This is a genomic window from Mesorhizobium sp. URHB0026 (assembly GCF_054059755.1).
The window spans coordinates 111487-221932 of sequence record NZ_JBSSCN010000001.1; the positions used below are offsets into that span (position 1 = coordinate 111487).

The window sequence follows — 110446 nt, forward strand, 5'->3', positions numbered from 1 at the left end:
GCCAGCGGGGATGCGGCGAGGTTGCCTGCCGGCGCGTCAAGACGACAGGGTCACCTCGCCCTCGTCCTCACCATCCCAGTAGTGAGCGCGAACGGCTTCGATCTTGATCATGGCCAGCCCGGGCGTATCGGTGCCCTGTTCGAACCACTCGTCGATATCGTCGGTCCAGTGTTCCTCGAAGGCAACCTTGTCGCGGATGATCTCGGCCTTGCCCTCAACCGCGACCCAGAAACCATCGTCGCCCTTGAAGGCAAGCGACACATTGGCATCGCGTTCGATATCCTCCACCACCTGCGACTTGTCCCAGGTAAAGTAGAAGGAGGAGCCGTCATAGTCGACGTCCTGGTTGTTGCTATCGGTCGGCCGGCAATGGCACCGCCTTGCGTGTGGGTGGACAGCATGGCGACATCGATATCGCGCATCTTCTCGGCAATTTCGGCAAGGTTTCTGTCGGTCACGGCGGGCTCCTGTTGGTTGTATTGGCTAGGCCAACGTCCCACCCCGGCTTTGGTTCTCAGGAACCGCGGGCGGCGCGGGACATTCCTGACCCGGAGGACCTTCGGATGCGGAAGCTGCGCAAGGGAACACGCGTCACCTGGGCCTGGGGCGCTCATACCGGCGAGGGCAAGGTGGCGGAAAGTTTTACCCGCGACGTGTCCCGCCAGATCAAGGGCACCGAGGTCAAACGCAAGGCATCGCCCGACGAGCCCGCCTATCTCGTCGAACAGGCCGACGGCGACCATGTGCTGAAGAGCCACTCGGAACTGAAAAGGGCGGACTGAGCGACTTCAGTGGCAGCACGCCTCGCCATATTGCAGTTGCTCGCCGAAATCCGGCCGGCCCTCCGGCGTGAAATCCATCAGGTTCCACAGGATCTCGCAGGTGCCGATGGCGCGCGGGTCCTGGCCGGGCTCGGTCGGCGCGAAACCGAGTTCCGACGACCAGAAATGCCTGATGCCGTCAGCATCGCGGTGGAACACCGACAGCAGCGGGATCTGCGCGCCGTCGGCGTCCTCGGCATTGTAGTCGCGCTTGAAGCTGTTGTTGGCCGACGACACCAGCCGCATGTCGCGCCAGCCGCGATCGCGGCCGAGCGTGACGAGGTTTTCCAGCGCCGTCTTGGCCACCACGGCGAAGTTGAAGCCGGCCGCTTCGAGATGGCCGACCGCGCCGTCGAACTGGTCGAGCAGGGCGGTGCAGGACGGGCATGGCTGGTCGGGCCGGGCGAGCTTCGCCGTACCGCCGCTGGTCGCGACGTCGCGCGTCTCCCGCGGATGGCGCGGGAACATCATGTTGTAGAGGATCAGCGTGTTCTTGCCGGGCGCGAACAGCTCCGAAAGTTTTATCCTGGCGGGCTTGCCGGCGGCATCGAGCCCGTCGAATACATAATCCTGCGGCACCAGCCCGCCCGGCGGCAGCGCGCGGCGCGCCTCGGCCACGGCTTCCATGGCGCGGCGCAGCTCGATTTCCTTCTTCAGCAGCTTTTCGCGTGCGGTGCGGTATCTGGCGGATTCGTTGGGAAAGGTGATCATGATCGGCTCCTTGGTTCCGCGCGCCGGCGTCCCGGCGCGGTTGCTCTGCGACCCAAGGACGTTTGGCCGCGACCGGTCCCGACATTTCGCATCGGGACAGGCCCGGCCTTGCCACATCCCCGTTATCGGCTACAGCTGCGGAGTGGAGAGAAGAATGCACGAAGCCGACGAGATCGACCTGCGCTGCCCGCAAGTGGTGGCCGACAATGCCGCCAAGGGCCTGCGTCTGCGCAAGCAGTTCGGCCGTGGCGGCACCGAGATCGGCGTGGCGCGGGCGACGGAGCTGAAGAACCGCGAGAAGCTGGCGCCTTCCACCATCCGCCGCATGGTCAGCTACTTCGCCCGCCACGAGGTCGACAAGCGCGGCAAGAATTACGGCAATGAGGAAAACCCTTCGGCCGGCACCATAGCCTGGCTCTTGTGGGGTGGCGACGAGGGCCGCGCCTGGGCGCTGGAGATCAAGCAGAAGATCGGCAACGCGCCCGATATCTGAACGCCGACCGCCTCCTCACCCCTTGACCCCGCCGGCGGTGAGGCCGGAGACGATCTTGCGCTGGAAGATCAGCACCAGCACCACCAGCGGCACCGTGACGATCACCGAGGCGGCCATGATGTTGCCCCAGGGGATTTCGAACTGCGAATTGCCCGAGAGCAGCGCGATCGCCACCGGCACGGTCCGCCGCCCGTCGTTGGAGGTGAAGGTCAGGGCAAACAGGAACTCGTTCCAGGCGCCGATGAAGGCCAGCAGCCCGGTGGTCGCCAGCGCCGGCCACATCAGCGGCAGGAAGATGCGCGTGATGATGATCCACGGCGTCGCGCCGTCGAGGATCGCCGCTTCCTCGACCTCCACCGGCAGGTCGCGCACGAAAGCGGTGAGCACCCAGACGGTAAACGGCAGCGTGAAGATCATGTAGGAGAAGATCAGCGCGAAAAGCGAATTGTAGAGGCCGAACAGCCGCACCAGCTCGAACAGCCCGGCCAGCACCGCCACCTGCGGGAACATCGAGACCGACAGGATGGCGAACAGCAATGCCGAGCGGCCGCGAAAGCGGATACGCGCCAGCGCGTAGGCCGCGGTGACGCCGAGGAACAGCGACAGAGCCACCACCGCGCCCGAAACCGCCAGCGAGTTCAGGAGGTTGCGCAGGAAGGCGCCTTCGGCCAGCACGTTGCGGTAATTGCCGAGGCTGGGCGCCTTCGGCCATAGGTCGGCCTGGAACAGCTCGGTCCCCGATTTGAGGCTGGTGACGATGGCGTAATAGAACGGGAACACCGCGATGAGCACGATTGCTCCGACCAGCAGATAAAAGGCCATGCGCTTCAGGAGCCACATCTCAGCGGCCTCCGTCCAGGCTTATCCGGCCAATGCGGATGGTGAGGATGGTGAGCAGAGCGAGGATGAGGAAGAGCAGGGTCGAGGCGGCCGAGCCATAGGCGAACTTGTCGAACTCGAACAGGTTCTCGCGGGCGAACACCGACATCGACTTGGTGTGCGCATTGTTGGGCGTCAGCACATAGATCAGGTCGAAGATTCGCAGCGCATCGAGCACCCGGAAGATCACCGCCACCATCACCGCCGGGCGGATCAGCGGCAAGGTCACGCGCCAGAAGATCTGCCAGGGATTGGCGCCGTCCAGCCTGGCGACCTCGATGATTTCGCGCGGCAGCATCTGCAGCGCCGCAAGGATCAGCAGCGCCATGAAGGGCGTCGTCTTCCAGATGTCGACGATCAGCACCGCCGCCATTGCCGTATCGGCGCTGGCGGTCCAGGCGATCTTGTGGTCGATCAGCCCTAGGTTGATGAGCACGACATTGATGATGCCGAACTGGTCGTTCAGCATCCACTGCCACATCTTCGCCGAGACGATGGTCGGGATCGCCCAGGGAATAAGGATCGCCGCCCTGACGATGCCGCGGCCGGGGAATTCGGCGTTGAGCACCAGGGCGACGACCATGCCGAGGATCGTCTCGCAGGTCACCGAAACCACCGCGAACCGCACGGTGTTCCACACAGCGCCCCACCAGACCGGGTCGAGAAGCAGCCCGTCGTAGATGACCCGCCCGCTCGGCATGCGCAGGACCGAGACATAATTGGCCAAGCCGGCCCATTGGCGGGCGTCCAGGTCTGACAGCGAGGCATCGGTGAAGCTGAAATAGACCGTGCGCGCCAGCGGCCAGCCGGCAGCGGCGGCGAGCACCGCAAGCATCGGCGCCAGGAACAGCCATGCCGAGCGCACACGCTGGCTCATCAGCCTCGAACCAGAGCGCGCATCGGCCAGGTGCGCGCTCACCAGCCCTTGCCCTTCAGCCGGGTCAGCGTCGCTTCGAGGTCGGCCAGATTGTCGGCGGCGCTGCCTTCGCCGGACAAGGTCTTGTGGACGGCGTTCCAGAACTGGCTGGACGCCTCATTGTACTTGTTCCTCGTCACCGCCGAGGGCCGTGGCCCGGCACTGAGGAAGACCTCCTTCCAGTGTGGAATGATCGGCTGTTGCCGGGCGATGTCGGGGTCGTCATAGAGCGCCTGGATGGTCGGCAGGTTGGCGGTCTTGAGCGTGCGGTATTTCTGCATTGCCGGCGAGGCGATGTACTTGACCAGGTCGATCGCGGCATCCGGGTGCTTGGAATATTTCGAGACCGCGAGGTTCCAGCCGCCGAGCGTCGCTGCCGGCCGCGCGCCCTCGCCCGTGCCAGCCGGCAGCGGCGCGACATCGAACTTGCCCTTGATCGGCGACCCCAGGCTGTTGCCCAGCGCATAGGCATAGGGCCAGTTGCGCATGAAGACCGCATTGCCGGTCTGCCACACGCCGCGCGCCTCCTCTTCCTGGTAGGCGAGCACGCCCGGCGGTGCGATGGTGCCGATCCAGGCCTTGGCCATGTCGAGCGCGGCCGCCGCCTGGGGGTTGTTGATGGAAATCGCGCCATCCGGCTCGACGATATGACCGCCGCCATTCGACACCACCCATTCGAACGCGTCGCAGGTCAGCCCTTCATAGGCATTGCCCTGGAAGACGAAACCCCAGATATCCCTGTTGCCCGAGGCCCGCTCCTTATCCATTACCAGCCTGGAGGTGTCGCCCAGTTCCTTCCAGGTGGCCGGCACCTTAACGCCGTATTTGTCGAGCAGATCCTTGCGGTAGTAGAGCGCCGGCGCATCGGTGAAGATCGGCAGCGCCACCAGCCTGCCGTCGACGGTCTGCGACTGGATAATCGACGGGAAATGCTTGGCCACGACATCCCTGGTCGCCTGGGTCAGGTCGACGAACTGGCTGGCGAGCTGCGGTGCCCAGATGACATCGGTCTGGTAGACGTCGACGTCGCTGTTGCCGGCAGCGAGCCACAGCCTGTACTGGCCGAACTGGTCGGTCCCCGACGACGGCATGGCGACGATGGTGACCGTGTCGCCGCTCTCCTTCTCATAGCGGTCGAGGATCTCGCGCAGCACCTTGAGGCCGTTGCCGGTGTCGCCCGACACGATCGACAGCTCTACCGATCGCGCCGGACCCGCCGCGAGCACGACAGCGACGCTCAACGCCAGCCATGCGTGGAAAAGCTTCATCGCGGTGGATCTCCCTAGGCAGCCGGCGGCGCACGGCACCGGCAGCCGGTCAGGCCCCACCGTTCATTGAATGCGGAGCAGCGCCTTGGGGTTCCCGAACAGCCATCGCCGGTGAAGGGGACGGATCAACGTCGCCAGTCAGCCTTCCCAGGCGACGGGCCTCATGCCCAGCCGCTCATAGAGCCGCACGGCGGCGGGGTTTTCGAGCGTATTGGTCTTGAGATCGACATGGGCGGCGCCCCGGTCGCGAAAAATGGCGAAGGCGTGCCACATCAGCGCTTCGCCGACACCCTTGCCGCGCGCCTCGGGATGAACGGCCAGATCCTTGACGAACGCCGAGCTCCAGCACAGTGCAGCCGCCGCCAGCCTGCCCTTGGCGTCGATGACGAGGAAACACAGCGCCGGGTCGAATTCGGGATCTTCCGATATGCGCGGCCACCATTCGTCGAAGGGGCCGTCGGTGCCGTCGTCGAACACTTCGCCCAGCAACGCATGCAGGGGCAGCGCGTCGCCGCGCTCGAACGAGCGCATGAGGAAGCCGTCCGGCCAATGCGGTGGAACGAGCGTCTCGTCGAGGATCTTGCGCAGCCGGATGTCGTTTGGAGCCGGCGGGCGCGGTTCGGGCATCGCGCTCAGGCGTCGGGCTGAAGACGCCCGCGCTTGCGGTCGGCGCCGAGGCCGGTCGCCTCGAGCAGGCCCTTGCGCTTGGCGTCGAAATAATAGCCGGTCTGGTAGAGCCAGTCGGCCTTCTTGGCGTTGCCGTTGGACACCAGCCAGGCGCCGCGCAGATATTTGACCGCGTATTTGAGGTTGGTCTCGGCGTCGAACAGGCCTTTGGCCGGACCGTCATAGCCCATGCCGCGCGCCGTCGCGTGCTTGATCTGCATCAGCCCCCAATGGCCGTTATTGTACGCCTTGGGATTGTAGGTACTCTCGCGATTGACGACATGGCGCACCAGATCCACCGGCACCTGGTAGAAGGCGGCGTATTTGACGATCAGCCGGTCCACATCGCCGCGCATGCCGGTCACCTGCTCTTCCGGCTCGCCCGGCGCCAACGGGAACTGCACCAGCGCGGCCGGGTTCTGCGGCACGACATAGGCCACCTGCTGCACGCCAGGCAGTTTCTGGCCGCCCTTGGCAACCGCTGGCATGATGAGCCCGGCGGTCCTGTAGGTCTCCGCCGACTGGATCGGCCGGCCGGCTTTCGCCGGGGCCGGCGCCTGCCAGGCATTGGCGGTCATCACGGCGGGTATCGCCGGCGCCGTTGGGGTCGCCCCGGCAAAGGCGGCGGGCGCCGCGGTCGGCTGGGCGACGGCATCAAGGGCGGGCGTGGCCGGGCTGGGAGTCAATTCAGCCGCCTGAACAGGCTTGATTCCAGAGGATTGCGGCAACACCGAAACCGTTTCCGGCAAGGGGATGGTGAAGCCGGCATCGCTGCCGGCGACAGTCGCGGTTTCGGTCAGGGACGGCGCGGCCTTCATTCGTGAGGTCGAGGTGCAGCCGCTGATGCCGGCAGCCGCCACGATCACGCCGATGGCGATAAGGGTTTGTTTTGCTGGCAAGCCGCGTTCGGTGTCCGGTTTGTCGGGTGTTAAGTTTTCCTTACACCAGCGATTCCTGGGTAGCAATCGGGGCCATCTGGTGGTTTTCGGGTGGCGGGATGCAGGCCGTGATGCCATATCGTTCCTGATATGTACCTGCGGGAATCCCGGATTTTGCCGCTTTGCGGAAAGGAGCTCAGCATGCAAACGACATCTTCGATCACGGCCGGCCACGCAGTGTTAGAAACAGTGATCGGTTTCATGGGCATCGCTTGGAGCGAAAAGGGCCTGATCCGTCTCTGCCTGCCGGAACGCAGCCGCGAAGCGGTGGAGCGGCGGTTGATGCGCCATGCCGGCATTTCCGCCTCCACGGCCCAGCCGTCATGGGTGGTCGAACTGATCGCCTCGATCAAGGCTTACGCTGCTGGCGAGGACGTCGATTTCACCGGCTTTCCCGTCGATCTCGATGGCATCGACGATTTCCGCCTCGCCATCTACAACGCGGCACGAAAGCTCAGCTATGGCGAAACCACCACCTATGGCGAACTCGCCAAGCGTGCCGGCCATGCCGGCCTGCCGCGCGAAACAGGGGCGGCCCTTGGCGCCAATCCGGTGCCCCTGGTCATCCCGTGCCACCGCATTCTTGCCGCCGGTGGCAAGATCGGCGGCTTCTCGGCGCCCGGCGGCTCCGTCACCAAGGAAAAGATGCTGGCCATGGAAGGCGTGCATGTCGGCCCGCCGCCGCCGGCGCAGGTGTCTTTCGGGTTTTGAGAGCAGTAAGCCGCTCCCCGGGGGGCTAATGGCGCCGGATGAATCGATGCCTGAAATGCTCATTGTCCGGCCGCTTGCAGTTGTACACCGGGCAGGACTTGGTGTCGGCGCTCGGCACATAGGCGCGCGTCCGCACCTCGCCCATGGTGCAGAACTGCTGGCTCTGCACATAGCGGTCATAGAGCGGCAGCCCCGGCACCCGCTTCGACTGATAGCGAAGGATAACCGCACCTTGGCGCGCGATCGTCGACTGGACCTTGCCGCAGCTCAAACGTGTCGGGTCGTAGCGCGAGATCGCCTGCGCCTGGGCGGCCACCAGCGTGAGGCAGGTGCCAAGCACGATGGTTTTCATGGTCCTCTCCCCTCGATCCGCCGCCCGGGACGGCACGATCTTGCGCCACGGTTTCACCAGATTGGGGCGGCCGTTGGGCGACCCCAGATCACGACGTTTTCACGCAGTCTTGTTTTTTGTGCGAAAGCAGCCTATATCAGCCCCATTGATATTTCGGCCGATCGATCCGGGCCTCGCGATCTTCGCGTTTGCTGACGTCTATCTCCAAAATCTCGATGCACACCGGCTGGACTTCGGTCCGGTCATACCAAAGCAAATGTGAAGGACTATTTTTATGGCAACTGGAACGGTCAAGTGGTTCAACGCCACCAAGGGTTTCGGCTTCATCCAGCCTGACAGCGGCGGCGCGGACGTTTTCGTCCACATCTCGGCTGTCGAGCGCGCTGGACTGTCGACCCTGGTCGAAGGCCAGAAGATCAACTTCGAGATCGAGCAGGACCGCCGCACTGGCAAGTCGTCCGCTGGTTCTCTGAGCAAGGCAGCCTGATTTTGAAAATGGCGCGCGCCGGACGAGAGTTCGGGGCGCGCGGCAAGTCACGGATGTACTGACGGTCGCGCGAGAAGCGCGCCGGAGCGGAAAGACCCGACAAGCTGGAACAGCAGATAGCTGCCAGCCCGGACCGGATGCTCCCAATCAGGCTACCGAAATGGGAAGGCGGGATTTATCCCGCCTTTTTATTTGTCTGGGGCTCAGAGCTGTGTTGCCGCTTTCGCCAATGGCCTGCCTTGCCTACCCCACCCACTCGATCGGCACATGCCGCAGGTCCGCCTCCACGCGGCCGAGCCAGGCGACCACCGACGGATAGGCGTCGAGCTGGAAGCCGCCCTGCTCCGCCGTGTGGGTATAGGCATAGAGCGCGATGTCGGCGATGCTGAATGTGCGGCCGGCGAAGAAGTCGTTGTTTTCGAGATATGTGTTCATGACGCCGAGCGCCTTGTTGCCGCGCTCCAGCGTCGCCGCCAGCCGCTCCGGCGTGGCATCCGCGGCCCGCTCCGGAAAGGTCAGCAGCGCCTTGCGCACGGCGATATAGGGCTCGTGGCTGTATTGTTCGAAGAACAGCCACTGATAAGCGAGCCCGCGCTCATATTTGTCCGCGGGCAGCAAGCGTGTGCCTTCGGCGAGATAGAGCAGGATGGCGTTGGATTCTGCCAGCCGCCGGCCGTCGTCCAGTTCCAGCAATGGCACCATGGCGTTCGGGTTCTTGGCGACGAAAGCGGCCTTGCGCGTATCGCCGGTATGCGAACTCACCTCGACAGTGGTGAAGGCAAGGCCAAGCTTGGCCATCAGCAAACGCGGCTTGTAGCAATTGCCGCTATCGATCATGCTGTAAAGTATCATCATGGTTCCCCGGAGCGCTGCTTCTGCGAGCCGATTATCGCAGCGGCACCATCCTCAACCAATGATTTGTTTTGGCGCGACCATCAACGCCGCTTATGCAATGGTACGACCTTGTTGTCGAAGCCCAGCAGCGCATCGACGGCAAGCGGCTCTTCGTTGAAGATGGTGCCGGCCAGCGCCGGACGCCCGAGCAGAAAGCCCTGCAGCAAATCGACCCCGCCTTCGAGCGCGACCCGCAAATGGGTGGGCTGCTCGATGCCCTCGACCAGCACCTTGGCACCGCGATCGTGGAGGCTGGACACCAGCGGGCGGAAGAAGCGTTCGGCGGCGGCGTGGCGGCAGAATTCCGCGAACCAGCCGCCATCGATCTTGACGATGTCGGGCTGAAGCAGGCTCACCCGCTCCACGGTCGAATGGCCGGTGCCGAAATCGTCAATGGCGATGCGGATGCCGTCGCGCCGCATTTCACGCACCAGCCGGGCCAGCAGCGCATCGTCCGCCGCCTGCTCGGTGATTTCACACACCAGCATGGCTGGCGCCAGGCCGAGTTCGTCGAGGTGCCGGCTCATCAGCCGGATCTCGGCCAGCGCCCGTCCAGCATGGTCGTTGACCAGAGGATTGTAGTTGAAGAACAGGTCGAGCCCGTCGACCCCGATATTATGGAAATTTCTCAGATGCAGCACCCGGCACATTGTTTCGACGTACAGCCGCTCCGGAGCCGCGATGCTGTCGAAGAACATCCGAGGCGACACTGGCCGGCCGGCACGGTGCGGTTCGATCAGGCCCTCTACGGCCACCGGATGCAAGCTGCCGCCGCGCGGGGCGTAGATCGGCTGGTAGGCGCTGCGCAGGCGGAAGTCGCCATGGATCCCACATTCGATGCCGATCTCGTCGATGAAGATCGCATCGCCAACGGTGCGCCGCCGCTCGCGGCTCATGGCGCCACCTTGCGCCCGAAGGCTTTTGCGCGCCGCCCGGTTCGCGGCGCGACGGCGGCGGCAGCGGACGCATGGCTCGAGGGAGGAGCCGGCTCGGGACTGCCCTGGCCGAAAACGCGGAAACTCGTCGGCGCCAGTTCTGGGCGGGCCAGCACATAGCCTTGGACCATCGAGGCGCCGGATCGTTCGGCCAGCTCCAGTTGCCAGCCTTCCTCGATGCCTTCGAACACGGTGCGGATGCCCTGGTCCTCGAAGCTCCTCACCATGGATGTCAGCAGCGCGAAACCGGCGCCCGATTCCATCAGTTGCGTGATCCAGTGAGCATCGAACTTGACGATGTCGGGGCGCAATTCCTTGACGCGGGTGATGTCGGAATCGTCGGCGCCATAGTCGTCGACGGCGATCCGGAAGCCGTTGGCCCTGAGCGCGGCGACGAAGCCGTGCAGGGTCTCCTGCGATGCCGATCTCTGCTCCGTCACCTCGCAAACGACGCGGCCCGGATCGATGCCGGCTTCGTGCAGCACCAGCCGCATGTCACGCAAGGCACTGTCGGCGACAGCGCGCTCGGTGAAAACCGACGGGTCGAAATTGATGAAGATCGACGCCTCTTGCGGCAGGCAGACGCCGGCATTGAGCAGATGCAGCGTCCTGGTCAGCGCCTCGACATGCAGACGGTCGACCGCCGGACAGGTCGAAAAAAAGCTCATCGGCGATTGCGGCTCTCCGTCGCGAAACGGGCGGATCAGCCCTTCGAAGGCGGCAACCGAAAGCTTGCCCTCATTAAAGGCAAATATCGGCTGAAAAGCGCTTTGCAGCGTATAAATACCCCAGACACCGCTTGAGGTGCCGTCATCATGACGGACGATATGGGCAAGTCCGATGCTGCGTGACAAAGGTTCCTCGCTCCGCGACCTGGCGGAATTGAACCGCGATCCTGCCATGCAAGCCTCTACCGCCCGTTAATGAACTTTCCTCTGCCGATCACGCCTGATTGACCGCGCCGTCCCCACTTGGCCCAGCCGACAAGGCTTGCGCTGACGGGAATGTTGCGACATGAGAAGCGCCGCGGCCGCTCCTGGCCGCGCCGATCCTTTGGAGAGACAAAAGGTCATGGCCTTTCTTGCCGACACCCTTTCCCGCGTTAAGCCTTCCGCCACCATCGCGGTGACGCAGAAAGCGCGCGAGCTGAAAAATGCCGGGCGGGACATCATTGGCCTTGGCGCCGGCGAGCCCGATTTCGACACGCCCGACAACATCAAGAATGCGGCGATCGAGGCCATTCGCCGTGGCGAGACCAAGTACCCGCCGGTTTCGGGCATCGTGCCGCTGCGCGAGGCGATCGCGAAAAAGTTCAAGCGCGAGAACAATCTCGACTACAAGCCCGAGCAGACCATCGTCGGCACCGGCGGCAAGCAGATCCTGTTCAACGCCTTCATGGCGACGCTGAACCCCGGCGACGAGGTCATCATCCCCCGCCCCTACTGGGTCAGCTATCCCGAAATGGTGGCGATCTGCGGCGGCACGTCGGTCTTTGCCGACACCTCGATCGACAATGGCTTCAAGCTGACGCCGGCAGTGCTGGAGAAGGCAATCACGCCAAAGACCAAATGGCTGCTGATGAACTCGCCGTCGAACCCGTCGGGCGCGGCCTATACCAAGGCCGAACTGCGGGCGCTCGCCGACGTGCTGTTGAAGCACCCGCAGGTCTGGACGCTGACCGACGACATGTACGAACACCTGACCTATGGCGACTTCGTTTTCAAGACCATCGCCGAGGTCGAGCCGAAGCTCTACGAGCGCACGCTGACCATGAATGGCGTCTCGAAAGCCTATGCCATGACCGGCTGGCGCATCGGCTACGCCGCCGGTCCCGTCCAGCTGATCAAGGCGATGGACATGATTCAGGGCCAGCAGACCTCCGGCGCCTGCACCATTGCGCAATGGGCTTCGGTCGAGGCGTTGAATGGCCCGCAGGATTTCATCGCCAAGAACAAGGCGATCTTTCAAGGCAGGCGGGACCTCGTCGTCTCGATGCTCAACCAGGCGCGTGGCATCACCTGCCCGTCGCCGGAAGGCGCCTTCTATGTCTATCCGTCGTGCGCCCAGCTGATCGGGAAGAAAACCAGGGCCGGCAAGGTGATCGACACCGACGAGGCCTTCTGTTCGGAACTGCTCGAGGCCGAGGGCGTCGCGGTGGTGTTCGGCTCGGCCTTCGGCCTTGGCCCCAACTTCCGCATCTCCTACGCCACCTCGGATGCACTGCTGGAGGAAGCCTGCACGCGCATCCAGCGCTTCACGGCATCGCTGACCTGATCGAGTAGATCCGAAACAACCCGGCGTCACCGCTGTCGGGCGTTTCCGCCGGGTTTTGTGGATACGGCACTCAGCCGCTATATTGGGCCGCAGTCACTTCTTCCAGCCAGTCGGCATGGACGCCGTCGAGCGCCTCCTGCATAGCGATGTGCGTCATTGCCGATTTCGGCGCCGCGCCATGCCAATGCTTCTCGCCGGGCGCGAAGGAGATGACGTCACCGGCCCTTATTTCCTGGATTGGCCCGTCCCATGTCTGTACCAGGCCGGCGCCCGCGGTGACATAAAGCGTCTGGCCAAGCGGATGCGTGTGCCAGTGGGTGCGCGCGCCGGGCTCGAAACTGACCAGCGTGGCCCGGAGCCGCGCCGGCGGCTCCTTCTCGATGATTGGCGTCTGCAGAACCCGGCCGGTGAAGTATTTTTCCGGCGCTATAACGGTCGGCACACTGCCGCAAGCAATGATCTTCATCGTCTGTCCCTAAGGCTGTTGGGAGTTGGCGAGACGCCGACCCTTGAAGTCAACACATTCTCGACCCGGATTGGCCCGGACGCAACCAGCCGTGTGTCAGCCCGCTCCGACAAAGCCTGATTTTTGATCATGAACCTTGCCCGCATGGGACGCTCGCGCATCTTGGCGGGCGCTGGGGCGAACCGCTCGCGCTCGGCGCCCGAGACGACCGCCGGTGCCTGCTTCTATTTTTCTTGCCCTGCCGGCAAACAAGTGGGACGATAATCGCGGGCAGGTCGACACAGACCGCCCGCGACGGTCGAACAGGCCGGCCGCCGCTCAGGACCGATTGACCCTGGCCTGAACCATGAACGCCAGTCGGTCCCCAGGAAACGCCTGAGTGGAGGTCAGTCATGGGTACTCGCGCCGGAGGACGACGCACGGGACCGAAATGCATTGCCATAGTCGGTCCCTTCGCAAGCGGTAAGACGACACTTCTGGAAGCCATATTGGCGCGTACCGGGGCCATCCCCCGCCAGAACCCAGTTTCCTCTGGCAACACCGTTTCAGATCATTCGCCCGAGGCCCGCGCCCACGCCATGAGCGTCGAGGCGTCGATCGCCACCACCGAGTTCATGGGCGAGCAGTTCACCTTCATCGACTGCCCCGGATCGATCGAATTCTCCTTCGAGGCCGAACCGGTGCTCGCCGCCTGCGACGTCGCGGTGGTCGTGGCCGAGGCCGACGAAAAGAAGATCCCCGCCTTGCAGCTTATCATGCGCAAGCTCGACGATCTCGGCGTGCCGCGCATCCTGTTCCTCAACAAGGTCGACAAGGCGATCGCGGGCGTGCGCGATACGCTGAAGATGCTTCAGCCGACAAGCGCGGCGCCGCTGCTTCTGCGCCAGATTCCGCTGCGCAAGGACGGCGTCGTCATCGGCTCGATCGATCTGGCGCTGGAGCGCGCCTACATCTACCGCGAATATGCCGAGAGCGAGGTGGCCGAGATACCGGGTGACGACAAGGCGCGCGAACTGCAGGCGCGCTTCTCCATGCTGGAGACGCTGGCCGATCATGACGATGAGTTGATGGAGCAACTCCTGGAAGAGATAGAGCCGCCGAAGGACGCGATCTTCGACGACCTCGCCGCCGATCTGCGCGAAGGCGCGGTGACGCCGGTGCTGATCGGCACCGCCGAGAAAGGCAATGGCGTGCTGCGCCTCTTGAAGACGATCCGCCACGATGCGCCCGACATCGAGGCGACCCGCAAGCGGCTCGGCGCCCCGGACGGCAATGCGACGGTGGTCCAGGTGATGAAGACCATCCACACGCCACATGGCGGCAAGCTGTCGGTGTCGCGCATCCTGTCCGGCCAGGTCACCGACGGCTCGGAACTGTGGCTGCCCGGCGGCGACACCGCCAAGGTTTCCGGAATCTACAGGATGCTGGGCAAGGATCAGGTCAAGCTGACCGCCGCCAGGACCGGCGACACCGTGGCGCTCGGCAAACTGGACGCGGTCAAGACTGGCCAGACGCTCACCTCGGCCAAAGGCGGAGCCAAACAGCTCTTCGATGTCGAGCCGCCGCAGCCGGTCTTCGCCTTCGCGCTGCGCCCCAGGGAGCGCAAGGACGAGGTCAAGATGTCGGCCGCCATCCAGCGCCTGGCCGAGGAGGATCCCTCGCTCAGCCTGCGCCACAACCAGGATTCGGCCGAGACCGTGCTGTCAGGGCATGGCGAGATGCATCTGCGCGTCGTGCGCGAGCGGCTGGAGGGCAAGAACCAGATACCGGTGGAAGGCCATGCGCCGGCGGTGCCCTATCGCGAGACGATCCGAAAGCCGGTGCAGCAGCGCGGCCGCCACAAGAAGCAGTCGGGCGGCCACGGCCAGTTCGGCGATGTAGTGATCGAGATCAAGCCGCTGCCGCGCGGCTCCGGCTTCCAGTTCACCGACACCATCACGGGCGGCGTCGTGCCCAAGACCTACATCCAGTCGGTCGAGACAGGCATACGCGATTACCTCAAGTCCGGCCCGCTCGGCTTCCCCGTGGTCGACGTCGCGGTCAACCTGTCGGACGGCTCGTACCATGCGGTCGATTCCTCCGACATGGCCTTCCAGATGGCGGCCAAGCTCGCCATGAAGGAAGGCATGGCCGCCTGCTCGCCGGTGCTTCTGGAACCGGTGATGAAGGTCGAGATCGTCACGCCGTCGGACGCGACGTCGAAGATCATCGCGCTGATCCCGCAGCGGCGCGGCCAGATCCTCGGCTATGACGCGCGGCCCGACTGGCCGGGATGGGATGTCGTCGAGGCGACCATGCCGCAGGCCGAGATCGGCGATCTGATCATCGAGCTGCGCTCGGCCACCTCAGGCGTTGCCAGCTACCGCGCCGTTTTCGATCACATGGCCGAGCTGACTGGCCGTCCCGCCGACGAAGCAATGAACGCCAACGGCAAGGCTGCCTGATTTCGTCCGGCGCCCGATCGAACGATCGGGGGGCAAAAACCAAAAACGACGCCCGGGGGGCCGGACGTCGTTTTGTTTTGCGGACCGTTTTCTCGGGAGGAAAAACGGCAGGTCCGCCGCATGTCAAGGTCGCCGCGCTTCGGCGGAAAAGGTTCGGACGCGGTAGCCGCCTGAGCCCGGGCCGTACGAGTGATGCCCCCATCTCCCGTCCGAACCACACCGCGTCCTATCATCCACTTAGCAGATGGAGGGTGTCCTTGTCATGTTACCAGAGGTTACATGACACTGTTACGCGGCAATTCTGGTGAATTTTTCAGCCATCCCAGTGGCATGCAGGCAACAAAAAAGCCGGATCAATGAAGATCCGGCTGAGTTTGATTGGAAGTGCCTGTTAAGGCTAACCTCCAGAGGGGAACACTCGAGGACGCTAATGGGAGGAGAACGCGTCCAGGAGATGATCTAAATATGTGCTCTTCATGCCCAAGAAACAAGCATCTATTTTGCAACACACACATGCAAAAAGGCACAGGCTGTGGTCCAACCCGTTCCGGAAGCCAATAGGACCAGCAGAATCGTGAAAATGAGCCGCGCTTTCGGGTCATTGTCGTCTCGAAAACGCCAATCCCGACCGATTTTGCTCCCGAACGTCCAAAAACACTGATGATGTTGAATGAGGCAGCGGCGGTTCAATTCCAAGGCATTCAAGCGAGGATCGACCATTGCGCAGGTTTTCGGCGATCGCCGGCAGCGGCATTTTCCTGATTGCGGCTCCCGGCGTTGTCGCCGGGCTGATTCCCTGGCTGCTCAGCGATCGCTGGGGCCTGCCATGGTCGCCCCTGCCCTTGTTTGCTCTCACGGGCGGCGTGCTCGTCATTGCCGCGGCCGCAGTGTTGCTGCATGCCTTCGCCCGCTTCGCGCTGGAGGGGCTGGGCACACCCGCCCCCGTCGCGCCGACCGAAAGGCTGGTGATCGGCGGCATCTACCGCCATGTCCGCAACCCCATGTATGTTGCCGTGCTGTCGATCATTCTGGGCCAGGCGCTGCTGTTCTCAAGCTGGTCGATCGCTGCCTACGCGGCAATCGCGGCGGCTGCCATGGTGACCTTCGTCAAGCTCTACGAGGAGCCGACGCTCGCCGACCGCTATGGCGCCGAATACGAGGCCTACCGCCGCAACGTACCGGGCTGGCTGCCGCGGATGACAGCTTGGAAGGGATAGGCTCGCGGACCCGACTTGGATCAGAACGACCAGCTTCTGGCCTTGGCGATGATGAAGTCGCGAAACACGTGCAGCTTGGCCTGGTTCTTCATCGCGTCAGGATAGGCGAAATAGGTGTCGAAGGACGGCACTTCGGTCTCCGGCAGCAGCTGCACCAGGCCGGAATCCTTGCTGATCACATAGTCCGGCAGCATGGCGATGCCGGCGCCGCCCTGCACGGCGCGCTTGATAGATAGGATGTCGTTGATCTGCAGCGACGGCACGCGCTGGCCGCTCTCGAAATCGCCGACCGTCTCCAGCCAGTTCAACTCCGACAGATGCGACGGCACGGGCAGGCCGAAGGTGACGATGCGATGGGTTCTCAGCTCCGCGACCGAACTCGGCTTGCCGTGCTTGGCGACATAAGAGGGGGCTGCGTAGAGGTGGAAATGCACGGTGAACAGGCGGCGCTGGATCAGGTCCGGCTGTTGCGGCTGGCGCAGCCGGATGGCGCAATCGGCCTGGCGCATGGTGAGGTCGAGTTCCTCGTTGGCGAGGATCAGCTGCAAGCTGATTTCGGGATAGAGTTCGATGAACTCCTGCACCCGCTCGGTCAACCAGCCGGCGCCGAGGCCAACGGTCGTCGTTACCCTGAGCACGCCGGACGGCCGGTCCTTGGTCTCGGTCAGCCGCGACTTGATGGTCTCGAGCTTCATCAGCACGTCATGCGCCGTGCGGAACAGCATCTCGCCCTGTTCGGTCAGCACCAGGCCGCGTGCATGACGGTTGAACAGCGGCACGCCGACATCGTGTTCCAGCGCGCTGACCTGCCTCGAGATCGCCGATTGCGACAGATGCAGCGTCTCGGCCGCATGCGTGAACGACCCCGCTTCCGCCGCAGCGTGAAACACGCGTAGCTTGTCCCAGTCCAACGCCATGATTTCCCCTCGTTCCGGTTGGCGTCTGAATGAAAAATCAGGCTTTTACACGGCGTTTCCAAGCCGTTTTTTACAGTCTGCGGCGGCCCTATTCCGCCGCTTCGCGATGGACTTCGATGCTGGCCAGATACTTTTCCGCTTCGAGCGCGGCCATGCAGCCCAGCCCCGCCGCAGTCACGGCCTGCCGATAGATATCGTCGGTCACGTCGCCGGCGGCGAACACGCCGGGCACGTCGGTGCGCGTCGAATCCGGCGCTGTCCACAGATAGCCGTTCGGCTTCTGCTTCAGCTTGCCGGCGAACAGCTCGACCGCGGGCGCATGGCCAATGGCCACGAAGACGCCGTCGATCTTGAGGTGGCTCTCGGCGCCGGTCACGGCATGCCTGAGCTTCAGCCCTTCGACCGAAGGCGGCAGCGGTGCCTTGCCGGGGCGGCCGGTGATCTCATCGACGATCGTGTCCCAGACGACGCGGACATTGTCCTTCTTCAACAACCGTTCGCGCAGGATGCGTTCGGCACGGAAGTCCGAGCGTCTGTGGATGACGGTGACGCTCTTGGCGAGGTTGGACAGATAGAGCGCCTCCTCCACCGCCGAATTGCCACCGCCGACCACAGCGACATCCTTGCCGCGATAGAAGAAGCCGTCGCAGGTGGCGCAGGCGGAAACGCCGAAGCCCATAAAGTCCTGCTCGGTCGGGATGCCCAGCCATTTGGCTTGCGCGCCGGTAGCGATGATCAGCGCATCGGCCGTGTAGGTCGTGCCGGAATCGCCCATGGCGCGGAACGGTCGCACGTTGAGGTCAACCTCGGTGATGATGTCGTTGATGATGTCGGTGCCGACATGCTCGGCCTGCTTGAGCATCTGCTCCATCAGCCACGGCCCCTGGATCGGATCGGCGAAACCGGGGTAGTTCTCGACATCGGTGGTGATCATCAATTGGCCGCCCTGTTGCAGACCGGCGACCAGCATCGGCTTCAGCATGGCGCGCGCGGCATAGACCGCCGCCGTGTAGCCGGCCGGACCGGAACCGATGATGAGGACGGGCGCGTGCTTGGTGGTCATTTGGAGCCTCTGCGGGGCGGACAGCGAGTGTGCCTTGGAAAAAAGACGTGGAATATCGCGCTTAATGTAAGGGCTGCCAACCACGCCAGCAAGACGAACGGACCGTCGTCCCCGGAAAGCTTCGGCCCATAAGGATATTCGCGCGATGGCCGCTTTCGTTACCTGTCCACAATCGCGTCGACGAGGGCTGGCTTCGACGCAAAAGTCGTTTAATTACAAAATAGCGAAAGATTCTTGCGCCCACTGATCATCGAGAACCCTGATGCCCCTCAAGGCCGATCTTGACGCCATCGACTGGAAGATCCTGCGCGAGCTTCAGTCGGACGGGCGCATGACCAATGTCGAGCTCTCTAACCGCGTCGGCATTTCGGCACCGCCCTGCCTGCGCCGGGTCAAGCGGCTGGAGGAAGCCGGCATCATTCGCGGCTACCGCGCGCTGCTCAACGCCCCGGCGCTGGGCCTCGATGTCGTTGCCTTCTGCCTGGTCGGACTGCATCACCAGGCTGATGCCGAACTGCGCATCTTCGCCGAGCGTACGCGCGGCTGGCCGATCGTGCGCGATGCCTGGATGGTGTCGGGCGAATCCGACTTTCTGCTGCATTGCGTGGCGAGCGACCTCGGCGCCTTCCAGACCTTCGTCATCGAGGAGCTGACCTCGACGCCGAACGTCGACACGGTGCGCACCGCGCTCACCATCCGCCGCGTCAAGGATGAGGGCCTGGTATCGTTCGAGCGATCCTGAGCCAGGCGAAAACCTGCGCGATGGGCAGATTCCCGACATTCGCCCCACCGGTGCCGCGTTGGTATTCGAAAGACGCTGATGTACAAGGCTGGACGGCTCTGCCGGATTCGCCGCTCAACTGACGCTTCATTGGTTTTTCAAGCAATTCCAGCAAAAATGTGTAACGGTTTTTCCGTCCGGAATTGCTTGAGAACAGATGCCGCCAGCAGCGTATATTCCGGGAAGAATCCGCCATGGGAAGGGGACCATGACCCGTTTTGCAAGCCCGGTCTCGGCGCTGATCATCTGCGTGAACGAGGCCGATATGATCGGCCCGTGCCTGGAAAGCATCGATTTCTGTGCCGAGATCATCATCGTCGATTCCGGCTCGACGGATGGCACCGTCGAATGCGTTGAAAGCTACATCGCCAAGGGCTATCCGATAACGCTGCTGCACAATGACTGGCCGGGCTTCCCCCGCCAGCGGCAATTCGCGCTCGACCACGCCAACCAGCCCTGGTGCCTTTCGATCGACCCGGACGAGCGCGTCGACGACCGGTTGCGGCAGTCGATCGTGGCTATCGCCGGGGCGGCCGGCGGCAAGGCCAGCGGATGGTACATGCGCCGCCGCGACTGGCTGAAGGGCTACGGTTACGCCCATCGCTGGGTGCTGCACAACAGGCTGCTCAGGCTTTTCCGTAGGGAAGGCGCCAGCATGGATCTAACGGCGCGGGTGCATGAATCCATTCACGTGCCGGGCGAGACCGACACGATCGAAGAGGGTCTCTTGCTGCATCGCCGTGAAATATCGGTCGAGGAGGATCTTGCCCGGGCCAACACCTATTCCAGCCTCAAGGCGGTGACGCTGGTCGAGAGAGGCAAGAAGCCCGGCCTGGTGCGGCTGGTGCTGTCGCCGTTCGGCAACTTCCTCAAATTCTACCTGGCCAAGCGCTACTTCCTGTGCGGCCGGCACGGCTTCGTCTACTCGATGTCGGTGATGATCTATTCCTTCGCCACCGAAGCCAAGCTCTACGAAGCCTTGCAGCAAAACGACAAGGCGTAGGCCCTACGATCCGAGCGCGTCGATGGCGGCAAGCAGCCCGCCGAGATCGTGGTCGTCATGCAAGCGCCTGATGGCGAAACCAGGCTGAAGCGCCGCCTCACCGTCGACCAGCCAGCCCTGTGCCAGCCCTGCGCGTTGGGCCGCCTGCATGTCGGCCAGCTTGTCGCCCACCATCAGCGAGCGCTGGAGGTCAAGATCAAGGCGCCTGCCCGCCTCGATCAGCATGCCCGGATTGGGCTTGCGCATCGGATGGTCCGTTATGGCGAGCGGCCCGACGCCGGCCTCGTGATAGGCGCAGGCCAGCACCATGTCGACGAACGCGCCCTGCCTGTCCAGCAAATGGAGCACGCGGCCGTTTACCGCGGCAAAGACGCCCCAGTCGAAATAGCCGCGCGCGATGCCGGACTGATTGGTGACAACGACCACCGGAATGCCGATCCGGTTGGCGGCGGCGATCGCCGGCAGCATCCGCGGCCTGAGTTCTATCTCGGCCGGATCGCTGGGATAGTCGGTGTCGACATTGATGGTGCCGTCACGGTCCAGGAACAGCGCCGGCGAGCGCGCGGGGAAAACCCGCCCGCCGACCTGCTCCACCCACAGGCCCGGTTCGGTCAGCGGGTGCGGCTTCCCGATCCTGTCAGCCATTCGACAGGCGCGCTTCGACCACCTCGCACAGATAGTGATAGAGGCACAGATGGCCCTGCTGGATGATCGGCGTCGAGGTCGAGGGGACGTTGAGCAGGATGTGGGTGAGCGGCTTGAGCTTGCCGCCGGTATCGCCGGTCAGGCTGATTACCGTCATGTCCATCATGCGCGCCTGTTCGGCAGCGGCGAGAATGCTCGGCGAATTGCCGCTGGTCGAGATCGCCAAAAGCACGCCGCCCGCGGCACCATGCGCTTCGACCTGGCGCGAAAACACCGTGTCGAAGCCGTAATCATTGCCCCAGGCGGTCAGCATCCCGGCGTTGGCCGGCAGCGCAATCACATTGTAGGCTTTGCGCTCCTTCAGGAAGCGGCCGACCAGTTCGGTTGCGATATGTATGGCGTCGCTGGCCGAGCCGCCATTGCCGCAGACCAGCAAGGCCTTTCCCTGGGAAAGCGCCGCCACGACAGCACTCACCGCGCGATCCATTTCGCCGGTCAGATCTCGCTCGACCGTGGCAGTGATGGCGTCCGCCGAGCGGACCAGATAGTCGTTCAATTCGGACATGAATTCTCTCAGTTGGTGGCGCCGCCGGCGCGCAGTTTGCCGATGGTGCTAGTGGTGCTCTTGCCGGCGACGAGATCGACCAGAACGACACGCCCGCCCGCCTTCCGCACCACATCGGCGCCGACCACGGTGTCGATCGTGTAGTCGGCGCCCTTCACCAGAATGTCGGGAAGCAGCGCCTCGATCAGAGCCAGCGGCGTATCCTCATCGAAGACAATGACGGCATCGACCGAAGCGAGGGCCGCGAGCACGCAGGCGCGATCATGCTGGTCGTTGACCGGGCGGCCCGGTCCCTTCAGCCGTCGCACCGAGGCATCGCTGTTCAGGCCGAGCACCAGCCGGTCGCACTGGCTGCGCGCCGCGTGCAGCAGGCTGACATGGCCGGCATGCAGGATGTCGAAGCAGCCATTGGTGAAGCCGACGCTCAGGCCCTCCGCCTTCCATCCCGCCACCATGCGCGCGGCCGAAGTGGCGTCCAGGATGGCGTCCTTGTGCGCGGTGGGTCCGTGCGAGCGGAACAGTGCGCCGGTGAGTTCCTCGACGCTCAGCCGCGCGGTGCCGCGTTTTCCAACCACGACGCCGCCGGCGGCATTGGCGATGGAGGCAGCGGCGACGGGATCGGCACCGGCGGCAAGCGCAAGTGCGAAGGTCGCGATCACCGTATCGCCGGCGCCCGAGACGTCGAACACCTCGCGCGCCTGGGTGGCGATGTGGCTCGCCTCGTCGGGACCGACCACGCTCATGCCTTTCTCGCTGCGCGTGGCGAGGACGAAATCGAAGCCGTGCGCCACAATCAGTTCCCGAGCCGCCGCAACGATCTCGTCATCGGCGAACACCGCATGGCCGACGGCCTCGCCAAGTTCCTTGCGGTTGGGGGTCACGGCGGTCGCGCCGGCGTAGCGCGCGTAGTCGCGGCCCTTCGGGTCGACCAGCACCGGCTTGCCCGCCTCGCGGCAGATGGCAATCAGTTCGGCGGCGACGCCGTCCAGCAATATGCCCTTGCCGTAATCGGACAGGATGACGATGTCGACATGTTGCAATGCATCCCGGAAACGGCGGATCAGCTCCGCCCGTTCCGCCTCGCCGAGCGGCTTGATCTCTTCCTCGTCGAAACGCAGCACCTGTTGGTTGAGCGCGCTGAAGCGGCTCTTCGACGAGGTCATGCGGCCGCGCTGCTGTGAAAGGCCCACTGTCTCGGCGCCAAGCTCGCCCAGCATCCGTACCAGACTGTCGCCGGCGGGATCAGTGCCGATCACCGAGACCGGAATGGCGCGCGCGCCAAGCGAGACGATGTTGGCCACGACGTTGCCGGCGCCGCCCATCGCCGCGCTTTCGCCACGCCCATGCAGCACCGGGATCGGCGCTTCCGGCGAGATCCGCTCGATGACGCCATTGACGAAGCGGTCGAGGATGATGTCGCCGACCACCAGCACGGCGACGTCGCCGAAGCGCGCAATGGCGCGGTGCAGGGGCTCGGGTGAAGGCGGATTGTGCTTGATCATGTCATCTGCCACGCGCGGGAAACGCCGATCTCAGATAGGTCGAAACACCAGATTTGCGAGGCCGGCCGGTCATGCCTGCCGATATACCGCAATTGGGCACAGCGCAACGCCGGGCGGAGGCAAACCGGACAGGTCAGGCCTTCTGCAAGGCGACGTGGACGCCCAGCCCGACCAGCACCGCGCCGCCTGCCCTCTGCATCAGCCGCTGCGCACGGCTCGAACGCCGCAGCCGGCCGATCACCAGGCCGGCCAGGAACACGCACACGACATCGGCCGATGAGAACATCAGGTTGACGACGGTGCCCAGCACCACGAATTGCACCCAGACCGGGAACCCCGCCGAGGCATCGATGAACTGCGGCAGGAAGGCCATGAAGAAGATCGCGGTCTTGGGATTGAGCACCTCGACGGTGATGCTCTCGAAGAACGCGCGCCGCGCCGACTTCCGCTCGATCGCGGGCAGCGCCACGTCGCCCTCCACGCGCTTGCGAAACAGCGAGATGCCCAACCAGATCAGGTACAGCGCGCCCACCAGCTTGACGGCCATATAGAGCGGCGGCACGGCGTGGAACAGCACCGACAGGCCAGCGGCGGCGGCAAAGACATGGACATAGCCGCCCAGATGAATACCGAGTGCCGCCGTCAGCCCCGACCAGCGCCCCCGCGCCATGGTCTGCGCGGCGGCATAAAGCATGGCGGGGCCCGGAATGTAGGCGAAGATCGCCGTGGTGGCGAAAAACGCGATCAGCAGTTCGGTCGGCGGCATTTCTTGTCCCTCATGATCCTGCCCTGCCCGATTGCAGGGCTTTCAGTCAGCCCGTGGGATGGCTTTGGGTTGGCCCGCGCGAACAGTTGCCATGGAAGCCGACATGACTTTTTGTGGAATGACGGACTGAATGCGCCGATACGTGCACCCGGTTCGAATAAGCCGACGATTCCAGAATATCGTGGTTGTACTCGTCGACTATGACCCAAAGCGGGGTAGGGTCAAGGCCGGCGCGGCGGCGTTCAATTTCCGGAACGCCAACTGCGACGCGATCACGGCCCGGCTGGGTGGAGGTGATTGCAAGGATGAAAAGGTTCGTGCCTCCGGCTTTTCCGGGAAGAACGGCAACGAAGGCGCCAGGCCTAGCCTTGCGGCCTTCGGTCTCGCCGTCTCCATGTCGGAGATGCCACAGATATGGATATCGCCAGACGTCCGCTGCCACCGGTTTAATCACGGTCCAATTCCGCGGCGTACTCCTCCAGCATCTCGACATGTTGCAGCGGTGCGTTCTCGGCCGCGTAGACGCGACGGCTATCGTTGCCGAAGCGCGCTTCGTAGGCCTCGATGCTCATCAGGACGTATCTCGGCCTGTTGTGGCGAGTGATGGAGACCGGCTGCTGGCTGGCAGCCGCGAGCACATCGCCGAGATTCTGTTTCAGATCAGTGGATGGATAGTGTTTCATTGGAAACTCCGTTTGCCCACAATAGACAAAATGGACAAAACAGACAGGCCTGAGCAGGCGAGCCCCGAGCGGCCACCTGCTTTGTCGACAGCCCGGCCAGCCTCCCTTATAAGGACCGGAATCGCACGCAACCAGAGGCCTTCATGATCATCGTCACGGGCGGCGCCGGCATGATCGGCTCCAACATCGTCGCCGCGCTCAATGCGGAAGGCCATGACGACATATTGGTCGTCGACGACCTCACCGACGGCCACAAGATCGCCAACCTGGCCGATTTGACGATAGCCGACTATCTCGACAAAAATGATTTCCTGGCCCGCATGGAGGCCGGGTCTCTTGGCCGTGTCGAGGCCGTCTTCCATCAGGGGGCCTGCTCGACCACCACCGAGTGGAACGGCAAGTTCATGATGGAGGTGAATTACGCCTATTCGAAACGGCTGCTGCATGCCTGCCAGGCACTGCGCGTGCCCTTCCTCTACGCCTCCTCCGCTTCGGTCTATGGCGGCGGATCCGAGTTTCGCGAGGAGCCGGCGCTGGAGCGGCCGCTCAACGTCTACGCCTATTCCAAGAAGCTCTTCGACGACTATGTCAGGCGCACGGTCTTCGACAGCGATCATTCGCAGGTCGCCGGCTTGCGCTACTTCAATGTCTATGGCCCGCGCGAGGCGCATAAGGGCTCCATGGCCTCGGTCGCCTTCCATCTGTTCAACCAGGTCCAGCGCGGTGAAAACCCGAAGCTATTCGGCGCCTATGACGGCTTTGGTCCCGGCGAACAGAGCCGCGACTTCATCCATGTCGGCGATGTCGCCGACGTCAATCTGTGGCTGTGGAAGCGCGGCGCCAGCGGCATCTTCAACTGTGGCACCGGTCGCGCCCAGCCGTTCCGCGCGATCGCCGAAACGGTCATCGACACGCTGGGCAAGGGCGAGATCGAGTTCATCCCCTTCCCCGACCACCTCAAGGGCAGCTACCAGAGTTTTACCCAGGCTGATATGTCCCGCTTGCGCGCGGCCGGCTATAACGGGCAATTCCGCACTGTAGAAACCGGCGTCAGAGACTATGTCGAATGGCTGAAAGCCCAACGATCCTCGTGATCGGCCCACGCTGGGTGGGCGATATGGTGATGGCGCAGTGCCTGTTCTCGGCGCTGAAGGAACTCCATCCCGATGCCGCGATCGATGTGCTGGCGCCCGCCTGGGCGGCACCTCTGGTCAAGCGCATGCCCGAAATCCGACAGCAGATCGATTTTCCGCTGAAGCCTGGCGCACTCGAATTCAGCCATCGCCGCCGTTTCGGCCGTCTGCTGCGCGGCCGCTACGACATGGCCTATGTCCTGCCGGGCAGCTGGAAGTCGGCGCTGATCCCGTTCTTTGCCCGCATTCCGCGCCGTATCGGCCATCTGCGCGAAATGCGCTACGGCCTCCTGACCGACATCGTGCCGCTGCCCGACGCCATGAAACGACGCACCGCGCAGGCCTATTTCGGCCTCGCCCAGGGTGGCGGTTTCCGCGCACCCCGGCTCACCGTCGACGCGAAAAACCAGGCCGCCCTGCTCGATCGTTTCGGCTTGGCGCCGCGGAAATTCGTAGCCCTGATGCCCGGGGCCGAGTTCGGCCCGGCCAAGCGCTGGCCAAGCGAAAGCTATGCCGGCCTTGCCCGCGAATTCATGGCCAAAGGCCTAGAGGTCGCGCTGTTCGGCTCCAAGAACGATCGCGACGTGACGGCGGAGATCGCAGCCCTTGCCCCCCGCATCGTCGACCTCGCCGGCCAGACGCGGCTGGAGGACGCCATCGACCTGATCGCGGCGGCTAGGCTCGCGGTTTCCAACGATAGCGGGTTGATGCATGTCGCGGCCGCCGTCGGTACACCCATCGTTGCGGTCTATGGCTCGACCTCGCCTGAAAACACGCCGCCGCTGGCCGAGCGTCGCGAACTGGTCTGGCTCGGCCTGTCCTGCTCGCCCTGCCACCGGAAAATCTGTCCGCTCGGTCATCTCAACTGCCTGAGGACATTGGACGTCGGGCAGGTCGCTGCGGCAGCGGACCGCCTGCTGAAAGTGTCGGCCGCGGCATGAAGGTGCTGATCGTCAAGACTTCGTCGATGGGCGATGTCATCCACACTTTTCCGGCACTTCAAGATGCCTGCCGCGCACGGCCCGATATCGCTTTCGACTGGTGCGTGGAGGAGGCGTTTGCCGGCATCCTGACGCTGCATCCGGCGATCGGCACCATCCACACTGTGGCGATAAGGCGCTGGCGAAAGAACCTCTTGGACACAAACACCTGGCGCGAGGCGGCGGCCTTGCGCCGAACCTTGCGCGAATGCCGCTACGACCTCGTCATCGATGCGCAAGGCCTGCTGAAGTCGGCCCTGGTGGCACGCCAGACGCGCGCGCCGATCGCCGGCTTCGACCGGTCGAGCGTGCGCGAGCCCTCGGCGACGCTGTTCTATGATATCACCTTTGCGGTGCCGCGCGACCTGCACGCCATCGAGCGGACACGGCGGCTGTTCGGGCTGGCGCTCGGCTATCGGCCGGACCTTTTGACGCTCGACTCCGGCATCGTGGCGCCGATCAGCATGGTCGACGGCATCGACGGCAGGACCGCGTTCCTGCTGCACGGCACTAGCCGCGAGGACAAGAAATGGCCGCTCGAGGACTGGATCGGAACCGCCCGCTTGCTGGTCGAGCGTGGCATGACGCCGCTCACAACCTGGTCGAACGAACGGGAGAAGGCGGTGGCCGAAGCGATCGCCAAGGCCGTGCCATCCACGGTCGTGGTGCCGAAGTCACCGCTGGCCGACATTGCCGCCATCCTCGGCGGCTCGACCCTGGTCATCGGCGCCGACACCGGGCTGACCCATCTCGCCAGCGCCTTCGACCTGCCGACGGTCGCCGTGTTCCTGGCGACGGAGCCGGGTCTGACCGGACCGCGCGGGCCGTATGCGTCGACGTTGCTGGCCGTGCCCGGGACGCATGTGACGCCGGCTGAGGTGGTTGCGGAAGTGGAGAGGTTGTTGATGCTTCGCCAGACCGGTCCCGGCGGAAATTGATTTATTCAATCAATTCGATCCGAAGGGCGCCGCCGCCACTCCTTGCCCTGCCGGGCATTTCTCCCCCTAAACGGGAAGAAAGAAGCTGGCCCGCAACGCCGGCGATTGGCGAAACCCTCGATGACAGCGTCCTTCTCCCCGTTTACGGCCGTTTACGGGGAGAAGATGCGGCAGCCAGATGAGGGGCCGGCGCGCCATTTGGCAATCGAGCAGAGGCAGAAAAGGCGGCGTGCCCTCGTCTTCGGTATTTAAATGAACTGCACCTGGACGATCTCATACCCCCTGGCGCCGCCCGGCGCATTCACCTCGATGGCGTCGCCGACTTCCTTGCCGATGAGCGCGCGCGCGATGGGCGAGGAGATCGAGATACGGCCTGATTTCACGTCGGCTTCCTGGTCGCCGACGATCTGGTAGGTCTTCTTCTCCTCGGTGTCCTCGTCGACCAGCACCACGGTGGCACCGAACTTGACCTTTTCGCCGCTAAGCTTGGTCACGTCGATCACCTCGGCGCGCGCGATATAATCCTCGAGCTCGTTGACGCGGCCTTCATTGAGGCTCTGCGCCTCTTTGGCGGCATGGTATTCGGCATTTTCGGACAGGTCGCCATGCGAGCGCGCCTCGGAGATCGCCTCGATGATGCGCGGCCGCTCTTCCTGCTGGCGCCAACGCAGTTCTTCCTTCAATGACGCGAACCCCTCGCCTGTCATCGGGACCTTGTTCATAGTGCCTGACCTTTCCTGCCGCCGCCCCCGCATTCGGGGGAAGCCTTGTCGTTGGGGTACAAAAAGAAAACGGTCCGGCAGCCTCGGGCTAACGGAACCGTTTCACCGCAATTTCCCTGAATATAGCAATCTTTGCGGGCTTTTCACGCCCAAAAATCGGTTTTGTGAAAATCATCCCTTCTTTTGTAGCGAGGGCGGCCGTTGGACGGAGCCGAACAAAAACGGCCGCGATCGCTCGCGGCCGCTTTGAGAAATCATGAGGGCCCGATCAGCTCCTCATGAAATGCTCGATCTGCTCGGACAGCATGCCGTATTCGCGCGAACCCTTGCCGGTGCGCTTTTCGATTTCCATCAGCTGCTGCTGGGCGCCGGCCAGGTCGCCGATCTGCAGATGCGCCTCGCCGAGATATTCGCGCACCAGCGTGTAATCGGGATCGATGCGCAGCGCTTCCTCGTAATAGCCGAGGCCGACGGTGACGCGGCCGGAATGGCGGTGCGAGTAGCCGAGATAGTTGAGGATGCGCGGATCCTGCTTGTTGGCGGCGAGGCTGAGCACGGCGATCGCCTCGTCATAGCGGCCGGCCATCGCCAGGTCATGCCCGGCATAGTAAATGCTGTCGTCGTCCAGCATGCCTTCCTGGGGTGCGACGCACTTGTTCTTCTTCTTGTCCCAGACCATGCCTTTCTTGCATTGGGTGGTCGTATTGGTGTCGCCGCCACTGCCCGCCGCAAAAACGGGAACGGCAAGGAACTGCAGAGCGATAAGCGCGCTCGCCGCGTGGATCAGCACTCTTTTATGCATAGAAACCTCCTGAGGGTGTGACAATGCAACACTAACGCCGAGCGGTCCGCGTTTCATCCCCGAAAAGATAACCTGTAGAACATGAGGTGACGGATGCCGCAAATCCGGTATCATCGGGCAAAAGACTGACGGAGAGGGCCCGTGCAGCGACGGCTCGAAAAGGACTGGGATCTCACGATCGGCCCCGATACCGTGCGGCTGTTCATTCTCAAGGCCAAGGCGCTGAGCGCGGCCGTCAACGAGGACTATGCCGACGGCGCCGAACACGAGGTCGAGTTCGACGGCGACACCCATGACAACCACCACCACGACGGCCTCGCCGAGGAAAGCTCGGAAAACCTTACCGAGGAAGAGCTGCGCGAGCTGATCAACGACCTCAATATCGACGAGGCCGCCGAGCTGATCGCGCTGGCCTGGGTGGGCCGCGGCGACTACGACGCCTCGGAATGGGCCGACGCCGTAACCGCGGCACGCGAGCGGGCCAACAAGCGCACCGCAAAATACCTGCTCGGCATGCCGCTACTCGCCGACTGGCTGGAAGAGGGGCTGGAAGCGATCGGCGCGTAACGCGGAGGTAACCGATTGTGATCGGGTCTAAGCGCCTGTCCAGGCAACTTCAGCCGGCCGGCGCCGTTTTGTGGAGAATGGCAAAGCTGAGCTTTTCTCGAGGGTACAGGATTGCATTGGCCTTAGCCGTCACGGCTCTGCTGGTCATGCCGGCCGACGCCAAACATCGTCACAAACACCATGGGCCGCTGAGCCCGCGCGTGGAGCAACCGCTGACACAGCGGGCCGATCAGCCGCTGAAACCGCGAGGCAAGCGGCAGTCGAGAGCGCGAGCCAGGCAGCATCTTGCGCCCAATCCGGCACCGCTGGCAACGCAGGATGCTCGGCCGTCCGCCGATGTTCCGGTGCCCGAGCCACGTCCGGTGGACACTCCGAAGGCGGACACCCCAAAGTCGCAAGATCAAAGCGCTGAAAATCCAAAGAGCGGCGCGGCGCCCAATCTGCCGAAGGACGAAGAGTCCCGTCAGAAAAGCCCGAAACCACCGGAACCACCAGCCGAAACGGACAGCGAGCCGGAGCCGCCTGCCGTGGCGCCGACGCCGACGCCAAAGCCCGCCACCCAGACGCCCGAACCTCAACCACCGGCCGTCGCCCCGCAGCCAACGCCAAAGCCGGCGGAAGCAGGTGGCGAGGAGAAGATGCTGCCCGATCCACGCTCGGCCGATTTTCCCGCCGACAAGATGCCGGCTGAGGAAGTCGCCTGCCGCGAGCGCCTGAACACGCTCGGCGTCGAATTCGAGGAGCGCAAGGCCGAAAGCAACCCCGAAATCGGCTGCTCGATCCCCTACCCCATCGTGCTGAAGTCGCTTGGCAAATCGATCGCGATTGGTCCGGGCACCGAGCTCAACTGCCCGATGGCCGAGGCGGCGGCGCGTTTTGCCGCCGATGTCATCCAGCCGGCGGCAAAAGCCGAATTCGGCGCCGACCTGAAATCGATCGGCCAGGCGTCGGCCTTCGTCTGCCGGCCGCGCAATGGCACGCGCAAACTGTCGGAACATGCTTTCGGCAACGCGCTCGACATTGCCAGCTTTACGCTATCCGACGGCAAGACGATCGAGGTCGGGCCGGCGCCTCCGGAAAAAGACGGCAAATTCCTCGACGCCGTGCGCAAGGCCGCCTGCGGCCCGTTCAAGACCGTGCTCGGCCCGGGCGCCGACGCCGACCACGCGCTGCACTTCCATCTCGACCTTGAGCCCCGGCGGCATGGCGGCACGTTCTGCCAATAAACGCCGTTGACGCAGGATCACCGCCGCAATTCCGCCGCAGGCATGAACGCGGACGCTGAGTTTTCCTTTACCCTTGATCGTTAAAATGCCGGATATCCAGAAGTAGGATTCCGCCAATGGCCGGCAAATTTCGCGCCGTTTTCCTCGCCGCCGCGCACCACCTGAAACCTGCGGCGCTTATGGCCGCCGGTCTTGCATTGGCTGCGGTTTCCGCCTGCAACACCGGCAGCGTGCTGTCGCTGCAGCCTGCCGTCGATGTCGGCTCGCAGACCGCGGCCGTGCCGCAATATCAGGGCATGCAGAAGCTTGTTCCGTCCAATCCCTACATGACGCAGGCCGCCTATCCGCGCATGGACGAGCCGATGTCGCCGGTCGAGCAGATTCCAGCCAGCGAAACCGATTGCCGCCAGCAGCTGAGGCGCCTCGATGTCGCCTACACCGACCTGGCACCGATCCATGAAGGCCAGTGCGGCATCGACTATCCGGTCAAGGTCACGGCTATCGGCAGCATCCAGGTGAAACCCGCGGCGACCCTGACCTGCGACATGGCCGCCACCTTCGCCGCCTGGACCAAGAACGAACTCGTTCCCTCCGCTCGCTGGCGCTATTTCTCCGGCGTCAGGACCATCCACCAGGGCTCAAGCTATTCCTGCCGCAACATTGCCGGCGAAGGCGTGCTGTCGGAGCACGGCAAGGGCAACGCGCTCGACGTCATGAGCATCGAACTCAACAATGGCGACGACATCGACGTGCGCAAACCAGGCCTGTTCGCCTTCCGCACCCGCGGCTTCCTCAACAATGTGCGCGCCGACGGCTGCCAGTATTTCACCACCGTGCTCGGCCCCGGCTACAATTACGACCACCGCAACCATTTCCATTTCGACATCAAGAACCGCAGGAACGGTTATCGCGCCTGCCGGTAGGAACAGATCATGCGTCACCGGTGGACGCGATAATTTGCCGAGCCACGAGATCCTGGATGCGCCAGAGATTCTTATCGCGAATACCGCTTTCTTCCAGCTTGCTGACGGTCCGGAACAGATACTGCGCCGACGACCCCCAGTGTCCGGCGGCTCGCGCCAGCGTGTCCGCAACCTGCTCCAACGGCAACCGTCCGGCATAGGCCTTGCCATCCGGCGCGGCGACGAAAGCCAGAGCGCGTAGCGGACCCTCCGTGGTCTTGACCTTGATCCAGCAGGGCACGTTGGTTGGCGGGTTGGCATCGATTTCCCGGCGCATAAGCTGGCCGAGCTGCCCGAAATGATCTTCATCGGGCAGCCGGTAGACGATCCCGTTGCAGCTGCCACCCCGGTCCAGCGCCAGCATCAGGGCAGGCAATTCGCGCGTCCCCCGCCAACGCGTCAGCTTCAGGCAGAACGAGCGGTGCCATCCAGGCGCCGTCGCCGGGCGCTGCTCGACAGGAACGAATTCGGGATTCCAGATCAACGAACCATAGGCGAAGACCCACAGCATTTCGGGCCGATATTCGGCAAGCAGTCGAGCGACCAACTCATCGAACTCCGCGTTGGTGTGCTCGGCCGTTCCAGGCTCGGGCCCGGGATCCGGTTCGACGCGCTCGACCCGGGCGACAAGATCCGCGGTCAACGCCATCGTTCTCAGGCCCGTCGGCTTCCGCTTCATTCCCGCCCCCACGAAAAAATGATGGCTGACGATAAACCGTCTGCTCATCTCTGGCCATTGATTTCCAGGAACCGTCAGGCAACAGATACCGCTCGGATCGAGCCGCCTTTATGAGCCAACGAAGCCTCCAGCGACGCATTGCGATCTGGGCAGCGGCCGTGCTGGGTGCCTGGCTGGCGCTCGCCTATGTCGCGGCGCCGGAATTCTGGACGTTCCGTGATCGCGGCTTTGGCGATCGGCATTTCGAGATGGTCACCCACACGCCGCAAGGCATTCCCGGTGACCCCATCAATGTCGGCCTGATCGGCACGGAGAAGGAGTTGGTCCACGCTTTCGCCGTTGCCGGCTGGGACACCGCCGACGCCGTCACCTTGAGAACCGCCATCGACATCGGTGAAAGTGTCCTGTTTTCCCGCCCCTATCCCGACGCACCGATAAGCCGTCTGCTGTTCGAAGGCCGCGCCCAGCAACTCGCTTTCGAAAAGCCGGTCGGCGACAGTGCCGACCGGCGCCATCACGTCCGTTTTTGGCGGACGGATACGGTCGGCGATGATGGCAGGCCGCTCTGGCTGGGTGCCGCCAGCTTCGATCGCGGCGTCGGTCTGAGCCATGACACGGGCGCCATCACCCATCACATCGGTCCCGACCTCGATGCCGAGCGCGACTTTATGATCGGCGATCTCAACGCCGCCGGCTTGTTGGCTTCGACCAGCGGCCTGGCAGGCATCGGCCCCACCCGGAGCGGCCGCAATGGCGGCGGCGACCCTTATTTCACCGACGGCAAGGCGATTGTCGGCGTGCTGAAGCAGTTGCCGTAACGGCAGGTCAGGTCGTGGCCCGCATCCGCTGTCATCTTTCTAAAATGGCTTCCGACTATTTTCGAAAGCCGTGCGGCAATGCTATTGAGCCCTCATGCTATACGTTGAAATCGCCACCGTGGTCGTCCTCATCTGCGTGAACGGCCTTCTGTCGATGTCCGAACTCGCCATCGTCTCATCGCGGCCGGCTCGCCTGAAGGCGATGATCGACCGCAACGTCAAGGGTGCCGGCCGCGCTTTGGCGCTTGGCTCCAATCCCGGCAAATTCCTGTCCTCCGTGCAGATCGGCATCACGCTGGTCGGCGTGCTCTCGGGCGCCTTTTCCGGCGCCACGCTAGGCCAGAGACTGGCGCAGTATCTGGCTACGGCAGGCATCCGCGAGAACATAGCCGACCCGCTCGGCGTCGGCATCGTCGTGGCCATCATCACCTATGCCTCGCTGATTGTCGGCGAACTCGTGCCCAAGCAGATCGCGTTACGCGATCCCGAGCGGGTCGCGGCACGGGCGGCGCCGGCAATGACCATCCTGGCCACCATCTCGGCCCCCCTGGTCTTCCTGCTCGATATTTCGGGCCGTGCCGTGCTCTGGCTGCTCGGCCAGCGCGGCGAAAGCGAGGAAAAGGTCACCGACGAGGAGATCAAGATGCTCGTCGCCGAGGCCGAGCATCACGGCACCATCGAATCCGACGAGCGGCGCATGATCGCCGGCGTCATGCGGCTTGGCGACCGCGCGGTGCGTGCCGTCATGTCACCGCGCACCGATGTCGACTGGATCAACCTGCAGTCCGATGATGCCACGATCCGCAAGCTTCTGATGGACACCCAGCATTCGCGCCTGCCCGCCGGCGACGGCGGGGTGGACGCCATGATCGGCGTCATCCAGACGCGCGACGTGCTGGCCGCACTGCTCGGCGGCCGCGCGCTCGACCCGCGCAAATATGTGCGCACGGCACCGATCGTGCACGACCAGGCCGATGCGCTTGATGTGTTGCAGAAGCTGAAGGAGAGCGACGTGCCGATGGCGCTGGTGCATGACGAATACGGCCACTTCGAAGGCATCGTCACCCCCGCCGACATCCTCGAAGCCATCACCGGCGTCTTCCGCTCGGACCTCGAGGCCGGCGAGGAAGAAAACGCAGTCCAGCGCGACGACGGCTCATGGCTTCTCGCCGGCTACATGCAGGCGGACGAGATGGCCGAGGTGCTCGGCATCGACCTGCCGGAGAACCGCGACTACGAGACCGTTGCCGGCTATGTGCTGTCGCACATGCACCATCTGCCGGCGACCGGCGAATGTGTCGACGCGCAGGGCTGGCGCTTCGAGGTCGTCGACCTCGACGGCCGCCGCATCGACAAGCTGATCGCCACCCGCCTGCCCAGCGGCCACCGCGAGATGGTGCGCTGACGGCATATGCCTGGTTTTCGGCCCGGCGGTTCTCGACGACGGCCAATATATTGCGCGGACGGCGAGCTCTACCGCTCGGTGAAGGCGCGGGCGAAGGAATCGAGCATCGGCCGTGCCAGATACTCCAGGAAAGTCCGGTCGCCGGTGTTGATGAACGCCTCGACCGGCGTCCCGGGATAAAGCTGCTCGGGCTTCACGCCGGACGGCAGGCCGGCGATCCTCAGCTTGGCGCGGAAATAGGGCTCATGCGTTGCCTCGTCGATGAGCCGGTCCGCGGAAATTTGCGCCACCGTGGCTGAAACCTCGGGAGTGAGCCGCGCGTTCAAGGCCGACAGCCGCAGTTTCGCCGGCTGGCCGACACGGACCTGATCGAGGTCTTTCGGCCGCAGCCTTGCATCGACGACGAGGCCCGATGCCGTGGGCAGGATCTCCATGATCTTTTCACCGGGGGCAATCACGCTTCCCTTGGAATTATATGCCGACGACACCACGATGCCTGCCGCCGGCGCCTTGATCGTCGTACGCCGCAGCACCGCCTCCGCCGCCCTGGTCTGCTCCTCGACGTCGGCCAGATTGGCGCGAACGTCGTCCAGCTTCGTCAGCGCCTCCTCGACGCGTTGCGTGGTCTGGCGCTCGATCTGCTCCTGGGCTTCGACGATCTGGGTGTTGGCCGTCGCCAGATTGGCCTCCAGCGCCCCGGCCTGCCCGACGAGATCGGCCTCGCTGCGCAACAGCTGGGAGTACTCGGTGCGGTTGGTGAGGCCCTTGTCCAGCAGGCCGGTCTTGATGCCGAGTTCGTTCTTCACGACGTCGGCTTGCTGCTGAATGGCCCGTTGCTGGGCCTGCAACCCCACCACCGATTGTCGATGCATGGCGACGCGTTGTGCCAGGATCGATTTTTCCGACCGGAACCGCGCGAGCCTGGCGTCGAATTCCTTTTGCTGTTCGCGAACCAGGATCTCGAAATCGTGCTGGAAAGGTGCCGGCGCCGCTTCGGTGATGGGCGCCATCCTGTCCAATCCGTCGCGTTCCGCCTCCAGCCGCGCCGCACTTGCCCTGAGCGCGATCGACTGCCTCACCAGCCGGTTGAGCTCGGCCTGCGCGGCCGTTGGGTCCAGCACGACCAGGTCCTGACCCTGTTGCACGCGATCGCCCTCATGGACCGGTAATTCCCTGATGATACCGCCCTCGCGATGCTGGATGCGGATGTTTCCGCCGGTCGCCGAGATCGTGCCTTGCGTGATCACCGCTCCCGACAAGGGAGCGCTGACGGCCCAATAGCCGAAGCCGCCCGCCAGCACAGCTATGGCGACGTAGCCGGTGAGGGCCACGCGTCTTATGTCGGTGCGCGGCTGGCTGTCCCAGGCGAGGCTCTGTGTCGTCATCTCACGATCCGAAACCGCCACCCGCGCGGATTGTCGGGACGAATGACCCGGTCACCACCGTGCTCTGCTGGGGGGCCTTGCCGATTACCGAGCGCCGCAGCACCTCGTCGCCAGGGCCGAAGGCTTCGACCATGCCGCCGCGCAAAAGCATCACGCGGTCGCAAGCGGCGGCGATCGCAGGGCGATGGGTGATCACGACGACTGTGACGCCCGCCGCGCGCGCGGCCGAAAGCACCGCCTCGAGCGCGGCCTCGCCGCTGCCGTCGAGATGGGAGCTGGGCTCATCGAGCACCAGGAGCCGCGGATTGCCGTAGAAGGCGCGCGCCAGGCCGATCCGTTGGCGCTCGCCCCCCGACAGGGCCCTGTCCGACGGGCCAATCATGGTCTGGTAGCCGTCGCGCTGCGCCAGGATAAGCTCGTGCACCTGGGCGCGCCTTGCCGCCTCGACGATCGCGGCGTCGTCCGCTTGCGGGTCGAAGCGGGCGACGTTTTGCGCGATCGATCCAGGAAAGAGCTCAACCTCCTGCGCGAGGTAGCCGACATGCTTTCCGAGCTGGCCTTCGTCCCAGGTCCTGAGGTCGGCGCCGTCGATCCTGATTGAGCCGCCGGTCGGTTGGGCGGCACCCACGAGCAACCGCGCCAGTGTCGATTTGCCGGCCCCACTCGGGCCGACGATGGCCAACGCTTCGCCCGCGCCGATCGCAAAGTTGAGCCGCTTGAGGATGGGTTCCGTGCCGGGTTTGGCGTTCGGTGCCATGAAGAAGACGTCCTGCACGGAAATCGCGCCAGCCGGATCGGGCAGGATCAGTTTTCGCGGCTCGGCCGGACGCATTGCGAGCGCTTTTTCCAGCCGCGTCCACGCCCGCCGCGCGTCGGCGATCTGCCGCCAGGCGCCGATCAGCTGGTCGAGGGGCTGCAGCGCGCGCGACGACACCAGCGAGGAGGCGAAGATCATGCCGGCCGTCATCTGCCCCTGCAGCACCAGCCATGCGCCGGCGCCGAGGATCGCCAGCTGCAGCACCATGCGCAACGCCCGCGAGGCGCCGCTGAAGATCGCATTGGCGCTCGAGGAACGGTCATGGAAGGTAAGCGCCGCCGCCACGTGCCGTCCCCAGACCAGGGAGGCATTCTGCACCATGCCCATGGCGCGCAGCGTCTCGGCATTGCGGGCAAAGGCCTGTTCCGCCTGGCTGGCCAACGCCGAACGCTCCGCGGACAAGGCATCGTTCCTGCCGATCGCAAGCTGGTTGGCAACGACCAGGAAGAGCAAAAGCACCGCGCCGGCGACCGTCACCCAGAACAGCACCGGATGGATGAGATAGAGCAAGGCGAGGAAGACAGGGGCGAAAGGCAGGTCGAACAGCACCGCCACGCCGCGTGACCTGATGAAGGCGCAGACCGAAGCGAGATCGCGCAGCGGCGACAGGCCGCCGGCATATCTCGCGCCGAGCGAAATGGCGAAGGTGCTGGCACCCAGCTTGCGGTCGACTGTCGCCGCGACGCGCTGCGTGTAAACGGCGCGGATCGCGTCAAGCAGCCCGAGAAAGGCGAGCGCGAGCACCGCGATAGCTGAAAGATAGACAAGCGTCTCGACGCTGGAGGACGGCAGCACGCGGTCATAGACCTGCAGCAGGTAGAGCGGAATCACCAATAGCAGAATGTTGATCAGCAGCGAGAAGACGCCGACATCGGCGATGGCGCGCAGGAAGACCGGACGCAGGCCGGACGGTCCAGTCATTTCCGCATTTCCCGCCGCTGCATGATCCCGGGACCTTACGCGTGGCCCCCGAATTCGGAACCGCCGTGCAGCGTGCTGCTGGCGATGCTATGCGTGGCGGTGCTGGTGGCGGTGTGCAACGCGCTCGCCGGCGCGTTGTCCAGCGTATAGGCGCGGATATAGTCGATCTTCATCTCGGCAGGCGTCGCCAGATGATCGGGAGGCGCGCCGGCAAGGCCGCCGACCGCGAGATCGGCCAGCATGTACATGGGCTTGTGCATATCGGATGGCGTCGCCGCTTCCGCGACCTGGACACCGTCATAGGTCCAGACGAGCTTGTCCGGGGTCCACAGCAGCCCATAGGTGTGGAAGCCGGCGGTATCCATGGTGTTCACCATCGACGTCACCTTGGTGTGGGTTCCCGTTTCATTCGAATGCGCCGTCATGATCAACGAGTTCGGGTCCTGCCCGCGCGTTTCGATCACATCCAGTTCCGGCGGCCACGAGCCGTCTGCCGGGAGCAGCCAGAAGGCCGGCCACGCGCCGGCGTTCTCGGGCAGGTCGGCGCGCATTTCGAAATAGCCGTAGGTTTGTGAGAAGGTGCTGTGCGTGTTGAGGATACCTGACGTGTATTCGTAGTTGTTGATCAGGGGCTTGATGTCGGCTGGCGCCTGCGCGGCGGTGATGGTGAGCACGCCGTTGTTCACGCTGAACGGGTGGACGGAACTCGTCGGCCCGTAATTGGCGTCGATATACCATTGCAGCTCGCCATTGCTGGTCAATGTGCTGCCGTTCGGCGCTCCCCATGAGAAATTGGTATCCCACGTGCCACTCTGGGCGTTGTGAAGATTGAGCGTGTTGAAATCGTCGCTGAAGGACAGCTTCATGCCGGACAAGTCGATCGGCAATTCGAACTGGTTGGGCTGCAGCTTGTCGACGGTCGTGTCCTTGAACTCGAGGATCTCGCCGGATCCGAGATTCAGCAGCACGTTCGATCCCGCCTGGATCAGGTGCGAGTGAACGGCATCGAACGACGTGAACCCATATCCATTGAGGCGGACGGCGTCGGTGGCGGCAAAATTGGCGATCAGGTCGCTGCCGTTGCCTTTCGAGATGACGAACGTGTCGTAGCCGCCGCCGCCATCGATCAGCACGTCGTTTCCCGCGCCGCCGTCCAGCGTCTGGTGCCCGGCCTTGGCGGTGATGATGTTGTCCAAACCGTTTCCGAAAGCGTAGTTATTGGGGTTTGTGACGATGAGGTTCTCGACATTGGCGGGGAGCTTGTAGCTCATCCACGTGCTGATCGTGTCGATGCCTGCACCGGCGCCCTCGGCCACCTTGTTGCCCGCCCCATAGAGGTAATAGATGTCATCGCCCGTGCCGCCATGCATGGTGACGTTGAGATTGCCCGCTCCGTAAAACGAGTCATTTCCCGCGCTGCCGTACAAGTCGGGCCCGGCCCCAGGCGCCGAGAACCAGTGGTTGGACGTGCCGCTATAGGGAAGAGGAACACCCACGGCGTTGACGAAGAAGCTCATCGGATACATCCTCCTCGTGAGGCCTGGCCGCCTCGAACCGTCGCTTAAAATTTCCGGATGGCCACGTAGGACCAATGCTGAAAGGAACGAGTTTCGTTCCAGGGAATCATTACACAATCCACCATATCATCGATCTTTCGGAAGACATATACTTATTATTCGGGGAAAGAGCGTCGCTTGAGCAAGGCTATTTAGTAAAATGGTGTATAAACTCTAAATTGCAAAGGATCTACTTAGATGAATGATCTACTTAGATGACCGCTATCCTCCTCCGGACTCATCAGCCTTCCTCTTAGGCGCATGGCGGGCGGGAAGCTTACGCCATCAGAGAGCAGCTTCGATCGGCTCGGCAAGCCTGGGATTTGAGCGTGCCGCGATCAGGCAACTGGTGACGATGAGACCCGCTCCCGCCAGCGTGGTCCAGGTCACCGCCTCGTCGAAGAAAAGCCAGCCAAGGGCGATCGCCCAGATGAAGGCGGAGTATTCCGTCGGAATCAGATACTGCGCTTCGGCCCGCGCATAGGCCCAGCTCATCAGGAATTGGCCGGCGAGCGACAGCGCCGTCACCCCGGCGAGCGGAAGCCAGAGCTCACGCGGCAGGACAATGGCCAGCCAGGGTGACGCGAGACCAAGGAAGACCGCCACGCAAAGGTTCTGGAACAGCATGATCTCGATCGGCTTGGCCACCAGCGCCTGCTGCCGCGCGAGGATCAGATTGTAGGCATAGAATACCGTCGACACCAGCACCGCCGCCGTGCCGAGCAAGGCATCCCTGGCATGGCTTGTCTGCCCGAACTGTCCGCCGACGATGATTATGACGCCCGCAATGCCGGCCAGCGAGGCCCAGATCGCCTGACGCTGTATTCGTTCGCCGAGCAGCAGCGCCGCGAGCAGCAGGGCAAACAGCGGCGCCACGAAACTGAGTCCGATCGCCTCCGCCAGCGGCAGCCGGGCAAGCCCCCAGAAGAAGGACAGCAGGACAAAGCCGACGACCGCGGCACGCAGCGCATGCAGCCTGAGCACGGAAGGCGCGGGTAGCGTGCGCGGTCCCGCCGACCAGCCGGCGCCGGCAACCACGGTCGCCAGCATGCTGCGCCATAGCACCGTGTTGTAGACGCCGACGGCAAGGACCAGGACCTTCATCGCCGCGTCCATCCCTGACAGAAGGAAGATGCCTAGGGCGCAGACAAGCACCGGGATCGTGGGAGAAACGGCGCCTGCCAGGCTGGAAGACTTCACGAGGCCCCCTCATGTGGTGGATCGCAGCTGGATATATCAGGGCGGACCGGCGGGGCCAGGTGGCAGCCCCGCCGATATGGCGGTCCACGTTGCTGCCGGAGTGATCGGGGCCTGAATTTTCTTCGCGCTGTCGATTCCGCAGTTGCCCGTTCGTCATATGATCGAACCAACCCAAACAAGGAGAAAGACATGCGATTCATGATGCTGATGATCCCCGCCGGCTACGCGCAGGCGACGCCCGATGTCAGGCCCGGCGCCGAGGCCGTGGAAGGGATGATGAGATACAATCACGAGCTGAAGAAAGCCGGCGTGCTGCTGGCGCTCGACGGGCTGCATCCGCCATCCTCCGGAGCGCGGGTCAGCTACAAGGGCGGCAAGCCTGTGGTCGTCGACGGCCCCTTCGCCGAGGTCAAGGAGGTTCTTGGCGGTTATTGGGTGATCGACGTGCGCTCGCGCGACGAAGCCATCGAATGGGCTCGCCGCTGCCCCGCCGGGGAGAATGACGTGATCGAAATCCGCCAGGTTTTCGAAATGAGCGAATTTCCCGAGGACGTCCAGAAGGTGGCGGAAGGCTTTGGCGAGTTGAAGGCTTGACGGCCAGCGCAACCGTCGAAGCCGTCTGGCGGATCGAGCAGCCAAAGCTCACCGCCAGACTGGCACGCACCCTCAGGGATGTCGGACTGGCCGAGGAAATCGCGCAGGACGCCTTCCTGCTGGCGTTGGAGCGCTGGCCTCGCGACGGCATTCCGCGCAATCCGGCCGCCTGGTTGACGCAGGTCGCCAGGAACCGGGCGCTCGACCGGCTGCGCCGCACCACCATGATCGACGGCAAGCATCGCGAACTCGCTGTCGACTTGACCGAGCTGCAGCGCGAGATGCCCGACGTCGAGGCGGCGCTCGACGAGGATATCGACGACGACCTTTTGCGGCTGATCTTGACCGCTTGCCATCCCGTCCTGCCCGCCGAGCAGCGTGCCGCGCTTGCCTTGCGGCTCTTGGGCGGGCTGTCGACGCCGGAGATCGCCCGCGCCTTCCTGGTGTCCGAAGCCACCGCCGCCCAACGCATCGTGCGCGCCAAGCGAGGCCTTCGCGATGCCGCCGTCCCGTTCGAGACCCCGCGCGCGGAAGAGCGCCGCGAACGCCTCACGACTGTGCTGGAGGTGGTTTATCTCATCTTCAACGAGGGCTATGTGGCCACCGCGGGACCGGACTGGCTGCGTGCCGATCTATGCGGCGAGGCGCTGCGCCTCGGCCGCTCGCTGGCGGCGCTGGTACCTGATGAGCCCGAGGTGCAAGGGCTGGTGTCGCTGATGGAGTTCAATGCCTCGCGCTTCGCCGCCCGGACCGACAAGGCGGGCGACCCGATCCTGCTGCTCGACCAGGACCGCGGCCGGTGGGACTGGTCGCTCATGCGGAGCGGCCTCGACGGCCTGAACCGCGCCATGGCCCTGACATCGGCGCCCGGCCCCTATCTGCTGCAGGCGATGATCGCGGCTTGCCATGCGCGCGCGGTCACCGCCGCGGATACCGACTGGATCGCGATATCCGCCTACTATCAGGCGCTTGCGCTCTCGGCCCCCTCGCCCATCGTCGAAATCAACCGCGCCGTGGCGGTCGGCATGGCGTTCGGCCCGGCGCAAGGGCTCGCCATCGCCGAGGCGCTGAACGACGAGCCGCGCCTGAAGGACTCGCATCTCTTGCCCACGGTGCGCGGCGATCTCCTCGAGAAGCTCGGCCATGGGGCGGAAGCCAGTGCCGCGTTCCGCCACGCCGCTGAATTGACCGGCAATGACAGGGAACGCGCCCTGCTGCTTGCCCGCGCCACGGCGGCCGCCGGTCGGGACCTTTAGTTGGCACTCCGCCGCCAACTTCTTTGCAAGAACGCAGCCAACGAAAAAAGGGCGACGCAAGCGCCGCCCGTATCCCTTGGGAGGATAATCCCGTCCGGCGGATCAGGCCGCCTGGGCTTCTCCGGCGATGGCGTCGGCGGCGCGGGCGGCCTTCAGCACCTTGGCCCACCAGGCGACGTCGTTGACCAGCGCGGTGGCGGCCTGGTTCAGGTGCTCGAGATCTTCGAGCTTCTTCTCGCCCTGGCGCACGGCGAGGAAATCGCCCCAGGCGATATGGACTGCGGACTTGACCGGCGCCATCTGCAATTCGACGGCATGGAGACGAAGCTGTTCGACGGCGCGGGCGCCACCGACGCTGCCATAGCCGACAAATCCGGCCGGCTTCTTGTTCCACTCGTTGGCGGCGTAGTCGATGGCATTCTTCAGCACGGCCGTCGGACCGTGATTGTATTCGGCGGCGGTGAAGATGAAGCCGTCCAATCCTGCGACCTTCTTCTGCCAGCGCTGTGCGACTTCGTTCTGCGACGGCGCCCAGGCGGAGGACGCGACCTCATCGAAGAAGGGCAGCGGAAAGTCGCGCAGATCCACAATTTCGACATCGATGTCGGCATGTGCCTTGGCGATCTTGGCGATCCACTGCGTCGGCACGTCGGCGAAGCGGGCGGCGCGCGTCGAACCGACGACAATAGCAATTTTGGGCTTGGACATAAGGGGCTCTCCTTGCGGGAATTTTTGGTATCATTTGGATACCGGCGCTATATGTGATACTGATAATTTGATGCGCAAGGAGGCACGTTTTTGTTACTGAGGCACCCGCATAACACCGAGGACTGCCGCGCAGTATCGGAAATCCTGCAGCGCGTCGGCGACAAATGGACCGTGCTCGTGGTCGGCAAGCTAGGTGGCGGACCGCTGCGCTTCAACGAGTTGCGCGCCGCCGTCGGCGGCATCTCGCAGAAGATGCTGACCACCACGTTGCGCGGCCTGGAGCGCGACGGCTTCGTCACCCGCAAAGTGTTTCCGACCATTCCACCGCGCGTCGACTACGAGCTGACGGAGCTCGGTCACGAGTTGCTGGTGCCCGTCGGCGCGCTTGGCGAATGGGCACGCAAGAACACCCAGCGCGTTCAGTCGGCGCGCGCTAGGTTCGACGACATGCATGCCTGAAACCCTTGCGCGGCAAGGGGTCCAAATTCGCACCAAGCGGCACTAGCTGCTGCTGCCGGAGTAAAGGTTCCCTGAAAGCGACTTGGGGATTTTGTCTATGGCGCTCGATGCCGGTCCAACGCCCCGGTACCCTCGACGGACCGCATTCCAACGGCAGCCAGTCAGGCACTTCGCACCAACGCTCCGCAAGGCGTCTGGCTGCAGAGCGTGCACGTCGCTATCAGCTGCTTAGCATCCGTCGTGTCATGCAGGCAGGCGGTGCGCCCAAGGTCCTGTTTGACTTCGGCGTAAGCGGTTATGCCGAGCAGGCAGACCAAGGCCACGAGAGCTGCCGCAAGCCAGCCGTTCAACAGGTGTTGACTCATTGTCTTCCTCCGGTGCCCCGCAGAATTGCGCGTGGAAGGCAACGGCAGGATGTCGCTGAACGCATCGCTTCGCTCCGGCGATGTTACAAATGCCCCGGCTTGGCGGTGTGGAATCAGCTCTCGGCGGGAACCGCCTTCGGCTTGCCCTCGCCGTCGAGCGCCACCATGACGAAGTCGGCGTGCGTCACCTTTTCCATCAGGTCGGAAAGATAGCGCTGCGCCCAGGCCTCGACCTTGAGCGTCATCGAGGTGCGGCCGACGCGTTCGACATGGGTGTAGATGCACAGCGTGTCGCCGATCTTCATCGGCTTGGCGAAGGACATTTCCTTGACCGCCGCCGTCACCACGCGGCCCCTGGCGCGCTCTGCGGCGCGGATGCCGCAGGCAAGATCCATCTGCGCCATCACCCAACCGCCGAAAATGTCGCCGGCGGCATTGGCGTCCGAAGGCATGGCCAGGGTACGCAGCGTCAGGTCTCCGATCGGCCGTCCGTCCGCGTACTGCACCATGGGAGCATCCTTAAGCAGTGATGGTCATCAATCCCGTATCGCCGCCATGGGACTAGGTCAACGCGCGGCGGCCGCTGTTTCCTCGCCCCAAGGCCATAGGCTAACCTGGCATTCGCCCGGTTGGGCCTGGTTTTCAGCGGCTTCGGGTGTCAGGGAGGATTTCTCCCAATCGCCTAGGAATGCAGTTCCTGGAGATCGCACCTCTCTCAAAAATAACGTGCAAGGTTAGCGCGGATGCGGTCGAGAACAGTGTCGCCGGAAATGTCGGGAACGAATGCCTTGCCGGTGATCGCCTCGTAAGCCTGGGCATACACCTTGGAGGCCTGTTCGACGATCTCGTCCGGAATCCTCGGGATCGGGTCCTTGTAGGGATCGCAGCGCGCCGTCACCCATGAGCGGATGAAATCCTTGTCGAAGCTCTCCGGCCGCGTGCCATCAGCCAGCGCCTGTTCATAGCTCGCCGCGATCCAGTAGCGGCTGCTGTCGGGCGTGTGGATTTCGTCGGCGAGAATGACCGTCCCGTCCTTGTCTGTGCCGAATTCGTATTTCGTGTCGGCCAGAATCAGGCCGCGTTCGGCCGCGCGCGCCTGGCCACGGGCGAACAGCTTCAGGGCATAATCCGAAACCGTGTCCCACTGCTCCTGCGTGAGCAGGCCCTGCTCCAGGATCTCGTCCCTGGCCAGCGGCTCGTCATGTCCGCCGCCGGCCGCCTTGCTGGTTGGGGTGATAATGGGTTCGGCCAGCTTCTCATTGTCGCGCAGGCCACCTGGCAGGCGCATTCCATACATGTCCCGTTCGCCGCGTCGGTAGCGGGTCAGGATCGAGGTGCTGGTGGTCCCCGCCAGATAGCCGCGCACGACGATCTCGACCGGCAGTATGTCGAGCCTTGTGCCGACGACGACGTTGGGGTCGGGGTATTCCAACACATGGTTCGGACAGATGTCGGCCGTTTCCTCGAACCAGTACCGCGCCGTCCGGGTCAGGATCTCTCCCTTGAACGGGATCGAGGTCAGGATAATGTCGAAGGCGCTGAGGCGGTCGGTGGCGATGATGATACGCCTGCCGTCGGCCAGGTCGTAGTTCTCCCGGACCTTGCCTTTGTAATAGCCCGGCAGTTCGGGAATGAAAGCATCCGACAGGACACGCATGGGTTCTCCTGCCTTGCGCAGAGTGGGCAGAGCATGATTCCAAAAAGTTGCAGATTCTTCGACAAAATCATGCGCCAAGTAAGATCACCGCATAGTCCGTCGACCCCATGCATATCAAGTGCGATTGTCGGCATTCCCCGAAAGCAGCCCGGGATACCAGTCGCTTTTTTCACAACCGATGCCGGAAGGCGCGGCGACGCGGCGAACCCATGGCGTCTAGGCTGCGCCAGATTTCCGGAGCCGCCATTTTCATCATGCAGACCCATGACTTCATCATCGTCGGCTCCGGCTCGGCCGGCTCGGTTCTGGCCGACAAATTGTCGGCCTCGGGCCGCTTCTCGGTGCTGGTGCTGGAAGCCGGCGGCAGCGACCGGCGTTTCTACGTGCAGATGCCGCTCGGCTATGGCAAGACCTTCTTCGATCCTGCGGTGAACTGGAACTACAAGACCGAGCCGGATCCCGGCCTCGGCGGCAATGTCGACCACTGGCCGCGCGGCAAGCTGCTTGGCGGGTCGAGCTCGATCAACGCCATGGTCTGGATCCGCGGCGCCCGCGAAGACTTCGATGACTGGCGCGCCGCCGGCAATCCCGGCTGGGGCTATGACGATCTGTTGCCGGCCTTCAAGGCGCTCGAGGACAATGAAGCCGGTGCCGACGCATGGCGCGGCAGCGGCGGTCCCCTGCATATCAGCGACACAACTGATGCCGTCCACCCGCTGACGAAGCGCTATCTCACCGCCGGCCAGCAGGCCGGCCTGCCGCTCAACCCCGATTTCAATGGTGCTGCCCAGGAAGGCATCGGCATCTACCAGATCTCGACCAAGAACGGCCGCCGCATGTCGGCCGCCCGTGCCTTCCTGCGCCCGGCGATGAAGCGCGCCAACGTGCGCGTGGAGACCAACGCGCTGGCAAGCCGCATCCTGTTCGAAGGCAAGCGCGCCGTCGGCATCGAGTATTTGCAGAACGGCCAGACCAAGACGGCCCGCGCCGGCCGCGAAATCATCCTGTCCGCGGGCTCGATCAACTCGCCGCAGATCATGCAGCTCTCCGGGGTAGGCCCGGCGGCGCTGCTCAAAGGCTTGGGCATCCCGGTCGTGCACGGCAACGAGAATGTCGGCGCCAATCTGCAGGACCATGTCGGCATCAACTACACCTTCAAGGGCAAGCTGCCGACGCTCAACCAGATCCTGCGTCCCTGGTGGGGCAAGCTGTTGGTCGGCATGCAATATATCCTGACCCGCTCCGGCCCGCTGTCGCTGTCGATGAACCATGGCGGCGGCTTCTTCCGCACCGATCCGGCATTCTCCCGGCCCAACATGCAGCTCTACTTCCAGGCCTTCTCGACCCTCATCCCGAAGAACGGCGAGCGTCCGATCCTGACGCCGGACCCGTGGCCGGGATTCTCCATCGGCCTGTCCAACTGCCGGCCATCGAGCCGGGGCCAGATCATGATCCGCTCCAGCAATCCCCTCGACTATCCCAAGATCGTCGCCAACGCCTATTCCACCAATGCGGACGTGACCGAGATGCTCGACGCGGTGAAGTTCGTGCGCAAGATCGCCTCGATGCCCGCCATGGCCGAGATCATCGCCGAAGAGGTGCTGCCCGGCCCGTCGATCCGGTCCGACGCCGACCTGATCACCGATTTCAGGAAACGCTCCGGCACCGTCTATCACCCGGTTTCGACCTGCCGCATGGGACCCGACCCCTCGCGCGCCGTCGTCGATCCGCGCCTCAAGGTGCACGGGCTCGAAGGCTTGCGCATCATCGACGCCTCGATCTTTCCCGACAACATCACCGGCAACACCAACGCCGCCTCGGTTATGACCGGGTGGAAGGGCGCCGAACTGGTTCTGGAGGACCACACATGAAGATCACCGACGTCAAGACATGGGTTGTCGGCAACCCGCCACCCGGCATTGGCGGCAAGTATTTCATCTTCGTCAAGCTCACCACCGATGGCGGCGTGGTCGGTTATGGCGAAGCCTACAACGCCACCTTCTCCGCCCATGTCACGGCCAAGCTCGTCGAGGACATGGCCGAGCGCTATCTGATCGGCCACGATCCGCACGACATCGAGAACTTCTTCCGCCGCGCCTATTCCTCCGGTTTCACCCAGCGCCCCGACGTGACCGGCATGGGTTGTTTTTCCGCACTCGAAATGGCCTGCTGGGACATCATCGGCAAGGAGGCCAACAAGCCGGTCTACAAGCTGCTCGGCGGCCAGGTGCACGAGACGCTTCGCTCCTACACCTATCTCTATCCGCACACCGGCAGCGTCCATTCCGAGGATGCGCCGGACGGCAGGAATGTTTACAACGACCCGGAGATGGCGGCGGCCTGCGCGCTCGAATATGTCGAGCAGGGATTCAATGCCGTCAAGCTCGACCCGGCCGGCCCCTACACCGCCTTCGACGGCCACCAGCCGCGCCTCGTCGATATCGATGTCTCCACCCGCATGATCAAGGGCCATCCGCGAGGCGGTCGGCACCCGCGCCGATATCCTGTTCGGCACGCACGGCCAGTTCACCGCATCGGGCGCGCTGCGCATGGCGCGCGCCATCGAGCCCTATGATCCGCTGTGGTTCGAGGAGCCGGTGCCGCCCGACATGCCCGAAGTGATGGCGCAGGTCGCCCGCGCGACCTCGATCCCGATCGCCACCGGCGAGCGGCTGACGACCAAATCCGAATTCGCCCGTGTCATTGAGAACCGCGCCGCCACCATCCTGCAGCCGGACCTCGGCCGCTCCGGCGGCATTCTGGAAACCAAGAAGATCGCGGCAATGGCCGAGGCCTATCACATCCAGGTCGCGCCGCATTGCTATTGCGGGCCGATTGTCGGTGCCGCCAACATCCAGCTCGCGGTGACGCTGCCCAACTTCCTCATCCTCGAATCGCTGAAGCAGTGGGACGGTTTCCACGCCACGCTGTTGAACAAGAAGATCCAGTGGCAGGACGGCAATGTCATCCCGTCGAAGGAGCCGGGCCTCGGCGTCGAGCTCAACGAGGCGGTCTGCGACGCCCATCCCTACACCGGCAAGGACCTGCATCTGCAGATGATGCAGACGCCGCTGATGCCGTGAGCGAGAGCTACGCCTTCATTGGCCTTGGCCATCTCGGCGGCAACCTTGCCGCCAGCCTGATCCGCAACGGCTTTGCCGTCACCGTCGTCGACCGCGACCCCGCAGCCGTCGAGCGCCTTGTCGCGCTCGGCGCGACGGCCGCCAACAAACCGGCCGAAGCCGCGGCGCGGGCCGGCAATGCCATCACGTGCCTGCCTTCGCCAAAAGTCAGCGAGGCGGTGCTGGCCGGCCCGGGCGGATTGCTGGAAGGGCTGCCCAGGGGGGGCATATGGATCGAGATGTCGACCAACGGCCGCGACGAGATTTTGCGGCTGGCCGCCCTCGCCTCGGCCAAGGGGATCGAGACGTTGGAATGCCCGGTCACCGGCGGTGTGCATCTGGCGGCCCGTCGGCAAGATCACCGCGCTGGTCGGCGGTCACGCCACCCTCTACCAGCGTCACCGTCCAGCCATCGAAGCGATGTGCGCCAAGTCGTTCCTGATGGGCCCGATCGGCTCCGCGGCGGTAATCAAGGTCATCACCAACATGCTGGCCTTCATCCATCTGGTCGCCGCCGGCGAGGCGCTGATGCTGGCCAAGCAAGGCGGGCTCGACCTTGCGCAATCCTACCACGCCATCGTCGCGTCTTCAGGCAACAGCTTCGTCCACGAGACCGAAAGCCAACTGGTGCTGAACGGCTCCTACGATATCGGCTTCACCATGGACCTGGCGCTGAAGGACCTTGGCTTCGCGCTGACCATGGCCGAACAATCCGGCGTGCCGCTCGATCTGGCGTCACGCGTCAATGCGATTTTCGAGCAGGGCAAGGCGGCTTATGGCGGCGACGCCTGGTCGACCCAGATCGTTAAATTGCTTGAGGATACCGTCGGCACCGACCTGCGCGCGCCGGGTTTTCCGGCCAGACTGGAAGTTTGATCGGTGATCCGAAAACGAAGCAATTTCACCCACTTGAATAGATAGCCGGATTCAGTTCCGGAAAGACTTGAACCAGACCCTCAACGCCTTGATTCAATATCTCACCATCAACGCACCAGGCAGGATCTCGAAGGTCGCGGGAATGCGTCCGGGCGACTCGCCGTCTATGTCGACCAGCGCGCCATTCTTCTCGACGTCGCCGAGCGGTTCGACAACCACTTTCCTGCCGCGCAGGATGGTGATCGCTGGATGATTGCGGTGCCGCCCGCCATAGAGCAGGCGGATGTCCCAGATCAGCTTCAGCTTGCCCGCCGCGCGCAGGATGACGATGTCGAACTGTCCATCGGTCAGTTCCGCATCGGGCGCGATCATCATGCCGCCGCCGAAGAATTTGCCGTTGGCCACCGCCACCAGCGCCATGCGCGCCTCGACCGGCGTGCCGTCATCGACGGTGATTCGCACGTCCTGGAAGCGGTAGCGGATGAACTCGACCACGGTGCGCCACAGGAACAGCGCCTTGGCCGACATCCTGCCCTTGCGCTTATCGGCATTGACGGCGCGGTCGGTGGCGCCCGACAAGCCAAGGCTGGCGATGTTGATGAAGTGGCGGCTGGCCAGCGCGCCATGGTCGTCGATATAGCAGATGCGGCCGGCATCCACCGCCCTGGCCTTCGCCTCGGCAATCCGTTTCAGCGTCGCGTCGATCTCCTTCGGCAGGCCGAGGCCGCGCGCGAAATCGATGCCGGTGCCGCAAGGCAGGAGGCCGAGCTCGGTTGTCCTGCCGCCCTCCTCTCGGGCCTGGAGCAAGCCGTCGGCCACCTCGCTCGCCGTGCCGTCGCCGCCGGCCGCGATCACCAGGTCGAAGCCGTTTGCCGCGAGATCGAGCGCCAGCCGCTCGGCGTCGCCTTCGGCCTGCGTCTCGCGCAGTTCGAAATCGCCGAAGTGCTTTTTCAGCGCGGCGGCGACGTCAGGCCAATGCCGTTTCAGCCGGCCGCCACCAGCAATCGGATTGAGCACCACCCCGACCTTCAAGTTTCGCCCTCCCCGGCGCCGGACATGGATGCCCGATCCTTTGCCGGCATTCAAACTCGTACCGGGCGGCGGAGCAAGGGCGCGTTCGGCCATGAATGCCAAAAAGCGCGGGGCAGGCTGTCCAAGGCGGTCGCGCTTGAACTTCCCTGGCTTCTGGCATTGGTCCCCGATAATCCCGCTATCCACAGGGGTCCGGCCATTCCCCAAACCCCTTACCCGGCGTAAGTTCAACCCATCTCAGGCGGCTACCGATCATCAAGCCGAAAGGCGAAGTGAAAGGCGGATTTCCTGAGGCCCGTACGGCCCGAAACGAGAGCAGGCTTGCTTGTTCAAGGGACGGAAGCCGAGACCTACGGGGCCGCGGAAAGCGTGCCAACGCCGACGGCGGACCGATGCTGCCATGAAGGACGGCAAAAACCTTCGATGGCACGCAGGGCAAAGCCCGCCAGGGCCAAGACCGGCGTGGTCTGGAACGGATGCTGCTCTCGGGTGGCTTCTGGCAGGACCGTCAAAATCAAGGCCGGCATGGCGCGACGACTTTACGGAAGTTGCTGCCGCGACCGTGTCCTGATCTGACAGGGAGGCGCTGGGAGAAATCCCGGCGCCGACTGTCTTTTAATTCCCTCAACGTTCTTTCCCGGCGAAGTTGCGGGCGCCGCTTCACCGTGCGCTAAAATCGGTTAGTATCGCCTTTCAGAGTCCGTTCGGTGACGTGCTCTAAGACTGTTTCGAATTCGCTCTGGCGAGTCATATGGTGGTGGTTTCGAGAACCGGAGCGCAGCGGACATATGGGTCCGTGAGCTAAGGTCTACTGCGACGCAGTAGAACGCGGAAGCGCGGAAAACGCCATCAGATGGCCGCCGGAGCAGAGTTTCCAAACAGCCTGATTGAAGGGGGATACTTTATGACGCTGATCCAGAAGCTTGCCGTCGCCTACGCGTTCCTGTTCTTCGGCGTCGTGGCCATCGGTTACATTCCGGCCTTCAACGACGCCAATGGCAATCTGTTCGGCCTGTTCTCATTGCAATGGTACGACGACCTGCTGCACGCCTTCTCCGGCGTCTGGGCGCTGGCTGCCGCCTTCATCTCGCATCGCCAGTCGGTGTTCTATTTCAAGCTGTTCGGCTCGGTCTACCTGTTCGACGGCGTGCTCGGGCTGATCACCGGCTCCGGCTGCCTCGATGCCGGTATCTTCATCAACGGCTTCCGCTCCCTCAACGACATCGAATTCCCTGCCCGCTTCTTCGCCAACCTGCCGCACATCGTCATTGGCGGCATCGCCGTCTATATCGGCTTCTGGCTGTCGAAGCGCATCTATGACCACTTCGCCACGGCCTGACGGGTCATGGTCCTGTTCCGCTTGATAAAGCGCATCATCAAGGCGATCCTCTGGCTGGTCGTGATCGTCATCCTGATCCCGATCGCCGGCCTCGCCTATGGCTTCCTGACGACGCCGGCGCTCGACAGGACGCCGCTGCCCGGCATTGCCGACGGCGCGCCGCCCAAGGCGCTGGCCGACAAGGTGCGCGCCGAAATCCCCGGCTACCAGCGGCCGGAGGAGTCGACCTTTCTCACCTACCCGGAATGGGCGATCGTCTACGCCGCGCGCGAATATGCCGGTTTCGTCGCCAAGGACCAGCCGAGCGGCTTTCCCTATTGGTCCTATGTCGGCCGCTTCTGGCAAGACTATGCCACGGTGATCCGCGCCAGCTCTCCCTACAAGTTCAACTACGCCAACCACCAGATGCTGGTCATCATCGGCACTAGCCATTCGATCGAGCATATACTGCAATGGACCTATGAGAACACGGTCGGTCGTATCACCGAGGCGACGTCGGCCAAGCGCACGGCGGCCGACATCTACCAGGCCAAGGTGGCCGCGGAGTATGCCTCTTTCCTCGACCAGGTGCCGTGGTACCAGTTCCCCTATGCCGAGAAGCGCGCCGGGCTGTTCGCGGTGCAGCCGGCGCCTGGTGACAGTTCCATCCGCACCAGCGAACGCAAGCTGGCCTTCGGTCTCGCCGACACCATCAAGCAAGGCTATGCCGACCTGATCACCAAGGCGCTTGCCGCGACCTCCGACCCGGCCGTCCCCAACGTCCATGTCTGGGCCAAGGGGCCGGTCGGCGAAGCCACCCGCAACGAGCCCGACACCTTGCTGGAACGCGATTATGGCGCGGACGGCACCGTCTTCGTCACCAAGCGCTACCAGGTGTTCACCGACATGATCCCGCGGCTCATCGACAAGGGTGTCTCCTTTGTCGAGATCGGCGGCAATGACGAGATCATGGTCACGGTGCTGTCGACCGATTCCATCGCCATTCCCGAAGGCATGCGCATCCTGTTCAGCTATCCGCTTCCCGCGGATCCCTCGACACGCCGCACCGGCATGGTCGTGGCCGTACGCAAGCTGCATCTGGTGCTGCCGTCGCTGATCAAGGCCGGCGCAAAGCTCGAACACGTCTACGATTATTGAGGCCTTTCGGCCAGGCTCGGACGAGATCAGACACTTCGCCACGCTCATTTCATAATCGCGGCCAAATCCAGCCTTGTTCGCGCGCGATGGAATGACGCAGTATCACCTGAATGGGCTGCCGGGGGGCATCTCGAAGGGACAAGACCGTGATCAAGACCGCCCTTGTCGCCATGACCATTGTCGGCTGCGACTGCGACGCCAAGCTGTGCGAATATATCGGCGAGACGCCGGCCAAGTGGTCGACCATCGCCGAGTGCGAAGCCGCGATGAAAACCCAGATCCTGCACGAGCGCAATTTCAACTATCCGCTGGTGTCCGGCATCTGCCGCACCAAGGGCTCGTCGACCTCCTCGCAACTGGCCGCGATCGCATCCCGCCCGGACCTGAAGCCCGCGAGCAAGGTCGTTCGGACGGAAAGCCCGCTGCCGCCGGAACTGAGCCATCGGCCGAGTGTCCCGGTCGGCTCGCCGACGACGGCCGTCGAAGCGGACGCCGCCCGGCCCGTCGCCTATGAGCAGGTGGTCGATGGCGGAACCAGCGTGCTCTACCGCACGAAGAACGGCTACGCCGTGGTCAAGACCGATCTCGGCCGCGCCGCCTCGGCGGCCGCCGACGCGGCAAAGCGCTCCGTGAACTGGCTGGCCGGCCTGATGCCGACCGGGCTGTAATCCCGCTAGCGTCTCGGCCGCTGGCCGGTTCTATCCAGCGGTGATAAGCCGCCCACTCTCCGTTTGGTCAATTCGACTTGATACATGCTTCGCGGATGCCGTCTCAGTCGCCATGCGTTGAGAGACATGATCAGCGCCAAATATCCGAACAGCGCAAAGAGGCCCCAAAAAAATCCAAACATGCTGATTGCGATAGAAATCACAAATCCAACTGCAACCACGACATAATATAAGATCGAGGCCCAGACATATTTCTCCATTTGGGAGCTACTCATCTATCTGTGGGTCCGGTTTGGCCATTCGCTTCATAGCTCACCAATGCTGAGCAATTCGTTCTTGAGAATATGTCAATGGAGCGGGGCGTCTTCAACCCACAGCCGAAATCAAACCTGAGACACTACCCCGCCGCTACATCTTTTACCTTCAGGCTCTCCAGAACTTGTCGATCAACGGCTGTTCGGTGCCCTGGTCCTCGCTGCCGACGCGCGTGATGAACAACAGCCCCTGATCCGCGAGGCCGTAGCCGACGATCTCGAAATACGCGGTATCGGTGTGCGTCTTCACCTCGGCGCGGATGCCGGTCAGTTCCTTGCCGTCGGGAAGCTTGCGTGTCGTCGGCTGCTGCGTCAGTTCGGCGCCGGCCTGCACCGATTCCCTGGCCATCTCCTGCAGCATCAACTGGTTGAGCGCCACCGGGTTGATCTTGCCGTATTCCTGCACCACGACGATCGTGCCCAGCGCCGAAGCCATCAGATATTGCGTGATGTTTCGCCAAGATCGGTCTTGGTCGCCGACATGGTGCTTGGATGGTTGAAGGAGAAACTGCCGCCCGAAAAGGTGGCGAAATCGTTGCGTTCGAGCGTCACCTTGCTCTTCTTGCCGCCGGGCAGCGTCACGTCGGCGCTCTCGCCGGGATCGATATTGACCGCCCCGTCGATGGTCAAAGCCTTGAGGTCCCTCGGCGCCCGCCGGTCCAGCGCACAGCGCGATGAGGGTGAGGGCTGCCGCTGATACCAGCCGCATGAAGTCTCCTAGCGTCTACGCAACCCCGCTCAGCGCCTTGATGGCACGGTAGAAGGTCGAGGAAAACAATTCCGCCGGGTCGTAGTGCCGCTTTGCCGTTAGGAAGGCCGGAAGTTCGGGATAGGACGCCAGCAATTCCTTGGCCGTATAGTGCAGTTGGTAGGGCAGGAAGAACCGCCCGCCATGGTTGATCGTCACGTCGATCAGCGCGCGCGTCAGCGCCCGCATCTTGGCATTGCCATCGGCGTCGGCCGGCTGGTTGATATAGAGCACCAGCGAATAGGCCGGCTCCGGCGCATAGGTCAGCGCCACGTCCTCCTTGTGGACGATCCGCACCGAGGCGTTGAGCACCGGCAGGTCCTGGTTGCGCAGGATTTCGCGCGCTTCCGCGACGAATGGATTATAGCTCGCGCGAGGAATAAAATATTCGTGCAGTATGTCGGTCTCGCCCATGAGGTCGTTGAACAGATACGGCACCGAATCGTGCATCGGGTTGTTGCGGGTGACGAGACAGGCCTCACCCTGGGCAAGCGCCGAGCTACGCGGCACCGTGCAGCTTTCGAATTTCGGCTCCAGCGTCTTTTCGGTGAACCATTTCAGTTCCTGGAACGCGCTGCCCCATTTGGCCATGTTCATGATCACCCGCTTCAGGCCAACGCCATCGGGTTCGCCGAGCGCCGGCTGGTCGGTTGGCGGCTGCTCCGCCACCTTATCGTAACGGTAGACGATCATGTCCTCGAGGAAATTACCCGGCGCCGTCGACAGATGCCCGTAGAACAGGCCGATGTCCTTGTTCGGCTCCAGCACCTCGGCGAAGAATTTCGGGAAATCGTCGGATTTGATGATCTCGCGCGAGGTGCGGTAGACGGCATTGTCGACGATATCGAGCGTCGCCTCCAGCACCACGCCGAACAGACCGTAGCCACCGACGACATGTCGGAACAGCTCGATGTTTTCGGTTGGCGAGCAGATGGTCACCGACCCGTCTGCCATCATGACCCGCATCGAGCGGATGGAGCCGGCCACCGAGCCGGCCTGATGGTCCATGCCATGCGCGTTCACCGAGAGCGAGCCGCCGACCGAAAAAATGTCGGTCGACTGCATCGCCTTAACCGCGAAGCGCGGATGCAGCATGATCTGGACGTCGTGCCAGCACGCGCCCGGCTGCAAGGTCATGGTTTTGGCCACGGCGTCCACCGTAACCTTGTTGAACCTTCTCAGATCCAGAACCAGCGCATTGTCGTCGAAAGCATGCCCGCCCATCGAATGGCGGATGGCCGCCAGCGATACTTTCAGCCCGTTGGCGCGCGCGAAGGCGAGCGCCTTGGCGATATGCTCGTCCTCGCTGACCTCGACAACGCCATAGACCGGCGTCCTCGACAGGCCGCTGGCATCATTGATGTCACCGCCTTTGGCCAGCCAGGGCAGCGACGGATCGAAGGCGGGCGGGCTCGCGATCGGCTTCAGCGGCAGCGCGATGCCGTCTACATCGGCGATACGTCCGGTGTTCTTCGGCCCTGACGGGCCGCGCGCAAGCCTCGCCACGGTGGCGCCGCCCCACAGCACGGCGCCGCCGAAGACGGCCGCGCCCAGCAGCAGCCGCCGCGACAGGCGAAATCCCTTTTGTTCCTCGGCCATGCAGATTCCCCGGCAGCCAAGGAATAGCGCGGCCTTTTGGCGAAAACCATAGCGTCGCTGCCGCAACGGCGTTCCGCCACCGTCGTCGCCTTGCGGTAAGTGTCCAAGTTAATGAAAATGGCCGGTTCCCCAAGGAACCGGCCAGATTGGAGCAGGGTCTCAGAGTCCGATCGGCAGTCTCTACGAGGCCTTCTTGATCGACGTCACCATGCCGGTCTTGTCGTCGACGGTCACCGCCACCTTGGCGCCGACCTTCAGTTTCCCGACCGACGCATCGGGCGAGAGCTGGTAGATCTTGCCGTCGTCGAGGGTGACCGACTTGGTTGTCGGATCGACCGCCTGGATTGTGCCCTGAACGGTCGCGGCATAGGCCGTGCCTAGGAAGGCGAGCAGAGCGGCGGTGGTTGCGAGGGTCTTCTTCATGGATAGCACTCCGTGCTGTTTCGGTTTTCCGGTACCGCTTGGGAGAGGGCAGCACCGAACGGCCGGAGACTGGAGCGGAAAGAGCACTGTCCGCAAATCACGTTGGATGTATTTTCGCAAGGAAATCATCGGCTTAATTCCGACACAATAGCCTCCTAGCCGCCGATGTCGACAGCTTACGCGCCCTTATGGAAGGCTCTTCCCCGCGCAAAAAGAGTCGTTTGCCGAATTGCGGCCGGCGCCATCGGCGATCACGTGGCCGCCGCAATCCCTTCCCGGCCGCATCACGAAACAGGACTTCGATTTTTTCATCGATACACGTTTTATGTCGCGAGCCGGCGCGATCCTCCTACCCGGCAAACACGAATCTGGCGCTCAGGTTGCAAACTCCAAGCGAACGCGAATTGGTGTCGCGCGTTGTCATAAAAGGAGACTTCCACGAAAATGGCCGTCCGGACCACGCTGTCCCCGATGCTGGCGACAACCCAGCCTGGCTGGCGCGCAAGGCGCCGAACCGGGCGATGACAAGACGCTGATCTTTGCTCCAGCGATCCCGAGATGACGGAGGCGATGCAAAGGCCCTTGCCAGCCTCGACGAGTTCCTGGCCTTGTCCGAAGCCCCTGCCTCCGGCGTCTGCATGATGTAGGTCGACTATATGCGCGACGAGTACGGCTTCGACTGCTGACGACGCCGCCAGCTAAGCTTCGTCCTTCGCGCCGATCTTGCGCACGAGTGCCGCGGTCGCCAGCATCGCACCCAGGTCCGAAATCATCGGTGCGACATGGCTGGCATAGTCGAGCGGCACCGAAATATCAGGCAGTTCGAAGAAGTTCTTCGGTTGCGGCAGGAGCAGAAAACCGTCGCTGCCGTTGAGCGCGACACGCGCGGGTTCGTCCGGCCAGGCTTCGCCGAGCCATTTCAGCGCTTGCGCCAGGCGGCCGGTCACCAGCGGCCGGGCCGCCTCGACATTGTTGGTGCGAAACTCGTAGGCATCGTCGAGCTCCGGCACGCCGGACGGCAGTTCCTGCATCTTGGCCGCGAACATGCCGCGGAAAAAGCCGATCACGCCACTTGCACGTCGCGCGGCGACCAATATTCCTGGAAACGGCTCGATGGTTTCGAAGGCTACGACGACGCCCTTGAACGTGGTGGCCTTGTTCTTGGTGGCGCCCCCGTCCCATAGGTCGGCTTCGTACAGTTCAAACGCAAATCCGTCATAGCGTCCGGAGATGATATCGTCGAAGCGGCTCATGGTGAAACCGCCGACGGTCTCGCGCGGCAGTCGGTCGAAGGAATGCGGCGTCACGTCATGCTGGTAGCGCATATCCCCAATGAAGCCAAAGATGATCGGCATCAGCGTCTGGCGAAACGATTGCTGCAGCCTCGCCGCCGGCCTGATCGCCCGGAAATAGAGCACGATCGCCACCGCGAAGCCGATAACGTAAAGAAATACGTGCGGTGTCGAGAACCATTGCTCGTTGGGATCGGCGACCTTGTTGAACAGCCAGGCAATGAGCGCCACGAAGACGACCACCAGGCCAACGAACAAGGGTACGCGCCACTTGGCCGCGCGTGCCACCGAGGCCCTTTTCGCTTCGTGGGCCTCGATGTCTTTCTTGATGGCTGCGATAGCAGCCGCGTCCGGCATGAAATCCGCTGTTTCCATCGCCATCCCCCGCCGCCAGTATTGCGGCATGATATCCGTTTTTGCGGGAAAGTCGCCAACGCATGCTCGTTTCCGCCCGTCGGGCCTGTCGCCAGTCAGGGCCACACGTCCACAAGGGAAGAAGGGAAAACCGCTCCCAGCCGGCCCTCGATTTTTTGCCGCATGGGCACGTCCAATGCTTCTACCGGCACCAGACGCTCGTGGTCTCCCGCACGCAGGCGGACAAACGGATAGAACCAGTAAGACGCAACAGTCCCGCGCGTTTGCGGATCGGCGCTGACGTCAACGATGAAAATCCCGCCGATCCGCCCCGGCCATGGCTGGCGGGCAAAGGCGGTGCCGAGGAAATCGCCGAGCCCATAGGCAACCACCGCCCCGCCGATCCGCTCCACCGGCTGCACGACATGGGCGTGATGGCCGGCGATCAGACCGACGCCCTGCCCGGCCAGCCGCCGAGCCAGCGCCCGTGTTGCAGCACGCGGAAAATGCCGGAACTCCCAATCCCAGTGCGGCACGGCACAGAGGAGATCGAGCCCAGCACTCGTCTCGCGCGGCCAGCGCGCCGGATCGCCTTCCATCGAGACGCGGCCGGCAAACAGGCGCTCGTCGGCGTTGCGCCAGAGCGTGAAAGCGGCGAAGCCGAGAGCGAGCGGCCCGGCAGCGAAGCGTTCGACCGGTCCCTTGGCGGCGAGGCCGATGGTGCCGATGCCGAGCCGCTTCAACGCCGCGACCGTCGCGTCGAAACCGGCGACTCCCTGGTCGAACACATGATTGTTGGCTAGCGACAGGACCAATTTTTCGCGCCCGATGCCGACCGCCGCGAGTGCCTCGGCCAGAAAGCGTTCGCTCATCGCATGATGCGTACCGAGCTTTGTCCCCAGCACGGCGCTCGGCCTGTCGACGACAGGGCTTTCGCAATTGCCGATCACCAGGTCGGCCGTGCCCAGCAGCGCCTTGATCGCCGGATCGCAGTCCGGCGCGCTCCGGTTGGCTACCGCCGAGATGTCGCCGATGAAGGCCAGCCGCATCGTCTGTCTCGGTGGCGGCTCCATCAGCGTCCCCGATGCCGGCGCGAACCCGTTGACGTCGCCCTCGAGCGACGGTTTCAAGAACCGCGGTAGCCAGGACAGTTTGTAGGAGAGCGGATAGTTCGACACGACACGCCTCATCATTGGCCTTCTGTAGACCGTCCGCCGGACCGGTTGAAGCGTGCCCGGCGACAATCATGCAACGATGTGGACGGCGTGCCGGCATCGACAGGCGCGGCGTCGTAAATCTGTGTATGGTCGCCGGCGACAAATGGGAGGGAAAAGATGACACGAATAGCAAGCCTGCTGGCATCGGCTTTCATTCTGGTCGTGCCGCTGTCCTCCGCATCGGCGGCCATGCCCGAAGCGGCAACGGCTTTGTTCGAGGCGAGGACCGTGGCCGCGCGCGACGGCGCGCTGTCTACCTTGGAAGCGGCCGCGCCGAAAGATCCAGCGTCAGCCTATGCCGCAGGCGCCGGCGAGTTCTTCATCGCGCTGGAACTGCTGGCCAGCGGCCTGCATCGCCATGGGTTCGAGAGCCCGCAATCCTTCATGCTGCCGCTGATGCAGTTGCCGGTACCGGCGAACCCCAATCCCGAGCCGCTGACCTATGGAGAGTTCCGCGCCATACTGGTCGCCTTCCGTGACCGGCTCGCAAAGTCCGCCACCACCCTTGGTTCGGTGCCGGCCGATGCCGCTATCGGCATGATCATCGACCTCACCCATGTCGGCATCGATCTCAACGAAGACGGCACGATCGCGCCCGATGAAAGCATGGCGGCGATCATGGTGGCGCTGTCGCGCGGGGGCATGGCGCCGGACGGTGGTGCCCCCGCGCTCACGTTCCGCTTCGACCGCGCCGACGGCTATTGGCTGCAAGGCTATGCGGAATTCCTGATGGCGCAGGCCGATTTCTGGCTGGCGCATGATTTCAAGGGCACGTTCGATGGCTCGTTCCACATGCTGTTTCCGCGCGCCAAGCTGCCGTTGCAGGACATCCTCGTGCCGCCGCCAAGCGAGATGGGCTCGAGCATCTTCTCCTCGGAATGGCGCATCGCCGATTTCATCTCGATGGTGCACATGATCAACTGGCCGGTTGTCGAGCCGGAACGCCGCAAGGCGGCGCGCCAGGAGCTGCTCGAAATGATCCGGCTGTCGCGCGAGGACTGGAAGGCGATCCGGGCCGAGACCGACAATGACCGCGAATGGCTGCCCGGCCCACAGCAAAAGGGCGAGAACCCGCTCACCGGCCTCGAGGTCGGCGAGGAACAGGTCCGGGCCTGGCTCGCCACCCTGGCGATGGCCGAGGACTTGCTCGAAGGCCGCGCGCTGCTGCCGCACTTCCGCATCACCGGCAAAGGCATCAACATGAAGCGCTTCTTCGACGAGCCGAAACCCTTCGACCTCGTACTCTCGATCACCGGCCCCGGCATCGCACCTTACCTCGAAACCGGCAAGATCCTGACCAGCGAGGATTTCGGCCAGATCCAGCGCCAGTTCGGCGGCGGCGGGTTTTTGACGTTCGCGCTGTGGTTCAACTGAGCGGTGCCGACGCTAAGCGTCGGCCGAACTCCGACGTATCCGAAAGTAGGGAACCGTGGACATCGGCGTTGGAGCCGTAGAAGCCCACCACAACCCCTGCTATGAGCCCCGAGAGCCGACCCTTTTTGGCCGAAGAATGGTGGCAGGACGGCAACAATATCTGTTGGCACCCGGGCGGCTCGGCCGACAGGCATTTGGCGTGCCTCACTGTCCCGGAAGCGCCGAACCGCCTTTTTGCGTGGTTGGCAAAGACTGTTCTGCTTGACTCGGCAGATAAAAACATGCAGCAAAAAAGCCTTGGAAGGGCTGCAATACCGCGTGCATGGTCGTGGACGAGCCTTTTTCGGCACAAAGTCCACGTCTCTCGATTGGTTTTGAGAGGGATTGGTTAACCAACTTTGTCCATATTTTGAAGCAATCGGCAACTAACGACAGGCGCGGCAAACGCGTCGGGGACCACCTGGGATCACTCACAGAATGGTCGTCGCGGCTATCACGGCCGCGGACGTGGGAGCCGATTGGAGCAAGATTGGTTGCATGGCGTTGTTGAGTCGTAAAATTGTCGGGGACAGGCGTTGCAGCGGCGAGACCGCCTTCGAAGCGCCACGTGCCTCATCCTTCACCCCTGAACGGGTTGTCCGCTGGATCGCGGTGCCGGGCGTCAGCGCCGCCGTCGGCCTATGGCTGATCGGCACCATGGCCGGCCTTAGCTCTGTCGGCGCCTCGCTTTCGGTAACGTCTGCCGGCCTGCCGCAGACGCTGTCCATGCCGGGCACGCTCGCTCTCGCCGATCCGCTGAAGCAGCATTTCCTCAGCTCTTCCGCGCCCTTCATGACGGCCAATGCCCATGGCGGCTCACAGGCGCTGCACGACCATGCCGTACAGTGCGGTGCCAGTTGCTTCAAGCTGGCCTCGATAACCTCCAAGGCGGAGAAATCCGGGCGCCTGGTGGCGCAGGCCAAGCCAACCCCGGCGAAGTCGAAATCGCAGCAGCGCTTCGAACTGATGGAAGCGTCGCTGTCGCCGACAAAGCTTGCCGCTGCCTTCGCCGGCGCGGGCAAACCGGCGACCGCGGCCAGCACACATCCCGTGATTTCCAGCGCCGCTCCACGGGTCACCGAGGCATCCCTCGTGCCGTCCGTCCAGGTCATGGCCAGCCTGTCCAACGACATGCCGGCTCCGGCGGCGGAACGCTTCGCCCGCGCCGAAACGGGTTCCGTCGTGCAGACCGCGCCGGCGCCGATGGGCTTTGCTCAGTCGGAAACGCCCGATAACGCGCAGCTGGCGCTTGCCCTGGTCGAGTCGATGCCGGTCGAGGACGAAGCCTTCGCCTCGCCGCTGCCGATGACCGAATCCTCGCCCGATGTCGCGGTTGCGCCGGTCGAGACCCAGCAGGAACAGCCGGGCGACGCCGCTTCGCTGCCGGATGCGCTCACCGACGACGTGCCGCTGCCGACCCGCCGCCCGCAATATGACGCGCCTCGGCAGCCCCGGGCCGTGGAAGAGGACAAGCCGGCCACACAGCCCAGGGCCTTGGAGCAGAAGCCGGCGCTCCAGCCGAAGCCCGTCCTGCAAGCCAGGCAGCAGCCGGCCCGGCAAGGCCGGACCCGTGATGGTGGCGACGTGCTGGCCTATGCCAAGCCGGATACGCCTTCGGGCGGCCTCGGCCAGGCGTTCAGGAACCTGTTCAACGGCCCGAGCGCCGGAAGCGGCGCCGGCCATGGCGTCGCCGTCTACGACATCAGCGCCAAGACCGTCTACATGCCCGACGGCCAACGGCTCGAGGCGCATTCCGGCCTCGGCGCAATGGTCGACCAGCCGCGCTATGTCCATGTCAAGGATCGTGGCCCGACGCCGCCCAACACCTACAATCTGTCGCTGCGCGAATCCCGCTTCCACGGCGTCGAGGCCATCCGCCTGACCCCGACGAGCGGCGGCAACAAGTACAACCGCAACGGCCTGCTCGCGCACACCTACATGCTGCGCGGCGGTCGCGCCGAATCCAATGGCTGCGTGGTCTTCAGGGACTATGCCCGCTTCCTCGCCGCCTTCAAGAAGGGCAAGGTCAACCGCCTCGTCGTGGTGGATCGCCTGAACGGATCGGCGACCCGGGTCGCGTCGAACGGAAGCGGCGCTTGAAATAAGGCGAAACCCTCCGCCGCCTCCTGACAGCCTTCTGTCAGGAGCCTGACGCGGCCGTCGGCCCGTCCTCATCGCGCTCTTTCCATTTTGGCCGAGAAATCCCATATTTGGAACATGGCCAAATCCCCAGATAAAAGAACGCCGCCGACGGCGGATGAGGACCGCGCCGCGCCGAAGCGGCGCAGCCCACTGACCGATTTCCTCGACGCCTCGGAACCGCTGCACAAGGGCGGCTTCGCCGAGATGCCGCAGGCCGATTTGTCGGGCACGCCGCTGACCGGCTCGATCTCCGATTGGGCCGAGCAGATCGAGCAGGAGGCTGAACGGGAAGGACGCGCTGCGGGCAAAGGCGGCGGCGCCAAGTCGCCGAAGAAGATTCCCGAGCGCTCCGCCGCGCCGGGCCGCACCGCGCGTGGCACCTCGATGGGCGGGGCCGCGTCGGCCCGCGAACGCACTGCCGCCGGCCTCAATCCGGTCGCCGGGCTCGACATCTCGCTGGAAGAAGCCGAGACGATGTCGTCCAGTGGCGTCACCGCCACGGTGGCCGCTCTCTCGGCGCTGATCGAATCCGGCAATCCGCTGCACAAGGACGGCGTGCTGTGGACGCCGCACCGCCCTGCCCGGCCGGAAAAATCCGAAGGTGGCATCGCCATCAAGATGGTGTCGGACTTCGAGCCCGCAGGCGACCAGCCGACCGCCATCAAGGATCTGGTCGAGGGCGTCGACAACAACGACCGCACCCAGGTGCTGCTCGGCGTCACCGGCTCCGGAAAAACCTTCACCATGGCCAAGGTGATCGAGGAGACGCAGCGCCCCGCTCTGATCCTGGCGCCCAACAAGACGCTGGCCGCGCAGCTCTATTCCGAGTTCAAGAAATTTTTCCCCGACAACGCGGTGGAGTATTTCGTCTCTTATTACGACTATTACCAGCCGGAAGCCTATGTTCCGCGCACCGACACCTTCATAGAGAAGGAATCCTCGATCAACGAACAGATCGACCGCATGCGCCATTCGGCGACGCGTTCGCTGCTCGAGCGCGACGACGTCATCATCGTCGCCTCGGTGTCCTGCATCTACGGTATCGGTTCGGTCGAGACCTACACGGCGATGACCTTCCAGATGCAGATCGGCGACCGGCTCGACCAGCGCGCTCTGCTCGCCGACCTCGTTGCCCAGCAGTACAAGCGCCAGGACATCAATTTCGTACGCGGCTCGTTCCGCGTGCGCGGCGACACGATCGAGATCTTCCCGGCCCACCTTGAGGACCGCGCCTGGCGCATCTCGATGTTCGGCGACGAGATCGAGGCGATCACCGAGTTCGACCCGTTGACCGGCCAGAAGACCGGCGAGCTGAAGAGCGTCAAGATCTACGCCAACTCGCACTATGTGACGCCACGCCCCACGCTCAACCAGGCGATCAAGTCAATCAAGGAAGAGCTCAAGCACCGGCTGGTGGAACTCGAGCGCGCCGGCCGCCTGCTCGAGGCGCAACGGCTGGAGCAGCGTTGCCGCTTCGATCTCGAAATGCTGGAAGCCACCGGCTCCTGCGCCGGCATCGAGAACTATTCGCGCTACCTCACCGGTCGCCAACCCGGCGATCCGCCGCCGACGCTGTTCGAGTACATTCCCGACAACGCGCTGGTCTTCATCGACGAGAGCCACGTCACCGTGCCGCAGATCGGCGGCATGTATCGCGGCGACTTCCGGCGCAAGGCGACGCTGGCCGAATATGGCTTCCGCCTGCCCTCCTGCATGGACAACCGGCCGCTGCGCTTCGAGGAATGGGACGCCATGCGGCCGCTCTCGGTTGCCGTTTCTGCGACGCCGGGCGGCTGGGAGATGGAACAGGCCGGCGGCGTCTTCGCCGAACAGGTCATCCGCCCGACCGGCCTGATCGATCCGCCGGTCGAGGTGCGCCCGGCCAAGAGCCAGGTCGACGACGTCGTCGGTGAGATCCGCGACACCACCAAGGCGGGATATCGCACGCTGGTGACGGTGCTGACCAAGCGCATGGCCGAGGATCTGACCGAATACCTGCACGAGCAGGGCGTGCGCGTGCGTTACATGCACTCCGACATCGACACGCTGGAGCGCATCGAGATCCTGCGCGACCTGCGCCTCGGCGCCTTCGACGTGCTGGTCGGCATCAACCTTTTGCGCGAAGGCCTCGACATTCCCGAATGCGGCTTCGTCGCCATTCTCGACGCCGACAAGGAAGGTTTCCTGCGTTCGGAAACGTCGCTGATCCAGACCATCGGCCGTGCCGCCCGCAATGTCGACGGCAAGGTCATCCTCTACGCGGACCAGGTCACCGGTTCCATGGAGCGGGCGATGGCCGAGACCAACCGGCGCCGCGAGAAGCAGATGGAGTGGAACGCCGCCAACGGCATCACGCCGGAATCGGTCAAGTCGCGCATCTCCGATATTCTCGACTCGGTCTACGAGAAGGACCATGTCCGCGCCGACATCTCGCGGTTCACCGACAGCGCCGGCGCCATGATGGGCAACAATTTCAAGGCCCATCTCGACGCGCTGGACAAGCAGATGCGCGACGCCGCCGCCAATCTCGACTTCGAGAAGGCGGCTCGCATCCGCGACGAGATCAAGCGGCTGCACGAGATGGAATTGTCGATCTCCGACGATCCGCTGGCGCGCGAAGTGGAAGGCCAAAGTCCCGCGTCAGGCCGCGAAAAGGGCAAGCACAACAAGGGCGTGGCCAAGCATCGGACATTGGAGGAACAGGAACGGTTCCGCAGGCTCGACCAGGCACGCGCGGCCGAAGAGGCGGCCAAGGCCGCCAGGCCCAACCTGTTCCGCAAGCCCGATCTCGACGAGATGGGCGCCGACCGCGCCGTGCCGGTGGAGAAGCCGCTGTTCGCCAAGCCGTCACTGGACGATATGGGCCCTGGTACCGACATGCCGACGCCGTCAGGCGCGGTGTCGCGGTCGCTGTTCAAGAAGCAGTCGGCGGAAGAAGCGCACGGCTCCGATTTCGGCATTCCCGGCGACGCCACCAAGCCGTTGTTCAAGAAGAATTCGCTCGACGAGATGACGGTGCGGCGGACCGAAAACCCGGTAGAGGGAAAAGTGCCGGCGAAGCCACAGCCAACCTCTCCCCAAGTGGGGGCCGGCAGGACAGAGGGGGGCGCGAAGGATCGCGGCGATGCCAACAAGCCTATCGTCCGTCAGCGCTCCGGTATCGGCTCCTACGAGGACCAAGGAGACGCCCGCCGAGAAAAGCGCCGGCCGGGGAAGACGGGCAGACCGGGACGGTAGCAATCCTTCGCGCCCTCTCTGTCCCTCCATTATAGATCAGCTCTTCTTGCCACCTTGCCAGTCGTGGGACGAACCTATACGGGCCTTGCAATTCTGCTCTTCCGCTCCGAAACCATCAGCCAGCTCCCATGAAACCCAGAGACATCGCCGCCTACGTCTTCCTGGCTGTCACCTGGGGACTGTCGTTCCTGGTGCTGCTCAAGGTGGTGCATGCCTTTGGCTGGGTCGGCGCGGTCACCTTGCGCGCGCTGATCGCCGGCATCACGCTCTTTCTGCTTGCCGCCGTGACGCGGCGACGGCTGGATTTCAGCGCCGGCTGGTGGCACTTCGCCATGGTCGGCGCGACGACGGTGGCGGCGCAGCTGATCGGCCTGTCCTATGCCACGCCCCGCATCGGCACGGCGATGGCGGCCATCCTGGTTGCCGCCATCCCGCTGTTCTCGATGATCATCGGCCAGCTCTGGGGGCTTGAGCGCATCGCAGTTCGCGGCCTTGCCGGACTGCTGCTCGGCGCTGCCGGCATCATCATCCTGGTCGGTTTCCCCGCCGTTCCGGTCACCGCATCCTTTGCGATCGGCTGTGCCGCCTCGCTGTTCAGTTCCTTCTCGGCGGCATTCGGCAGCAACTACGCCAATCGCCATTTGCGCTCGGCCCGCTCGCTGGAACTCACCAGCGCCGCGTTCCTGTTCGGCGGCCTGATGACGCTGCCGCTGCTGCTCGCCGTGCCGGTGCCGGCCATGCCGCGCTCTGTCGACTTCCTCTACCTGGCCATACTGGCCTGCGTGATGAGCGCATTGACCTATGTCGTGTATTTCCGGCTGGTGGCCAGCATCGGAGCGACCAGGACCATCAGCGTCGAATTCGCTGTGACCACGATCGCGGTGCTGGCCGGAACGATTGTGCTCGGCGAGTCGCTGACCTTGATCCAGGGCTTCGGCGCGGTGGCAATCATCGGCGGCTGCATACTGGTGCTGGACCCCTTCCCGCGCAGCCTGAAAGCGGCGGCCTTGCCATCAGCCTCGCCTTTGGTGTAGCCAGTCGTCACACTCGAACGTCTCGAAAGGAGGGCTCACGTGTTTACGTTTTTTCGTCACCATCGTCAGCGTGGCCCGATTTCTGCCCTGCGAGCCAGCTTGCAGGGCTGACCAGGGACGGTCCGGGTTTTTTCCCGCTTCGATTTTTTGGTCTGCCCTTCGTGGTATGCAACGCCTGGCCTGATGGCCGGCACGCGCACCGTCAAAGTGCACCCGGAGTTGTTTCCGGCAAGAGCGCATGACCCCGAAAGCCGGATGTTTCGGAAAGGATCATGCGCCAACCAAAAAAGCGAAATCAAAATGGCCCTGATCAGCCTCAAATCCCTCGGCGTCACCATGAGTGCGCCGCTCTTTTCCAATCTCGACCTCACCATCGCCAACGGCGACCGGCTCGGCATCGTCGCCGCCAACGGCCGCGGCAAGTCGACCTTGCTCAAATGCCTGACCGGCGAACTGGAGCCGACAACCGGCGACATCACCCGCACGCGCGGTCTGCGTGTCGGCCATGTCCAGCAATCCGTAGCCTCTGCCCTGCTTGGCCGCACTTTCCACAAGGTTGTGGCTGAGGCGTTACCGCCCGAACAGGCCGACAGCGAGATGTGGCGCGTCGATGTGGCGCTCGATTCACTTGACGTGCCCGAGCCGATGCGCGGGCGAAAAATGCAGGCACTGAGCGGCGGCTGGCAGCGGCTGGCGCTGATCGCCCGCGTATGGGTCACCGATCCCGACGTGCTTTTGCTCGACGAGCCGACCAACCATCTCGACCTCGCCCGCATCAGCCAGTTGGAAACCTGGCTCAACGCGCTGCCGCGAGAGATGCCTGTCATCATCGCCAGCCATGACCGCGCCTTCCTCGACGCCACCACCAACCGGACGCTGTTCCTGCGCCCGGAACAGTCGCCGGCGTTTTCCCTTCCCTATTCCCGCGCCAGGGAGGCGCTGGACGAGGTTGACGCGTCGACCGAACGAAAGTTCCAGCGCGACATGAAGGTGGCTCAGCAATTGCGCCGGCAAGCGGCCAAGCTCAACAATATCGGCATCAATTCCGGCAGCGACCTGCTGACGGTCAAGACCAAGCAACTCAACCAGCGCGCGGAAAAATTGGAAGAGGCCGCCTATCCGGCGCACCGCGAGAAATCGGCGGGCGCGATCAAACTCGCCAATCGCGGCACCCACGCCAAGGTGCTGATAACGCTCGACGACGCGGCGGTCGAAACGCCCGACGGCACGCTGCTGTTCAGGACCGGCAAGCGCCACATCTGCCAGGGCGACCGTATCGTGCTGCTCGGCCGCAACGGCGTCGGCAAGTCGCGCTTCGTCACCTTGATCCGCAACGCCATCCTCGAACCGGACACGGTGCGCAATGTGAAGGTGACGCCGTCGACGGTGCTCGGCTACAGCGACCAGGCGCTGTCGGGCATCAGCGGCGATGACACGCCGCTGGCGATGGTCTCGCGCCGTTACGATGTCGGCGAACAGCGCGCCCGCTCGCTGCTCGCCGGCGCCGGGGTGGTCATCGAGATGCAAGAGAAAAAGATCGGTGTGCTGTCGGGCGGCCAGAAGGCGCGGCTGATGATGCTGGCGCTCAGGCTCGCCAATCCCAATTTTTATCTGCTCGACGAGCCCACCAACCATCTCGACATAGACGGCCAGGAAGCGCTGGAGGAGGAGTTGCTGAAGCACCAGGCAAGCTGTCTGCTCGCCTCGCACGACCGCTCCTTCATCCGCGCCGTCGGCAACCCCTTCTGGCTGATCGAGAAGGGGAAGCTGACCGAAGTCGAGGATCCGGAAAGCTTCTTCCGCGAGGTGGCTGAGGGAACCGGCTGAGCGGCGGGCGATCGGCATGCCTGTAACTTATTTGCTTACAGGCTCTTAAAGCCGGTGTCCCCGGCAGTGGCCGCTCGACTTGGCAAGCTGTTCGGCGACGGCGCCGCGATCTGGCTTCGGATGCAGGCGGCCTTCGATGCCTGGCACGCCGAGCGTGAGGTCGATGTTTCGGCCATTCCCACGCTCAAGGTCGCATAGGTTCTCCTCGGCTGCGCCTGAACGAGATCTAAACGCCGACGAAAAATTCTCCGAGCAATCTGTCGGATCGCCCGTTGCTGCCTCGTCCTTGGGATGCCGACACGATGATGCCGGCGCCAACCCAAGGGAGAAGTCACCATGTCCGTCCTGTCATCCATCGGTCGCATCGCAACCCGGTATGCCGCCGCGCGCGCCCGTCACCGCAGCGAACGCATCCTGCTGTCGCTGCCGGCCGAACTGCGCAAGGATATCGGCTTTCCGGAAATCTTCGACGCCCGCGACAGCCGCCGCGCCGCAACGTCCTCGGCCAAGGTCATATGACCATGGCCCGCCGCCAGTGCGAAGCCCTCAAAAGCTGGCCTGTCGCCCGATGAACCGGGCCAGCCGAAAAATTTTCAGCGTCCTGTAGGATTGCCGTCATCTCATCCGTCCTAGGTCCGCAAGACCAAACAAACGTGAAGAGGAACATGCAATGACCGACCAGACCCCACCCCGGCCAAAAGTGCTTGGCGGATTGACCCCCTATCTTGAGGTCGACGGTGCCATCAAGGCGGCCGAGTTCTACAAGAAGGCTTTCGGGGCCGAGGAAGTCTTTGCCTACCCGGCGGATGAAAAAGGCCGCACCATGCATATCCATCTCTATATCAACGGCTCGACGCTGATGCTGGGCGACGCCTATCCGGAACACGGCCATCCGCACCAGGCGGCGCAGGGCTATACGCTGCAGCTCCATCTCGGCAAGGATGATATCGACGCTTGGTGGAAGCGCGCCGTCGACGCCGGCTGCGAGGCCGTCACGCCGCTGCAGGTGATGTTCTGGGGCGACCGCTGGGGCCAGGTGAAGGACCCCTTCGGCGTCGCCTGGGCAATGAACGCACCGACGGAATAGGCTTTAGCGAGCGCGCCCCGTCGCCGAAGGGATGCGCCAAACCGCGCCGGGTCTTTTCCCCGCTGACCCGGCGTTCGAATTCAGCAAAGAGGAGACCACCATGTCCTATGTCGATGGCTTCGTGCTTGCCGTGCCGAAGGCAAATCTCGATGACTATAGAAAGCTCGCCAACCTCGCCGGCCCCATATGGATGGAACACGGCGCGCTCGCCTATGTCGAATGCATCGGCGACGATGTACCCTATGGCGAGCTGACCTCGTTTCCGCGTGCCGTTCAGGCCAAGGACGATGAGATCGTCGTTTTCTCCTGGGCCGTATACAAATCCAGGCAAGATCGCGATGCGGTAATGGCCAAGGTGATGGCCGACCCTCGTCTGCAGCGCGATATGGCCACGATGCCGTTCGACGGCAAGCGCATGATCTTCGGCGGCTTCCAGCCCTTCCTGGAACTTTGAGACAGCTCGACCCCGGGGTCCGGAACCGAGCGTACATTTGAATACGTGAGTACCGGAAGCGCGGGAAACCACCGTTCGCAGGCCGGACTTACCGTGATATTGGCCTATCCGAGCTTATCCAGCAGTGGTTTCAGCCGGTCGCCATAGCGCTTCCACAGATCGACCGATCCCTGGTACATGGGCTGGCGCACCTGCGCGGCCGACGCCGTGCGCACCGGCCTGTCGGTCTGGTGGAACGACAGCACGGCAGCGTGCCATGGCAGGCCGAGATAGTCGATCAGCGCCCGGCTCTGCCCATCCTGGTCGGCGACGAAATCCTCGTAGCGCACATCGTGCACGACGCCGGGCAGCACCTTGTGCCAATGCGCCATGATGTCGGTGTAGAGATTGTGGAAATCGGCGAGCTCACCGAGGTCATAGCCATAGCGGTGGCTGTCGCCGCGGAAATGCACCTTGTAGATCGACAGGCATGTCGCCGCCGCGTCGCGGGCGCAATGGATGATCCTGGCCTTCGGCAGCATCATGTGGATGAAGCCGACAAGCAGGAAGTTGCCCGGCATCTTGTCGGTGACGTGGCGCATGTGCGGATAGCGGGCATGCAGCATGTCCAGATAGGCCTGCCCCGCCTCGGCGAAATCCCTATCGTCCGTGTCGGTCACGCCCCACGGGAAGCCGCCCGGCATGTTCGACGGGAACTGCTTGCCGACCGCCGTCTTCAGGATGCTGAGCTCGCCCGCGCCAAAGACCTGGGGGTGACTGGCGATGATCTGTTCGACCAGCGTCGTACCCGAACGCGGCATGCCGACGACGAAGATCGGCGCGTCGTCGGCAATCGGGCTCGGCCTGTGCTTTTCGAAGAAGCCGGCATCGAACACCGTCTTCATTGCCTCGAACTCGGCGCGCGTCTTCACCGGGTCGTAGTCGATGCCCTTGCGGCGGATGGCATTGCCCTCGGCGAAATAGCCGAAGGCTCTGTCATAGTCCTTGAGATCGTCATTGGCCTTGCCGAGGCCAAACGACAGCTGCATGCGTGCCAGGCTGTCCTGAGGCGCCTTGGCGTGCTGCGCCTCCATGCCGGCCATTTCAACATCGCGCTCCTTCTGGCGCTTGACTTGCGTCAGCATCAGCCACGCGCGGGCCATGCCGGGCTGGATCGCCACCGCCTGCCGGAACAGGTCGGTCGCCTCGTCGAGCTTGCCCTTTTCCATCAGCCCGACACCCAGTCCGTGCAGCAGGTCGGCATCCCTAGGCCGGATGGTCAGTGCCTCCTGGAAGACAGCCAGCGCCTCGTCGAGGCGTCCGGCTTCCTGCAGGGTTTCGGCAAGCCCGATACGGGCGCGCACGTGGAATGGATTGCGCTGCACCGTGCCGCGATAGATGTCCTCGGCCTCGTCGAACCGGCCGATCTGCTTCAGCGATGAGCCGAGATTGTCGCGCGCCGCGAGCTGCTCCGGCCGCAGGTCCACCGCGCCGCGGAAGAAATCGATCGCCGCCGCGACACGGCCCAGATCGCGCATCACCGTGCCGAGATTGTTGAGGAAGTCGGGATTGGTCGGCTGCAGCTGAACCGACTGTTCGAGGAAATCCATGCCTTCTTCGCTGCGCCCAGTCTGGTGCAGCAGCAACCCCAGGAAATGCGCCGCGGCCGCATGTTTGGGCTGACGCGTCAGCACCTGGCGGTAGATCGCCTCGGCTTCCTGCCGGCGCCCAGCCTGGTGCATTTGCAATGCCTGCTGCACATACTGGTCGAGGCCCAGCGGCGGCTGTCCTCCCCCGCCAGACTTAGCCGCGCCAGGCTTGGTTCCCGCACCCGCCGCTCTTCTCTGATCTCTGTTGATGGGACACCTACCGTGTTCGTGCGCCTGCCGCGATCTAGGCCATCGGCGTTACAGGTTCAAGGCTTTGCTTGATTCTGCGCCTCACGTCGCGGCGAAAGCGATCAAATCAGGCGATTGGTCTCGGCAACCTGCCTGGCCCGCCTCACAGTTCCATCGGTATCGGAGATCGTTCGCCTTGCCGCCTCGTCGCTTCTGATGGTCAGCCGCGCCGACTGGACGGCCATCGGCTTTCCGGCAGCGCCAATGGCGTACGTGGCGATTGGCCTGACGATCGGATTGATCGCCACGCTCTTCCCTTTCGAAGTTCTGACTGAATCCATGGCTTTATCCCTTTCAGGAAAAATAAAAGTATAGGCGCCGAGGAAAAACTCGGCACGCCTCCAAGAAATTTTCGAAGATATCTGCAGCCATAGCAGATTTATTCCAAAAATTATAGCCGTCTATTTTTCTGATCGAAGCGAGGAGTTCGGATCTTATTCTTGAATAGAGCGCCGAATTGAGCTATATAGAAAACATGGTTTGGGCCACATTTGTCATCTCGCGGTGTCGAGGTTCTCGATCCGCCAATCTCATTCCAATTGTTAATACCGGATGCGCGTGGATTACAGTCGTCGTGTCCCCGCCTTTTTTTGCGCTCAGGGCGCTGTTCACGTGACGCGCGAGGCGGGATATCAAGGCCAGGACAATGCCGGACCGCACCACCCGTTCCATCGCCCATTTCACCGCGCCATTCGTGCTCGGTGGCCTGGAAGGACAACTGCCGGCCGGCGACTACGACATCGATCACGACGAGGAGTTGATCGAGGGAATGTCGCGGCTTGCCTGGCACCGCGTCGCCACCTTCATCCACCTGCCGGCAAAGGCGGTGAACAACCCGCTCACTAGCCAGCTTGTCGCCATCGACCACCTGGACCTCGAAACCGCGCTGGTGCGCGACCGGGAGAATGCAGCATGATCCGTTTTCAACAGAATGCGCGACCGCGCACCGATACCCCCTCGCATCTCTTCGCCATCGGTCAGACCGTGCGGATGAAAAGCAGGACCGGCTTGGTCAACAAGACCGTGGAACTGTTCGAGATCAAGAGCAGGCTGCCGGTCAAGGACGGTTCCCCGCAATATCGCATCCGCAGCGACCAAGAGACCCACGAGCGGGTCACCACGGAAGACAATCTCGAATTGGCCGACAATCCGGCCAGCTGAGCGGAGGCCAGCCGACACGCCGCGCAACCGCAAACGCCTCGCGGCGTTGAGCCTGCACACCCAGATGCAGGAGTTTCGCGATGTCCCTCACCGCCTTTGCCCTCAACTGTTCGCTGAAAGCTTCCGGCGACAAGGAAAAATCGTCCACCGACAAGATCATCGCCGATCTGCTGGCGGCGCTCAAGCCGCATGGCGTGGAAGGCAAGGTCGTGCGCGCGCTCGATCATGACATCAAGCCCGGCGTGCTCTCCGACATGGGCAAAGGCGACGACTGGCCCGGCCTGCGCGAAAAGATCCTCGCCGCAGATATCTTCATTCTCGGCTTGCCGATCTGGTTGGGCCAGCCATCGAGCGTCGCCAAGCGCGTCTTGGAGCGGATGGACGCCTTTCTCGAGGAGACCGACGACAAGGGCCGCATGCCGGCCGCCGGCAAGGTGGCCCTGGTGGCGATCGTCGGCAACGAGGACGGCGCGCATCACTGCCACGCGGAGTGCTTCCAGGCGCTGAACGATGTCGGCTTCACCATCCCCGCCAATGGCGGCGTCTACTGGGTCGGTGAAGCCATGCAAGACGTCAATTACGTCGACCTGCCGAAAAACCCCGACAAGGTTACCGAGGCCATCGAAATGGCGGCCTCAAACGCTGCTCATCTGGCCGGCCTGCTCAAGAGCAGAGCTTATATTGGCGTGGAAAAATAATGAGCCGCCTTGCCTTCCCCCCCTTGCGGGAGAGGGCAGAATCTCAGCACGGCCCCTCGCCGACGACGCGATAGTCCGAGGCACGCACCTCGCAGGCATTGGGAAAGGTGCGCATCTCGCCATGCCGGCGGGCGCACACCGGCGCGTATTCACGGTTGCAGAACGTCTGCTCGCCATCACCGCCGCCGCCACCGCCACCGCGACAGGACCCGTCACGCACGACGCGGTACCCCGCCCGATCGGCCAGACAGGCATTGGCGAAGGTCTGGCGATCTCCGCCGCGCCGGGCGCAGATCGGTTCGTATTTGGTGCAGAATTGCGGTTCAGGGCGGCGGAGGCGGTCGCGGTCCAGGTCCGTCCATCGACGACCACCGTGCAGGCGGCAAGAATTGCCTACAGGAAAAGGACGGCAAAAACCTGCCGTGAAAAGATCGCCGCAAGAACCTCAAGATCGTCTCTCACTTGATCCGCGTACCGGTCCGTACCACCCAAGCCCGCGTGGCGGTACGTTGGTAATTATATCGACCAAAACAAGATTTAGATCAGTCGCCCACGGCGTGACCCTCGTCATTCCACTGCCAATTGCAACCCTTGTTTGCGGCTTCTGTAGGAGAACGACACCCGAACCGGTAGGCCTCGGCCGCATCGCCGGCAATCGTCGTATCTGGCCCATCCATGACCGGCGCTGTGGGCCGATGACCCCTGCGCCAACGAAGCCTATTTGCGGCCGGTCGCCGCTTTGATCGGCCGATTTTTGCGTCGGGATGCGCCAAGGGCGGCGACCCGCAGCGCTATCTTGCAACCTTCACGTTTCCGTGCGATAAATTCTGTGTTCGGGCATTTGCGACCCGGAGAGCGGAACGTTTTGGACGACCTTTCCCCGATACTGTGAATCTCTGACGGCCCCGTTTTTCGGCGGGGGGTTTGACCATGCGCCAATGCATGACTGCCGAAAGCAACCACCAGGAACTGCCCTCGACGCCAGGTGGCGGGCAGGACCACCAAGACTGAACGGGTGAAGGAGTTTCCCCAATGGCCCAGACCGGCACCGTTAAATTCTTCAATGCGACCAAAGGCTTCGGTTTCATCACGCCCGACGGCGGCGCCAAGGACGTGTTCGTCCACATTTCAGCGATCGAGGCCTCTGGCCTGCGCACGCTCGTCGATGGCCAGAAGGTCACTTTCGATGTCGAGCCGGACCGGATGGGCAAGGGCCCGAAGGCGGTCAACCTGCGCGCAGCCTGAGCGGTCGGCGCGCGCGCATCCCAAGCGGATGGGCCAACGAGGAGCTTGACCAGGACGTGGGCAGGCAGACGGATTTTTGAAAGGCGCGGCGGTTTTCGCCGCGCCTTTTTCATGTCCGCCGCACAGCATAGACTCATCTCATCCGGAAGTTCATCCCGGGTGCGGGCCAATGACGCGCATCATAACAAGCATTTAAAGCGACGTGCTTTAAGTGCCTGCAAACTTTCACTTGCCGATAGCGCTAAAATAAAGGACAAATTTCCATTCGGGCATTTGCCGGCCCGAGACTGGAATTTATGGGATCAAAGGAGCTTCCCATGCCGCAGACCGGCACCGTCAAATTCTTCAACCATGCCAAAGGCTTCGGCTTCATCACACCGGATGATGGCGCGAAGGATGTCTTCGTCCATATTTCGGCCGTGCAGGCGTCGGGTCTCCCCGGTCTCGAAGATGGGCAGAAAGTGACATTCGACACCGAGCCGGACAAGCGCGGCAAGGGACCCAAGGCCGTCAACCTGTCGGTCGGCTGAGCCGGCTTCGGACCGGCTCCGGCAGTCAGGTCCGCGCCGAAGGTGCGGTTTTGAGGGCGTGAAAGAATGCGTGCGGCCAAATTTTCGTTCAGCCCCCGTTCAGCCACGGTCCCATATTAGTCATCGGTAAAGCCGGACTGCATCCCCTGCAAGAAACTGCACGGTCCGGTACGAAGGAGACCAAGATGAACCGCATTTTCAAGACAGCCGTGCTGTCCGCAGCCGTGGTCGCCACCACGCTGGGGACCTCTTCGGCGGCCAATGCCGATGACTGGCGCCGTTGGCACCATCACGGCCATGGCCATGGCAATGGCGACGCTGTAGCAGCCGGCGTTCTCGGCCTTGCCGCCGGCGCATTGATCGGTGGCGCATTGGCCAATGACAGGCCGCCACCCGATTCCGACCGCTATTACGATGACGGTTACTACGATCGTGAGGTGCGGGTGCGCCCTGCCCCGGTCCGCCGCTACTACGCGGAACCGCAGGTGGTCTATGCCGACCGTTACGCCGAACCGTGGACGCGCGGCTGGTACGAATACTGCTCGGACCGCTACCGCACCTTCAATTCCCGTACCGGCACCTTCACCGGCAGCGATGGTGAACAGCATTTCTGCACAGCCAACTGAGGCTTCCCTCCCCCAAACAGAAAAGCGCTGACCGCAAGGCCAGCGCTTTTTTGTTGTGAGCTAGTTAGGCTTCCGGCAGCGGTCCCTATCTCATTCAGGTCAAAAACGGATTGGTTCGCCGTTCCTCGCCAAAACGCCCGCCGGGGCCATGGCCGCAGATGAACCCGATGTCGTCGCCGAGCGGCAACAGCTTGTCCTTGATCGAGGCGATGAGGGCCGCATGGTCGCCGCCCGGCAGATCGGTGCGGCCGACCGAACCGCGAAACAAAACGTCGCCGACATGGGCGAATTTGGCGGCGCGGTTATAATAGACGACATGGCCCGGCGCGTGGCCGGGGCAATGCAGCACCTCGAACACATGGCCGCCGAACGACACCGTCTCGCCCTCGGTGAGGAACCGGTCGGGCACGCAGTTTCGCACACCGCCGATGCCGTAGCGCCTGCCCTGGTTTTCCAGATTGTCGAGCAGCATCTTGTCGGCTTCATGCGGGCCGATGATCTCGACGCCGAGTGCTTCCTTCAGTTCCATGGCGCCGCCGGCATGATCGATATGGCCGTGCGTGATCCAGATCGCCTCGGCCGTGATCGCGTTGTCCTTCAACGTTGCCAGCACCTTGTCGATGTCGCCACCCGGATCCACGACGACGCCATGCTTGTCGTCCATGTCGAACAGGATGGTGCAGTTCTGCTGGAACGGTGTGACCGGCACGATGCCGGCATTGAGCTGACCCATGATCGTCCTTTCGCTGTGTCAGCGATCATGTAGAGGCATCGGTCAAAACCGTCCACATGCCGAAGGCCAAACAGTGCGTCTCCAAAAGAATGGGCGGCCGAAGCCGCCCATTCTGCGAAGCCCGAGATCGGCGGGCTTATTTCTTCATGGCGCCCATGACCGCGCCGAGAATGGCGGTCAGGATCGCGCCACCGCCGGCGCCACCGAGGATGTTCTGCAGGTTGAGCGCGCTGCCCAGGCCGCTGGTCGCCGCCGCGGCCGCGTCAGGACTGATCGTACCGCCGCCAAGCAGGCTGCCGAGGATCGCCGCGCCGCCGACACCGCCGATGGCTCCGCCCAGGATTTTGGTAAGCTGGCCCATTGCCGCCGTCTTGATCGCCACACTGACCGCCTGACCACCAATAATGCCTGTAATGATCTGAATAATGATCGGAAGAAGCGTGTTCATGTCCATATGATTAGTCCCTCCATAGCTGCCAGCCTCCCGGGCCGACACCATGATGAGACGCCGAATTGGATGAAAGTCAAATGCAGAAACGCTGAAATAAAAGGGGCGGCCCGAAAACCGCCCCTGCTTGCACGAAAAGCTGTGACTATCGTTATTCTGCGGCGATAGCATGCTTGGGTTGAACGGCGATAGAATAGTCGTTCATGAGATTCTTGGCGATCTCGCCGACTTCGAATCGGTAAGGGCCGATCTCCGAAACCGGAGTTACTTCCGCTGCCGTTCCGGTCAGGAAGCACTGCTCGAACCCTTCCAATTCTTCCGGCAGGATGGCGCGTTCGATGATCTCAAGGCCGCGATCCCTGGCGAGACCGATGACCGTGCGGCGGGTAATGCCGTCGAGGAAGCAATCGGGCTTGGGAGTGTGGATCTTGCCGTCCTTGACGAAAAAGATGTTGGCGCCGGTTGCTTCGGCGACCTGGCCCCGCCAGTCGAGCATCATGGCGTCGGCAAAGCCCTTGGCCTCGGCGGCATGCTTGGACATGGTGCAGATCATGTAGAGGCCGGCGGCCTTAGACCGCGACGGCGCCGTGCGCGGATCGGGCCGGCGCCATTCCGCCACATCGAGACGGATGCCCTTCAGCTTCTGCGCCGGGTCGAAATAGCTCGGCCATTGCCAGATGGCGATGGCGACGTTGATGCGGTTGTTTTGCGCCGAAACACCCATCTGCTCGCTGCCGCGCCAGGCGATCGGCCTGACATAGGCGTCCTGGAAGCCCTGCTTCTTCACGAGCGTGGTCGACGCGTCGTTGAGCTCGGCCACCGAATAGGGTATCTTGAAGCCGAGCAGGCGCGCCGATTCATGCAGGCGTTCCGTATGCTCGTTGAGCTTGAAGATCTCGCCGCCATAGGCGCGCTCACCCTCGAAGACCGCGCTGGCGTAATGCAGGCCGTGGGTCAGCACATGAATCTTGGCGTCCCCCCACGGGACGATCTCGCCATTCATCCAGATGAAGCCGTCCAGTTGATCGAAGGGAACGGATGCCATGGTAACCTCCCGCGGGTCGCGACCCGCATATCCTAGTGTCGTTGCGTGTTCTTTTTTGGCAGCGCCATATGGTTGGAAACGCCGGCCGGTGTCTGGAAGCGTAAGCGGATAATCGCGCCCTGGCAAACTCAGGAAGTTCCGGAAAAACCGGCCTGCCTCGCCTTTTCGTTCGCAATCCGCTCAAAAGCTTGTCAAAAATTACCATTGCAGGGAAATTACGTCAATAGTACTGACATAATCTCCCGTTCCCATGGAGAAATGATGACGGATAAAAGCCCAGCTGCCGGAAAACCGATCAGGACCGCGATCACCAGCGAGGACGGCATCGACTTCGCCCTCATCGAACTCTTCTTCTTCGCCTATCGCGACTTCACCTCCGATCCCGATCAGATCCTGGCCGACTACGGCTTCGGCCGCGCCCACCACCGCGTGCTGCACTTCGTCAACCGCCGGCCGGGCCTGACCGTCGCCGAACTGCTCGACGTGCTGAAGATAACCAAGCAGAGCCTGGCGCGTGTGCTGAAGCAATTGATCGACACCGATCACGTCGTGCAGTTGCAAGGCCCGCGCGACCGTCGCCAGCGCGAACTCTATCCGACGGCCAAGGGCCGGGCGCTGGCGCTGGCGCTGGCGCGGCCACAGTCACGCCGCATCCGTGCTGCATTGGAAGATTCCGGCGCCACCGAACGGACCTTGGTGGAACGCTTCCTCGAAGCGATGGTCAATCCGGAACTGAGAGCTCAGATCGACGTTGGGTCCGCAAAAATGTCAGGGAAAAGCCATGGAGAGCACTGAGAGGGTCGACACCGCGGCCGCACCGGATGACGACGCACCGCATCTGCTCGTGGTCGACGACGACACCCGCATTCGCAATCTTCTCAAGCAGTATCTGACCGAAAACGGCTTTCGCGTCACCGTCGCCGGCAATGCCGGCGAGGCCCGCCGCAAGCTCGCCGGCCTCGATTTCGACCTCCTCGTGCTCGACGTGATGATGCCGGGAGAAAGCGGCGTCGATCTCACCAAGGCTCTGCGCGCCGAGAAGAACGTGCCGATCCTGATGCTGACGGCCTTGTCGGAAACCGACAGCCGCATCTCGGGGCTCGAAGCCGGCGCCGACGACTACCTGCCAAAACCCTTCGACCCGCGCGAGCTGATCCTGCGTATCAACAACATCCTGCGCCGGGGCGGCCCGGCGGCGACGCCCAAGGTCGAGCAGCTGGTGTTCGGCCCCTACACCTTCCAGATCGCCAGGCGCGAACTGAAGCGCGGCGGCGAGGCGCTGAAGCTGACCGACCGCGAACAGGAGATCCTGGCGATCTTCGCAGCGCGCGCCGGCGAAACCATCCCCCGCCACGAACTGGTCGGCGACGATTCGGAAGTCGGCGAGCGCACCATCGACGTCCAGATCAACCGGCTGCGCCGCAAGATCGAGCGCGATCCGTCAAATCCGGTCTGGCTGCAGACCGTGCGCGGTATTGGGTATCGGCTCAGCGTGGAATAGCTAGTTCTACAGCGAGAACCGGCAACGGAGTTGACCCAGGTATTCGTCTTGCTTACTCGATGCCGGCGAGCCACCGCACCATGTTCGCCATCAGTTTGCCGTAGACCGGCCACCGAGAAAATCCTGCGACAGCCAATGCGGCCCGATGTCGGTCGCCCAGGCGAGCGTGCGGGCGCGACCGTGGTTGCGAGCCGCGAGCAGCGGCCAGTCCGAGCCCCCGATATTCAGGTCGCAAGCAGACGGGATGAACCGTCGTTCCTGAAATCCAGCTTGTTCATGCCCAGGATGGTCGGCAACGGCCCCTCCACGCCGGCGAAGATCGGGTGGGACGACTGCAGGATGGAGGCGTTGAGGCACGGTGATGCCCTCGGCGGCCAGCGCGGCGTTGAAGGCCGTTGCGCCATTGGTCGAGGTCGCACTTGTCAGCGCGTCGCCGCCAACGGCGGCCGACGTCGTCGCTACGAAGGTTCACCTGCAAGCAACAGTTTCATTGCCGTCCCCACACTGTTCGATCAAGAAGTTGGGAAAACGGGCGCCGGTTTCAGCCGGCGCCCGCTATGTCTAGACCTGGAGGATCAGAACTTGAACTCGGCCAGGTTTTCAGGGGTCACGATTTTCGCCGGCCCAAGGATCAATTCGCCGCTGGCCCCGATCGTGTATTCGCCGAGCCTGCCTGCCGTGAACTTCTCACCTTCCTTGCCGGTGATCTTGCATTGTGCAAGCGCCTGGGCTGCTTGATAGGCAAGATAGCCAAGATCGGTGACATTCCACCAGATATCCTGTGCGGCGCCGTCCTTGATGTACTTCGAGATCAGAGTGGCCGGCGCGAGACCGGTCAGCTTGACCTTGCCGATCATGCCGGCTTCCTCGAGTGCACGCGCGGCCGCCGGAAGGCCAATGCCTGCCGGAACGATGATCACCTTGAGATTCGGAAACGCCTGGACCAACGCCAACGCCTGTTGCTGGTTGACCTGTTCGCTCTCTTCGCCATAGGCGACCTGCACCAACTTCATCTTGGCGAACTTCGGCTCGGCCGCCATCTTCGCTTTGATGAAGTCGATCCAGGCGTTCTGGTTGGTCGCCGTGGGTGTCGACGATAGGATTGCGAATTCGCCTTCACCGCCGCTGAGATCGAATGCACTTTCCAGCATCATCTCGGCGAGACTGTCGCCCTTCACCTGGTTCACGAATACCGCGCGGGCATCGGCCGCCACGTCGGAGTCATACGAGATCACCCTGACGCCCTGCTGAACGGCGCGCTTCAGAGCAGGCGCAACGGCATTGGCGTCGTTGCCGGCAATTGCGATGACCCCGACCTTCTGCGACACGAGGCTGTTGATGAATTCGATCTGCGCCTCGGCCGTCGCCTGCGATGGGGCGACCTGGGTAGCAGTGCCGCCAATTTCCTTCGCCGCCTCTTCGGCGCCTCCAAAGGCCACCTTGAAGTAGGGGTCTGTGTCGAGCTTGGGCAGGAAGCCGACCGTCACGGGTTCCTTGGCGCATTCCTGGCTGAAGGCCAGCGAGGCCGGCGAGAGCAGAACCGCGGATGCGATCAGGGCTAATCTAAACGCTTTCATTGTGACTCCTCCGTCAAAAACATCGGGCTTGAAGGAAGGGGCTCGAGATCACCCCTTGGTCTCGCGCAAGACGCGCGATCTGCTGAGCCTCTCCTGTGCGGAGCGCCAGTAATTGCCGACCAGCAGCGAGCCGATCAGAAGCAGGCCGATGATCATACCCTGCGCGTCGCCGCCGACCTGGTTGAGCGCCAGCACGTTTCGGATCACGGCGATCAGGAGCAGTGCCAGCATGACACCGGTCAGGCGGCCCTTGCCGCCAAACACGCTAACGCCGCCGAGCAGCACGATGGTGATGACGTCGAGTTCCATGCCGAGCGCGTTGTTGGCGCGGGCGTTGGAGAGCCGCGCGGTATAGACGATGCCGGCGATGGCCGCGACCACGCCCGAGACGATGAATAGATTCAGGATCATCCGGCGCGTGTTGATGCCGGAATAGCGCGCCACTTCGGGGCTGCCGCCGAGCGCATGGATGCGCTTGCCGCTCGGCGTCTTCTGAAGGATGACGGCAAACACTGGCGCCAGCACCAGGAAAGGCACGATGGTCCACGGTATCTCAGTGCCCGGCAGGTTGTTGATCCCGAAATCGACGACGGCTGGCGGCAGGATGTTGACCGAACCGGTGCCGAGCAGGATGTAGCCGATACCGCGATAGAGCGCCATGGTGCCGAGCGTCACCACCAGCGACTGCAGTCCCAGGCCCGAGACCAGATAGCCGTTGAAGGCGCCGAGCAGGCCGCCGGCCAAGAGCGTCAGCGGGATTGCCGCCAGCGTAGGCGCGCCCGCTTGGACGAGCAGGCCGAACACCACGGACGTCAGCGCCAGCACCGAGGCAATCGACAGGTCGATCTCGCGGATGATGATGAGCAGCGTCATCGGCAGGATCAGCAACGCCTTTTCCGAGGCACTCGCCGCCAGCTGCGAGAGATTGAAGCCAGAGACGAAATTCGGCACGAAGATCGCCGCGTAGAGGAAGGCGGCCAGACAAGAGGTCGCCAGCAGCAGGTCCCAGAAATCGATCGAGCGCAGGAACTTGTTCATCGCGCCCTTGCCTGTCTTGCCTGCTCCGCGCGCCGCACGATGAAGGTATCGATGCCGATGGCGACCAGGATCACCAGCCCGTAGACGCCTTGCAGCCACAGCGGGTCGACGCGCACAAGGGTCAGCCCGTTCTTGATGACCAAAAGGGTGAGCGCGCCGAGGATGATGCCGAGCAGTGTGCCCGAACCACCGCGGATGGCGACCCCGCCGACCACCGCCGAAGCGATCACGGTGAGTTCGAAGCCAAGCGCGACGCGGGCATCGATGGTGGCATAGCGGGAGGCCCACAGCGCCCCGCAAAGGCCACCGAGCAAGCCCGCCATGCCAAAGGCAAGCAGGATGCGGCGGTCGACCGGGATGCCGATGAGCCGCGCGCCGTCGGGGTTGGAGCCGGTAGCAAACAGTTCGCGCCCGACGGAAGTGCGATAGAGCAGGACGTAGCCAGCGCATAAGATGAGAATAGCGATGACGACGATCAGCGGCACGCCGGCGATCTTCAGGCCGGTCATGTCGAGCCAGGCCTGCGTGACCTCGTCCGCACTGACCTGGTCGCCGGCCGCCCAGATCGAGTTGAACCCGCGAAAGATCGACATCGAGGCCAGCGTGACGACGATGGCCGGGATCCTTCCCCGGGTGACGACAAGGCCGTTGATCAGACCGGCGATGCCGCCGACCGCGCATGCGGTCACCAGGCCGATGCCGATGTCGAGCCCGGGATAGGCCTGAACCATGCTGGCGGCCATATAGGCGGAAAGACCGATCACCGCGGCGATCGAAAGGTCGATATTGCGGGTAATCAGCACCAGCATCTGGGCGAGTGCGGCGACGACCAGCAGTGCCGCGTCCATCGACACGGCGGTCAGGTTTGCCGCGCTTACCATGCGCGGGTTGATGATGGTGACCGGAATGGCGACCGCTAGCATCGCGGCGAGGAGCCCGAACTCTCGCCGCTTCAGGAAATCGAGCATTCCTTTTCTCTTCTCCTTGAAGGCGGCACGCGCAGCCTGCGCTGCCGGATCGACGTGCTCGCTGGTCTTCGTCGCCGCTTCCAGCACCCTTTTCTGGGTGGCTTCGCCGCGCGCGAATTCGGCCGTTTGGTGACCTTCGCGCAGGACGACGATGCGGTCGCACATGCCGATCAGTTCGGGCATCTCGGAAGAAATTAGGAGGATCGCCATGCCTTGCGCGGCAAGGTCGGCGATCATGGCATGCACTTCCGCCTTGGTGCCAACATCGATGCCTTGCGTCGGCTCGTCGAGGATGAGTACGCGCGGCTCGGTGCGCAGCCATTTAGCCAGCACCACCTTCTGCTGGTTGCCACCGGACAATTCCTTGACCGGCTGCCCGTAACTGGAGAAGCGCAGCTTCATGCGTTTCAGCCAGTCCGCAACCAGATCGATCGCACGATCCGTGCCGTAAAAACCGGCCGGCGCGGCCTTGTCGAGGACCGGCAGCACCGCATTGTCGAGGATCGAGAAATCCATCACCAAGCTCTGGCCCATACGGTCTTCCGAGACATAGGCGATGTGCGCATCCATGGCGTCACGCGCCGAGGCGAAGCGCACGACTAGGTCGTCGATCAGGATTTCGCCAGCGTCAGGCTGGTCGATGCCGAACAACACGCGCGCGATCTCGGTTCGCCCGCTGCCCACGAGGCCGCCAAGTCCAAGCACCTCCCCGGCGCGGAGCTTCAAATCAATGTTGGAGAAGCCGCCGGCGCGCGAAAGCCCCCTCGCCTCCAGCACCAATGCGCCGGTGGCGTGGTTTCGTTCCGGGTAGAGGTCGGTCACTTCGCGGCCGACCATCATGCTGATGGCCGCGGCGCGACCAAGCTCAGCCTTCGGCTTGACGCCGATAAGGCGTCCGTCCCGCAGCACCGCCATGCGGTCGGCGATGCGGAAGATTTCGTCCATGCGGTGACCTACGAACATCATCGCCACGCCGTGCAGCCTGAGATCGGCAACGACAGTGAACAGCCGCTCGACTTCGCGCTGCGATAGGGCCGCCGTGGGCTCGTCCATGATCAGCACGCGCGCGTCGAGCGATAGCGCGCGGGCGATCTCGACCAATTGCTGTTCGGAGGTGCGCAGCGCGCCTAACCGCATTTCGGCCGGCACGTCGAGACCGACCGTCGCCAATACCTTGCGCGCGCCGGCTATCATGGCGGCGTTGTCGATGCCACCAAAACGGTCGCGCGGCATGTGGCCGAGATAAATGTTTTCCGCGACCGGTAGATCGGGGAACAGGCCGGGATGCTGGTGCATAACCGCGATGCCGGCAGCCTGGGCGTCCTGTGGCGAATGCAGAACAACAGGCTTGCCATCGATCTCGACATGGCCGCCGGTTGGGGCATGCACACCGGCCAGCAGCTTCACGCACGTGCTCTTGCCGGCGCCGTTTTCGCCAAGTAATGCCAGCACCTCGCCGGAGCGCAATTCGAAGGACGCATCCTTGAGGGCGATCGTGCCGCCAAAGGCCTTTGTCGCCTGAACCAGGGCGATGGGGACAGCCACGTTCCCATTTGCCGTAGCATCGGCTTGGCCATGTATGCCTGAGTGCAGCACCTCTCCTCCCCAGCAGTTGTTATTTTTTCAATTTGCTATATTAAATGCGCCACGCCCGCAACCAGAAAATTGACTTCCGTTGCCCTGGGAGGCACTGTCGCGTTGCGCACGGGTGCGGATGGGGTGCCACGATCGCAGCAGATTGGGAGCTGCAGGCGGCCAGAGTGGCTTCGCAAGAGATGAATGGAGGCGCCGGTTTTGTCTGGAAAAGGCAGTAATTCCGTGAAGGTTCGGCATTACAACGAGCGATTCGTGCTTGATGCCATTCGCCGACTGAAGGAGGCTTCCAAGTCTGACCTGGCGCGCGCGGCAAACCTGACACCGGCCGCTGTGGCAACCATTGTCGACGGGTTGGAGTCGTCTGGTTTCGTAAAGCAAGTGGGAAAAAGGTTCGGACAGCGCGGTTCTCCTTCCACACTCTACAGGCTTACGCCGGAGCGCATCTACAGCGTCGGCATCAAGATCGGCCGGCGTGCGCTGGAGGCCGTGCTTGTCGACTTTGCCGGCGAGGTCCGCGCGCGCGAGTCGCACGAATATCGGTTTCCGGATCCCGATCTGGTGCTCAGAGCCGGAAATATGTCGCTTGCCAGTTTCGACAAGGTGGTCGCCGGGCTTGGCGATGCCAGCATTGTCGGCGTCGGAATCGCTTCGCCTTATTTCCTCGGCGGCTGGAGCGAGGAGCTAGGCTTTCCCGACGACCTTGGCAGCCGGTGGGAGGCAATCGACCTGACGACATTCTTCGCCCCGAGGCCCAAGACGCCAGTCTTCGTGGAAAACGACGCGTCGTCGGCAGCGTTGGCCGAACTCATCCAGGGGGCCGGCGCGCGGTTCCGCGACTTCATGCATATCTCGATCGACACTTTCGTAGGCGGCGGGCTTGTGCAAGGCGGCAAGGTCCATACCGGCCCGCATGGCAACACGGCTGCGCTTGGCCCGTTGCCGGTCTCTCCTTCAGGCCTCGATTCGGTGGCGGCCAAGCCGGCGCGCTACCAGAGTCTGCTGCACCGCGCCTCCATCTATGTGCTGGTCAATCATCTCAAGTCTCGCGGCATCGAGATCAATCGCGTGCGGGAACTGGATCCGCTGCCGCCTGGGGCGCGCGAGCCGTTGTTCGAATGGGTCGAAGATTGCGCCAACGCGCTGGTTGAGGCGATCATCGCCATCACCTCTGTCATCGACATCGAGGCGATCGTTCTCGACAGCATCCTGCCGCGGCCTATCCATCTCGAGCTACTGGCGAGGGTGCAGACCCAGTTTAACCGGACTAGCGCCCTCGGCATCGTGGCGCCGGAAATCGTGTCGGGACAATTCGGCCCTGAGGCGTCACCGATCGGCGCGGCCATGTTGCCGTTCTCCGCGCTGCTGGCCCCTGACAGCGGCGTGCTGATGATCGGCAAGGACAGAATAATGTTGCTGGGTAGCCTCTCGAGGCTTGCCGCCCAAAGGTAACGAGCAAAATGCTCAGCGGTCTCGTGCGCGAGCTAAATGGACTGGACTGTCAAGCTGTCATCAGGTTGCGTTGCTGACGCCAGAGAAGTCCAAGCGACGCTTCGTGGCTTGGCGGAGATCCATTAAGGCCAACGACTTCCGAGTTTCGCATTCGATTTCAAGAGCCGCGACTGAACCCCTCACGCCCTCGGCCGACAAGACTGCAGGATGGTCGGCGTCCTGAGGGTGAATGAGGATGCTGGAGCTGGGTCTACACGGACCAAGTTATTAGGTCTTTTTCAACATGTGATCGCATCGAACCTAGGACGGCAAGCGATCCTTTTAGCCCGCATACGCCAGCGGGGTGGAGTTTTTGGTGGGAAAAACCTGCCAAATCGAAATCGGCGGTGCGCCGCGATTTCACCCGCCTTTCCCTCGAACAGCGGCTTCGGACTTCGGTCAACCGGGGCCGCTGAAGAGCGTGCCTAGAAATCCATACCGCGGTAGCCGCGCAATCCCGGATGCCTTCGCAGTGATCGTCACTCCCCATGGTGGTCGCCCGCAGTTCGTCCTGCATGGCCCTGGACGGCGCCAAGCGTCCTGCCGGCCTCGCCACACTTGACGCGGTGCCGAACGTCACCGTCGGGGAGCCAACTCAGCCCTAATGAGTTTGATAGAATGGCTTATATGAGGTCAAATACCTACCAAACGAAGCGGCGCCGCGCTCAAAGGCATACGCTCCCGCGGTTTGACAATTTAGGGATAGAGCCTTTGTTATCAACGAGCGATGAGCACACGTTTGACAGCCTAACCAGTTGAACTCAAGCGGCTGTTCCAGAACGGCTCAGCGTGGAATAGAATGCCGGCGGTCCAAATGCATGATCCCGACAAGTGGGAACCGGTTTTCGGAAAAGATCATGCTCCAACAAAGAGTTGGATCAGGATGACGATTCAGCCAAACGTCGTCCTGATCCAATACCGCCGAGATGAAAAGAGCAATGGCGACCACGGAACTGGAACAGCCGGACAATGACGGCTTGAGTGCGCGCGCTACACGGTCGCTCAAGGCGGTGCCGCGCATCTGGAACCGGTTCTGGCGCCTCGTTTCGCTTTACATGCCCAAGCGCCTCTATGCGCGCTCGCTGATCATCGTCATCGCGCCGATGATCCTTTTGCAGTCGGTCGTCGCCTTCGATTTCATGGAGCGCCACTGGGCAACCGTGACGCAACGCCTGTCGCAGGCCACGGTGCGCGACATCGCCGCCATCATCGACCTGATCGAGACTTATCCGCACGACGCCGACTACGCCAACATCATCCGCACCGCGCAGGATCGCATGCAGCTGAAGGTCGATCTTCTGCCGCCCGATCCGCTGCCGCCGCCCGGTCCAAAGCCGTTCTTCTCGATCCTCGACGATGTTCTCTCCGCCGAGATTACCCGGCAGATCAACCGCCCGTTCTGGATCGACACTGTCGGCAATTCCAACATCATCGAAGTGCGCGTCCAGCTCGAGAACAAGGTGCTGCGCGTCTTCGTGCGCCGCAGCCAGGCCTATGCCTCCAACACCCACATTTTCCTCATCTGGATGGTCGGCACCTCGCTGGTGCTCCTGATGATCGCCATCCCCTTCCTGCGCAACCAGATCCGGCCGATCCTGGCGCTTGCCGAGGCAGCCGAAAGCTTCGGCAAGGGGCGGCCGATGCCGCGCGATTTCCGCCCGCGGGGGGCCGAAGAGGTTCGCCGCGCCGGCTTTGCCTTCATCCAGATGCGCGAGCGCATCGAGCGCCAGATCGAGCAGCGCACGGCCATGCTGACCGGTGTCAGCCATGATCTCAGGACCATCCTCACCCGCTTCAAGCTGCAGCTGGCGCTGGCCGGCGGCAAGGCCGAGACCAAGGCGGCTCTCGACCAGGACATCGAGGACATGCAGTCGATGCTGGAAGGCTATCTAGCCTTTGCCAAGGGCGAGGCCTCGGAGGACCCGGGACGTTTCGATCTCGAAGCCTATTTTCAGAAGCTCGGCGAAGAAGCGAACTTGCGCAAATGCAGACTGTCGACGACGCTTTCCGGCGATCCGACCGTGCATGTCAGGCCGAACGCCTTTGCGCGGCTGCTGTCCAACGTTATCGGCAATGCCTTCCGCTATGCCCGCACCGTCGAGGTCACCGCCGACCATGGCCGCGGCTCGCTTCTGGTCACCATCGACGATGACGGGCCAGGCATTCCGGCCGACAGGCGCGAAGACGTGTTCAAGCCCTTCGTGCGGCTCGACGAGGCCCGAAACCTCGACGCCAGCGGCACCGGGCTCGGCCTGTCGATCGCCCGCGACATCGCCCGCAGCCATGGCGGCGACATCACGCTCGACAACAGTCCGATGGGTGGCCTGCGCGCGGTGATCAAGGTTCCGGCCTGATTTCTATTTGGCATGATCTTGCCTGAAAACCGCTTTCGACTTTTTGGGATCACGGTCTGGTTCATCCGCCCGTCATGAAACCATGGTCAAGAGCGCGCATGAAGCGCGCGACCGCACTTGATTCGTCCTTGCCGCCTCACTTCCACCCCGTGCCCGTCAGGGTGCGCTGGAGCGAAGCGAGGGCGGCCGCATGGTCGCCGTTCCGGCATCGTTTCAAGGCAACCGCCGACCTTCGGAGCAAAGGGCCGCCATGCGCATAGTGATGGTCACCGACGCCTGGCGCCCGCAGGTTAACGGCGTCGTTCACACGCTGGAGCGGCTCACCGAGACCCTGAAATCCTTCGAGGTCGCGGTCGAATTCCTGACCCCCAACATCTTTCGCACCCTGCCCTTGCCGACCTACCCCGACATCCGCCTGGCGCTGACCACGCCCGGCCATGTCGCGCGCCTGATCGACGGCTACAAGGCCGACCACATCCACATCGTCACCGAGGGACCGCTAGGCATCATGGCGCGGCGCCATTGCCGCAATGCCGGCCGGCCGTTCACCACCAGCTACCACACCCGCTTTCCCGAATATCTCAGCGCCCGCCTGCCGGTGCCGGAGAGCTGGGCCTATCGCTGGCTGCGCGATTTCCACAATTCGGGCCAAGGCACGCTGGTCGCCACCCAGTCGCTCGCCGACGATCTCACGGCGCGCGGCTTCAACAAGCTGAGGCCCTGGACGCGCGGCGTCGACACCGAGCATTTCCGGCCCGACAAGCGCAAGGACCTTGGCTTCCCCGGCCCGGTCTTCCTGTGTGTCGGCCGCGTCGCCATCGAAAAGAACCTGCCGGCCTTCCTCGACCTCGACCTGCCCGGCAGCAAGGTGATCGTCGGTGAAGGGCCCGAGCTTGCCAAGCTGAAGGCGAAATATCCGAAGGCGCATTTCCTCGGCCATCGCCCCAATGACGAACTGGCCGAAATCTATGCCTCGGCCGATGTCTTCGTCTTCCCCAGCCGCACCGACACTTTCGGTAATGTCATCATCGAGGCGCTGGCCAGTGGCACGCCGGTCGCCGCCTATCCGGTAACCGGACCCATCGACATCGTTGGTGATGGTGTCGGCGGTGCTGTTTCCCCCGATTTGCGCGAGGCCGCGCTCGCCGCGCTCGACGTCAGCCGCGACCAGGCCCGCGAGCGTGCCATGCGCTACAGCTGGAAGGCCTGCGCGGAAATGTTCCTCGACGCGGTCGAGGGAGCACTGGGAACGACGCGCAAGCTGGCGGCTTGATCCGATAGGCCGGCGGCAGCGCCAAGGAACGAGGCGGTATTCTGTTTGGCCTCGGAACGCCTAGAATAGCCTGCCGCCATCCGGCACCTTGCGTTCGATGGCGCCCAACACCACGGCGCCCTCTTCATCGGGAAAGCCGAGCGTCAGCACTTCCGACATGAACGGCCCGATTTGGCGCGGCGGAAAATTGACCACCGCGAACACCTGGCGGCCGATCAAGGTCTCGGGCGTATAATATTTGGTGATCTGCGCCGAGGACTTTTTCACTCCGATCCCAGGCCCAAAATCGATCTTCAGCTTGAAGGCCGGCTTGCGCGCCTCCGGAAACGGTTCGGCCTCGACGATCGTGCCGGCACGGATGTCGACACGATCGAAATCGGCGAAGCTGATTTCAGGCTTGCGCTCGTTGTTTGAACTCATGTCGAACGCTTCTGTCAGGCGTTGCCGAAGGTCTCGAACAGCACGCCGGCCAGCGCGTCCTTGGCCGAGGTTCCCGACCAGACGACGAATTGGAAAGCCTGGAAATAGCACTCGCAGGCTTCCAGCGCCGAGGACAACAGCACTTCGACCTGCTGGCTCGATGGTTCGACCCCGCCGGCGAGCAGCAGCGACTGGCGGAACATGATCGCGCCTTCTTGCTCCCAGAGGTCGAAATGGCCGAACAGCATCTGTTCGTTGATCAGCGACAACAGCCGCATCACTTCCAGCGTGCGGGCTTCCGGCACCTTGATATCGAAGGCGCAGGCAAGGTGCAGCGCTTCGAAATCCTCCATCCAAGAGAAGGAGACGTGATAGTCGGTCCAGCTGCCGGCAACCGAGATCGAGATTTCGTCGTCGCCGGCCCGTTCGAAGGACCAGTCATTGTTGTGGGCCACCTGCTCAATCACATCCACCGGATGGATTTCGCGGGAAAATTCGAGTTCGAGAAGTTCCATGGAATGCTTCCTGTGTTCAGGGGGAGCGCCACACGCTCCGCGGGGCACACACGACGAACAATCTTGTCTAGAACTCGGACGGCCGGGACTTATCAACGCAAAGACCCAGACCGAACCCCACCGCCCGGTTGCATAACCCTGCTCCGAATCATGCAACAAATTCAGTCTATTGATCGGGAGTCGCGTGAACAGCCCAATTTTTCGCACTGCGTCATTCGCATGTGGAAAGGTGCCTGTCACAAAGAGTCACGCAATGCCGGTAAGCGATTCACGGCAAAGCGATTTTCAGGCTGGTGCTTTGTGGAAAAGTTTAACGAATTATTTTTTCGGCTTGGGCTTCGCCGGAGCCGCGGGTGTGGCCTGACCGGTCAGCTCGGCGATCCTGGCCTCGAGCGTCTCGATGCGCGAGGCGAGCCTGCCGTTTTCTTCCCTCGCCTTGGCGGCCATCTCGCGCGCGGCCTCGAACTCCTCGCGCTGCACGACATCCATGGAGTTGAGGATGCGTTCCGCCTGGCCCTTGAAGGCCGTCTCCACCTCGCGCCGCACACCTTGAGCGGCACCGGCGGCATCGGTCATCAGCTTGGCGAATTCGTCGAGAATGCGGTTCGGTCCGGTCGACATGGCAAATCCTCGCTTGCTTGATTTGAATTAGTGACGTGGCGCGACGAATGCAAGAAACGTTGGGGCCCGATGCGGCCTCCGCGTTGCTATGGCGCACCCCCCGCATGATGGGCGCGGGTCCTGCGGGAGCCTCTCGAACGGCTCCGAAGCTGTACTTGATGGTGGCAAGTCGCCTATTGTAAGGCCCTCGTCTCCCTTCAGGCACGTTTCAATCAGGATAAGCAATGGCAACGCCCCCGCGCAGACCGACAAATCCGATGGAAGCCGCCGAAGCTGTGTTCAAGCCGATCAAGAAACCGGCAGCGGCCCCGCCTCGCGAACCCTCCACCGCCCCGAATGTCCGCGAGCTTGTCTCGATCAGGATCGACCGGGCCGTGCTTGATCATTTCCAGGAAGATGGTCCCGGCTGGCAGGACAGGATCAACGACGCCTTGCGCGAAGTGGTGGCCGCCAAGTCCAGGGGATGAGCACGCCCACCCCGGCGACGGAGCTGGAGGCGAATCTGTTCCCGGACCCTAATCTGTTCCCCGACCCGAATCTGTTCCCGGACCATTGACGTCCGTGACCTTGCCTTGACCCTGCCAAAACCCTGCCGCATGGTCCGCGCCGATCGCAACCGAGAGCTCCCCGTTGAACGAATATTTCCTGCTGCCGCTGGCTTCGCTGCCTTTTCCCAATATCAACCCGATTCTCGTCCAGATCGGGCCGCTGGCGGTGCACTGGTACGGCATCGGTTACATCGTCGGCATCCTGTTTGCCTGGTGGTATGCCAAGCGGCTCGCCGCCAATCCTAAACTCTGGCCTGACGGCGTCCTGCCGATGAAGCCTGAGGATCTCGACGATTTCATCGTCTGGGCGGCCATTGGCGTGGTTCTGGGCGGCCGCACCGGTTATGTCCTGTTCTACGACCTGGCGCGCTACATCGCCCATCCGCTCGACATCTTCGCTGTCTGGCAAGGCGGCATGTCCTTCCATGGCGGCCTGCTCGGCGTCATCCTAGCCATGACGCTGTTTTCCATAAAGCGCGGTATCCGCACATGGTCGCTGTTCGATGTCGTGGCAGCTGGCGTGCCGGTCGGTCTCGGCCTCGTGCGCGTCGCCAACTTCATCAACTCCGAGCTCTGGGGGCGGCCCACCGATGTGCCCTGGGCGATCGAATTCCCCAATGGCGGTCCGTTCACCCGCCATCCGAGCCAGCTCTACGAGGCCTTGCTCGAAGGGCTGGTGCTGTTTGTCGTGCTGCGCATTCTTACCCATTCGCGCTTCAAGCTGAAGACACCGCGCTTTGTCGGCGGCGCCTTCATCTGCGGCTACGGCCTGTCACGAATTTTCGTGGAGTTCTTCCGCGAGCCCGACCAGCAGCTCGGCTATCTCCTCGGCACCAACTGGCTGACCATGGGCATGATCCTGTCGACGCCGATGGTGCTGGCCGGCATCTGGGCGATGGCGACGGCCAAGCCGGTGACGCAAGCGCAGCCGCAGGCGACATGACGCGGCTGAAGGCTCGTATCGTCAAGCTGATCGAGGCGGTGGGTCCGATGCCCGTCAACGAATACATGGCGCTGTGCCTGTTCGATCCGCGCGATGGCTATTACACGACACGCGAGCCGTTCGGCGCGGCCGGCGATTTTATCACCGCACCGGAGATCAGCCAGATGTTCGGCGAACTCGTAGCCGTCTGGCTTTACCAGGCTTGGGCAGCGATCGGCCGGCCGATGCCGGTCACTGTCGCCGAGATCGGCCCCGGCCGTGGCACTTTGATGAAGGACATGCTGCGCACCCTGTCGCGGCTCGATCCGGCCTTGGCCAATGGCGCCGTCTTCGCCATGATCGAGAGCAGTCCGCGCTTGACCGATATCCAGAAGCAGACGCTTGGAGCGACACCCTTCGTGATAGGCTGGCATGAAACGATCGAGACCCTGCCCCTTCAACCGCTGTTGATCGTCGGCAACGAATTGTTCGATGCCCTGCCCATCCGCCAGTTCGTCCGCGCCGGCGCCGAGTGGCGCGAGCGCATGGTCGGCCTGGACGACGCGGCCAATCTTTGCTTCTTCGCCGGCGCCGGCTCGGTCGACCCGACGCTGCTGCCCAGGGATGCGGCCGACGCGCCGCAAGGCGCGATCGTCGAAATCGCACCTGCCCGCACCGCCCTGATGGCGGCGATCGCCGAGCGCATGGCCGCTCATGGCGGCGCCGGGCTATTCCTCGACTACGGCCATCTGCGGCCCGGTGTCGGCGACACGCTGCAGGCCCTGCGCCGGCACAATCACGAAGGTGTGCTGGCCAATCCTGGCGAGGCCGACCTTACCTCCCATGTCGATTTCGCCGCTCTTGCAGCGATTGCGCGCGCGCATGGTTTCGATGCCCATCTGTCGACGCAGGGCAATTTCCTGCTCGGCATGGGCATTCTGGAGCGCGCCGGCCAGCTGGGCGCCGATGCCGGCCAGGCGGCACGCGACAAGATATCGGATGCCGTCGAACGGCTCGCCGGGCCGCAAGCGATGGGCGAACTCTTCAAGGTCCTCGCCGTCGTCCCACGCGCCGTCCCCGTCAGGCCCTTCGCCACGGCGGATTGACTTTTCGTCGCTACCCCTCCCAATCTCCCGTCCGGTAAAAGAGCCGCCGGACTGCCGGCGCTTTTCCTTGACGAAACCGCCCACACGGACAACAACGCCCGCATGCTCAATCAGACCAAACCGGATCCCGTTCGGTCGCCGCTGCTGGACAAGGCGCAGGCACAAGGCATCCGCCACGGCTATTTCACCCGCATCGGCGGCGTCTCCGCGGGCATCTACCGCGGCCTCAACATCGGCACCGGGTCGGATGACGACCAAACGCTGGTGACCGAGAACCGCGCCCGTGTCGCCGCCTGGATGGGGGTGCCCGCAAATCATCTGCTGACCGCGTGGCAGGTCCATTCGCCCGACGTCATTGTCGCCAGGGACCCCTTTGCCGGCGAGCGGCCGAAGGCCGACGCCATTGTCACGGACCGGCCGGGCATTGCCATCGGCGCCTCGACCGCCGATTGCGGTCCGGTTCTGTTCGCGGATGCCGGCGCGCGCATCATCGGCGCGGCGCATGCCGGCTGGAAAGGCGCTTTCACCGGCGTGCTCGAAAACACCGTTGCCGCCATGGAGAGCCTCGGCGCCCGGCGCGAAAACATCGTCGCCGTGCTTGGCCCTTCGATTGGTCCCGCAAATTACGAGGTCGGGCCCGAATTCGTCGCCCGCTTCGTCGGGGCCGATGCGGAAAATATCGGTTATTTCGTACCTTCGGCCCATGCCGGCCACGCCATGTTCGACCTCAACCGCTACACGATCGACAGGCTGGCCAGGGCCGGCGTGACGGCCGATGGCCTTGGCCGCTGCACCTATGCCGAGGAAGATCTGTTTTACTCCTACCGGCGCACCACGCACCGCGGGGAGCCCGATTATGGCCGGCAGGTTTCGGCAATCGTTTTGGAGAAGGTATAATGGCGCTGCATTTTGAACGATCCGAATTCGACGCGCGGCGCGACCGGCTGATGATCGAGATGGCCGAGAAGAAGCTCGACGCCATCCTGCTGTTCGCCCAGGAAAGCATGTACTGGCTCACCGGCTACGACACGTTCGGCTTCTGCTTCTTCCAGTGCCTGGTGGTCAAGGCCGACGGCTCGATGGTGCTGCTGACCCGTTCGGCCGATCTGCGCCAGGCGCGCCAAACCTCGATCATCGACAACGTCGTGCTGTGGACCGACCGCGACGGCGCCAATCCCGCGGTCGACCTGCGCAACCTGCTCAACGAACTCGACCTGCTCGGCGCCCGCATCGGGGTCGAATACGACACTCACGGCCTGACCGCCTATAATGGCCGCCGCCTGGACGAGCAGTTGCAGACCTTCGGCCAGATCGCCGATGCCTCCGGCATCGTCGGGAGGCTGCGCCTGTTCAAGAGCCCGGCCGAGGTCGCCAAGGCTGAAAAGGCGGCCAATCTCTCCGACGACGCGCTGGACGCGGCCCTGCCGTTGATCAAGCAGGGCGGCGACGAGGCGCTGATCCTGGCCGCCATGCAGGGCGCGGTCTTCGCCGGCGGCGGCGACTATCCGGCCAACGAATTCATCATCGGCTCCGGCGTCGATGCGCTGCTGTGCCGCTACAAGGCCGGCCGCCGCAAGCTCACCAAGAACGACCAGTTGACGCTCGAATGGGCCGGCGTCTTCCATCACTATCATGCGCCGATGATGCGCACGGTGCTGACCGGCAAGGTCTCCAAGCGTCATCAGGAACTGTTCGACGCCGCACGCGCGGCACTTCTGGCCGTCGAAAAGGCGATGACGCCCGCAAACACCTTCGGCGACGTGTTCGATGCCCACGCCCGCACCATGGAAGCGCACGGGCTGACCAAGCACCGGCTGAACGCCTGCGGCTATTCGGTCGGCGCCCGCTTCACGCCGTCCTGGATGGACATGCCGATGTTCTACCAGGGCAATCCCGAGCCGATCGCGCCGAACATGACGCTGTTTGCCCACATGATCATCATGGACTCCGAGACCGAGACGGCAATGACGCTTGGCCGCACCTACCTGACCACCGAATCCCAGCCGAAGCCGCTGTCCCGCCATGATCTCGACTTGATCGTGCAGTGAATCCATAATGGAGGCGTTCTTCGCCAAGGAGTTAGAAGGCAAATGAGACGATCGCATGTGACGACCGTGTCATTGCTTGTGGCATTGGCTTTGACCGCCTGCACCAACGCAAAGGACGTCCTCGAACCTTCCGCCATCACCCCGCCGGTCGCATCGGCGCTGCCCGCACCGGCCACGCAAGGCAGCGCTGCTGCCACCGTTCCCGCCCCGGCGCCATCCACGGCCGCGACGGCCACCACGACAGCGGGTGCGCCCGCGCCCGTCACTTCGGCCCAGGCCGCCGCCATCCTGTCGAAGACCCGACTGCAGATCGCGCCGATCGTCGGCGCTTCGGTGGAAGCCGCCACGCCGCTGACGGCGGAACTGCAGACACGCGCCAGGCAGCGCGGCATCACGCTGGCCGGCAGCCAGGACCAGACCGCGACCCATGTGCTCAAGGGCTACTTCTCGGCGATGACGGAGGGCAAGGACACCACGGTCATCTATGTCTGGGATGTCTACGACCCCTCCGGCAACCGGCTGCACCGCATCAACGGCCAGATGAAAGCGCCTTCCACCGGTTCCGGCGACAGCGCGGGCGCCGACAGCTGGAAGTCGGTCTCGCCAGCCACCATGCAGGCGATCGCCGACCAAACGATCGATCAATTTGCGGCCTTTCTCAGCGGCAAGGGGAGCTGAGGTGTTGCCAGCCGGTGATGGCGAACAGCTTTCTTAGGCTTAGCCGGCGGATTCACGATGTCGGCGCTTGCAATAGCCGCGCGGGCCGCTAAAAGCCCGGTTAAAAGGTGCGGGAGAGTCCGTCAGGCCTCTCCGTCCTCCACCAGGAACGGTGCATGAAACTCTTCGCGGGCAATTCCAACAGGGTGCTGGCCGAAGCGGTCGCCCGCTATCTCAACGTCCCGCTGGGCAAGGCCAGTGTCAGGCGCTTCGCCGACCAGGAAATCTTCGTCGAGATCCAGGAAAATGTGCGCGGCGAGGATGTGTTCATCCTGCAGTCGACCTCGTTCCCGACCAACGATCACTTGATGGAACTGCTCATCATGATCGACGCCTTCATGCGCTCATCGGCCAAGCGCATCACGGCGGTTATTCCCTATTTCGGCTACGCCAGGCAGGATCGCCGCGCTTCCGGGCGCACGCCGATTTCTGCCAAGCTGGTCGCCAACATGATCACCCGTGCAGGTGTCGACCGGGTTTTGACGCTGGATCTCCATGCCGGCCAGATCCAGGGCTTTTTCGACATCCCCACCGACAATCTGTTCTCGGTGCCGGTGATGGCCCGCGACGTCAAGGCGAAGTACAAGCAACTCGGCAATGTCGTCGTCGTGTCGCCCGATATTGGTGGCGTGGTGCGTGCGCGTGCGCTTGCCAAGCGCTTCGACGCGCAACTCGCCATTGTCGATAAGCGCCGTGAGCGTCCCGGCGAATCGGAAGTCATGAACATCATCGGCGCGGTCGCCGGCAAGGATTGTCTTTTGATCGACGACATCGTCGATTCCGGCGGCACGCTGTGCAACGCCGCCGACGCGCTGCTGGCCAACGGCGCGACCAGCGTCACCGCCTATATCACCCACGGCGTGCTGTCGGGCGGCGCGGTCGCTCGCATCAGCAGCTCGAAGCTGCAGGAACTGGTGATCACCGATTCCATCCAGCCCACGCAAGGCGTTCTCGACGCGCCCAACATCCGCGTCATTTCGATCGCCGACCTGATGGGCGAAGCCATTTCGCGCACAGCGACCGAGGAATCGGTCTCGAGCCTGTTCGACTGAAAGCCAGTTCCCCCTGCGGCCGGGCTAGTCCCGCGGCACGGCCGATGGCGTCGGCGCCTCCAACCGGGCCGGGCCTCGGCGCATGCCTTCGCCGGCATCACGCGCGCCGCGCATATAGCCGCGCGGCGAGGAGCCGAGCATGCGCTTGAACATCGTGATGAAGGCCGGCACGCTGTCATAGCCGAGATCGAGCGCCACCCGCGTGATCGGCTCGCCATCGGCGAGCCTCGGCAGCGCCGCGAACAGGCAGGCCTGCTGGCGCCATGTCGACAGGGACAGGCCGGTCTGCCGCTGGAACGCGCGCGTGAAGGAGCGCCGGCTCATGCCGACGGTATCGGCCCATTCATCGATCGTCGCATGCGGTGAGGGTGCGGCGACGAAACGCCGGCAGAGCGCCGCCAGTTTGGGATCCGACGGGAACGGCAGGCCGAGCGGCCGCTCCGGCAATTGCGGGATCTCGTGCAGGAGCAGGTTCATGATCAGGCCACCGCGCCCTTCCAGTTCGCCGCCTTGCGGCAGCTTCTCGGATTCCACGATAAGACTGTGCATCAGGTCGGTGACGCCGACGACGCGCATGCCCTCCGGCAAGCCTGGAATCGCCTTCGGCATGACATAGACCGAGCGCATCGAGACGTCGCCGAGCATCTCGACGGAATGTTCGATGCCGGCCGGAATCCACATCGCATGGTCCGGCGGCACCATCCAGCGCCCATGCCGCGTCGTCACCAGCACGACGCCGACCAGCGCATGCAGCAACTGGCTGCGGCTGTGGTGGTGGTGAGGCACGTGGTAGCCATCCGGATATTCGGTCGGCAACACCACCGCCGGCCCGACCGCCTGCTCGAGCCACTGCCAGCGCAGCCCGTGCAATTGCTCGAGGTCGGTGTGGCCGGCGCCGAAAATTTCCCTGGTTTTTGGCATTAGGTATGGCCCACTTGCGAAACTATTGGACCAAACCACGAAAGAAGTCGCCTGGCAACCGGACTATAAGGCTGCCTGCGGGAAGCGCCCGCCACGTCGCCTGTGGGAACGACCCGCCAAAAAGACTACGGAGCCTATTTTGACCGATACGACAGCCACCAGGGTCGCGCCGCCTGCGACCGCCAGTCACGCGTCAGCCCAGGCGACGGCCTTCACCGTCATCCTGGCGGTGAGCCTCTGCCACTCCATCAACGACATCATGCAGTCGCTGCTATCGGCCATCTATCCGCTTCTGAAAGACAATTACGGCCTCGACTTCTGGCAGATCGGGCTGTTGACCTTCACCTTCCAGGTAACGGCATCCCTGCTGCAGCCGATCATCGGCGCGGTCACCGACAAGCGGCCGATGCCTTACTCGCTGCCCTGGGGCATGGCATCCTCGCTGATCGGCCTGGTCGTGCTGGCTTATGCCGGGCACTACTACCTGCTGCTGATCGGCGCATCGCTGATCGGCATCGGTTCGGCGATCTTCCATCCGGAATCCTCGCGCATCGCCCGCTTCGCATCCGGCGGCCGGTTTGGCCTGGCGCAGTCGCTGTTCCAGGTCGGCGGCAATTTCGGTCAGTCCATGGGTCCTTTGCTGGCCGCCTTCATCGTCGTGCCCTTCGGCCAGACCAGCATCGCCTGGTTCGCCGTCGGCTCGCTGATCGGCATCGTCATCCTGTGGCAGGTCGGTGGCTGGTACAGCCGCCTGCGCGCCGCGCAAGGCAATCGCAAGGCGGCAAGCTTCGTGTCGCCCTTCCCACGCCGCAAGGTGATGTGGGCCCTGGCGGTACTGACCTTGCTGGTGCTGACCAAGAACGCCTACATCGCCAGCCTGGCCAGCTACTACACCTTCTATTCCATCCATAAGTTCGGCGTTTCGGTGCAGATGTCGCAGGTCATGCTGTTCCTATTCCTCGGCTCTTCGGCGTTGGGCATCCTGCTCGGCGGTCCGTTCGGCGACCGCTATGGACAAAAGGCGATGATCTGGTTTTCGATCGTCGGCGTCCTGCCCTTCACGCTGGCGCTGCCTTACGCCAATATGGAATGGACGATGGTGCTGACCGTGCTGATCGGCCTCATCCTCTCGTCGGCCTTCTCCAACATCGTCGTCTTCGCGCAGGAACTGGTGCCGGGCCGCGTCGGCACGATCGCCGGCATCTTCTTCGGTTTCGCCTTCGGAGTGGGCGGCATCGCGGCCGCGGTGCTTGGTGTCGTCGCCGACATGAAAGGCATCGACTTCGTCTTCCAGATCTGCTCGTACCTGCCGTTCCTGGGGCTGCTGACGGTGTTCCTGCCCAACATGAGGGACGCGCGCAAGGCGCAGGCCGCCGCTTGAATCATCTGTATCCCGGCAAAGGCACCCGCCATATGGCGGGTGTCTTTTGCCATTCCGGTGGGAGGGCTTCAGGCCTTGAAGAAGGCCAGAAGGTCGGCGTTGATGATGTCGGCGTGGGTCGTGGCCATGCCGTGCGGAAAGCCTTTATAGACCTTGAGCTCGCCCTTCTTGAGCAGCTTGATGCTCAGCAGCGCCGAGTCAGCAATGGGAACGATCTGGTCGTCGTCGCCATGCATGACCAGCACCGGCACGTCGATCGTCTTGAGATCTTCGGTGAAGTCGGTCTCCGAGAAGGCCTTGATGCAGTCGTAATGCGCCTTGGTGCCGCCCATCATGCCCTGGCGGTACCAGTTGTCGATAACGCCCTGCGAGACCACGGCGCCCGGACGGTTGAACCCGTAGAACGGGCCAGCGGGAACATCCACGTATAGCTGCGCGCGGTTGGCGGCCACGCCCGAGCGGAACCCGTCGAAGACCTCGATCGGCAGGCCGCCGGGATTGGCTGGGGTCTTGAGCATGATCGGCGGCACCGCGCCGAGCAACGCTGCCTTGGCGACACGGCCGCCCGCCCCATACTGGGCGACATAGCGCGCCACCTCGCCGCCACCCGTCGAATGGCCGACATGGATGGCGTCCCTGAGGTCGAGATGGGCGACAAGTTCAGCCACATCGGCTGCATAGGTGTCCATCTCGTTGCCGATATCCGTCTGCGTCGAACGGCCGTGGCCGCGACGGTCATGGGCGATGACGCGGTAGCCTTGGCCCAGGAAGAACAGCATCTGCGCATCCCAGTCATCGCTGCTCAGCGGCCAGCCGTGATGGAACACGATGGGCTGACCGGTTCCCCAGTCCTTGTAATATATCTGCGTGCCGTCCTTGGTGGTGATCGTGCCGCTGCCTGAGCCTGGTTTGGTCTGCGAGGTCATCTCAATCTCCGTCTGATTTCTGTCGCGATAAACAATATCACGATATCAATGTCGTTAACCCAGATCGAGGTTCTTTTCCATAGAAATATGTATCGCGATATTTTTTTTCGTGGTACATAATGCGAGCACTTAATCGGCAAAGGAATCCACCGTGCCTCTCCCGCTGGACAATCAGCTCTGCTTCACGCTCTACGCCACCAGCATGGCAATCAATCGCACCTACAAGCCAATGTTGGACAAGATGGGGATCACCTATCCGCAATATCTCGTGCTCAACGCGCTGGGCGAGGCCGACGGCATGTCTATCGGCACGATCGCGCACAGGCTCGCCCTGGAATCGAGCACGGTCACGCCGCTGGTAAAGCGGATGGAGCAGGCCGGCCTGGTTACCCGCCAGCGCAGCCAGACCGACGAGCGGCAGGTCCAGGTCGACCTGACACCGGCCGGCCGCAAGCTGCTCGTCCAGTGCAACTGCTTGAACGAGACCCTGGTCGAACGCTCGGGCATGACGCTGGCCGAACTGGACAGGCTGAACCGGCAGGTCCAGGCGTTGCGCGATGCGTTGAGCGGCGACCGGTAGCTTCCCACCGCCGCTTGCACGCCTGCCCGCCTTCCGCTATAGAGCCGCCACCCGCGTAGACACCCTTGGAGGCAACGCGGCGGAAGGCTGCCTTCCCCTTGTGGTCCCGAACAAAGATCCGCTCGCTGCGGTTTCCGGCATTCGGACATCGAGGTCTGGCGGCTTTCGACGTTTACGGCCTGGCACATTGCCAACCGTAGGCGCTCCATAACACGCGAAAAGGAAAAGCCATGAGCCACGATACTTACGAGCTCAAGGCCGAAGCGCGCGAACAGGTCGGTAAGGGGTCCGCCCGTGCAGTTCGCCGCAACGGTAAAGTGCCTGCGGTAATTTATGGTGACAGACAGCCTCCCCTGGCGATCGCGCTCACCTACAAGGACATCTACTACAAGATCCATGGCGGCGGGTTCCTGACCACGATCGCCACGATCGATGTCGACGGCAAGAAGATCCAGGTCCTGCCGAAGGACTTCCAGCTCGACCCGGTCAAGGATTTCCCTGTCCATGTCGACTTCCTGCGCATCGGCAAGGACACCGAAGTCAACGTCGATGTTCCCGTGCACTTCATCAATGAAGACAAGTCGCCCGGTATCAAGCGCGGCGGCGTGCTCAACATCGTGCGTCACGAAGTCGAGTTCCACTGCCCGGCCAATGCGATCCCGGAATTCATCACCGTCGATCTCACCGGCGCCGACATCGGCGATTCGATCCACATCTCGGCGGTCAAGTTGCCGGCCGGCGTCAAGCCGGTCATCTCCGACCGCGACTTCACCATCGCGACCGTTGCCGGTTCGTCGGCGATGAAGCCGGAGACGGAAGAGACGGCTGAGGCCGCCGCTCCCGAAGCGGCTCCCGCCGCCGAAGAGAAGTAACTCTTTTCACGCCCGGAGGCGACGATGCCAGAAAAGACAGCGCTTGTCTTTGCCGGCCTCGGCAATCCGGGCGCGAAATACGCTGAAAACCGACATAATGTCGGCTTCATGGCGGCGGACGCTATCGCCCGCCGCCATTCCTTTTCGCCCTGGTCGAAGAAGTTCCAGGGCCTGGTTTCCGAAGGCACGCTCGGTGGCGAAAAGATCATCCTGATCAAGCCGCGGACCTTCATGAACCTGTCCGGCCAGTCGGTCGGCGAAACGCTGCGCTTCTACAAGCTCGACCTTTCCGCCCTCACCGTCTTCTATGACGAGATCGACCTTGCCGAAGGCAAGCTGCGCATCAAGACCGGCGGTGGGGCCGGCGGCCATAACGGCATCCGCTCGATCGACGGCCATGTCGGCAATGCGTATCGCCGCGTGCGCATCGGCGTCGGCCATCCCGGCGTCAAGGAAATGGTCCAGCATCATGTGCTGGGCGATTTCGCCAAGGCCGACCGCGACTGGCTCGACCCGCTGCTCGACGCGATCGCCGACAATGCGGCTATGCTCGTCAAGGGCGACGAATCCGGTTTCATGAACAAGGCCGCCCTCGCCGTCCAGGGCAAGACGGGCGCAGAACCGGAAAACCCGGCGCGGAAGCAGTCGAGCCCGAAACAGCAAAGTCATGTCCGCCAGGCCCGCCCTCAGCAGCCGGTCGCCAAGCTGCCGGAAAGCGGCCCCATGGCCGCCATGCTGAAGAAACTCTTCGGCAACAAGGACTGAGGCGTTGGCTCATGCGGCGTCACGGGGCTTGACGTTCCCAACCCCTATCGCCCATAGCCTCACCAAATTTCGCTTTTCCCGATAGGACTTGATAAAATGGGTTTCAAATGCGGCATCGTTGGCTTGCCCAACGTCGGCAAGTCGACGCTCTTCAACGCGCTGACGAGGACGGCCGCCGCGCAGGCCGCCAACTATCCCTTCTGCACCATCGAACCGAACACCGGCGAGGTGGCGGTGCCCGATCCGCGCCTGCGGAAGATCGCGGCAATCGCCAAGTCGAAGGAGATCATCCCGACCCGCATCTCCTTCGTCGACATTGCCGGCCTGGTGCGTGGCGCCTCCAAGGGCGAAGGCCTAGGCAACCAGTTCCTCGCCAACATCCGCGAGGTCGACGCCATCGTGCATGTGCTGCGCTGCTTCGAGGATGACGACATCACCCATGTCGAGGGCCGCATCGACCCGGTCGCCGACGCCGAGACGGTCGAGACCGAGCTGATGCTCGCCGACCTCGACAGCCTCGAGCGCCGCATCGTCCAGTTCCGCAAGCGCGCCGCCAGCAAGGACAAGGAAGCGACGACCGTACTGCCGATGATGGAGGCCGCGCTCGAGCTGCTGCAGGAGGGCCGCCCGACCCGCATCCTGCTCAAGGGCATTTCGGCGGAGGACCTGCGCATCCTTCAGGGGCTGAACCTCCTGACCTCGCATCCCGTGCTCTATGTCTGCAACGTCGCGGAGGCCGATGCCGCGACCGGCAACGAGCACACCAACGCCGTGGAAAAGATGGCCACCGCGCAAGGCGCCGGCATAGTGGTGATCTCGGCCGCGATCGAGGCCGAAGTCGCCCAGCTCTCGGACGAGGAAGAGATGGAATTCCTGTCCTCGCTTGGGCTAGACGAGCCGGGCCTCAACAAGGTCATCCGCGCCGGCTACGACCTGTTGCATCTGATCACCTATTTCACCGCCGGTCCGAAGGAAACGCGCGCCTGGACCATCCACAAGGGCGACAAGGCCCCGCAGGCCGCCGGCGTCATCCACACCGATTTCGAGCGCGGCTTCATCCGCGCCCAGACCATCGCCTACAACGATTTCGTCACCCTCGGCGGCGAAGTGGCCGCCAAGGAAGCCGGCAAGGCACGCGACGAAGGCAAGGAGTACGTCGTCCAGGACGGCGACGTCATGCTGTTCAAATTCAACACCTGATGTGACGGAAGTCGCGCCGCGACGGTGCCGTGAAGTTCGCTCTCCCAGTGCGGCCACAAGCCGGTTCAGCTACCGGCCACCATCCGACCATTCACCCACACCTTGGCAATATTGGCCCGTACCGCGTTGAGCACGATCTTCTGAAAGACGTCGTCGAGCGTATCGTCGGCAACGTTGACATGGATATTCGAGGCGCTCGCTTTGGTGTCGATCAGCAGCGCGTCGAGTTCGTGTCCGACACGAAAACTGCCGGCGCCACGGGCGAAGGCTTTGGCTGTCTGATCAGCGCGCTGCTGTGCAGCACGCCGGTCACCGGCTATTCGTCGAACGCTGGTATCATCGCCATCACCGGCATCGCCAGCCGTGCCGCCTTTGGAGCGGCCGGCATCTTCCTGGTGCTGTTCGGGCTGATCGGCAAGCTTTCGGCGGTCATCGCCTCAATCCCCGGGCCGGTCATCGGCGGCGTCTTCGGTGTGCTGTGCGTCATCATCGCCATGAACGGTTTTCGGGCGGTGCGCGCGACGCCGCTGACCGGACGCAACATGCTGGTCATCGGCCTGCCCATCCTGATGGCGCTCTTCGCCACGCTGGTACCGCCGGATTTCGTCAAGACGCTGCCCGATTTCGTGCAGTACATTCTGGGCTCATCCATCGCCTTCGGCGCCGTCTGGGCGATCGTCCTGCACCAGATCCTGCCGAACGCCCGTTAGGCGATCGGAGGCGCCGCGGCTGGCCCCTACGGCCGCCGCGGGCCCGATCGCGCCGGCTGGCTCACCAGAAAGGACTTGACCAAATCGCGCGCTCCCTGCATCCGGGTTCGCCGATCCATGCGGATCGCGCGTTCTGCAGGGATGCCAGACCATGACCGGCAAGACATGGGCCTATGAGGACTTCGTCGAGGGTGCCTCGTTCGATCTCGGCACCAAACAGGTGAGCGCGGCCGAAATCATCGAGTTCGCCAGCGAATTCGACGCCCAGCCGATGCACCTCGACGAGGCGGCCGGCAAGGCCAGCATCCTGGGCGGCTTGTCGGCCTCGGGCTGGCACACCTGCGCCATGTTCATGCGCATGCTGTGCGATGCCTTCCTGCTGGACTCCACCTGCCAGGGCGCACCAGGAGTCGATCAGGTCAAATGGAAGAAGCCGGTGCTCGCCGGTGATACGCTGCGGGGCAGTCTGGTGGTTGTGGCCAGGCGCTTGTCGAAATCGAAGCCGCAACTCGGCTTCGTGACCATGCGCAGCGAACTGGTCAACCAACGCGGCGAAAGCGTCTTCGAGCTCGAGAACTCAGTCATGTTCCTGACGCGCGATGTCGGGGGGAACTTCCCATGACACTGGATGAATTCTTCCGAATCGGCACCACGGTGACGCTGGGCTCGCACAGATTCGAGCCCGAGGCGATCAAAGCGTTCGCCCGCAAATACGACCCGCAGATCTTTCACATCGACGAAGAGGCCGCGAAGAAGAGCGTGCTCGGCGGCCTCTGCGCCTCCGGCTGGCATACCGCCGCCACCTGGATGAAGCTGAACCTGGAAACCCGCCTGGACGCCGAAGGCTGGGATGGCCCGGTGCCCGAATTCGGCCCCTCGCCCGGATTCAAAAACCTGAAGTGGCTGAAGCCCGTCTTTGCCGGGCAAACCATCACCTTCACGCGCACGGCGCTGTCCCATCGCCCCGTCGCGTCCCGCCCCGGCTGGCGGTTGCTGGCGCTGCTCTGCGAGGCCACCGATTCGACCGGCGGCAAGGTGCTGGAGTTCGAAAGCGCGGTGCTGGTGAAGGTGGAGTAGGTTTCTTCCTTCTCCCCGTTTACGGGGAGAAGGTGCCCGAAGGGCGGATGAGGGGCGGCGCCGGCGATGGTGTTCTCGCGTTGCCTCCCGGCCCTTCGCCATCGCTCCGGGCGTTCGAGCCCTTTGAAAGGTCCACTGGACCTTTCAATTTGCTTCGGCAAACCGGTCTCAAACCCCCTCGAACCCGATCAGCGTTCGCACCGGCACGCCGAGCGATTCGAGCTTGGCGCGCCCGCCCAAATCCGGCAGGTCGATGACGAAACAGGCGGCGAGAATGTCGGCGCCGATCTGGCGCAGCAGCTTGACCGCCGCTTCCGCCGTGCCGCCGGTGGCGATCAGATCGTCGACCAGGATCACCTTCTCGCCGGGCGCGACGCCGTCCTTGTGCATCTCCATCTCGTCCAGCCCGTATTCTAGGCTGTAGGCGACGCGCACGGTCTCATAAGGCAGCTTGCCCTTCTTGCGGATCGGCACGAATCCGGCCGAGAGCTGGTGGGCGACGGCGCCGCCCAGGATGAAGCCGCGCGCTTCGATGCCGGCGATCTTGTCGATCTTCTGCCCGGCATAGGGATGCACGAGCTCGTCGATGGCGCGTCGGAAAGCGCGCGCATTGCCGAGCAGCGTGGTGATGTCGCGAAACAGGATGCCGGGCTTGGGATAGTCCGGGATGGTACGGATCGATGCCAGCAGCGTGTCTTCGAGAGAGGATTTCATGGTTTGCGCTCCACGCTTGCGTCTGCTGTCTTGCCGCGAAGAGCCAGACCAACTGCCTTGTCGATGGCCGGACATCGGCCAGCTTCCCAGAAGACTATCTGAAACGGAGATTTTGGCGCGTCAATTGTTCTATCGAGGTGCAGCCCATCAGCTTCATGCCGCGTTCGATCTCGATGCGCATCTGTTCAAGCGCCCGTTCGACGCCCGCCTGTCCGGCCGCCGCCAGCGGGAACAGGTAGTAGCGCCCGACACCGACCGCCTTGGCGCCGAGCGACAGCGCCTTCAGCACATGCGTGCCACGCTGCACGCCGCCATCCATGACCACGTCGATCCGATCGCCGACGGCATCGACGATCTCGGCAAGCTGGTCGAAGGCCGCCCGCGAGCCATCCAGTTGGCGCCCGCCATGGTTCGACAGGATGATGCCCTTGCAGCCGATCTCGACGGCGCGTTTGGCATCTTCCACCGACATGATGCCCTTGAGGCAGAACGGCCCCGGCCACAGCTTGACCATCTCGGCGACGTCGTCCCATGTCATCGACGGATCGAGCATCTCGGTGAAGTAGCGGCTGATCGACATGGTGCCGCCACCCATGTCGACATGCTCGTCGAGCTGCGGCAGCTTGAACCCCTCATGGGTAAAGTAGTTGATCGCCCAGGCCGGCTTGAGTGCGAACTGCATCATCCCGGCAAGGTTGAGCTTGAAGGGGATGGCAAAGCCGGTGCGCTTGTCACGCTCGCGGTTGCCGCCCGTGATGCTGTCGACGGTCAGCATCAACACCTCGACGCCGATATCCCTGGCGCGTTGCATCATCGAGACCGCGATCGCGATGGAAATAGAACTGGTAGACTTGAGGGCTGCTGCTGATTGCCCGCGCCTCCTCGAGGCTGACGGTGCCGAGCGAGGAGACGCCGAACATGGTGCCATATTTGGCCGCCGCCTTGGCGACGGCCCGCTCGCCCTGATGGTGAAACAGTCGCTGCAAGGCGGTCGGCGAGCAATAGAACGGCATCGCCAGCTTCTGGCCCATCACCGTCACCGACATGTCGACCTCGCTCACGCCCCGCAGGACGTTCGGGACCAGGTCGCAACGCTCGAAGGCTTCCGTGTTGCGGCGATAGGTGACTTCATCGTCCGCCGCGCCGTCGATATAATTGAAGATCGGCCCCGGCAGGCGGCGCTGCGCCATGCGGCGGAAATCGGAAAAGTTATGACAGTCCTGCAGCCGCACCATAGAATTCCAAACACTGTATCGGGACGGGCCTCGCCGCCGTTCAGGCGTCGAATATCAATCCGGTGCCCCCATGCCAACGGGCTAATTGCGGCTCGCGCGCCGAGCGGAGGCAGTCCGCATGAAAAAGGGGCGCATCGAGCGCCCCTTCCGTTCCAGCCGATTTCCCGCGGAAGGCTACATGCCGAGATCGGAACGAAGCTCCGCCCTGGCCACGTCGTATTCGGCCTTGAAGTCATCCCGGTTGAGCAGGACGGCGGCGATGACGCTGCCGGAAATCTTGCCCATCTCGACGTCGGACGGATAGTGTATACCGCCGACGATGCGGTTGTGGCCGAACTCGGCCGCGCGCGCCATGATCTCAGCACGCCTTTCCGGAACCATGTCGGACAGGATGATGCCCATCATCGTGCCGACGGTCGCATGGCCGGACGGCCAGGAACCGGAGCTCGACAGCTTGACCACCGGCTTGACGAGATCGCTGAGCTGGTGCGGACGCGGGCGCTTCCAGACATCCTTGGCCGGATCGACGACGGCGCCTTCGGTCTCCACCACGCGATCGAAGAAGGCGCTGAATTTCGGCAGCTTGTCCTTGTTGAAATTCGGTCCCATGACATCGGCGAAACGCCAGACGTTTTCCTCGGCGTCGGCGATGGCGCGGGCTTCCATCTCGGGCGTGCGCGTGACCTGCATGGTCAGCACCTCGCCAAGCTCGGCCTTGGTCTCAGCCGAATCATTGGCTGGCGGCGGCGGCAGGATCATCGTCAGGTCGACATCCTTGTTCGTGATGAATGGTTTTGCGTCTTCGGCACGGGCCGTGGAACCAACGACGAGCAGCAACAGGCCTGCCGCAAGCGATGCGTATCTTTTCATGGGCGTGATCCTTTGATGAGAGCGCCGCAGGATCGCGATGTGTGGTGACGGCCATGTGACACCGCCGCGACATGGAGGGCGCAATCCACTCAAAAAGCAGAAAGGGCACCTCGCGGCGCCCTTTTGCGAATTCCAGAATGCGGCATCGCTCAGTGCGCGACGGCTTCCCACACCTTGCGCTTGGTCAGGTAGACTAGGGCGCCGAACAGAAGCAGGAACACCAGCA

The 110446-nt window shown here is 63.4% G+C and carries 112 protein-coding genes and 5 pseudogenes (1 of these 117 cut by a window edge); 61 read left to right on the top strand and 56 right to left on the bottom strand.

All coding sequences use genetic code 11. The annotated features are described in order from the left end of the window. Positions 1-36: 36 nt before the first annotated feature. Positions 37-480, bottom strand: coding sequence for a pyridoxamine 5'-phosphate oxidase family protein (locus tag ACVWWD_RS00565; protein ID WP_457103606.1), 444 nt, complete (start codon positions 478-480; stop codon positions 37-39). 83 nt (positions 481-563) lie between these two features. Between ACVWWD_RS00565 and ACVWWD_RS00570 the strand changes: the two genes are divergently transcribed. Continuing rightward, positions 564-782 carry a hypervirulence associated TUDOR domain-containing protein gene (locus ACVWWD_RS00570; protein WP_023770188.1) on the top strand — a complete coding sequence of 73 codons (219 nt, stop codon included), beginning with the start codon at positions 564-566 and terminating at the stop codon, positions 780-782. Positions 783-788: 6 nt separating this feature from the next. Here the strand turns inward: ACVWWD_RS00570 and ACVWWD_RS00575 are convergent, their stop codons facing one another. After that, entirely contained in the window at positions 789-1532 is a 744-nt protein-coding gene (locus ACVWWD_RS00575) for a DUF899 family protein (protein ID WP_352546442.1), read from the bottom strand. 154 nt (positions 1533-1686) lie between these two features. On the opposite strand from ACVWWD_RS00575, the gene ACVWWD_RS00580 reads away from it, so the two are divergent. Beyond that, on the top strand, positions 1687-2025 hold the full coding sequence (locus ACVWWD_RS00580) for a hypothetical protein (protein WP_015316182.1): 339 nt from the start codon (positions 1687-1689) through the stop codon (positions 2023-2025). A 15-nt stretch (positions 2026-2040) separates the two neighbouring features. Here ACVWWD_RS00580 and ACVWWD_RS00585 read toward each other — a convergent pair whose 3' ends face one another. The 5 genes from ACVWWD_RS00585 to ACVWWD_RS00605 form a co-directional block, all read right to left on the bottom strand. After that, positions 2041-2865, bottom strand: a complete 825-nt coding sequence (locus tag ACVWWD_RS00585) for a carbohydrate ABC transporter permease (RefSeq protein ID WP_352546441.1) — start codon at positions 2863-2865, stop codon at positions 2041-2043. Position 2866: 1 nt separating this feature from the next. Next, the gene (locus ACVWWD_RS00590) at positions 2867-3781 is read right to left on the bottom strand and encodes a carbohydrate ABC transporter permease (RefSeq protein ID WP_352546514.1); all 915 of its coding nucleotides are present in this window, start codon (positions 3779-3781) and stop codon (positions 2867-2869) included. Positions 3782-3819: 38 nt separating this feature from the next. Beyond that, positions 3820-5088, bottom strand: a complete 1269-nt coding sequence (locus ACVWWD_RS00595) for an ABC transporter substrate-binding protein (protein ID WP_352546440.1) — start codon at positions 5086-5088, stop codon at positions 3820-3822. Positions 5089-5226: 138 nt separating this feature from the next. Beyond that, the gene (locus ACVWWD_RS00600; RefSeq protein WP_352546439.1) at positions 5227-5715 is read right to left on the bottom strand and encodes a GNAT family N-acetyltransferase; all 489 of its coding nucleotides are present in this window, start codon (positions 5713-5715) and stop codon (positions 5227-5229) included. 5 nt (positions 5716-5720) lie between these two features. Beyond that, a complete protein-coding gene (locus ACVWWD_RS00605; protein WP_352546438.1) occupies positions 5721-6653 on the bottom strand; it encodes a lytic transglycosylase domain-containing protein in 933 nt (310 codons plus the stop codon). Between the two features lie 180 nt (positions 6654-6833). On the opposite strand from ACVWWD_RS00605, the gene ACVWWD_RS00610 reads away from it, so the two are divergent. Continuing rightward, the gene (locus tag ACVWWD_RS00610) at positions 6834-7403 is read left to right on the top strand and encodes a methylated-DNA--[protein]-cysteine S-methyltransferase (protein WP_023770195.1); all 570 of its coding nucleotides are present in this window, start codon (positions 6834-6836) and stop codon (positions 7401-7403) included. A 25-nt stretch (positions 7404-7428) separates the two neighbouring features. Here the strand turns inward: ACVWWD_RS00610 and ACVWWD_RS00615 are convergent, their stop codons facing one another. Next, on the bottom strand, positions 7429-7755 hold the full coding sequence (locus ACVWWD_RS00615; RefSeq protein ID WP_352546437.1) for a hypothetical protein: 327 nt from the start codon (positions 7753-7755) through the stop codon (positions 7429-7431). 274 nt (positions 7756-8029) lie between these two features. Between ACVWWD_RS00615 and ACVWWD_RS00620 the strand changes: the two genes are divergently transcribed. Next, on the top strand, positions 8030-8242 hold the full coding sequence (locus ACVWWD_RS00620) for a cold-shock protein (protein ID WP_015316174.1): 213 nt from the start codon (positions 8030-8032) through the stop codon (positions 8240-8242). Positions 8243-8485: 243 nt separating this feature from the next. Here ACVWWD_RS00620 and ACVWWD_RS00625 read toward each other — a convergent pair whose 3' ends face one another. The 3 genes from ACVWWD_RS00625 to ACVWWD_RS00635 all read right to left on the bottom strand — a co-directional run bounded on the left by ACVWWD_RS00625 (position 8486) and on the right by ACVWWD_RS00635 (position 10925). After that, positions 8486-9094 carry a glutathione S-transferase family protein gene (locus ACVWWD_RS00625; RefSeq protein WP_352546513.1) on the bottom strand — a complete coding sequence of 203 codons (609 nt, stop codon included), beginning with the start codon at positions 9092-9094 and terminating at the stop codon, positions 8486-8488. A gap of 83 nt (positions 9095-9177) precedes the next feature. Further along, entirely contained in the window at positions 9178-10032 is an 855-nt protein-coding gene (locus ACVWWD_RS00630; protein WP_023770199.1) for an EAL domain-containing protein, read from the bottom strand. Continuing rightward, complete coding sequence (locus ACVWWD_RS00635; protein ID WP_352546436.1) at positions 10029-10925, bottom strand: EAL domain-containing protein; 897 nt, start codon at positions 10923-10925, stop codon at positions 10029-10031. Before ACVWWD_RS00635 ends, ACVWWD_RS00630 begins: the two co-directional genes overlap by 4 nt. Positions 10926-11142: 217 nt before the next feature. On the opposite strand from ACVWWD_RS00635, the gene ACVWWD_RS00640 reads away from it, so the two are divergent. Continuing rightward, complete coding sequence (locus ACVWWD_RS00640) at positions 11143-12345, top strand: pyridoxal phosphate-dependent aminotransferase (RefSeq protein WP_352546435.1); 1203 nt, start codon at positions 11143-11145, stop codon at positions 12343-12345. A gap of 70 nt (positions 12346-12415) precedes the next feature. On the opposite strand, the gene ACVWWD_RS00645 is transcribed toward ACVWWD_RS00640, so the two are convergent. Next, positions 12416-12811 carry a (R)-mandelonitrile lyase gene (locus ACVWWD_RS00645; protein ID WP_023770202.1) on the bottom strand — a complete coding sequence of 132 codons (396 nt, stop codon included), beginning with the start codon at positions 12809-12811 and terminating at the stop codon, positions 12416-12418. Positions 12812-13203: 392 nt separating this feature from the next. Between ACVWWD_RS00645 and ACVWWD_RS00650 the strand changes: the two genes are divergently transcribed. Beyond that, positions 13204-15255 (top strand): elongation factor G, encoded by a 2052-nt coding sequence (locus ACVWWD_RS00650; protein ID WP_457102861.1) that lies wholly within the window; start codon positions 13204-13206, stop codon positions 15253-15255. 719 nt (positions 15256-15974) lie between these two features. Beyond that, a complete protein-coding gene (locus ACVWWD_RS00655) occupies positions 15975-16472 on the top strand; it encodes a methyltransferase family protein (protein ID WP_352546434.1) in 498 nt (165 codons plus the stop codon). Positions 16473-16492: 20 nt separating this feature from the next. On the opposite strand, the gene ACVWWD_RS00660 is transcribed toward ACVWWD_RS00655, so the two are convergent. Beyond that, the gene (locus tag ACVWWD_RS00660) at positions 16493-17389 is read right to left on the bottom strand and encodes a LysR family transcriptional regulator (protein WP_023770205.1); all 897 of its coding nucleotides are present in this window, start codon (positions 17387-17389) and stop codon (positions 16493-16495) included. An 88-nt stretch (positions 17390-17477) separates the two neighbouring features. Beyond that, positions 17478-18452 (bottom strand): thioredoxin-disulfide reductase, encoded by a 975-nt coding sequence (gene trxB, locus ACVWWD_RS00665; RefSeq protein ID WP_352546433.1) that lies wholly within the window; start codon positions 18450-18452, stop codon positions 17478-17480. Positions 18453-18714: 262 nt separating this feature from the next. Here trxB and ACVWWD_RS00670 point away from each other — a divergent pair, with 262 nt between their 5' ends. Then, the gene (locus tag ACVWWD_RS00670) at positions 18715-19194 is read left to right on the top strand and encodes an Lrp/AsnC family transcriptional regulator (protein WP_023770207.1); all 480 of its coding nucleotides are present in this window, start codon (positions 18715-18717) and stop codon (positions 19192-19194) included. Between the two features lie 247 nt (positions 19195-19441). Beyond that, the gene (locus ACVWWD_RS00675; RefSeq protein ID WP_023781483.1) at positions 19442-20236 is read left to right on the top strand and encodes a glycosyltransferase family 2 protein; all 795 of its coding nucleotides are present in this window, start codon (positions 19442-19444) and stop codon (positions 20234-20236) included. A 3-nt stretch (positions 20237-20239) separates the two neighbouring features. Here the strand turns inward: ACVWWD_RS00675 and gmhB are convergent, their stop codons facing one another. The 6 genes from gmhB to ACVWWD_RS00705 form a co-directional block, all read right to left on the bottom strand. After that, entirely contained in the window at positions 20240-20881 is a 642-nt protein-coding gene (gene gmhB / locus ACVWWD_RS00680) for a D-glycero-beta-D-manno-heptose 1,7-bisphosphate 7-phosphatase (protein ID WP_352546432.1), read from the bottom strand. Further along, positions 20874-21446: a D-sedoheptulose-7-phosphate isomerase gene (locus ACVWWD_RS00685; RefSeq protein ID WP_352546431.1), complete on the bottom strand. Its 573-nt coding sequence runs from the start codon at positions 21444-21446 to the stop codon at positions 20874-20876. The genes gmhB and ACVWWD_RS00685 overlap by 8 nt, the downstream gene beginning before the upstream one ends. 8 nt (positions 21447-21454) lie before the next feature. After that, a complete protein-coding gene (rfaE1, locus tag ACVWWD_RS00690) occupies positions 21455-22948 on the bottom strand; it encodes a D-glycero-beta-D-manno-heptose-7-phosphate kinase (protein ID WP_023781480.1) in 1494 nt (497 codons plus the stop codon). 133 nt (positions 22949-23081) lie between these two features. Then, the gene (locus ACVWWD_RS00695) at positions 23082-23714 is read right to left on the bottom strand and encodes a LysE family translocator (protein WP_023770213.1); all 633 of its coding nucleotides are present in this window, start codon (positions 23712-23714) and stop codon (positions 23082-23084) included. Positions 23715-23760: 46 nt separating this feature from the next. Beyond that, positions 23761-24168, bottom strand: a complete 408-nt coding sequence (locus tag ACVWWD_RS00700) for a hypothetical protein (RefSeq protein ID WP_352546429.1) — start codon at positions 24166-24168, stop codon at positions 23761-23763. After that, positions 24161-24397, bottom strand: coding sequence for a type II toxin-antitoxin system Phd/YefM family antitoxin (locus ACVWWD_RS00705; RefSeq protein ID WP_352546428.1), 237 nt, complete (start codon positions 24395-24397; stop codon positions 24161-24163). Before ACVWWD_RS00705 ends, ACVWWD_RS00700 begins: the two co-directional genes overlap by 8 nt. 143 nt (positions 24398-24540) lie before the next feature. Here ACVWWD_RS00705 and rfaD point away from each other — a divergent pair, with 143 nt between their 5' ends. The 3 genes from rfaD to waaC are packed head-to-tail and all read left to right on the top strand — an operon-like array spanning position 24541 to position 27448. Continuing rightward, complete coding sequence (rfaD, locus tag ACVWWD_RS00710) at positions 24541-25491, top strand: ADP-glyceromanno-heptose 6-epimerase (protein ID WP_352546427.1); 951 nt, start codon at positions 24541-24543, stop codon at positions 25489-25491. Then, complete coding sequence (waaF, locus tag ACVWWD_RS00715) at positions 25464-26471, top strand: lipopolysaccharide heptosyltransferase II (protein ID WP_352546426.1); 1008 nt, start codon at positions 25464-25466, stop codon at positions 26469-26471. Before rfaD ends, waaF begins: the two co-directional genes overlap by 28 nt. After that, positions 26468-27448, top strand: a complete 981-nt coding sequence (gene waaC / locus ACVWWD_RS00720; protein ID WP_352546425.1) for a lipopolysaccharide heptosyltransferase I — start codon at positions 26468-26470, stop codon at positions 27446-27448. The genes waaF and waaC overlap by 4 nt, the downstream gene beginning before the upstream one ends. Before the next feature lie 248 nt (positions 27449-27696). On the opposite strand, the gene greA is transcribed toward waaC, so the two are convergent. Both greA and ACVWWD_RS00730 read right to left on the bottom strand, forming a co-directional pair. Next, the gene (gene greA / locus ACVWWD_RS00725) at positions 27697-28170 is read right to left on the bottom strand and encodes a transcription elongation factor GreA (RefSeq protein ID WP_023767588.1); all 474 of its coding nucleotides are present in this window, start codon (positions 28168-28170) and stop codon (positions 27697-27699) included. Between the two features lie 268 nt (positions 28171-28438). Beyond that, positions 28439-28972, bottom strand: coding sequence for a tetratricopeptide repeat protein (locus ACVWWD_RS00730; protein ID WP_023770217.1), 534 nt, complete (start codon positions 28970-28972; stop codon positions 28439-28441). 141 nt (positions 28973-29113) lie between these two features. On the opposite strand from ACVWWD_RS00730, the gene ACVWWD_RS00735 reads away from it, so the two are divergent. The 3 genes from ACVWWD_RS00735 to ACVWWD_RS00745 all read left to right on the top strand — a co-directional run bounded on the left by ACVWWD_RS00735 (position 29114) and on the right by ACVWWD_RS00745 (position 31688). Continuing rightward, a complete protein-coding gene (locus ACVWWD_RS00735; protein WP_023770218.1) occupies positions 29114-29539 on the top strand; it encodes a DUF3775 domain-containing protein in 426 nt (141 codons plus the stop codon). A 527-nt stretch (positions 29540-30066) separates the two neighbouring features. Further along, on the top strand, positions 30067-30765 hold the full coding sequence (locus ACVWWD_RS00740; RefSeq protein ID WP_435053624.1) for an extensin-like domain-containing protein: 699 nt from the start codon (positions 30067-30069) through the stop codon (positions 30763-30765). 116 nt (positions 30766-30881) lie between these two features. Next, positions 30882-31688: an extensin-like domain-containing protein gene (locus tag ACVWWD_RS00745; RefSeq protein WP_352546424.1), complete on the top strand. Its 807-nt coding sequence runs from the start codon at positions 30882-30884 to the stop codon at positions 31686-31688. A gap of 7 nt (positions 31689-31695) precedes the next feature. On the opposite strand, the gene ACVWWD_RS00750 is transcribed toward ACVWWD_RS00745, so the two are convergent. Then, positions 31696-32406 carry a gamma-glutamylcyclotransferase gene (locus ACVWWD_RS00750; protein WP_023781469.1) on the bottom strand — a complete coding sequence of 237 codons (711 nt, stop codon included), beginning with the start codon at positions 32404-32406 and terminating at the stop codon, positions 31696-31698. A gap of 110 nt (positions 32407-32516) precedes the next feature. Here ACVWWD_RS00750 and ACVWWD_RS00755 point away from each other — a divergent pair, with 110 nt between their 5' ends. After that, positions 32517-33224: an LssY C-terminal domain-containing protein gene (locus ACVWWD_RS00755; protein WP_023770222.1), complete on the top strand. Its 708-nt coding sequence runs from the start codon at positions 32517-32519 to the stop codon at positions 33222-33224. A 94-nt stretch (positions 33225-33318) separates the two neighbouring features. Next, on the top strand, positions 33319-34629 hold the full coding sequence (locus ACVWWD_RS00760) for a hemolysin family protein (RefSeq protein ID WP_023770223.1): 1311 nt from the start codon (positions 33319-33321) through the stop codon (positions 34627-34629). A 68-nt stretch (positions 34630-34697) separates the two neighbouring features. Here ACVWWD_RS00760 and ACVWWD_RS00765 read toward each other — a convergent pair whose 3' ends face one another. The 4 genes from ACVWWD_RS00765 to ACVWWD_RS00780 form a co-directional block, all read right to left on the bottom strand. After that, positions 34698-36014 (bottom strand): HlyD family type I secretion periplasmic adaptor subunit, encoded by a 1317-nt coding sequence (locus ACVWWD_RS00765; protein WP_352546423.1) that lies wholly within the window; start codon positions 36012-36014, stop codon positions 34698-34700. 1 nt (position 36015) lies between these two features. Then, a complete protein-coding gene (locus ACVWWD_RS00770) occupies positions 36016-37752 on the bottom strand; it encodes a type I secretion system permease/ATPase (protein ID WP_352546422.1) in 1737 nt (578 codons plus the stop codon). Between the two features lie 35 nt (positions 37753-37787). Further along, the gene (gene eglC, locus ACVWWD_RS00775; RefSeq protein ID WP_352546421.1) at positions 37788-39269 is read right to left on the bottom strand and encodes an endo-1,3-1,4-beta-glycanase EglC; all 1482 of its coding nucleotides are present in this window, start codon (positions 39267-39269) and stop codon (positions 37788-37790) included. A gap of 324 nt (positions 39270-39593) precedes the next feature. Continuing rightward, positions 39594-40508, bottom strand: coding sequence for a DMT family transporter (locus ACVWWD_RS00780; RefSeq protein ID WP_352546420.1), 915 nt, complete (start codon positions 40506-40508; stop codon positions 39594-39596). A gap of 189 nt (positions 40509-40697) precedes the next feature. Here ACVWWD_RS00780 and ACVWWD_RS00785 point away from each other — a divergent pair, with 189 nt between their 5' ends. Together ACVWWD_RS00785 and ACVWWD_RS00790 are read left to right on the top strand one after the other, a co-directional pair. Beyond that, entirely contained in the window at positions 40698-41102 is a 405-nt protein-coding gene (locus ACVWWD_RS00785) for a YciI family protein (protein WP_023770228.1), read from the top strand. Next, a complete protein-coding gene (locus ACVWWD_RS00790) occupies positions 41099-42358 on the top strand; it encodes an RNA polymerase sigma factor (protein ID WP_352546419.1) in 1260 nt (419 codons plus the stop codon). Before ACVWWD_RS00785 ends, ACVWWD_RS00790 begins: the two co-directional genes overlap by 4 nt. A gap of 102 nt (positions 42359-42460) precedes the next feature. On the opposite strand, the gene ACVWWD_RS00795 is transcribed toward ACVWWD_RS00790, so the two are convergent. Next, positions 42461-43066 carry an NADPH-dependent FMN reductase gene (locus ACVWWD_RS00795; RefSeq protein WP_023770229.1) on the bottom strand — a complete coding sequence of 202 codons (606 nt, stop codon included), beginning with the start codon at positions 43064-43066 and terminating at the stop codon, positions 42461-42463. A 90-nt stretch (positions 43067-43156) separates the two neighbouring features. On the opposite strand from ACVWWD_RS00795, the gene ACVWWD_RS00800 reads away from it, so the two are divergent. Further along, a complete protein-coding gene (locus tag ACVWWD_RS00800; RefSeq protein ID WP_023770230.1) occupies positions 43157-43525 on the top strand; it encodes a winged helix-turn-helix transcriptional regulator in 369 nt (122 codons plus the stop codon). 478 nt (positions 43526-44003) lie between these two features. On the opposite strand, the gene ACVWWD_RS00805 is transcribed toward ACVWWD_RS00800, so the two are convergent. Together ACVWWD_RS00805 and ACVWWD_RS00810 are read right to left on the bottom strand one after the other, a co-directional pair. Next, positions 44004-44399 (bottom strand): acyl-CoA thioesterase, encoded by a 396-nt coding sequence (locus ACVWWD_RS00805; protein WP_013893544.1) that lies wholly within the window; start codon positions 44397-44399, stop codon positions 44004-44006. A 206-nt stretch (positions 44400-44605) separates the two neighbouring features. Next, entirely contained in the window at positions 44606-45547 is a 942-nt protein-coding gene (locus ACVWWD_RS00810; protein ID WP_352546418.1) for a phosphoribosylaminoimidazolesuccinocarboxamide synthase, read from the bottom strand. Between the two features lie 254 nt (positions 45548-45801). Between ACVWWD_RS00810 and ACVWWD_RS00815 the strand changes: the two genes are divergently transcribed. From ACVWWD_RS00815 to ACVWWD_RS00825, 3 genes and pseudogenes are all read left to right on the top strand, one after another. Continuing rightward, complete coding sequence (locus ACVWWD_RS00815; protein ID WP_457103607.1) at positions 45802-47418, top strand: GMC family oxidoreductase; 1617 nt, start codon at positions 45802-45804, stop codon at positions 47416-47418. After that, positions 47415-48630 (top strand): annotated as a pseudogene (locus ACVWWD_RS00820) (mandelate racemase/muconate lactonizing enzyme family protein). The gene ACVWWD_RS00815 and the pseudogene ACVWWD_RS00820 overlap by 4 nt, the downstream one beginning before the upstream one ends. After that, a pseudogene (locus ACVWWD_RS00825) lies at positions 48627-49545 on the top strand (NAD(P)-dependent oxidoreductase). Before ACVWWD_RS00820 ends, ACVWWD_RS00825 begins: the two co-directional pseudogenes overlap by 4 nt. 93 nt (positions 49546-49638) lie before the next feature. On the opposite strand, the gene ACVWWD_RS00830 reads toward ACVWWD_RS00825, so the two are convergent. Next, positions 49639-50577 carry a diacylglycerol/lipid kinase family protein gene (locus ACVWWD_RS00830; protein WP_352546415.1) on the bottom strand — a complete coding sequence of 313 codons (939 nt, stop codon included), beginning with the start codon at positions 50575-50577 and terminating at the stop codon, positions 49639-49641. 904 nt (positions 50578-51481) lie between these two features. Here ACVWWD_RS00830 and ACVWWD_RS00835 point away from each other — a divergent pair. From ACVWWD_RS00835 to ACVWWD_RS00845, 3 genes are all read left to right on the top strand, one after another. Beyond that, on the top strand, positions 51482-51916 hold the full coding sequence (locus ACVWWD_RS00835) for a hypothetical protein (RefSeq protein ID WP_023781458.1): 435 nt from the start codon (positions 51482-51484) through the stop codon (positions 51914-51916). A gap of 6 nt (positions 51917-51922) precedes the next feature. Beyond that, entirely contained in the window at positions 51923-53053 is a 1131-nt protein-coding gene (locus tag ACVWWD_RS00840) for a hypothetical protein (protein ID WP_023781457.1), read from the top strand. 146 nt (positions 53054-53199) lie between these two features. Then, a complete protein-coding gene (locus ACVWWD_RS00845) occupies positions 53200-53721 on the top strand; it encodes a hypothetical protein (protein ID WP_352546414.1) in 522 nt (173 codons plus the stop codon). A gap of 423 nt (positions 53722-54144) precedes the next feature. Here ACVWWD_RS00845 and ACVWWD_RS00850 read toward each other — a convergent pair whose 3' ends face one another. The 6 genes from ACVWWD_RS00850 to ACVWWD_RS00875 form a co-directional block, all read right to left on the bottom strand. After that, entirely contained in the window at positions 54145-54471 is a 327-nt protein-coding gene (locus ACVWWD_RS00850) for a hypothetical protein (protein ID WP_352546413.1), read from the bottom strand. Beyond that, positions 54471-54665, bottom strand: a complete 195-nt coding sequence (locus ACVWWD_RS00855) for a hypothetical protein (RefSeq protein WP_245273811.1) — start codon at positions 54663-54665, stop codon at positions 54471-54473. The genes ACVWWD_RS00850 and ACVWWD_RS00855 overlap by 1 nt, the downstream gene beginning before the upstream one ends. 94 nt (positions 54666-54759) lie before the next feature. Beyond that, positions 54760-56382 carry an FAD-binding oxidoreductase gene (locus tag ACVWWD_RS00860; protein WP_352546412.1) on the bottom strand — a complete coding sequence of 541 codons (1623 nt, stop codon included), beginning with the start codon at positions 56380-56382 and terminating at the stop codon, positions 54760-54762. A 180-nt stretch (positions 56383-56562) separates the two neighbouring features. Then, entirely contained in the window at positions 56563-56805 is a 243-nt protein-coding gene (locus ACVWWD_RS00865) for a DUF1344 domain-containing protein (RefSeq protein WP_015316128.1), read from the bottom strand. A 698-nt stretch (positions 56806-57503) separates the two neighbouring features. Further along, positions 57504-58472, bottom strand: coding sequence for a hypothetical protein (locus tag ACVWWD_RS00870; RefSeq protein ID WP_352546510.1), 969 nt, complete (start codon positions 58470-58472; stop codon positions 57504-57506). 95 nt (positions 58473-58567) lie between these two features. Then, positions 58568-59641: a CapA family protein gene (locus ACVWWD_RS00875; RefSeq protein WP_352546509.1), complete on the bottom strand. Its 1074-nt coding sequence runs from the start codon at positions 59639-59641 to the stop codon at positions 58568-58570. 144 nt (positions 59642-59785) lie between these two features. Between ACVWWD_RS00875 and ACVWWD_RS00880 the strand changes: the two genes are divergently transcribed. The 9 genes and pseudogenes from ACVWWD_RS00880 (at position 59786) to ACVWWD_RS00920 (ending at position 70862) form a co-directional block, all read left to right on the top strand. Continuing rightward, a complete protein-coding gene (locus ACVWWD_RS00880) occupies positions 59786-61042 on the top strand; it encodes a hypothetical protein (RefSeq protein ID WP_352546411.1) in 1257 nt (418 codons plus the stop codon). A 537-nt stretch (positions 61043-61579) separates the two neighbouring features. Next, complete coding sequence (locus ACVWWD_RS00885; protein ID WP_352551046.1) at positions 61580-63181, top strand: DUF2778 domain-containing protein; 1602 nt, start codon at positions 61580-61582, stop codon at positions 63179-63181. A 117-nt stretch (positions 63182-63298) separates the two neighbouring features. Then, a complete protein-coding gene (gene uvrB / locus ACVWWD_RS00890) occupies positions 63299-66460 on the top strand; it encodes an excinuclease ABC subunit UvrB (RefSeq protein WP_352551044.1) in 3162 nt (1053 codons plus the stop codon). Positions 66461-66588: 128 nt separating this feature from the next. Then, the gene (locus tag ACVWWD_RS00895) at positions 66589-67494 is read left to right on the top strand and encodes a DMT family transporter (protein ID WP_352551043.1); all 906 of its coding nucleotides are present in this window, start codon (positions 66589-66591) and stop codon (positions 67492-67494) included. A 300-nt stretch (positions 67495-67794) separates the two neighbouring features. Continuing rightward, the gene (locus ACVWWD_RS00900; protein ID WP_352551042.1) at positions 67795-69321 is read left to right on the top strand and encodes an ABC-F family ATP-binding cassette domain-containing protein; all 1527 of its coding nucleotides are present in this window, start codon (positions 67795-67797) and stop codon (positions 69319-69321) included. 48 nt (positions 69322-69369) lie between these two features. Next, positions 69370-69519, top strand: a pseudogene (locus ACVWWD_RS00905) (helix-turn-helix transcriptional regulator); the annotation flags it as partial. A gap of 138 nt (positions 69520-69657) precedes the next feature. Then, positions 69658-69840, top strand: a complete 183-nt coding sequence (locus ACVWWD_RS00910) for a hypothetical protein (RefSeq protein ID WP_023770253.1) — start codon at positions 69658-69660, stop codon at positions 69838-69840. A gap of 151 nt (positions 69841-69991) precedes the next feature. After that, positions 69992-70408, top strand: a complete 417-nt coding sequence (locus ACVWWD_RS00915) for a VOC family protein (RefSeq protein ID WP_023770254.1) — start codon at positions 69992-69994, stop codon at positions 70406-70408. 100 nt (positions 70409-70508) lie between these two features. Continuing rightward, the gene (locus ACVWWD_RS00920; RefSeq protein ID WP_352551040.1) at positions 70509-70862 is read left to right on the top strand and encodes a DUF1428 domain-containing protein; all 354 of its coding nucleotides are present in this window, start codon (positions 70509-70511) and stop codon (positions 70860-70862) included. Positions 70863-70966: 104 nt separating this feature from the next. Here ACVWWD_RS00920 and ACVWWD_RS00925 read toward each other — a convergent pair whose 3' ends face one another. Then, positions 70967-72601 (bottom strand): sulfotransferase, encoded by a 1635-nt coding sequence (locus tag ACVWWD_RS00925; RefSeq protein WP_435054025.1) that lies wholly within the window; start codon positions 72599-72601, stop codon positions 70967-70969. Between the two features lie 200 nt (positions 72602-72801). Further along, positions 72802-73020, bottom strand: a complete 219-nt coding sequence (locus tag ACVWWD_RS00930; RefSeq protein WP_031251992.1) for a hypothetical protein — start codon at positions 73018-73020, stop codon at positions 72802-72804. Positions 73021-73385: 365 nt separating this feature from the next. Between ACVWWD_RS00930 and ACVWWD_RS00935 the strand changes: the two genes are divergently transcribed. The 3 genes from ACVWWD_RS00935 (at position 73386) to ACVWWD_RS00945 (ending at position 74598) form a co-directional block, all read left to right on the top strand. Beyond that, positions 73386-73655, top strand: coding sequence for a hypothetical protein (locus tag ACVWWD_RS00935; RefSeq protein WP_352551035.1), 270 nt, complete (start codon positions 73386-73388; stop codon positions 73653-73655). Then, on the top strand, positions 73652-73900 hold the full coding sequence (locus ACVWWD_RS00940; protein WP_023781445.1) for a hypothetical protein: 249 nt from the start codon (positions 73652-73654) through the stop codon (positions 73898-73900). Before ACVWWD_RS00935 ends, ACVWWD_RS00940 begins: the two co-directional genes overlap by 4 nt. An 80-nt stretch (positions 73901-73980) precedes the next feature. Continuing rightward, positions 73981-74598, top strand: coding sequence for a flavodoxin family protein (locus tag ACVWWD_RS00945; protein ID WP_023770259.1), 618 nt, complete (start codon positions 73981-73983; stop codon positions 74596-74598). Between the two features lie 43 nt (positions 74599-74641). Here the strand turns inward: ACVWWD_RS00945 and ACVWWD_RS00950 are convergent. After that, positions 74642-74988, bottom strand: a pseudogene (locus tag ACVWWD_RS00950) (Kazal-type serine protease inhibitor domain-containing protein). Positions 74989-75630: 642 nt separating this feature from the next. Here ACVWWD_RS00950 and ACVWWD_RS00955 point away from each other — a divergent pair. From ACVWWD_RS00955 to ACVWWD_RS00965, 3 genes are all read left to right on the top strand, one after another. Next, positions 75631-75843: a cold-shock protein gene (locus ACVWWD_RS00955; protein ID WP_006202520.1), complete on the top strand. Its 213-nt coding sequence runs from the start codon at positions 75631-75633 to the stop codon at positions 75841-75843. 317 nt (positions 75844-76160) lie between these two features. Then, positions 76161-76373 (top strand): cold-shock protein, encoded by a 213-nt coding sequence (locus tag ACVWWD_RS00960; protein ID WP_008877668.1) that lies wholly within the window; start codon positions 76161-76163, stop codon positions 76371-76373. Between the two features lie 185 nt (positions 76374-76558). Then, positions 76559-76999 carry a BA14K family protein gene (locus tag ACVWWD_RS00965; protein WP_352551032.1) on the top strand — a complete coding sequence of 147 codons (441 nt, stop codon included), beginning with the start codon at positions 76559-76561 and terminating at the stop codon, positions 76997-76999. A gap of 94 nt (positions 77000-77093) precedes the next feature. On the opposite strand, the gene ACVWWD_RS00970 is transcribed toward ACVWWD_RS00965, so the two are convergent. The 3 genes from ACVWWD_RS00970 to ACVWWD_RS00980 all read right to left on the bottom strand — a co-directional run bounded on the left by ACVWWD_RS00970 (position 77094) and on the right by ACVWWD_RS00980 (position 79225). Next, positions 77094-77732 carry an MBL fold metallo-hydrolase gene (locus tag ACVWWD_RS00970; RefSeq protein ID WP_023770261.1) on the bottom strand — a complete coding sequence of 213 codons (639 nt, stop codon included), beginning with the start codon at positions 77730-77732 and terminating at the stop codon, positions 77094-77096. Positions 77733-77868: 136 nt separating this feature from the next. Next, positions 77869-78186 carry a hypothetical protein gene (locus ACVWWD_RS00975; RefSeq protein WP_352551030.1) on the bottom strand — a complete coding sequence of 106 codons (318 nt, stop codon included), beginning with the start codon at positions 78184-78186 and terminating at the stop codon, positions 77869-77871. A gap of 145 nt (positions 78187-78331) precedes the next feature. Beyond that, on the bottom strand, positions 78332-79225 hold the full coding sequence (locus ACVWWD_RS00980) for a branched-chain amino acid aminotransferase (protein WP_457102862.1): 894 nt from the start codon (positions 79223-79225) through the stop codon (positions 78332-78334). 261 nt (positions 79226-79486) lie between these two features. Between ACVWWD_RS00980 and ACVWWD_RS00985 the strand changes: the two genes are divergently transcribed. Both ACVWWD_RS00985 and ACVWWD_RS00990 read left to right on the top strand, forming a co-directional pair. Further along, on the top strand, positions 79487-80020 hold the full coding sequence (locus tag ACVWWD_RS00985) for a MarR family winged helix-turn-helix transcriptional regulator (RefSeq protein WP_023770264.1): 534 nt from the start codon (positions 79487-79489) through the stop codon (positions 80018-80020). Continuing rightward, complete coding sequence (locus tag ACVWWD_RS00990; protein ID WP_023770265.1) at positions 80007-80726, top strand: response regulator; 720 nt, start codon at positions 80007-80009, stop codon at positions 80724-80726. The genes ACVWWD_RS00985 and ACVWWD_RS00990 overlap by 14 nt, the downstream gene beginning before the upstream one ends. A 90-nt stretch (positions 80727-80816) precedes the next feature. Here the strand turns inward: ACVWWD_RS00990 and ACVWWD_RS00995 are convergent, their stop codons facing one another. The 4 genes from ACVWWD_RS00995 to ACVWWD_RS01010 all read right to left on the bottom strand — a co-directional run bounded on the left by ACVWWD_RS00995 (position 80817) and on the right by ACVWWD_RS01010 (position 85854). Next, the gene (locus tag ACVWWD_RS00995) at positions 80817-81083 is read right to left on the bottom strand and encodes a glutamine amidotransferase (protein WP_457102863.1); all 267 of its coding nucleotides are present in this window, start codon (positions 81081-81083) and stop codon (positions 80817-80819) included. A gap of 218 nt (positions 81084-81301) precedes the next feature. Further along, positions 81302-82303, bottom strand: a complete 1002-nt coding sequence (locus tag ACVWWD_RS01000; protein WP_352551026.1) for a rhamnose ABC transporter substrate-binding protein — start codon at positions 82301-82303, stop codon at positions 81302-81304. Positions 82304-82351: 48 nt separating this feature from the next. Then, positions 82352-83341 (bottom strand): ABC transporter permease, encoded by a 990-nt coding sequence (locus ACVWWD_RS01005; RefSeq protein WP_352551024.1) that lies wholly within the window; start codon positions 83339-83341, stop codon positions 82352-82354. After that, a complete protein-coding gene (locus ACVWWD_RS01010) occupies positions 83338-85854 on the bottom strand; it encodes an ATP-binding cassette domain-containing protein (protein ID WP_457102864.1) in 2517 nt (838 codons plus the stop codon). Before ACVWWD_RS01010 ends, ACVWWD_RS01005 begins: the two co-directional genes overlap by 4 nt. A 303-nt stretch (positions 85855-86157) precedes the next feature. Between ACVWWD_RS01010 and ACVWWD_RS01015 the strand changes: the two genes are divergently transcribed. From ACVWWD_RS01015 to ACVWWD_RS01025, 3 genes are all read left to right on the top strand, one after another. After that, positions 86158-87354 (top strand): ROK family transcriptional regulator, encoded by a 1197-nt coding sequence (locus ACVWWD_RS01015; RefSeq protein WP_352551022.1) that lies wholly within the window; start codon positions 86158-86160, stop codon positions 87352-87354. A 977-nt stretch (positions 87355-88331) separates the two neighbouring features. Continuing rightward, a complete protein-coding gene (locus tag ACVWWD_RS01020) occupies positions 88332-89747 on the top strand; it encodes an ATP-binding protein (protein WP_352551020.1) in 1416 nt (471 codons plus the stop codon). A 250-nt stretch (positions 89748-89997) separates the two neighbouring features. Further along, positions 89998-91020, top strand: coding sequence for a glycosyltransferase family 4 protein (locus ACVWWD_RS01025; RefSeq protein WP_352551018.1), 1023 nt, complete (start codon positions 89998-90000; stop codon positions 91018-91020). A gap of 60 nt (positions 91021-91080) precedes the next feature. On the opposite strand, the gene ACVWWD_RS01030 is transcribed toward ACVWWD_RS01025, so the two are convergent. The 3 genes from ACVWWD_RS01030 to ACVWWD_RS01040 form a co-directional block, all read right to left on the bottom strand. After that, on the bottom strand, positions 91081-91440 hold the full coding sequence (locus tag ACVWWD_RS01030; protein ID WP_023781437.1) for a tRNA-binding protein: 360 nt from the start codon (positions 91438-91440) through the stop codon (positions 91081-91083). 14 nt (positions 91441-91454) lie between these two features. Beyond that, positions 91455-91955: a type III secretion system chaperone family protein gene (locus ACVWWD_RS01035; RefSeq protein ID WP_015316098.1), complete on the bottom strand. Its 501-nt coding sequence runs from the start codon at positions 91953-91955 to the stop codon at positions 91455-91457. A 318-nt stretch (positions 91956-92273) separates the two neighbouring features. Then, a complete protein-coding gene (locus ACVWWD_RS01040; RefSeq protein WP_015316097.1) occupies positions 92274-92576 on the bottom strand; it encodes an accessory factor UbiK family protein in 303 nt (100 codons plus the stop codon). A 224-nt stretch (positions 92577-92800) separates the two neighbouring features. On the opposite strand from ACVWWD_RS01040, the gene ACVWWD_RS01045 reads away from it, so the two are divergent. The 7 genes from ACVWWD_RS01045 (at position 92801) to ACVWWD_RS01075 (ending at position 98969) form a co-directional block, all read left to right on the top strand. Further along, on the top strand, positions 92801-93043 hold the full coding sequence (locus tag ACVWWD_RS01045; protein WP_457102865.1) for a BrnA antitoxin family protein: 243 nt from the start codon (positions 92801-92803) through the stop codon (positions 93041-93043). 163 nt (positions 93044-93206) lie between these two features. Further along, positions 93207-94067, top strand: coding sequence for a prolipoprotein diacylglyceryl transferase (gene lgt / locus ACVWWD_RS01050; protein ID WP_352551013.1), 861 nt, complete (start codon positions 93207-93209; stop codon positions 94065-94067). Next, positions 94064-95152: a class I SAM-dependent methyltransferase gene (locus ACVWWD_RS01055; RefSeq protein ID WP_457102866.1), complete on the top strand. Its 1089-nt coding sequence runs from the start codon at positions 94064-94066 to the stop codon at positions 95150-95152. The genes lgt and ACVWWD_RS01055 overlap by 4 nt, the downstream gene beginning before the upstream one ends. A gap of 102 nt (positions 95153-95254) precedes the next feature. After that, positions 95255-96049 carry a peptidoglycan editing factor PgeF gene (pgeF, locus tag ACVWWD_RS01060; protein ID WP_352551009.1) on the top strand — a complete coding sequence of 265 codons (795 nt, stop codon included), beginning with the start codon at positions 95255-95257 and terminating at the stop codon, positions 96047-96049. Beyond that, positions 96049-97200: a M24 family metallopeptidase gene (locus tag ACVWWD_RS01065; protein WP_352551007.1), complete on the top strand. Its 1152-nt coding sequence runs from the start codon at positions 96049-96051 to the stop codon at positions 97198-97200. The genes pgeF and ACVWWD_RS01065 overlap by 1 nt, the downstream gene beginning before the upstream one ends. Positions 97201-97242: 42 nt before the next feature. Continuing rightward, complete coding sequence (locus ACVWWD_RS01070) at positions 97243-97878, top strand: hypothetical protein (RefSeq protein WP_352551005.1); 636 nt, start codon at positions 97243-97245, stop codon at positions 97876-97878. 155 nt (positions 97879-98033) lie between these two features. Continuing rightward, a complete protein-coding gene (locus ACVWWD_RS01075) occupies positions 98034-98969 on the top strand; it encodes a ribose-phosphate pyrophosphokinase (protein ID WP_023770279.1) in 936 nt (311 codons plus the stop codon). A gap of 24 nt (positions 98970-98993) precedes the next feature. Here the strand turns inward: ACVWWD_RS01075 and ACVWWD_RS01080 are convergent, their stop codons facing one another. Beyond that, positions 98994-99890, bottom strand: coding sequence for an AraC family transcriptional regulator (locus ACVWWD_RS01080; protein ID WP_352551002.1), 897 nt, complete (start codon positions 99888-99890; stop codon positions 98994-98996). A gap of 139 nt (positions 99891-100029) precedes the next feature. On the opposite strand from ACVWWD_RS01080, the gene ACVWWD_RS01085 reads away from it, so the two are divergent. Next, positions 100030-101271, top strand: a complete 1242-nt coding sequence (locus ACVWWD_RS01085) for an MFS transporter (protein WP_352551000.1) — start codon at positions 100030-100032, stop codon at positions 101269-101271. 68 nt (positions 101272-101339) lie between these two features. Here the strand turns inward: ACVWWD_RS01085 and ACVWWD_RS01090 are convergent, their stop codons facing one another. Continuing rightward, the gene (locus ACVWWD_RS01090; protein ID WP_352550998.1) at positions 101340-102197 is read right to left on the bottom strand and encodes an alpha/beta fold hydrolase; all 858 of its coding nucleotides are present in this window, start codon (positions 102195-102197) and stop codon (positions 101340-101342) included. Between the two features lie 151 nt (positions 102198-102348). Here ACVWWD_RS01090 and ACVWWD_RS01095 point away from each other — a divergent pair, with 151 nt between their 5' ends. The 7 genes from ACVWWD_RS01095 to ACVWWD_RS01125 all read left to right on the top strand — a co-directional run bounded on the left by ACVWWD_RS01095 (position 102349) and on the right by ACVWWD_RS01125 (position 107401). Beyond that, positions 102349-102777 (top strand): MarR family winged helix-turn-helix transcriptional regulator, encoded by a 429-nt coding sequence (locus tag ACVWWD_RS01095; RefSeq protein ID WP_023770281.1) that lies wholly within the window; start codon positions 102349-102351, stop codon positions 102775-102777. Between the two features lie 230 nt (positions 102778-103007). Further along, on the top strand, positions 103008-103649 hold the full coding sequence (locus ACVWWD_RS01100; RefSeq protein WP_023770282.1) for a 50S ribosomal protein L25/general stress protein Ctc: 642 nt from the start codon (positions 103008-103010) through the stop codon (positions 103647-103649). A gap of 24 nt (positions 103650-103673) precedes the next feature. Further along, positions 103674-104414: an aminoacyl-tRNA hydrolase gene (gene pth / locus ACVWWD_RS01105; protein ID WP_352550995.1), complete on the top strand. Its 741-nt coding sequence runs from the start codon at positions 103674-103676 to the stop codon at positions 104412-104414. Between the two features lie 96 nt (positions 104415-104510). Beyond that, entirely contained in the window at positions 104511-105614 is a 1104-nt protein-coding gene (gene ychF / locus ACVWWD_RS01110) for a redox-regulated ATPase YchF (protein WP_352573870.1), read from the top strand. A gap of 179 nt (positions 105615-105793) precedes the next feature. Then, on the top strand, positions 105794-106324 hold the full coding sequence (locus ACVWWD_RS01115; RefSeq protein ID WP_457102867.1) for a solute carrier family 23 protein: 531 nt from the start codon (positions 105794-105796) through the stop codon (positions 106322-106324). A 151-nt stretch (positions 106325-106475) separates the two neighbouring features. Further along, a complete protein-coding gene (locus ACVWWD_RS01120) occupies positions 106476-106946 on the top strand; it encodes a MaoC family dehydratase (RefSeq protein WP_023770285.1) in 471 nt (156 codons plus the stop codon). After that, the gene (locus tag ACVWWD_RS01125) at positions 106943-107401 is read left to right on the top strand and encodes a MaoC family dehydratase (RefSeq protein WP_023770286.1); all 459 of its coding nucleotides are present in this window, start codon (positions 106943-106945) and stop codon (positions 107399-107401) included. Before ACVWWD_RS01120 ends, ACVWWD_RS01125 begins: the two co-directional genes overlap by 4 nt. A gap of 168 nt (positions 107402-107569) precedes the next feature. Here ACVWWD_RS01125 and ACVWWD_RS01130 read toward each other — a convergent pair whose 3' ends face one another. From ACVWWD_RS01130 to ACVWWD_RS01145, 4 genes and pseudogenes are all read right to left on the bottom strand, one after another. Beyond that, positions 107570-108115 carry an adenine phosphoribosyltransferase gene (locus tag ACVWWD_RS01130; RefSeq protein ID WP_352553505.1) on the bottom strand — a complete coding sequence of 182 codons (546 nt, stop codon included), beginning with the start codon at positions 108113-108115 and terminating at the stop codon, positions 107570-107572. A 94-nt stretch (positions 108116-108209) separates the two neighbouring features. Beyond that, positions 108210-109347 (bottom strand): annotated as a pseudogene (locus ACVWWD_RS01135) (alpha-hydroxy acid oxidase). Between the two features lie 177 nt (positions 109348-109524). After that, on the bottom strand, positions 109525-110220 hold the full coding sequence (locus tag ACVWWD_RS01140) for an acid phosphatase (RefSeq protein ID WP_352553503.1): 696 nt from the start codon (positions 110218-110220) through the stop codon (positions 109525-109527). 149 nt (positions 110221-110369) lie between these two features. Beyond that, positions 110370-110446, bottom strand: partial view of a cytochrome c1 gene (locus tag ACVWWD_RS01145; protein WP_023781423.1) — the final stretch only. Its footprint extends 796 nt past the window's final position; only the last 77 of its 873 coding nucleotides appear in the window; the start codon falls outside the window, past its right edge — the gene reads right to left on this strand; its stop codon occupies positions 110370-110372.

What these genes read in the sequence shown, in the direction of transcription:
- ACVWWD_RS00570 (WP_023770188.1), top strand. Translation starts at nt 564, where the DNA reads ATGCGGAAGCTGCGCAAGGGAACACGCGTCACCTGGGCCTGGGGCGCT.
- ACVWWD_RS00575 (WP_352546442.1), bottom strand. Translation starts at nt 1,532, where the DNA reads ATGATCACCTTTCCCAACGAATCCGCCAGATACCGCACCGCACGCGAA.
- ACVWWD_RS00580 (WP_015316182.1), top strand. Translation starts at nt 1,687, where the DNA reads ATGCACGAAGCCGACGAGATCGACCTGCGCTGCCCGCAAGTGGTGGCC.
- ACVWWD_RS00585 (WP_352546441.1), bottom strand. Translation starts at nt 2,865, where the DNA reads ATGTGGCTCCTGAAGCGCATGGCCTTTTATCTGCTGGTCGGAGCAATC.
- ACVWWD_RS00590 (WP_352546514.1), bottom strand. Translation starts at nt 3,781, where the DNA reads ATGAGCCAGCGTGTGCGCTCGGCATGGCTGTTCCTGGCGCCGATGCTT.
- ACVWWD_RS00595 (WP_352546440.1), bottom strand. Translation starts at nt 5,088, where the DNA reads ATGAAGCTTTTCCACGCATGGCTGGCGTTGAGCGTCGCTGTCGTGCTC.
- ACVWWD_RS00600 (WP_352546439.1), bottom strand. Translation starts at nt 5,715, where the DNA reads ATGCCCGAACCGCGCCCGCCGGCTCCAAACGACATCCGGCTGCGCAAG.
- ACVWWD_RS00610 (WP_023770195.1), top strand. Translation starts at nt 6,834, where the DNA reads ATGCAAACGACATCTTCGATCACGGCCGGCCACGCAGTGTTAGAAACA.
- ACVWWD_RS00615 (WP_352546437.1), bottom strand. Translation starts at nt 7,755, where the DNA reads ATGAAAACCATCGTGCTTGGCACCTGCCTCACGCTGGTGGCCGCCCAG.
- ACVWWD_RS00620 (WP_015316174.1), top strand. Translation starts at nt 8,030, where the DNA reads ATGGCAACTGGAACGGTCAAGTGGTTCAACGCCACCAAGGGTTTCGGC.
- ACVWWD_RS00625 (WP_352546513.1), bottom strand. Translation starts at nt 9,094, where the DNA reads ATGATACTTTACAGCATGATCGATAGCGGCAATTGCTACAAGCCGCGT.
- ACVWWD_RS00630 (WP_023770199.1), bottom strand. Translation starts at nt 10,032, where the DNA reads ATGAGCCGCGAGCGGCGGCGCACCGTTGGCGATGCGATCTTCATCGAC.
- ACVWWD_RS00640 (WP_352546435.1), top strand. Translation starts at nt 11,143, where the DNA reads ATGGCCTTTCTTGCCGACACCCTTTCCCGCGTTAAGCCTTCCGCCACC.
- ACVWWD_RS00645 (WP_023770202.1), bottom strand. Translation starts at nt 12,811, where the DNA reads ATGAAGATCATTGCTTGCGGCAGTGTGCCGACCGTTATAGCGCCGGAA.
- ACVWWD_RS00650 (WP_457102861.1), top strand. Translation starts at nt 13,204, where the DNA reads ATGGGTACTCGCGCCGGAGGACGACGCACGGGACCGAAATGCATTGCC.
- ACVWWD_RS00660 (WP_023770205.1), bottom strand. Translation starts at nt 17,389, where the DNA reads ATGGCGTTGGACTGGGACAAGCTACGCGTGTTTCACGCTGCGGCGGAA.
- trxB (WP_352546433.1), bottom strand. Translation starts at nt 18,452, where the DNA reads ATGACCACCAAGCACGCGCCCGTCCTCATCATCGGTTCCGGTCCGGCC.
- ACVWWD_RS00670 (WP_023770207.1), top strand. Translation starts at nt 18,715, where the DNA reads ATGCCCCTCAAGGCCGATCTTGACGCCATCGACTGGAAGATCCTGCGC.
- ACVWWD_RS00675 (WP_023781483.1), top strand. Translation starts at nt 19,442, where the DNA reads ATGACCCGTTTTGCAAGCCCGGTCTCGGCGCTGATCATCTGCGTGAAC.
- gmhB (WP_352546432.1), bottom strand. Translation starts at nt 20,881, where the DNA reads ATGGCTGACAGGATCGGGAAGCCGCACCCGCTGACCGAACCGGGCCTG.
- ACVWWD_RS00685 (WP_352546431.1), bottom strand. Translation starts at nt 21,446, where the DNA reads ATGTCCGAATTGAACGACTATCTGGTCCGCTCGGCGGACGCCATCACT.
- rfaE1 (WP_023781480.1), bottom strand. Translation starts at nt 22,948, where the DNA reads ATGATCAAGCACAATCCGCCTTCACCCGAGCCCCTGCACCGCGCCATT.
- ACVWWD_RS00695 (WP_023770213.1), bottom strand. Translation starts at nt 23,714, where the DNA reads ATGCCGCCGACCGAACTGCTGATCGCGTTTTTCGCCACCACGGCGATC.
- ACVWWD_RS00705 (WP_352546428.1), bottom strand. Translation starts at nt 24,397, where the DNA reads ATGAAACACTATCCATCCACTGATCTGAAACAGAATCTCGGCGATGTG.
- rfaD (WP_352546427.1), top strand. Translation starts at nt 24,541, where the DNA reads ATGATCATCGTCACGGGCGGCGCCGGCATGATCGGCTCCAACATCGTC.
- waaF (WP_352546426.1), top strand. Translation starts at nt 25,464, where the DNA reads ATGGCTGAAAGCCCAACGATCCTCGTGATCGGCCCACGCTGGGTGGGC.
- waaC (WP_352546425.1), top strand. Translation starts at nt 26,468, where the DNA reads ATGAAGGTGCTGATCGTCAAGACTTCGTCGATGGGCGATGTCATCCAC.
- greA (WP_023767588.1), bottom strand. Translation starts at nt 28,170, where the DNA reads ATGAACAAGGTCCCGATGACAGGCGAGGGGTTCGCGTCATTGAAGGAA.
- ACVWWD_RS00730 (WP_023770217.1), bottom strand. Translation starts at nt 28,972, where the DNA reads ATGCATAAAAGAGTGCTGATCCACGCGGCGAGCGCGCTTATCGCTCTG.
- ACVWWD_RS00745 (WP_352546424.1), top strand. Translation starts at nt 30,882, where the DNA reads ATGGCCGGCAAATTTCGCGCCGTTTTCCTCGCCGCCGCGCACCACCTG.
- ACVWWD_RS00750 (WP_023781469.1), bottom strand. Translation starts at nt 32,406, where the DNA reads ATGAAGCGGAAGCCGACGGGCCTGAGAACGATGGCGTTGACCGCGGAT.
- ACVWWD_RS00755 (WP_023770222.1), top strand. Translation starts at nt 32,517, where the DNA reads ATGAGCCAACGAAGCCTCCAGCGACGCATTGCGATCTGGGCAGCGGCC.
- ACVWWD_RS00760 (WP_023770223.1), top strand. Translation starts at nt 33,319, where the DNA reads ATGCTATACGTTGAAATCGCCACCGTGGTCGTCCTCATCTGCGTGAAC.
- ACVWWD_RS00765 (WP_352546423.1), bottom strand. Translation starts at nt 36,014, where the DNA reads ATGACGACACAGAGCCTCGCCTGGGACAGCCAGCCGCGCACCGACATA.
- ACVWWD_RS00770 (WP_352546422.1), bottom strand. Translation starts at nt 37,752, where the DNA reads ATGACTGGACCGTCCGGCCTGCGTCCGGTCTTCCTGCGCGCCATCGCC.
- eglC (WP_352546421.1), bottom strand. Translation starts at nt 39,269, where the DNA reads ATGAGCTTCTTCGTCAACGCCGTGGGTGTTCCTCTTCCCTATAGCGGC.
- ACVWWD_RS00785 (WP_023770228.1), top strand. Translation starts at nt 40,698, where the DNA reads ATGCGATTCATGATGCTGATGATCCCCGCCGGCTACGCGCAGGCGACG.
- ACVWWD_RS00795 (WP_023770229.1), bottom strand. Translation starts at nt 43,066, where the DNA reads ATGTCCAAGCCCAAAATTGCTATTGTCGTCGGTTCGACGCGCGCCGCC.
- ACVWWD_RS00805 (WP_013893544.1), bottom strand. Translation starts at nt 44,399, where the DNA reads ATGGTGCAGTACGCGGACGGACGGCCGATCGGAGACCTGACGCTGCGT.
- ACVWWD_RS00810 (WP_352546418.1), bottom strand. Translation starts at nt 45,547, where the DNA reads ATGCGTGTCCTGTCGGATGCTTTCATTCCCGAACTGCCGGGCTATTAC.
- ACVWWD_RS00815 (WP_457103607.1), top strand. Translation starts at nt 45,802, where the DNA reads ATGCAGACCCATGACTTCATCATCGTCGGCTCCGGCTCGGCCGGCTCG.
- ACVWWD_RS00835 (WP_023781458.1), top strand. Translation starts at nt 51,482, where the DNA reads ATGACGCTGATCCAGAAGCTTGCCGTCGCCTACGCGTTCCTGTTCTTC.
- ACVWWD_RS00840 (WP_023781457.1), top strand. Translation starts at nt 51,923, where the DNA reads ATGGTCCTGTTCCGCTTGATAAAGCGCATCATCAAGGCGATCCTCTGG.
- ACVWWD_RS00850 (WP_352546413.1), bottom strand. Translation starts at nt 54,471, where the DNA reads ATGGCTTCGGCGCTGGGCACGATCGTCGTGGTGCAGGAATACGGCAAG.
- ACVWWD_RS00860 (WP_352546412.1), bottom strand. Translation starts at nt 56,382, where the DNA reads ATGGCCGAGGAACAAAAGGGATTTCGCCTGTCGCGGCGGCTGCTGCTG.
- ACVWWD_RS00865 (WP_015316128.1), bottom strand. Translation starts at nt 56,805, where the DNA reads ATGAAGAAGACCCTCGCAACCACCGCCGCTCTGCTCGCCTTCCTAGGC.
- ACVWWD_RS00870 (WP_352546510.1), bottom strand. Translation starts at nt 58,472, where the DNA reads ATGGAAACAGCGGATTTCATGCCGGACGCGGCTGCTATCGCAGCCATC.
- ACVWWD_RS00875 (WP_352546509.1), bottom strand. Translation starts at nt 59,641, where the DNA reads ATGAGGCGTGTCGTGTCGAACTATCCGCTCTCCTACAAACTGTCCTGG.
- ACVWWD_RS00880 (WP_352546411.1), top strand. Translation starts at nt 59,786, where the DNA reads ATGACACGAATAGCAAGCCTGCTGGCATCGGCTTTCATTCTGGTCGTG.
- ACVWWD_RS00885 (WP_352551046.1), top strand. Translation starts at nt 61,580, where the DNA reads ATGGCGTTGTTGAGTCGTAAAATTGTCGGGGACAGGCGTTGCAGCGGC.
- uvrB (WP_352551044.1), top strand. Translation starts at nt 63,299, where the DNA reads ATGGCCAAATCCCCAGATAAAAGAACGCCGCCGACGGCGGATGAGGAC.
- ACVWWD_RS00895 (WP_352551043.1), top strand. Translation starts at nt 66,589, where the DNA reads ATGAAACCCAGAGACATCGCCGCCTACGTCTTCCTGGCTGTCACCTGG.
- ACVWWD_RS00900 (WP_352551042.1), top strand. Translation starts at nt 67,795, where the DNA reads ATGGCCCTGATCAGCCTCAAATCCCTCGGCGTCACCATGAGTGCGCCG.
- ACVWWD_RS00910 (WP_023770253.1), top strand. Translation starts at nt 69,658, where the DNA reads ATGTCCGTCCTGTCATCCATCGGTCGCATCGCAACCCGGTATGCCGCC.
- ACVWWD_RS00915 (WP_023770254.1), top strand. Translation starts at nt 69,992, where the DNA reads ATGACCGACCAGACCCCACCCCGGCCAAAAGTGCTTGGCGGATTGACC.
- ACVWWD_RS00920 (WP_352551040.1), top strand. Translation starts at nt 70,509, where the DNA reads ATGTCCTATGTCGATGGCTTCGTGCTTGCCGTGCCGAAGGCAAATCTC.
- ACVWWD_RS00930 (WP_031251992.1), bottom strand. Translation starts at nt 73,020, where the DNA reads ATGGATTCAGTCAGAACTTCGAAAGGGAAGAGCGTGGCGATCAATCCG.
- ACVWWD_RS00935 (WP_352551035.1), top strand. Translation starts at nt 73,386, where the DNA reads ATGCCGGACCGCACCACCCGTTCCATCGCCCATTTCACCGCGCCATTC.
- ACVWWD_RS00940 (WP_023781445.1), top strand. Translation starts at nt 73,652, where the DNA reads ATGATCCGTTTTCAACAGAATGCGCGACCGCGCACCGATACCCCCTCG.
- ACVWWD_RS00945 (WP_023770259.1), top strand. Translation starts at nt 73,981, where the DNA reads ATGTCCCTCACCGCCTTTGCCCTCAACTGTTCGCTGAAAGCTTCCGGC.
- ACVWWD_RS00955 (WP_006202520.1), top strand. Translation starts at nt 75,631, where the DNA reads ATGGCCCAGACCGGCACCGTTAAATTCTTCAATGCGACCAAAGGCTTC.
- ACVWWD_RS00960 (WP_008877668.1), top strand. Translation starts at nt 76,161, where the DNA reads ATGCCGCAGACCGGCACCGTCAAATTCTTCAACCATGCCAAAGGCTTC.
- ACVWWD_RS00965 (WP_352551032.1), top strand. Translation starts at nt 76,559, where the DNA reads ATGAACCGCATTTTCAAGACAGCCGTGCTGTCCGCAGCCGTGGTCGCC.
- ACVWWD_RS00970 (WP_023770261.1), bottom strand. Translation starts at nt 77,732, where the DNA reads ATGGGTCAGCTCAATGCCGGCATCGTGCCGGTCACACCGTTCCAGCAG.
- ACVWWD_RS00975 (WP_352551030.1), bottom strand. Translation starts at nt 78,186, where the DNA reads ATGGACATGAACACGCTTCTTCCGATCATTATTCAGATCATTACAGGC.
- ACVWWD_RS00980 (WP_457102862.1), bottom strand. Translation starts at nt 79,225, where the DNA reads ATGGCATCCGTTCCCTTCGATCAACTGGACGGCTTCATCTGGATGAAT.
- ACVWWD_RS00985 (WP_023770264.1), top strand. Translation starts at nt 79,487, where the DNA reads ATGACGGATAAAAGCCCAGCTGCCGGAAAACCGATCAGGACCGCGATC.
- ACVWWD_RS00990 (WP_023770265.1), top strand. Translation starts at nt 80,007, where the DNA reads ATGGAGAGCACTGAGAGGGTCGACACCGCGGCCGCACCGGATGACGAC.
- ACVWWD_RS01000 (WP_352551026.1), bottom strand. Translation starts at nt 82,303, where the DNA reads ATGAAAGCGTTTAGATTAGCCCTGATCGCATCCGCGGTTCTGCTCTCG.
- ACVWWD_RS01005 (WP_352551024.1), bottom strand. Translation starts at nt 83,341, where the DNA reads ATGAACAAGTTCCTGCGCTCGATCGATTTCTGGGACCTGCTGCTGGCG.
- ACVWWD_RS01020 (WP_352551020.1), top strand. Translation starts at nt 88,332, where the DNA reads ATGGCGACCACGGAACTGGAACAGCCGGACAATGACGGCTTGAGTGCG.
- ACVWWD_RS01025 (WP_352551018.1), top strand. Translation starts at nt 89,998, where the DNA reads ATGCGCATAGTGATGGTCACCGACGCCTGGCGCCCGCAGGTTAACGGC.
- ACVWWD_RS01030 (WP_023781437.1), bottom strand. Translation starts at nt 91,440, where the DNA reads ATGAGTTCAAACAACGAGCGCAAGCCTGAAATCAGCTTCGCCGATTTC.
- ACVWWD_RS01035 (WP_015316098.1), bottom strand. Translation starts at nt 91,955, where the DNA reads ATGGAACTTCTCGAACTCGAATTTTCCCGCGAAATCCATCCGGTGGAT.
- ACVWWD_RS01040 (WP_015316097.1), bottom strand. Translation starts at nt 92,576, where the DNA reads ATGTCGACCGGACCGAACCGCATTCTCGACGAATTCGCCAAGCTGATG.
- ACVWWD_RS01045 (WP_457102865.1), top strand. Translation starts at nt 92,801, where the DNA reads ATGGCAACGCCCCCGCGCAGACCGACAAATCCGATGGAAGCCGCCGAA.
- ACVWWD_RS01055 (WP_457102866.1), top strand. Translation starts at nt 94,064, where the DNA reads ATGACGCGGCTGAAGGCTCGTATCGTCAAGCTGATCGAGGCGGTGGGT.
- pgeF (WP_352551009.1), top strand. Translation starts at nt 95,255, where the DNA reads ATGCTCAATCAGACCAAACCGGATCCCGTTCGGTCGCCGCTGCTGGAC.
- ACVWWD_RS01065 (WP_352551007.1), top strand. Translation starts at nt 96,049, where the DNA reads ATGGCGCTGCATTTTGAACGATCCGAATTCGACGCGCGGCGCGACCGG.
- ACVWWD_RS01070 (WP_352551005.1), top strand. Translation starts at nt 97,243, where the DNA reads ATGAGACGATCGCATGTGACGACCGTGTCATTGCTTGTGGCATTGGCT.
- ACVWWD_RS01075 (WP_023770279.1), top strand. Translation starts at nt 98,034, where the DNA reads ATGAAACTCTTCGCGGGCAATTCCAACAGGGTGCTGGCCGAAGCGGTC.
- ACVWWD_RS01080 (WP_352551002.1), bottom strand. Translation starts at nt 99,890, where the DNA reads ATGCCAAAAACCAGGGAAATTTTCGGCGCCGGCCACACCGACCTCGAG.
- ACVWWD_RS01090 (WP_352550998.1), bottom strand. Translation starts at nt 102,197, where the DNA reads ATGACCTCGCAGACCAAACCAGGCTCAGGCAGCGGCACGATCACCACC.
- ACVWWD_RS01100 (WP_023770282.1), top strand. Translation starts at nt 103,008, where the DNA reads ATGAGCCACGATACTTACGAGCTCAAGGCCGAAGCGCGCGAACAGGTC.
- pth (WP_352550995.1), top strand. Translation starts at nt 103,674, where the DNA reads ATGCCAGAAAAGACAGCGCTTGTCTTTGCCGGCCTCGGCAATCCGGGC.
- ychF (WP_352573870.1), top strand. Translation starts at nt 104,511, where the DNA reads ATGGGTTTCAAATGCGGCATCGTTGGCTTGCCCAACGTCGGCAAGTCG.
- ACVWWD_RS01115 (WP_457102867.1), top strand. Translation starts at nt 105,794, where the DNA reads ATGGATATTCGAGGCGCTCGCTTTGGTGTCGATCAGCAGCGCGTCGAG.
- ACVWWD_RS01120 (WP_023770285.1), top strand. Translation starts at nt 106,476, where the DNA reads ATGACCGGCAAGACATGGGCCTATGAGGACTTCGTCGAGGGTGCCTCG.
- ACVWWD_RS01125 (WP_023770286.1), top strand. Translation starts at nt 106,943, where the DNA reads ATGACACTGGATGAATTCTTCCGAATCGGCACCACGGTGACGCTGGGC.
- ACVWWD_RS01130 (WP_352553505.1), bottom strand. Translation starts at nt 108,115, where the DNA reads ATGAAATCCTCTCTCGAAGACACGCTGCTGGCATCGATCCGTACCATC.
- ACVWWD_RS01140 (WP_352553503.1), bottom strand. Translation starts at nt 110,220, where the DNA reads ATGAAAAGATACGCATCGCTTGCGGCAGGCCTGTTGCTGCTCGTCGTT.